Source organism: Caballeronia mineralivorans PML1(12) (genome assembly GCF_001028175.1).
Classification (GTDB): Bacteria; Pseudomonadota; Gammaproteobacteria; order Burkholderiales; family Burkholderiaceae; genus Caballeronia; species Caballeronia mineralivorans.
In genome coordinates, this window is the sequence record NZ_AEJF01000209.1 from 1 (window position 1) to 83,500 (window position 83,500).

Here is an 83,500-nt window from a genome sequence, read left to right on the forward strand (position 1 = left end):
AGCGCGCTGAGAGGCGCGCGGCAAAGACCAAGACGGAAGAGAGTGTGACTCCGCCGCCGAGGCCTTTGTCGTCCGATCCCGTTGCGCCGGCGAATCCTCGCTGGGACAGCGAGCCGGTCGCAGGCGCGCCTATGCCACCGCTTACAACTCCACGTGCACCATCGGCTACTGCGTTTGATCCTGCTACCGGACATGCCATCGATCAGGCGACGGGTCGTTCGCTCGATCCCACCACTGGCCGGGCGTTCGATACCGTCAGTGGTCACAAGCTGGATCCTGAAACGGGTCGCGCGATCGACCCGGTCACCGGTCGTACTGTTGATCCAATCACGGGCCAGCTCATCGATCCGACCACGGGCGCGCGTGCGGAACCCGGTTTCGGCGCTGATCCGGTTCGCCGCGATCCGCACTGAACACTCGGGCGCGTGGGTCCTTCGAATACTGATCGAGGAACGGAGCTTCTGGTTTCGTTGTATCGATGAATCTGTCTTGCTGCGGTCGGCAACAAGCGCCGGCCGTTGAACTTTCTGCGCGACGCAATGCGCGGGACACTGTTCCTGCTGCTTGCGCTTTCGCTTTTGCCAACCGTTTCCGTTCACTCGCCTTCTGGCCGCTGCCATGCACGACAAGATCCTGATTCTCGATTTCGGCTCCCAAGTCACCCAGTTGATCGCACGACGCATCCGCGATTCTCACGTGTATTCGGAGATCCATCCGTACGACGTCGACGAAGCGTTCATCCGCGATTTCGCGCCGAAGGGCATCATTTTGTCGGGCGGTCCGAATTCGGTCACCGAAGGCGGTTCACCGCGTGCGCCGCAAGCCGTCTTCGATCTCGGCGTGCCGGTGCTCGGTATTTGCTACGGCATGCAGACGATGGCCGAACAACTCGGTGGCAAGGTTGTACTCGGCAATGTCCGTGAATTCGGTTATGCCGAAGTGCGGGCGCATAACCACACGAGCTTCCTGAACGGTATAGAAGACTTCCAGACCGCCGAAGGTCACGGCATGCTGAAAGTGTGGATGAGCCACGGTGACAAGGTGTCGGACATGCCGGTCGGATTCAAGCTGATGGCATCGACGCCGGCTTGCCCGATCGCCGCGATGGCCGACGACGAGCGCCATTTCTACGGCCTCCAGTGGCATCCGGAAGTCACGCACACGGTGCAGGGACGGGCGATGCTCGACCGCTTCGTGCTCGAGTTGTGCGGTGCGCGGCCGGATTGGGAGATGGGGCATTACGTCGATGAAGCCGTGGAAAAAATCCGCGCGCAAGTCGGCGATGAGCACGTGATTCTCGGCTTGTCGGGCGGCGTGGATTCGTCGGTGGCGGCGGCGCTTTTGCATCGCGCGATCGGGGCGCAATTGACTTGTGTGTTCGTCGATCACGGGCTGCTGCGGTTGAACGAAGCTGAACAGGTCATGACCACGTTCGCCGATCACCTTGGCGTGAAGGTGATTCACGTCGATGCGAGCGAAGTGTTCTTGTCGAAGCTCGCCGGCGTGACGGATCCTGAGGCGAAGCGGAAGATTATTGGCGCCGAGTTTGTTGAAGTGTTCCAGACGGAAGCGAATAAGCTGAAAGACGCGAAGTGGCTCGCGCAAGGAACGATTTATCCGGATGTGATTGAGTCGGCGGGCAAGGGCAAGAAGGGCCACACGATCAAGAGTCATCATAACGTGGGTGGTTTGCCCGAGACGCTGAACCTGAAGTTGCTTGAGCCGTTGCGTGAATTGTTCAAGGACGAAGTGCGGGAATTGGGCGTGAAGCTCGGATTGCCGCCGGCGATGGTTTACCGGCATCCGTTCCCGGGACCGGGGTTGGGTGTGCGGATTCTGGGTGAGGTTAAGCGCGAGTTTGCGGATCTGTTGCGTCACGCGGATGCGATCTTTATCGAAACGTTGAGGAATACCTTCGATAAGGAATCGGGCAAGTCCTGGTATGAACTCACGAGTCAGGCTTTCGCGGTGTTCCTGCCGGTGAAAAGCGTGGGCGTGATGGGCGATGGACGGACTTATGAGTATGTGGTGGCTCTTCGGGCCGTGCAGACGCTGGACTTCATGACTGCTCAGTGGGCACATCTGCCGCATGAGTTGTTAGGGCATGTTTCGAACCGGATCATTAACGAGGTTCGCGGGATTAATCGCGTTGTTTATGATATTTCGGGGAAACCGCCGGCTACGATTGAGTGGGAGTAGGTGGTAAAAAATACAAATAAAATCAATGGCTTATGTGGGTGGCGGCAAAACTTTCTTTGCTATTCCGCTCGTTGTAAGTCATTGATATAGAAGTGTATTTTTGATGATTCCGGAGGCAGCTGGCCGAGTGTGCGCCACAAAATGAAGGTAGAGCGGACGGTATGCGCCGAATGCACAATTGCGACTCGATAATCTACCGGCAACGCGATCCAGCTGTGACGGTAAAAAATCGCCCAAAAAGCTAGGCGGCGCGCGGGTCTGCAAGCATCTGGATACCTCTTGGTTGGTGACGGTAAAAAGTCGTCCCAACCACGAGAACCAAAAACGATGCTCACCGAATTTGCACTTCGCAACCTCAAACCCCGTACAGCCCTGTAGAAGATCGCCGACCGCGACGGCATGTATGTCGCAGTATCTCCGGCGGGCACCATTTCCTTTCGATACGACTACCGCATTAACGGGCGGCGAGAAACGTTGACAATCGGCCGCTATGGCCGAGGGGGCATCTCGCTGGCGTTGACGCGGGAAAAACTGCTGGACGCCCGACGTGCCGTCCGTGAAGGCAGGTCGCCGGCCGTGGAGAAGCAGCGGGAAAAGCGGCGGCGCGCCGTGGCGAAGACCTTTGGCGAATGGTCAGCCAATTGGCTTGACGGAGCCAGAGTGGCGGACACGACGTGGTCCGTGCGCAAGGGCATCGTTGCGCGCGATATCCTGCCGGCCTTCACGGGGAGGCTGCTTTGCGAGGTCACCGCTGATGATCTGCGGGCGCTCTGCGTGCGGGTCAAGGAGCATGGCGCGCCGGCCACTGCAGTTCAACTCCGCGATATCGTCAAGCAGATTTATGCCTACGCGAATCTGCACGGCGAGAAGATCGCGAATCCGGCTGACGAGGTTGGCGTCGCGTCGATCGCCACGTTTGTGCCGAAGGACCGGGTCCTGTCGCCGTTGGAAATTCGGCTCATGCATCGACAGTTGGAGCAGGTGGCGACATATCCGACGATCCGGCTCGCCTCGCGCCTCATTTTGCTGACGATGGTGCGCAAGAACGAATTGATCGAGGCAACGTGGGATGAAGTCGATTTCGAAGCTGCGGTGTGGACCATACCGAAGTCCCGGATGAAAGCGCACCGAGCCCACAACGTATATTTGTCCCGCCAGTCGATCGACATCATGGTGGCGTTGCATACCTGCGCAGCAGGCTCCCGATATGTGCTGCCCCCGGCTATGCTGCGGATCGATGCATGTCCAAGGCCACGTTAAATCGGGTCACACAGATCGTTGCCGAACGGGCGAAAACGGCTGGACTGCCCTTGGAGCCATTCACCGTTCATGATTTGAGGCGCACCGGCTCAACGCTGCTTAACGAAGCGGGTTTCAACAGCGATTGGATCGAGAAGTCTCTGGCGCACGGAGGAGATGGGCGATCTTCGCGAGCCGTGTATAACAAGGCCGAGTATGCTATGCAGCGTCGGCATATGCTCCTGGAGTGGGCGGATATGGTCGATGCATGGGTGCAGGGAGGCGGACATAGGCCGAATCTACTGCCCTCTGATATGGCGATGCCGGCAGTCGTCGTCGCCGCGCGCTGTGAGGCTACTAGTCCGTGATGCTCTCGGGATTGCGCCGGTGGCGTTGGGATGAGCGACTTGCGGTGGTCTGCCGGCGCAATGCAGGCCGTCGACGCTTCATGAACGACTGCGAGAAGCTCCTGTAGTGGACGTCCAGCTGACGAAGCATGCTGTTGATCCGGCAAGATTTGTATCTATAACTCATTGTTTGATAAGGATTTTAAGGTGAGTTATAATAGAACCTCGTACGCCGGATCTGGAGGTGACCGATGAACCTAGACAGTAAGCTTTTGATGTCGCTGAGAAAGCGGTCGGGTAACGTCGTGCTTCGACGTGAGCTGGCTGGCTTGGGGAGTTCGTCGCATCTTAGCGCTGCGCTTCAGCATCTCGTTGCCAATGGACGCCTTGTTCGACTTGGAGCGGGTGTTTATGCTAAGACCAGTCCCGATCCGGAAGGCAAGGCGCGATTTGCCGTTGGTTGTGACATGCTGTTGCGCGAGGCGCTCGGGAAACTGGGCGTCGCGGTGCTTGATGTGACAATCCAGCACGAAAACGGTCGCTCCGTCTGCCTGGTTGACACAGGCACGAGCCGGATTTCTCGCAAGCTAGGTTGGGATAACATCCGGGTGCGGTATGTCGGTCAACACGAAAGGCCGCAAACGAGCGCAGCCCTTAGGCTACCTGCAGATGTCGACAAGCTGCCAACCCAAAACGTCGGGAAGTTTGTCGAGCGGCTCGCGCAAGCCTACGGCGTTCAATACCGGCGCTCGGGCCTCGATGATTTCGCCGAGGCAGTGACGCGAGCGGCGGGTGACGATGTCAAGCTCGATCTGACAGGTAAGCTGCTGGTTGCGCTCAAGAAGCAGGATCGGATTAATGGCCGGCAGTTTGCCCGATTAATGGCAAACCACATAAGGGAAATCAAGCGTGTTCGATCCGTTCGGGGACTACGAAACCAGGGGTTACCTGCGTAACGTCGACAGCATCAAGGATCTGGACGAACTCAAGTACATAGAACACGGATTCTTCGAGTCGAACCTCGAGGCGGCATTGGCGTACCTTCATGCCATCAAAGGTTCAATTACGTACGTGCACTTCCTTGAGGTTCACCGGATCCTGTTCAATGAGTTTTACCCTTGGGCAGGCCAGGATCGTCATACTCTCGGTGTTGGACGACTGGTCGGGAAGGGCCAGAGAATACAGTTCGAAGCTTCGGAGTTGTGCCAGCGTGCCGTTGAATGGGGCCTGTCGGCAGGCAGCAATCCAAAGGCGATGCGTGAAAAGCCGGGGATGGTTATGGGCGCTTTCGCATGGGGGCATCCTTTTCTGGACGGGAACGGCCGCACCATGCTTCTCGTCCATGCGGAGCTTTGCCACCGCGCAGGTTTCGCCATAAACTGGAATGCGTCCCGGAAAGACGATTATCTGGAATCGCTTACCCGGGAACTGGAAAATCCACAAGGCAAGCACCTGGACGCGTATCTCCTACCATTGATGGCCGCTCCCATTGCCCGGGGCGATCTTCGCGACCACCTCATGTCATTGCCGGGTCTGAACGGAGAGGATGGGAGCGATGCTCCGAACATCGCGTACCGGGCGGACGATGCTGAGGCAAATCAGAACTACCTCGAGTTGAAGCGCGCGCGTGGGGAGAATTGAGCGGCGTGCCGCGCCCTTAACTGGGAATTCAGCGACACATGTGGCGAAGACGCGTTGCGGATCGTCGAATGGCACGTCAATTTACAGGCCGTGCGCGTGCTGAAGTCATCTTGATCGCACGGAGAAGTGATGCGGGACGTGAAGGCAATCCTGAAGGATCTTGCCGATGCTGAGCCTTACAAGCCAACGAAAAGCTGTTTATGGAGCGATCGAGAAAGTTGTCTCGACTCATGCTTGCTCTGGGTATGCTATGTATGGTTCTGCTTGCCATATCCGGATTCTGGTACAAGGCCGAACACGCTCCGATACTGGTGTATGTCGCGTTCACGTTCTGGATCCTTACGACGTTGTTCGGTATCCTCACTATGCTCGTCGAACCGATCACCATGTTTATCGTTATGCTGCATTCTACGGCTAAGCTCAACCGCGGGCGCCTGCCTACTTCTACGAGTTGAAGGCGTTGCTCCAGCGATTGCAGGAGCAACCACAGGCGATAGATGGCGCGTATGCTGAGCATGGCCACGTCTTGCAACTGGCCCTGTGTGAACTAAACGTCGAGGCTTTGGTGTTTGTGGAGGGGGCGAGGAACATAGGTTCTGCGCGATCTATCTGTAGCAAAGCCGGCCCGTGAGGCCCGTTCCTCGGATCATGAGCCGCTGACGGATTGGGAGTCAGGCGTGTGCAGCACTGCCAGGACGAGTACGGCCTGTTGAGGTCGCGCTGCCTGCGCGTTTCGCGACTGCCCGTGCTTTCTTAGCCACTACGGCCTTCGCCGCAGTTTTGGCTTTGGCGGCTGCCTTCGGTACTGCTTCGGGCTTTGTCAGCGTGAGGTGCAGCCCCATCGCGACGATCACCTTCATGATTGTCGCGAACTCGGCATTTCCTTTGTTGGAGAGCGCGCGGTACAACGCTTCGCGCGCGATACCCGACTCGCGAGCGAGTGCCGTCATACCACGTGCCTTGGCAACGTCACCAAGTGCTGCCTGAATCTCAACCGGATCCCCGCCTTCAAACGCTTGGGCGAGATACAGTCGGTAGTCGTTTTCATCTTTCAGGTACTTCGACGCGTCGAACTCCATCAACTCGCTGACTTTCATGTCAAAACTCCAGATCTTTCGCGATGACCTTGGCGCGCTTGATGTCTGCGGCCTGCGTGGACTTGTCGCCACCGCATAAGATGATCACCAGCACGTTGGCACGCTGCGTGAAATAGACACGGTAGCCTTTGCCTACATCGATCTTCATCTCCGATGACACCGTCGCCTACCGCACGCCAGTGCCCAAGATTGCCTAACCGTGCCCGGCTGAGCCGACCGACGATCGCCGTCGCCGCCTGGCGGTCCCGAACGCGGGATAGCCAAGTGTCAAATTCGGGCGTAATGATCAGCTTGGTCATGCTCGGATTGTAATCCATGGGTTACGGAATATCAAACGCTCGCGCTGACGGGTAAAACGCTGTTAATCGTTAGGTATGGGACGATCGTCCAAACGAGGATCGCATTGGACGGAGCCTGACGGTATCGATGACGGTATCGCGGCCAACAATCGTATTGACATGCCTCGTTATGGCGATGTTGCGGACAAAAGCGGCAACAATCGTCCGATGCGGTCGCTTGAAAGCCGTTGGCTGCCGACAGGAATATCCGGTACCACTGACGGTATCGACTTCACACGAGTGGCGGAAACGCCGTCCACACAGGGCTCCAGCGTCGGATTGACAATCGAGTGGGAGTGATTTGAAATAGCTTGCCTGGTATCGTGAGACTCAAAAAAACGCGGCGCTTTTGCGCCGCGTTTCGTTTTTGTTGTCCGCCATATTTTCCATGTGAACACGGGGGCTCCAATCAAAAGTCCACATGTCGCCAGCGTCTCGTGCATGCGGATCAGGAGTCTGTCAAACCGACGGTGATCGTCGTGCTTATTTTTTCTTCTTCTTGTTGGTGAAGGGGAGTGTCGAGACGAATGCATCCGTCGCATCGAGCAGGGTCTGCCGGGCAACCCCGTTATGCGCCTGAACCGATAATCCGCTCAGCACAGTGACGCAAAGGGTAGCCAACGCCTCCGTATCCGCATCTGCTGCGAGCTCGCCGTCTGCCAGCGATTGCGCGAGCCTTTCCCTGATCAGATTCGCCACATTCCGCGTCCGGCTTTGAAGAAAGGCTCGAAGCTCCTCATGTTCCACACCGATGTTTACCGTGCCGAGAATGACCATACATCCCCTTGGAGCGGCCGCTTGGGTAAGCATGTCGATATTCTGCTTGAACACGGCTGCAATCGCCTCCCGGGCGTTGCCATGTTCCTTTATCGCTTGCCGCGTTATCGCGCCTTCAGATATTGCGTATAGATCTATCGCCTCGCGGAACAAATTCTCCTTGCTACCAAAAGCCGCATAAATACTGGGGGAATTGATATCCATTGCGTCGACAAGGTCGTTCATGGAACAGCCATCGAACCCCTTCGTCCAGAACACCTCCATGGCGCGTCTCAGTACGGCTTCCCTGTCGAACGCTCTAGGTCTGCCGCGCGGCCGGCGTTCGGTCCGCTGATCCAATGACGACATGAGCCTCTCCTGAAGTTGGAACCACCTGTGACAAGCGATTTTCTATTTATGTGTCGACTATAACAAAAATACTGGACAGGTTCTAGTTGCTGTGCTTAACTATATTTGTGTTGATTGACACAAATATAGTGTCGTCGCCTGCCTACCGTAATCTGAACCTCAAGGAGCAGTCATGAAATCATTGATCCGCGCAGTAGTAGCCGCCTTGGCTCTTGGCGCTTCGTTTGCTTCGTTCGCTCAATCGAGCGCATCTGTAACCGCTAATCACGACCAGGCAAAAACCTTCGACGTGTTCGTCGACCAGCCCACTGGTTTTACGTTTGTAAAGATGCCGACAGGATGGAAATTTGTCGGGGCGGTATCGAAGGTGGACGCGCAGCACTTGCCCGGCACCGTGCTGACTGCGGTGTTGCCATCGGATGCATCGCGCGAGATTGCTACCGCTTCGCGCAAGTGATCGGAAATTTGCCCAGCTGGAATCGAGCTGAATGGCGCTGCCAAGGGCCAAGTGGCTTGACGATATCAAGAGATTGCGTTGGTTCCTGAGCAATTGTCGTTCGAAGATATTTTTTGTTTCTATTGACGATCGCCGCTAGCTGAGATTAGTGGCGACAAACAAAATGTTCGGGCCGATCATCTAGGAGTTTGTAGGTACAGGATAAAATGTCCAAAATACTAGGCATTGTGCGGATTTATGCCTAGTTAAACAGACATTTGATTTTTTGGTTGACTCGTGTCGTACTCGTTTCTCGCCTAATATAATGGGTATTGAGTACTTCAATGCCTACTAAAATGAACAATTTTGTGATGCCAGTGCAACCCGTCGAGCGAGTCACACAACTGGGCCAGCGCATCCGGATCGCACGGATTCGGCGTGGCTGGTCGGTCGTGGAGCTCGCCAGCAAAGCGGGCATCAACCGCAACACCCTCACCGCGCTGGAACTGGGCAAGCCAGGCACGGCGGTAGGCGTGTGCTTTACCGTTCTATGGGCACTCGGTCTCGACAAGTCACTGGACTCCGTCGCCGATCCCGACACTGATCTCCATGGCAAGGCCCTCGAAGCCTCTCGCCGTCCGACGCGGTCAGGCAAGTCCAGGAAGGCGAGCGACGACTATGATTTCTGAGCGCGAAGCCTATGTCCATATCCAGCTCCCCGGCACGTTGGAAACTGTGCCGGCAGCATTGCTCAGGGTGCAGACACTGCCCGATGGCACGCAGGTCGGACGCTTTCGCTACGGTGATCGCTATCTCGAACGTCAAGAGGCGGTCGCGCTCGATCCGTTCCGGCTACCACTGGCCAAAAGAGTATTCGAGTTCACTCAGCTCAAGGGCATTCCAGGTTCGGTCCGTGACGCGGGCCCAGACGCCTGGGGGCGGCGTGTCATCGAGAACACGCTAGAGCGGAATGCTGCTGACCTCCAGGAGATCGATTATCTGCTGCATGGGCCGCAGGACGGAGCGGGCTACTTAAGCTTTGGGTTGAAGGCCGAACCGCCCGCGCCCAAGCGCAAATACAACCGTACCCATCAATTGGCCGAACTGATCGCGGCGACGCAGGCGATCGAGGAGGGGCGACAGGTGGCCGCGCATCTGCTTGAACAACTCGACCCGGGCACCAGCATGGGCGGGGCGCGGCCGAAGGCCACGATCGAGGACGCGCAATCCCTGTGGCTCGGCAAGTTTCCTTCCAACGATGACCGTTTCAATCTGCAGCGAGTCGAGTTTGCGACACTTGACCTTGCGCGCTGCTGCGGCCTGAACGTCACGCAGGCGCGGCTGCAGACGGTCGGCGACAGCGACGTACTCATGTTGCAGCGCTTCGATCGCGACTACTCCGACAAAGGCTATTTGCGCTTCGGCCTCGTCAGCGGACTGACTGTGCTCGACTGTGGCGACAGCCATCTGGACCGGGAACGCTGGTCTTACCCACTGTTGGCCGACAACCTACGCCGCTGGTCTGACAGACCGGAAGCCGATTGCGCCGAGTTGTTCAAGCGAATGGTCTTCAACGCCGCCGTGACCAACAACGACGATCACCCGCGCAACCATGCCTTACTGCGCAGACAAAAGGGATGGCGGTTATCGCCTAGTTACGATCTTGTACCTGCGCCCGTGGTTAGCCTTGAGCGCCGGGACTTGGCGTTGACCGTCGGCAACTTCGGCCGGACGGCCAGTATCTACAACCTGTTGTCGCAGGCAGGCCGTTTCGGTTTGTCGGCGGAAGAAGCGCGTGCGGAAATCAATCGGATCGTCGAGGTGGTGCGGCATTGGCGCGACACCTTCTTCGCCTGCGGAGTGTCGGCTAAGGATATTGACTACATCGCCCCAGCCATACTGCCTGATTGTTTCTTCTTCGAAAGGCGTCCCGGTGAGTGAGGCGTTGTATTGACCTGAGACAAGACTTATAACCCCGTCGTCAAAAGTCGGAGCCCTGTTGCAAACTTTGTCAGATCGAATCGCGTAATCGGTGAAAATGGCCGTTGCCTTACCAATTAAAGCGCTGGACCTACGATCAGGATGTTGTGGGCAAAAAGCGACACCCTTGATCAACTCCATTTGAACGAGAGCCACCGTGAAAGCTCGCCGCACTGCCGCAGCGCTTGACAATCTGCGCAACCAGCCGCTTTGGCGACTCTTGGCCGCCACAAAAGGGCCTGTCTTTATTGCGCTGCTGCAGTCATTATTTCTCGACGTAGACAAGGTTTTGCCAAGTTCCGTGATGCACGAGCGACTGGTGCGCGAGATCGACGCGCTCCGGGCGGACGGTGAAGAACTGCCTCAAACAGCGCAAGCCTATGTAACAGAGTGGCTAAACAATGGTTGGCTGAGCCGGCGATTCCCTCCAGGTGCGAGCGAAGAGGAATACGAGCTCTCTGCGGATGCCCTGACGGCGCTACGCTTTGTCACCAGCCTTCTGAAACCGCGCACAACGGCAACCGAGAGCCGCCTCTCGCTTGTCATCCAGCAGTTGTCACGCCTCGCAGCCGAAACCAATGTCAATCCCGAAGCACGGCTCGTAGCGCTGCGCGCAGAACGAGAGCGTATTGATGAGGCCATCGCTGAAGTCGAGCATGGCGGAATCAAGATATTGCCGGTAGAGCGCGCTATCGAACGTGCACGGGAGGTTATCGCTTTGGCTCAGGAGCTGACGTCCGATTTCCGCAGTGTTCGCGACGAGTTCGAAAAACTCAATCGCGGCCTGCGGCAAAGTCTGATGGAGAACGAAGGAAGCCGCGGCGAGGTCCTTGAGCAACTGTTCGCCGGCGTCGACATCATTGGCGAGAGCGATGCCGGCCGCACTTTCAACGCGTTCTGGCGATTGCTGACCGACAGCGAGCAGTCGGCTACGCTCCGGGAGTCGCTCGACGAGGTCGCCAATCGTCCTTTCGCGCGAGACCTTGAGTCTCACGAGCGCAGATTTTTGCTGAGCCTGACGGGGACGCTTTTAAACGAGGGTCGTGGCGTGCACGACGTTCTGCAGCACTTTGCCCGCAGTCTGAAAAGCTTTGTACAAAGCCGGGAATTTCTCGAGCAACGACGTTTGCATAGCCTGTTGAAGGAAGCTACTCAAGCGGCGTTCGCCGCGAAAAATGCGGTCCGTTCAAACGAGCAAGTCGGCTTCGAACTTATGCAATCGAGCAGTCGAATCCGGTCGGTCGCTCAATGGGTGATGTATGACCCTGCGCAACGGGTAACGGATTCGTCGATGAAAGAGGCCGAGCCATCCGAACTGGATCTGGAAACGGTCAGCGAGTTGGTGCGTCAATCTGAGATTGACTTTCGTACACTGAAGCAAAACGTACGCGCGGTGCTGGACCGGCGAACGCAAGCATCTGTCGGTGACGTGCTGGCTGCGTTTCCCGCCGAGCAGGGGCTGGGTAGCGTTGTCGGTTACGTCGCACTTGGGGCCAGGCACGGCGAAGTGACCGAAGGGTCTGAGATAGTCCGCTGGACAGGCGATGACTTGGTCCATCGCCGCGCAAAGTTGCCGGCTATTTACTTCATTAGGGAGCGCTACCTTGAACTCGTTGAATGACACTGGTGGCGACGAGTTCGCCGAAAATATCGCCGCAAGCGATGAGACTGTCGAGGGCGTCACCTTTCGCGGCGATACAGGGACACTTCCCGTGGAAACCCGGCGAGTCCTCGTCCAATTGCTACTCGGCCCGTCGGTCGATGCGCGTCGTCAGTCGAAGCTTTGGCCTGTGCTGCTGCGCGATGAGGCACTCATCCGTTCGCGGTTGCATGAGCTATTTTTGGAGATCGTCATCGATCACGAGCAACGCGTTGCATTCACGCGGCAGGTAATCTCCGACGAGGCGGATATTCCGATCCTTCTTCGCAAGGCTTCGCTGACCTTTCTTGAAACCGCACTGTTGCTGTTCCTGCGGCAGCGCCTGACCCAGTCAGACGCTCAGGGAGATCGCGCGGTGGTGTCTCTCATCGAGATGCAAGAGCACCTGCACGTATTTGAACGGGACGGCAATCCCGATCACGCCAAGTTCGAGCGTCAAGCTGTCAATGCAGTCGACAAAGCGAAGAAGCTAAGCCTGTTGCAGCGCATCCGCAGCTCTGACGAACGCTATGAGGTATCGCCTACTCTTAAGCTGCTGTTCACGGCAGAGGAAATCCAGGACCTGACGCGCACCTATGCAAGGCTCGCTGCAAACGGCGAAAACACAGAGGACAGGCATCTCCCGGACGAGGAGGGGCTCGATGGGACGGACGAGCAAGGAGATGCAGAGCTGTGAATACATCTGAGCAACGCGTTTTGCTGGACGGTGCCGAGGATCAGTTTCGTCTTGCTCGTATCCAGACGTTTAACTGGGGGACATTCTCCAACGTTTTCGACTTCCCCATCCCCAAGGAGGGTTACCTCTTTGTGGGTCCTTCAGGGTCGGGCAAGTCGACAATTCTCGATGCCCATGCTGCCCTCATGACACCGCCAAAATGGGTAGACTTCAACGTTGCGGCGCGTGAGGCGGAAAGGCACGGACGGGACCGCAGCGTCATGACTTATCTTCGCGGTGCCTGGGCGCAGCAAACGGGCGAAAGTGGCGAGTATGTATCGCAGTACCTGCGCAGCGGCACGACCTGGTCGGCCATCGCTGAGACCTATCGCAACGATCAAGGGCGGATCGTCGTGCTGGCGCAAGTTCTTTGGGTTAAGGGAAACTCGACGGCGCAGACGGACGCCCGAAAAATTTATCTGACGCTCGAGCGTGCGTTCGATATTCAGGAGCTGGAGTTCTTTGCGAAAAACGAATTCGATGTGAGGCGCTTCAAGCATGATCTGCCGGATGCCAAGGTTCACCCTGAGTTCAGTGGTTACCAGGAGCGCTTCAGGCGGCTGCTTGGCATTGACAACGAGCGAGCGCTTCGGTTGTTGCACAAGACGCAGTCCGCGAAGAACCTGGGCGACCTGAACGTATTTCTGCGCGACTTCATGCTGGACGAGCCGGAGACTTTCGATATTGCCGCAAGCTTGGTCAATGAATTCGGCGAACTCAACGAGGCCCATCAGGAAGTCGTGGCTGCGAGAAAGCAGATCGAGACACTGAAGCCGGCTCGCGATGAATACCTCGAGATGGAGAAGGGGACCTTCGATCTCAATGGGCTGCTGGCGATTCAGGCTGCTATCGACCAGTATAAAGAGCATCAGCGGAAGGTACTTTTGGAGAGTCGCCTTGCCGAAGTAACCGTCGATCACAAAGGGTCGGTTGAGGAGACGCGGCGTCTGACGGAAATGGTTGCCAATGAACTGGAAAGACTGACGGACCTTCAGCGCCAGAAACTGGACATGGGCGCGGGTATCCTCGACCGCCTCAAACAGGACATCAAGCTCGCCGAGGATGAAAAACCGAATCGGATCACCAGGCGTGAGCAAGCGGATAAAGCTTGCAAGCTCATGGGTTGGACGGTTCCGAACGACGTTATAGCGTTCGTGCAATGCACAGAGGCCGCAAAGGAGCGCGTGATGAAGGCGCGTGACTTCAAGGCTGACATCGAGCACCGCAAGGATGCATTGAAGGATGAGCACCGTATCGCTAAGGACGAATTTGGCAACGCCGTTGCAGAGGTCAAGGCGTTGGAGCGTCAGAAGTCGAGTTTGCCAGCGAAGCTCGTGGCCCTGCGCGAGCAGATGGCCCGTGATCTTTCGATTCCCGAGGAGAAGCTGCCTTTCGTGGGCGAACTTATCGAGGTCAAGTCCGACGCTCTGGAGTGGCAAGGGGCCATCGAACGGGTGCTGGGCGGTTTCGCTCGATCGATCCTGGTCGATGACAAACATTCCTCAGCGGTTTCCACCTACGTCAATGAGCGCAATATTGGCCAGCGGCTCGTCTACTTTAGGGTTCTTCCTCAAACTGGCGCTCGCAGCCCGGGGCCTAATTCTCTCGTGCGCAAGCTGAATGTGGGCGCGGATACGTTTGGCGACTGGGTTCGCGAGGAACTCAAGACTCATTTCGACTTCGAGTGTGCACAGACGTTGCAGGCGTTCAGGAACGCGCAGCGTGCCGTCACGCGAGAGGGACAGATCAAGCACAACACCATGCGGCACGAGAAGAACGACCGCTACTCGGTGAACGACCGTAGCCAATGGGTGCTCGGTTTCGACAACAAGGCGAAACTGGCTCTCTATAAGGAAATGGCGGTCGGGCTTGCCAGCCAGATTAGCAAGCTCGACCAGAAGATCGGGAAAGTTCGGGAGGAAGAAGATCTCCAGCACATGCAGATGCTGCATTGCCAGACTCTTTCGAACCTCACCTGGAACGATGTTGATGTTGCATCGTTAGTGACACGAATTCACGACCTTACGGCGCGGCTTGAAGAGGAACTGGCGGCACGCCCCGACCTGGCAGAGCTGGATAAACGCATCAAGGCGCAGGAAGATGTTCATACCGCGGCGGTGAGTAAAAAGAACGGTGAACACGTCAGGGGTTTGGACTTCAAGCGGACAATCGATCGTATCGAGGCTCAACTCACGGACCTGGCACGGCTCTGGCCCACCTCCGACCGTCCCCCTGCGTTCGCGGAGCAGATCAGCGCCAGGTACTTGGCCACCAATAAGGACCTCACGCTGGAGAATCTGGATCAGGTCACCAATCTGGTCGAACGCTCGCTCAACGTCGAACTGCGGTCACTCGAAAGCCACCTGACGGATTTGCGCAATGCGATCGTCCAGCGATTTGTTGAGTTCAACCGTTTATGGCCTGCATTGTCGGGCGGACTGGACGCTACCCTGGCGAGCGCGGATGACTATTTCGGCAAGCTCCAGCGGCTGGAGAAGGACAATCTTCCTGCGTATGAGGAACGCTTCTTTAGCTTACTGCGAGAGCAAAGCGATCAGAACCTGACGCTGCTTGCCACCAAACTCGATCAAGAGCGCTCTGCGATCCGCGTTCGGATGGAGCTAGTGAACGAAAGCCTGAGCACTGCGCCGTTCAATTCCGGTACGCACCTCGTCATCGAAACGAGCGACAAGGCACTGGAGGACGTGAAGCATTTCCGTGCAAGCCTGCGAGAGTCGCTGAGCCATTCGTTCAGCACCGACCGCGAGCTGGCCGAGGAACGTTTCAAGGCGCTGGCGGCGCTGGTCAAACGTCTAGCAAGCCAGGAGAGCGCTGAGAAGAACTGGCGCAACCTCGTGCTGGATGTGAGGCAGCACGTGGAGTTTGTCGCACGGGAGCTGGATCAGGACGATCTGGAAATCGAGGTCTATCGCAGCGGCGCCGGCAAGTCGGGCGGACAGCGTCAGAAGCTTGCGGCAACGTGTCTTGCAGCTGCACTACGCTACCAGCTTGGTGGACAAGACCGGTCGCTACCCAGCTATTCGACCGTGGTTCTCGATGAAGCCTTCGATAAAGCCGATGCGGAATTCACAGCAATGGCGATGAATATTTTCAAGACCTTCGGATTCCAGATGATCGTGGCAACGCCGCTGAAATCCGTGATGACGCTGGAGCCTTTTATTGGCGGAGCTTGCTTCGTGCATATCAAGGACCGCAAGAAATCCGCGGTCATCCCGATCGAGTATGACAGCGACAGCCATCGGCTGAAACTCTCGCACGATATTAGCCATGCCGAAGAAACTTCTATCACCTGATGCGGTTCGGGACTTCCTGACTCGGCGTTTTAACAATCAACACCAGAACTGGCTTGCAGGCGAAGGGAGTTGGCCGTTGATTGTGGGATTGGGCACGCCGACAGAAAAGGATATTGCCGATGACGCCGCGGGCGTGCGGGCCTGGACGGCAGCATGGGAAAAACGTACCGGACCCGGTACGGTTATGTCGGAAGATCGCCAGTTTGCGCGGCTTGGCAGACAGCGGTTTCCCGTGGGCCTCAGTCTTGAGAGTCCGGCCGTCGTGGCTTCAGCAGTTGGGCAAGGGATTCGCTGGGCGACAGCGTCCGGGCGCTACGCCTATCTGACGGGACGGTGGCCACCGTTGATTCGAGGCATGAAATTGGCTTCAAAATTCGATGTTCTGGCCGACTACCCAAGCGAAGACTTTGAGCGACTCGTTGCATTGCTTGCCTGGTTGGAAGCGAACCCTGCGTCTAACCTGTATCTTCGGCAGCTTCCAGTCGAAGGACTGGATACGAAGTGGATCGGTCAGCGCACGGGACTCGTTTCGGGGCTGCTTCGCGAGCTCAGTGCCAGTGCCGGTGAGAGTAACGATTTCCACGCTGTGTGCGGCCTACGCAAGCCGCCTCACCGGGTTTACATCCGGTTGCTATGTCCTGAATTGCGCGTTCTGGTGGGAGGGCTGTGCGACATCGAAGCGCCTGTCAATGAATTGGCGATGCTGCCTATTGAACCCCGGTCGTTGGTCATTATCGAGAATCTGGAGACAGGGCTGGCGCTGCCGGACCTTGCCGGAACTGTCGCGGCAATACGACTAGGCAACGCCGTGAGCGCACTCGAGGCTCTGCCTTGGCTGCGCGTTTCGAACGCCGTGTACTGGGGGGATATTGATACCCACGGATTTGCGATCCTGAACCGGGCACGCCGGGTGTTGCCTCAGCTCAGATCTGTATTGATGGACGAGGTCACGCTGATGTCCCATCGCTCGTTGTGGGGTCGTGAACCCGTTCAATACGGAAATGAAGCTCTGGAAACGCTGGTGGATAGCGAGAAGGCAGTCTATGACGGGCTCCGGACCAATGCTTGGGGGCATCAGATCCGCCTTGAGCAAGAGCGTCTGGTCTGGGACGATTCGGTCCGGATGCTGCAGCACGCGCTGTTCGGTGGGCGTGACTAGGTAGTGAAGCGCTTGCGCGCCACATGTACACGCGGGAGCGCTGTGGAGTCTTGGCAAGGACGCTAAACGTTGTTTGCATGGGCTATGCCTGCACGATTATCTTGGTCGGCGGTAGTGCTTTCGTTGCGGGCTTTTCGCGTGTTCTGTATTGTGACTGTTTGATGCAATTCACTCGCTTGCACAACATCACAGATACCGAATGACTTCTGAAGCGGGCACCCCTATTCAAACACCACCACCGATAAGCACCGATGTACTGATCGTCGGCGCGGGGCCGGTTGGCCTTTTTGCTGCATTCGAGGCGGGGGTTGTTGGCCTGTCGTGTCAGATTGTCGATACGCTCGAACGGATCGGCGGGCAATGCATCGAGTTGTATCCCGACAAACCGATCTACGACATTCCCGCTATTCCATCATGTACCGCGCGTGAGTTGGTCGACCGGCTCATGGAGCAATGCCGCCCCTTCGACGTGCCCATTCACCTTAGCCAGCGTGTGGAGACCGTTCGGCAACGCGAAGACGGTCGATGGACAGTCACGACCGGGCAGGGGCTCGTATTCGATACGGCTGCAATCATGCTGGCAGCCGGGAACGGAGCGTTCGTGCCGCAGCGTCTTGCATTGCCCGAAGCGACAACGCTGGAAGAGCGCCAAGTTCACTACAGCGTGCGCAATCTCTCCGATTTCGCGGACAAGACTGTGGTGGTTGCCGGTGGTGGCGATTCAGCGCTTGATTGGGCGTTGGCATTGCGCAAGGTCGCGCGCCGGGTCGTGCTGGTACATCGGCGCAATGGGTTTAGCGCGGTGGCATCGAGCGTCGACGAGATGAGGCGGGCAGTGGACGCGGGCGAAATGGAATTCATGGTCGGCTCGATTGCGGCGTTGCATGCGCCTGATGACAAACTGGCATCTATCGAAATCCGACAGATTGGCGGCACCGCGCAGATCGATGCGGAACATCTGGTGGTGCTGTATGGCCTCGTCGCGGACCTCGGACCGATCGCAAACTGGGGCTTGAAGATTGTCGGCGGACGTGTGGAAGTGGATACGTCGAATTACGAAAGCTCACGACATGGGATCTTCGCGGTGGGGGACATCGCGAACTATCCGAACAAGCAGAAGCTGATTCTTTCGGGGTTTCACGAGGCATCGCTGGCGTTGAGAAAGGCCTACACGTATGCGTATCCGGACAAGAAACGGGTGCATGTGCATTCCAGCTACGACGCCGGGCTGGCTGAGCGTATTGCGTCGGGTTCCGGGCATCACGAGTAAGGGGGCTAGAACTATCGAGCGTTGTCAACTCGCGGCTGATCTCGAGGTTACCGGGAACTCGCTGGAATAAACTAAAGCGGTTCAACCCCGTCACGCTGCACCCCCTTTCAGGGAGCGTCGCATGATCACACTCTTTTCCTACCCGGAATTGTTCGGTTTGGAAGACAACAATCCGTATGGTCTGAAGGTATTCGCGTTCCTTAAGCTATGCGGGTTGCCTTTCGATCATCGCCATATCCTCGATACAAAATCGGCGCCTCGCGGACAGCTTCCGTATATCGTCGACGATGAGGAGTCGATTGGCGACAGCGATGCCATCGTCGCTCATCTCAAGCGTAAGTACAGTTTGACCATCGACGGTTCGCTGACGAACGCCCAGCAGGATCTGCACCTTCTGATGCGCCGAACGCTGGATGATCTCTATTGGGTCATGTCGTATTCGCGTTGGCGCGATCCGCGGTTTTGGCCATTGTTCAAGGAAGCGTTTTTAAAAACACATTCCGGCATCACGGCGGATAGCCTCGACGCGGCGCAAAAATTCAACTTCGAGCGGTATCATTATCAAGGTATCGGCCGCTTTGAACCGGATGAGGCGTATGCCCGCGGTATCGCGGATTTGCAGGCAATAGCGAACCTGCTTGGCGATAGTGAATTCATGTTCGGCCCGGAACCCGGCAGCATCGACGCCAGCGTTTATGGCTTCGTGGCAAACATATTCTTCTACGACATCGACACGCCGCTCAAGCAGTTTGTCTTGGCGCGACCCAATCTTGTCCGCCACTGTCATGCAGTGCGCACGGCGATAGACAAGCGCGTCTGATCGAATCACGCGTACCGAAGCAACTTGGCCGCAAGAGTTTCGGGCGCGCTGATCATTGCGTCGTGTCCCGTTTCTATTTCGTCCCACGCCCGGTCTTTTCGAGTCCGCACGAAGTCGCGGCTGTACTGCGCTCGATGTGCATCAATCGCAACGGCCACTAAGCCTCGCCATGTCCTTCCCGCGAGCGCTGACCTTCCGCCGTTCGCAACGAAACGATAGCCGCAAACCCGCCGCCTTCACGCTGCAGAAGCTGAAGTTCGCCGCCATGCAACTTCGCGATCCTTTCGACGATAGCCAGGCCCAAGCCCGTTCCCCCCGGATGCGCGCCCGTCGAACGGCCCCGCTTGAACGGCGCTTTCAACGCGTCGAGATCGCCGGCATTCACGCCTTTACCGCGATCGGCGACCTCGACATACGCGGTGTGAATAACGTCGTCGGCCCAGGTCCGCACCGACAAGCCCACGCGACCGTACAACACCGCGTTCTGCATCAGGTTCATCAGCACGCGCATGACGCTGATTGGCCGGAACGCGAGCGGCTGGAGCTCGCCGAGAGTCAGTTCGAAAACGTGACCAAGACCCGCAAAGTCCGCCGCAAGATTGCTCACCAGCGCGTTCAGGTCACCAACCTCAGCCGCCTCACGCGTGCCGCTGCCGGCGTAGTCCATGAACTGCTGGAGAATGGCGTCGATCTGATCGAGATAATGATCCGTCGATACCGCCAAGGCATCATGCTCGTCCGATGGAGTCGTCATTGCCACAGCTAGGCGCAGCTTGGTCAACGGCGTGCGAATATCGTGGGAGATGCCGGCAAGCATCAATGAACGCGTCGCGTCGGCCTCCTGCAACGCGTGGATCATCTGGTTGAACGCGACACTGACTTGCGCGATCTCGGTCGGACCATCGACACGCAGCACCTGCGGTGCGGCTCCCGTGCTCAAGCCGCACGCTGCATCGGCGAGATCGCGCAACGGCCGGTTGATGTGGCGCTGGATCAGGTAGGCGGTGACGATGGCAAGCGCGCCAAGTCCAATCGATAGCGCGATCGTGAAAAGCATGCCGTCGTTGTGTGCGGCTTCGGGCACAGGCAGTGCGATCCAGTAGGGTTCGTGACCGAGATGCGCGCGAATCCACAGCCGTTGTTCGCCTCCTGTCTGCCATTGAACGGGCATGCTCGCGGGCAGATGCTCGCGCAAGGTATCGATAAAAACATCGCGCTGGTAGGTCCGATAAAAATTGCGCCATGTCACCGAAGGCTCGGAGGCGGCACCGGTCGGGAATTGCCGGCTGGCTTCGAAGCGGACTGCGAGACCGCCTTGCGCATCGGGTGCAGCAGTCTTCAACAGGTCGTCGAGCGTTTGCACGTAGATCGCGAAGGTCTCCGCGGCGCGCTCGATCCGCGGTCTCTGAACGAAGTGCATTAATACGCTTAACGAACCAATCTGGCTGACAATGACCAGCGCCACGAGCAGCGCGATATTGCGCGCGAACAACGAGCGCGGTAGCGTGAAACGGCTCATGGTTCGACTTCCGCGACCAGCATGTAGCCTATGCCCCAGACCGTCTTGATGAAGCGCGGTTTCGACGGATCGGCTTCTACAATCTGCCGCAACCGCAGCACCTGCACATCGATACTGCGATCGAGCGCGTCGTGATCGCGTCCGCGCGAGCGTGCGATCAGATTGTCGCGGCTGACGGGCCGGTTCGGCGAGGCACCCAGCGCGTTCAACAGCAGCATCTGGGTCGAATGGATCTCGAACGGCTCGCCGGACTTATACAGGCGCTGTTTGCCGAGATCCAGGCAGAAGTCGCCAAAACGCACGGTCTGCGACCGGAGCACAGGTTCGCCCGCGGCGATCTTCTGGCGTCTGAGCAGTGCCCGAACGCGTGCAACGAGTTCGCGCGGCAGGAACGGCTTGGCGAGGTAGTCGTCGGCGCCGGTTTCAAGACCGATGACCTTGTCGACCGGATCGCCCTTCGCGGTGAGGATGAGAATGGGCAACGTCTGGCCTTCGGTGCGCAGACGCCGGCAGACCGACAGGCCGTCCTCCTGGTCCATCATCAGGTCGAGGATCAGCAAGTCAAAGGGCTCGCGTTGCAGATAGCGGTCGAGCCGCTTGCTGTCGGCAACCACCCGCACTTCGAACCCGTGACTGCTCAGGAATCGCTGCAACATGTTGCGCAATTCGGCTTCATCGTCGAGAACGATGATCTTCGGCAGACTCTCCATTCATGCCTCCTTCGATGCGTCGGGTGTACGCGCTTCGTGACGTTCGGCAAGCCGCTGCAGCAGTACGTAGAAAGACGGGATGAACAGCACGGCCACGCAGGTCGAGGCGAGCATCCCCGAGAACACGGCGATGCCGAGCGAACGCCGCGCGCTGGCGCTTGCTCCGGTCGCGATCACGAGCGGCACGACACCAAGAATAAACGCGAACGAAGTCATCATGATCGGCCTGAAGCGCAGGCGTGCAGCTTCGACGGCGGCATCGACGATGTCCCTGCCTTGCGCGCGCAAATGCCGCGCGAACTCCACGATCAGGATCGCATTCTTCGCGGACAACGCAATCAGCAATACCAGTCCGATCTGCGTATACAAGTTATTGGCTGCGCCGAGGGCGGCGAGCGTGCCCGCCGTGCCGAGCAACGCGAGCGGCACGGCGAGGACGACGGCAAGCGGCAACAACCAGCTTTCATATTGTGCAGCTAGTACGCAGAAGACAAGTAGTACGCCAACCGCGAAGATCCAGTACGCGGAGTTGCCGACCAGCTTCTCCTGGTAGGACATTGCCGTCCATTCATAACTCATGCCCGCCGGCAGCACGCGTGCGGCCTCTTGTTCGAGGGCGGCGATTGCATCGCCGGAACTGTAGCCATCGGCGGGATTGCCGTTCACGGCCGCTGCGGGCGTGAGGTTGTAAAGCGACGCGACAGCGGGCCCCTCGCTCGTGCGGATATCGAGGAAGGTGCCGAGTTCGACCATGTTGCCCGTCGCGCTGCGGATCTGGATGCGGCGAATGTCGTCGGCTTCGCGGCGGTACGCGCCGTCGGCCTGAACGAAGACCGGGAAGGTGTGATTGAACCGCGTGAACTGGTTCACATAACTCGAACCGACATAGTCCTGCAGCAGGTCGAGCACGTTGCCCACCGGCACCTGCAATGATTCCGCCTTGGAGCGGTCGATAACAAGATCGACCGCAGGCGCCGAGGCGCGAAATGGCGTGAACACGCGCTGCAGTTCGGGACGTTGCGACGCACTTGCGACGAGCGCATCGGTAGCTTGCTGCAGGCGTCGATAGTTCTGGCTGCCGTCGGTCAGGCGCACTTGCATCTGCACGCCGCCGCTGTTACCGAGTCCCTGGATGGGCGGCGGTACGATCACCAGCGTGCGTAAGTCGGACAGCTTGGCGAGTTCGCTGTTGAAACGCATGTACAGCGAGCGCAGGTCTTCGTTCTTGCCGCGCTTTGCCCAGTCGTCGAGCGTGACATAGACAAGCGCCGCGTTGGACAGCGACGCGTTGTTATCGAGCGGAGAGATTCCACCGATCGACACAACATGATTCACGCCCGGAATCGCCTTGATCCGCCGTTCGATTTCGGCGGTGGCTTCGCGGGTACGCGCGAGCGCGGCGGCGTCGGAGAGTTGTACTGCGATCACCATGTATCCCTGGTCTTCGAGCGGAATGAAACTGGTCGGCACACGCGTGATCAACACTGCGGACGCCGCCGCCAGCGCGAGCGCGATCAGAAGCGCAAGCAGCGTGCGGTGAACCAGCCACGTTACGATCCGGAGATAGAAACGCTCGACCCGCTGGTACGCAGCATCGAAACCGCGATAAACGAAGTTCGGTTTCTCCGGCCGCTTGTGGCGCAGCCACTTCACGCTTTGCACGGGTTTGAGCGTCACGGCATTGACCGCACTGATGAGCGTGGTAGCGACCACAACGAGCGCAAATTGCCGGTACATCTGGCCCGTCACGCCGCCGAGAAACGCGGACGGCAGGAACACGGAAACCAGCACTAGTGTAATGCCTATAATAGGCCCAAGCAGTTCATGCATGGCATCGATAGCGGCCTGCTTCGGCGTCTTGCCACGCTCGATATGCTCGGTGATGCCTTCGACCACGACGATGGCGTCGTCGACCACGATCCCGATCGCCAACACGATCGCGAACAGCGTCAGCAGGTTGATCGAGAAGCCGAGCATGTAGATCACGCCGAACGTGCCGATGATCGTCACGGGGATGGTCGTAGCAGGGACCAGCATCGCGCGCCAGTTCTGCAGGAACAGCAGGATTACGGCGAGCACGAGCAGGGCGGCTTCGAAGAGGGTCAGATAGACGTCGTCGACAGATTGGCGTACGAACGTCGTGGTGTCGAACGGCAGCGAATAGCTGATGCCTTTGGGCATCGCGGCGCCGAGTTGAGCCATCGCAGCACGCACGGCGTTACCCACTTCCAGTGCATTTGCTTCGGGTAACTGATAGATTGCAATGCCCGCCGCGGATTTGCCGTCAAGTTTGAAAAACTGGCCATAACTCGATGACCCGAGTTCCGTGCGGCCAACGTCCCGGACGCGTACAAAACGACCTCCGCCGCTGGGGTCGGCCTTGATGATGATGTCGTCGAATTCGTGCGGGTCGGAGAGCGCGCCCCGCACGGTGACGGTCAACTGGAACGCTTGTCCGCCCGCGTTGGGCTCGGAGCCGAGCTGCCCGGCACTGACCTCCTTGTTCTGGCTTTGGATCGCCTGCATCACGTCGGCGGCGGTGAGATCGCGCTGGCTCAACTGGCGCGGATCGAGCCATACCCGCATGCTGTATTGACCGGTGCCGAACACGCTGACATCGCCCACGCCGGGAATGCGTGCGAGCGTATCGCGCAGGGAAATGGTTGCGTAGTTGCCGAGGAAGAGCGAGTCGTACCTGGGGTCGGGCGATTGCAGCGTGTAGAGCTGCAGGATCGCGGTCGAGCGTTTCCTGACGGTCACGCCCTGTTGCTGAACCGCTTGTGGCAGCAGGGCGGTCGCAGCCGATACGCGGTTCTGCACCAGCACTTGCGCCTTGTCGACATCAGTGCCTACCGCGAAGGTTACCGTGAGCGTATAGGTGCCGTCGTTGGTGCTGGTCGACTGCATGTAGATTGCGTCTTCCACGCCGTTCACCTGCGTCTCGATCGGCAAGGCCACGCGATCGATCACCGTTGCCGCGCTCGCGCCGGGGAAACGCGCAACGACCTGCACGGTCGGCGGGGTGATCGGCGGATACTGCGCGATTGGCAGATTGATCAGTGCGACGCCACCGAGCAACATGACGATCAGCGCGATGACATTGGCCAGCACCGGCCGCTCGACGAAGAAGCGGATCATGGCTGTCCTTGCGCGCTTGCGGTCTGTACCTTGCGTCCGGGAGCGACCGACAAAGCACCGCCGGTGACGACCTGATCGGACGGCGCGAGGCCTGACGTCACCGCGCGCAACGGCCCATATAGTCCGGCCGTTTCGATCAGGCGTTTCTCTAGCGTGTTGTTCGCGTCGACCACCATCACCGACGCACCGGCCTGATCGCGCGTGATCGATGTTTCTGGCACAAGCAACACGTCCTGCGGTGCGCCTGCGGGGATCTGCACGGTGACGGACATGCCGGGAATCAGATGAGCATCTTCGTTACTGACGGTGGCCCGGAGCTTGAGCGCGCCACTTGCCGAGTCGACATGCGTATCGACGAAATCAAGCGGGATGTCGTCGCCTGTTTTGTCGTCGGGCAGGGACACATGCACGGTGCGTTTGCCGGGCTTGAACAGACCGATTCGGTTCGCATCGCGCTCGTTGAGCGTGAACTCGACGTAAGCGGGCTGGATGCGATCGAGCGTTGCAAGCTTCGACGAGTCCGAAGTTCCCACAATGTTGCCGACATCAACCGTACGCGCACCGATGCGCCCCGCGAACGGCGCGCGAATCTCGGTATAACCAAGGTTGATGCGCGACATGTCGCGTTTGGCCGTCGACTGATCGCGGGTCGCCTGCGCCTTTTGCAGAGTCGATTGCGAGGTCGCGTTGTCGCCGGTCAGCTCCTTCTGGCGCGTGAGTTCCTGGTCGGCGTTATCGAGCGTTGCCTGATCGTAGGCAAGCTGCGCGCGGTACACATCCGGTTCGATCTGGAACAGCAACTGGCCCTTCTTTACGCGTGAGCCGTCAACGAAGCCGATCGATGTCAGCACCCCTGTCACGCGTGCAACCAGCGTGACGGTAGCTGACGGCGCGACTGAGCCCGGTACTTCTACTTGTTCGGTCACCTGACGCGGCACCGGCCGCATGACGGCGACCGTCGGCGGCGGTTGCGCCGCGGCAGTCTCTCCCCGATCGTGACATCCGGCGAGCGGCAGCATGGCCACTAGCACGAGGATCGCGTTATTTTTTAGTTTCATCGGCGTTTTCCACTTTGCGTGCGAGCGGCGAGTAGTCCGGTGGCGCGATCAGCCGCCCCCAGTTCGTGCGCTTTTCCATCTCCGCGATAGCTCCATCGTTCACGACTTGCCGGCCTTCGGCGACCTGCCAGCCGCCGCCGAGCGCGCGATACAGCGATACCGCAGCCAGCGCCAACTGCCCCTGGTTCTGTGCGAGCGCGTCGCGGTCATGCAGCATCGAACGCGATGCGTTGAGCACGGAATCGAACCCCACGGAGCCGGCGCGGTACTGCGCATTGGCAAGCTGCAACGCCCGTTGCGACGCATCGGCGGCACGTTGAGCCGAGCCAAGCGACGCGCTGGTCGTGCGCAGCGTCGCGATCGCATCTTCCACTTCACGCTGCGCCTGCAGCACTGTGTTCTGGTAATCGAATAACGCTTCCTGGAAGGTCGCGTCCTGGATCCTCACAGCGTTTTGCAATTGCCCGCGATCCAGAATCGGCAACGTCACGCCGGCGGAAAACAGCGTGACGGTCTTGCTGCCCCATTCGAGCGGTCCGAGCGAATGCTGGTCGCCGGACGACATCCCGAACAGCCCGGTCAGTGAAAACGATGGATACAGCTTGGACTTGGCGACACCGATCAGCGCTGACTGTGAAGCGGCCGTCAGCGCGGCTTGCCTGACATCGGGGCGGCGACGCAACAGGTCCCGGGGAATACCGGTATCGATACCGGAAGGCGCAGCAGGAATCGGAGATGCCGGGCCGAGCAGGGCATCGACGGAATCGGGCGTTTGCGCGAGCAGGACCGCGAGCGTGTCGCGGTCCTGCGCGCGCGCCTTTTCGAGCGGCGGAACCTGACCTTCCGTTTCGGCCAGCAGCGCCTGCGCCTGTTCGACATCGAGCATGCTGGAAGCGCCGCGCTTGTATTGGGATTGGGTAATGCCGAGCGTCTGCTGCACCGCGGCAAGGTTCTGCTTCGCGACTTGCGCTCGCAATTCAACCGCGCGCAAGTCGATATATGCATTCGCGACATCGGCGAACAGGGAGACGAGCGCGTTGTCGTATGCAGCTTCGGAGACCCTCAGCCGCGCGTGATCCGACTCGATCTGGCGACGATATTTCCCCCAGAAATCCAGCTCCCAACTTGCCGTTGCGCGGAAGTGTTCGGTCCAGATGTGTTCTGGCGGAAATGGGCCGACGCCGGTGTTGTCGAGTCGCGCCGCACCCGCGGATAAGCTGCCTTGTTGCAGGACCAGATTGCGCGCGCTGATCGCGAGTTGCGCGCGGGCCTCGAAGATATGCAGGCCGGCCACTTGCAGGGACAGGTTACGTTCGTAAGCACGTTGTTCGAGCGCGGCGAGGACCGGGTCGTCGAAGGTTTTCCACCATGCAGCTTGCGCATCCGGCGAGGACTGCGCCTGCGACGGCAGACTTTCGAACCACTGGTTCTCCACGCTTGCTTCCGGCTGGCGAAAGTCGGGACCGACCGTCACGCAACCGGCGAGCGTCAGGATGAGCGCCACGCTGGCTGCAGCAGATAGGCAAAGCGGGCGATCCACAGTCGTTTTCATCGCGCCTCTTTAGCGGGACAAAGCGGTCTTCAGTTCAACAGACAATAGCCATGGTATGCACGGATCAAGAAGTGTCCATCGGAAACTGTCCAACCGTCAGTGCGATGTCGCGCGCTGCTGCATGAATTGCTCGATCTGCGGCAGGGTGACGTAGCCCGCTTTCTGCGTATCGATCTGATCGAAATTCTGCGCGACCATCGGCATGCCTTGCGCGGCCTGGGCTTTGGTCAGCTTGCCGTCGTGTGTTGCGTTGGCGGCGGCAAAGCGCGCCTGCAGTTGCTGCATGGCGCGCTCCATGCGTTGCGAGCTGGCCATGGGTTGCGGTGTGGTTTGCGCCATGGCGGCAGTGCTGCCGATGGAGACGGCGATAGACAGCACGAGGATGGAAAGGGCTTTTTTCATGGGGTTCTCCAGAGAGTGATGGGTTCGTTTGCCATCGGTCGTCAGTGCTTGGCGTTTGCCGTTTGATGACGACCCGACCGATGGCAGACCGAAGCTTATCGGTCGGCACCGGAAAAAGGATGACAAACGGACTACGAATCATGTCGCCGTATGTCATGTGTCCGGGTCGCGAATGAAGCATCTGCCCCATACAAAAGTGGTGTGCTCCGGTGTCTGGAAACCGACGATCTGTGACATCGAATGAAATATGTTTTGACGTGGCTTTCAGGCGCACTTTGCGTATCTTTCGGTGGTCGGCGCCACGAGCGCTTCAACGGATTCGCAAGGCTCTCACGCAATGCGAACCACACGGCGGGACGGCTTCCAAAGCGAAGACGACACCTGCCGATAGCATCGAAGGGAATCCAAATGAACATTCGTCTTATCAGTGCATCTGCTGCCGCCGCTCTCGGTCTCGCGCTCTCCACCGGCGCCGAAGCAAGAACAATTGTTGTCTACGCCGTACCCGCCGTGGTTTATGCACCGCCCCCGCGGCCTGTCTATTACACGGTCCCGGTCCAGCCGACCTATGTCACGGTGGTGCGTCCGGCTCCGGTTGTTGTGGCGCCCGCACCGACCGTGTATGTGCCCGCGCCGAAGCCGGCGCCCGTGGTCTACGTGCCCATGCAGGGCAGCTACGCTGCTGTGCCTGCGGCGAATGTCAGCTACGCACAACCTGTCGTCGCGGTTCCCGTTGCCGGGATACCCTGAGCTAGTGTTGTTCGCGTATCGCGGTGAAGGCCGCGCGCAAGCGCTCGGCTTTCTTGCCGAGCAGCGCAGGCACTTGATCCAGACGCACCGGCTCTGTTCCTGCGTCACCGGGAGGAGGCGGATTGTTGATGGCAAAGAGCGCGATGTCACTGTCAGGAGCAACGCCCATGGCCTGAACGGTCAACGTAGTGAGCGATATCTTGCTGACGCCGGCCACGCGTTTCGCTCCGTTGATCGCAGCGCCGATTGGCGTGAGGTCGCGCAAACGCAGCGACCGCTTGGTCAGTCTGACATCGGTTAGTGCGAGTTGCAGGATCATGGAATCGGGCTGCGGCGTGTCGACCACGTTGGCGCTTTTCAGCACGTTCTCGCGCAACGCATTGCTGAAGGCGTTGGTCAGTTCGGCCATCTGACCGGGCTCGATGCCCTTGTACGGAGAGTCCGGTGCGAGAAAGATTTCGATCGGCGCGATATACACGCTATGCAGCATGGCGCGCCGCGCATCATAGTCCGGGGCGATGTAGCCAGTGGTGCCGGGGAATTGGATGATCGGCGTGAGCGGCACGCTTGCGGGTATGAGGTTCTCGGCGTTGGCGATGCTGCAGACAAGGCTAGTTGCAACGCTGATCCACAGTAGCAAGGATCTGGATCGTCCATTCATGATGCGCCCCTTCTTCGGACCGGCTTAAGGAAGCAACGCGGCGCGTGGCTTCTTGACGACTGATTGATCGACTGAATGCTCGACTGAATGCTCGACTGAATGCTCGACGAGCTAGCTGCCGGGACCGGCAAGCCATATATAAGCGGAGCGTGGGAGCAAGGGCAGGGTGACGCTGCCGTCGGCTGTGACAACGAGATCGGAACCTGCCGTGCCAACCGCGAACTTGTTCTTTAATACCGATGTGGGCGCGAGGCCAGTGGCGAAGTTCGCCGACATCGTGACGGTATCCGAAGTATTAATGACGACGATCGCCGTTGAGCCAGTATAGGACATTTTGTAGGCCAGAATTCCGGGCGTCGACATGTTCTGCTGCAGGATGGTAGGGGCACCGTGGGTGAAGACTTTGTTCTGCGTGCGCAGCGCGGCAAGCTGGGCAATGAAGCCATAGAGCGGCGCGGCGGCGTTGAAATGATCGGTGCCTCCGGAGCCGAAGCCGGCCGCAAACATTGATCCACGTGCTTCCATGAAGCCCTGCTCGGTGCCGTAGTAAATCACCGGAATGCCGGGCAACGTCATGATCAGGACCAGACCTTGTTGCAGACCGGCCATCGTTCCCGTCGCGAGAAAACGCCCGACGTCGTGATTGTCGAGGAAAGTCGGCATCAGGTAGGGACGCTTGAAGACCTGCATCATGTCTTGAATACGATAAGCGAGCTCGCCGGTCGGATGCCCCGATATCAGTACATCCTGCAGCGTGCCCCAAAGCGGGTAGTTGAGCATGGCCGGCAGGATGTCGCTTCCGGCGGCATCGCTCATATACGTCTCGATTTGTTTCGATTCCGTATCCTCATATGCTTTGTCGGTCACATAACCTTCGCCGAAAGCATGGAACGCTTGCCGTCCAGTGGACTGTGCGACTTGCAGGATGCCCGGCGCCTGCGGATCGGTCGAATACATGAAGTCGCTGAAGAACGCCTGCGGCACATAAAACGCCGTGTCGATGCGAAACGCATCCACGCCCACGGTCTTGATCCAGTAGCCATAGCTGCTGCGCAACGCGCTACGCACGACTGTGTTTTCGGTGTTCAGGTCGTCGAGACCGTAGAGCTGATAGTTGAGCAGTTGATTGGGATCGTTGAAGTCGCTGATGTCGGGCGTCCAGTGATAGATCGCCGCCGCGCGTTGTAGCGGATCGGTCGGATCGTCTTCGTTGAACGGCGCTTGAGACGGAGCGCTCACCGGCACCGATCCGGTATTGCGAGTCCAGTAGCGGGCGGGATCGTTGGGGTCCCAGCCCCCGACATACGCGAAAAAGTCGCCGGTGTGATTCACGACAATGTCCTGGATCAGGTACATGCCGGAGATATGCAGGTCGCTCGACATGGACTGGTAGTCCGCGAGCGAACCCATGTGACGATCGACCTGGACGAAGTTTTCGGCCCAGTAGCCATGATACCCGCCGTAGTTGACCAGCGGGTCCCACCACTGGTTAGCCACGGGCGGCGTAAGCCACACTGAAGTTGCACCAAGTCCCTTGATATAGGCGATTTTCTGATCGATGCCGCGGATATCGCCACCACTGTATTTGGCGTTGTTGGTGGGATCGAACTCGCCGGCGTGCTGATCGTCGTTGCTTGGGTCGCCGTCGTTGAAGCGGTCCGTCAACACGAAATACACGATCTGTTCCTGCCAGTTCGGCGAGGGGACGTTAAGGACCAGCGGCGGATGCGAGTTGTCGTCTGAGGAATTGCAGCTCGCCAGTAGCAGCGCGAAGACGAATGCTAATGCAACGGAACGTCTTGATCCCCTTGAGAGACTCTTCATGGTGCGCTCCGTTAACGAATTCGTATGACGCGAGCTGTTGTTTCGACGTTTCCCCCGGCTTCTAAGTTATAGACCATGCTGTTGATGTAGCAGTGGTGATTGGAGCGTTGTGAGGCGACGGATACGTTCATTCAAGCCTGGTTGCCGCACCATCGAAGAGGGCTGGCCGGTTTGCATCTGCGCCAGGCGAATGGTGTGGGCGTTTGTCCCTTTGGAGTCGATCCATGTGTGTTGATCCGATGTGTTCCTTGTCACGGCGGCGCATGTTGTTCACCGGTTTAGCGTCTGCGACCGTGGCTGCTTTTTCGCTGCATGACGCGCGTGCCGATCAATCGTCCGCGGGACTGGGTCCCAACGCGATTGCACCCTCGGAGGCGCTTTCCCGCCTGCTGCAAGGCAACAACCGTTATGTCGCTAATGCTCCATCAAACAAGGACTATTCTGCCGGTCGGGCCGCACGCGTCACGGCGCAATACCCGATTGCTGCGATCCTCGGTTGCGCAGATTCGCGCGTCTCTCCGGAGCTGGCGTTCGACCAGAGTCCGGGCGACCTGTTCGTCGTGCGGGTTGCAGGCAATTTCGTCAACGACGATGGACTGGCGAGCCTCGAATACGGGGTGAAGTTCCTGGGCGTACCATTGATCATGGTGCTTGGACATACAGGCTGCGGTGCGGTCTCCGCGACGCTCAAGGCGATTCAGGAACACGCTGTGTTGCCGGGGCATTTTCCCGAACTCGTCCAGGCGATCAGGCCGGCGCTGGAGATCGCCAGGGCGCATGGGCACGGCGATCTGATGGCGGACACGACTATCGAAAATGTGCGGCTGAACGCCAACCGGTTGAGGGTCTCGAAGCCATTGATCGGAGAGTACGTGAGGGCGGGCAAGGTGCAGGTGGTAGGAGCGATCTACGATCTCGCCTCGGGGAAGGTCGGGTTCGTTGATTGAGTTCATCGCTTCATTCGCATGATCCGTTGCCAAGTGGAGGATCCTATGAAAGGAAGCCAGCTTACGGTCTATGCCGCAACACAGGGTTATCGCAAGCATCACGTGCCGGTGGTCGACTGGATTCTAGAAGAGGTCAGGAAGGTCGGCATTGTCGGGGCGACAGTCGTCGAGGCGACCGAAACCATCGATATGCACGGCAAGTATCACGCCGCGCGGTTTTTCGAACTGGCCGATCAACCGGTCGCGGTGACGGTCGTGGCGGAGGACGTGCGGATCGACGCGTTGCTCGACCGTCTCAGGCAGGGCGGGGCAAGCCTGTTTTATACGCGTGGTTTGATCGAGTACGAGGTGCTCGGAGAGACGTGAGAGGATCGTAGGCGGGGAGTCGTTGCCGCACGGCTTCACTTGCTGCATTGCGCAAACGCGACGACATAAGAGGGCTGACCTAAAATTAAATAAGGTGCGATTTCTCGCCGGTACCATGCGGTCTATATGTGGTCATCGGCGTCGGTAGTGGTAGGCACGAAAGTCTATAAGGGTGGCGTTCCGTCAGTACACGGGACGTTACTGCGGAGGTTGGTATGAACGGCTATCAACTGACGTTCTACACTGAGCAGAACCGCAAATGCGGTCATCTGACGTTTTGTGAATGGATTTTGCAGGAGGTTCGCAAGCGCGGTATCCGAGGGGCGACGGTCATCAGCGCAGCGGAAGGTATTGGCCACGCCGGCGCTCATCACGCGGCGCATATTCTTAAGCTCGCGGACCAGCCGGTGCAGGTCATTCTGGCCGTGACCGAGAGCGAAGCCAACGAGATCCTGGAGGCTGTGCGAGCGGAAAACGTGCATGTCTTCTACACCCGCGCACCTATCGAATTTGGTCTGTTGGGTGAGGAACAGCCGCCGAAGAAGGCGAGAACGTTCTTCCGGTTTCATCGGTCGATGGGTAGTAAGTTGGGGTGAAAGTGAGCACGATTTCAAGCGAGAATTGTTGAGGACGCTGTGCTTGGCATCTGCGTTACGCGTGTCGATGTTATGTCTGATCGAAGCCAGTTCGCGAATTTGTGCATTGGCCCCGATGCTTGCAAAGTTCTGAATGAAGCCCGTTGATCCATGGGGTGACAAGCATATGCCAGAGCAATTATCTCTACCGGGATTAGACGCGAGGCCTGCGCCGCGGCCGGTTGACCTGCATCATCTGTTCTTCGCGATCTTGCCGGACCCGGACACCGCCATGCGTATCGAGCGGCGCGCACAGCATCTGCGTATTGAATATGGCTTGAAACGGAGGCTGCTTCCGACGGGGCACTTTCATGTCACATTGCATTCCATCGACACGTATCCGTATTTCCCTCAGCGTATTGCCTCGACATTGGAAGCCGTGGCGGCGACCATCCGGATGCCGCCCTTCGACATTGCTTTCGACCTTGCACGTAGTTTTCACCGCACGGACCACGACCGGCCGTTCGTCCTGCTTGGAAGCGACGGCGCCGCGGCATTGAAGGAGCTCCATGAGGCTCTTGGTACGACCTTGAAGAAGGCGGGATTCAAATGCAATTCGACGTTGAACTTCACACCACACCTGACCTTGCTTTACGACAAGCGCGAGGTCGATGAACGAGCTATCGAGCCCGTCCGTTGGACCGCTCGCGAGTTCGTTCTCGTGGACAGCCTGGTTGGTCAAACGAAGCATGTGCAGCTTGCACGGTGGCCGCTTTTAACGCGGTCGTCGATTTGACGGAACGCGGTCAACTTACGTTGAAATGCACTCGCACGTCTTGATGACTTTCCACGGCATGGCCGCCTTGCATTGCGGGGAAAAAGCGCCATTTCCGCAGCGCTTCCAGCAGTAGCGCGTTCAGGCGCGGGTTCTGCGTCGGCTTTGAAAGTTCTACTTCGATCGTTCCATCCGCGTGGATATCGAACCGCGCGACGGCCACCGCCTGATACGCGTCTTCGCGAAGATCGTCGGGGAGAGCAGGCATGGGTTGATTGATAACACGTGCCGTGGAACCCTCCGATCGGGCAGTTTTATCGCTTGCCGATGCCGAGGATGACGACGTTGCCACAACAGCCGTAGACGTTGCTGCGGGGCTCGCTTCCGGCTGCACTGATGTTGCCGGGCTTTCCTCTTTCGCAACCGCATGTTCCGCGACCGGTCGCCGGGTTTCGTGCGATGGCGTCACCCGCGCCGGCGTTGGATCTCGTCGAGAATGAGCTTGTGGGGTGACCGCAGGAGCAACAGCATGCGCAGGCGCGGGAGGCGCGGCCAACTCGACAAGGCGCATCTCAATCACCGTTTGCTCCGGCGCAGCCGCGTTCGGCGAAGGCCGCAAGAGCGGATTCACGATCTGGGTCAACAGCGCTGCCCACAGGACAAATGCAATCAGAAGGGCAATGCCAAATCTGATTCGCGGCTCATCGGCCAGACCTTCCCGCCGCCGCATCCCGTCACTCACGATGTATCGCGATCAAAAAATGCTCGGCGCCGGCGCGTCGCGCAGCCAGCATGGCTTGAACGACGGCCCCTTGTGCCGCGCCATCATCGGCTGCAATTACCACGTTCCGGTCCGGCTTGAGAAGCCGCCTGACCCCGGCTTCCACCTGATCGAGATGCACCGGTTGACGATCCAGGAAGATGGTGTTCGTGCGATCGACCGCCAGCGTCAGCGGCTGATCCTCCGACATGTGCTGCGCCTGTCCCGATGGCAGATCGACCCTGACGGCATCAAGCCGCTGCATGGCCAGCGACGCCAGCATGAAGGTGGCGAGCAGGAAAAACATCACGTCGATCATCGGGATGATCTCGATGCGTCCGCGCTTCGATGCCCGCGAGCGTTTGAACTTCATCGACCGTCTCCGGCCGGCTTTCCGGCGCTTTCTCCCTTGAGCCGAATCTCGTTGAGACGTCCGTTGGCGTGCACTTCGAGGTCATCGATCAGGCGTTCAAGGCGTCGCGAGAAATAATTGAATGCGAAGAGCGAGAACAATGCGACGACCAGGCCGATAGCGGTGGCCACCAGCGATTGCGCCACGCCGCCGGTCACACCGCCTGGATTGACCAGGCCGTTGCCGCCGAAAAGCTGGAACGAATGCATCATCCCGACAATGGTCCCCAGCAACCCGAGCAAGGGCGCCGCCGTGACAATCGTCTCCAATACCCAGAAGCCGCGGCTCATGTCCCGTTCGATACGCGTAGCAAGCGATTGAGCACGGGCTTCAACTAACCACAGTGGCGTCCCGGCTTGCACCATCACTGTCTCGTCGAGACGCCTGAACACGTGCTGCGCCGGCAGCGTATCGAGGCCCGCTCCCGGCTGGCTTGCAAACCGCACGAACATATATGCGCGATCGATGACGATAGCGATCGCCAGCACCGCGAGCACCGCGAGCAGCGTGAGCGGGTACACCACCCAGCCACCCACCTGCACAGCAGCAGTAATACCTGCCCAATCCTGCATGATAAAAAGCCTTTCGTTTAGTTATCCAATCGATTAAAAATTCTTGGTGATACCGGCATACATGGCGAGATGCGGCCCATATTGCGGTGCGCCCACGCCAATGCCCGAACCATCGCGCAACTCATACACACGGTTAAACGCGTTAATGAGCAGCAGGCGCGCATCGAACTTGCCGATCAGCGGTTCGTTGAAGTTGAAGTGATGGATGACGCCCAGATTCACCTGCGTATAGACCGGCAAGCGGTCCGTGTTCGCGAAACCGCTGCGCAACCCGCTCCCGACAATGCCGTCGAATGTGAAGGTGGTCCTGCCCAACTGGTACGCGCCGCCGAACGACGCGGTCACGCGCTGGTCGTGATCGAGGAACACATAGTGGTTGCTGACGAAAGCGAGTTCATCAGCGCTGAAATTGAACTGCGCCGAGTTGATGTCCTTGCCCTGTGCGCGGCTGTACGCAACATTGACGTACGCCGAGACATTGCCCTGTTTATAGTTGCCGGTAAATTCGACACCGTAATCACGGCCGTATTTATAGTTGAAGGGCGTGAAGATCAATGCAGTGCCAAATTGCCCTTCGTCGAGCAGGTTTGTCGATTTCTTGTAGTAGGCGTCGACGCCGACCGTTATCGTGGAGGTCAGTCGTTGCGTTATGCCGAGATCGAAATAGTGGCTGCGCTCCGGCTGCACAGGGTCGTTCCTGGTTGACGACGACTGCGCGGTCGTGCCGGCGAAGCGTGCGATATCCTCGCCCGACACCAGCTCGAAAGCAGGTGGCGTGAAATAACGCGAATAACCGGCGTGAATTGTCGTTGAAGGAGTTAATGCATAAACGAGTCCCACGCGCGGGCTTAGCTGGCTCGCGCTCACGTACTCGTCCATCTTGTCGTAGCGCAGGCCGTAGTTGATAGTGAGTTTGTCGGTGAGTTTCCACTCATCCTGGATGTAAGCGCTGTACAGATAACCCGTCTTGCTGCTCGAATCAGGCACGTTGAACGGCTGATCGGAGGTCTGATTGCCGTTGACATCGGCGGGGAAAACGCTCACGTTGTTGTTGAAAACCGCATGTTCCTGCTGGAACGAAATGCCCGCGCGCAGCGTGTGTTTATCGTTGAGCCGGTAGGTCGTATCCGCTTGCACGCCGTTGGCGGTGTCGCTGTGGAAGTCGCTTGCCGCCACGCCGTTGAATAACAGGTCGCCGACCGGGTCCGGGTTGAATTGTGTGCGCGAGTAGCGCGTAAAGAGCGCGACCTGATAATCCAGCGCGCCGCCGTTGGTACCCTGCAGCGCGACGACCGCGAACTGATTGAGTTCGGATTGTGTCTCGTTGAGCTTGCTCGAATCGAACGCGGTGTTGCCGTTCAAGGTGAAGGAGGTCGGCAGGCCCGGCGTATTGGGGATTTCAAACTGGTTGCTGGTCGTGCCGAACATCAGGCTCACGCGCGTGAGCGGATTGATGATGTAGGACATGAGGCCAAACGCGTCGCCCTGACGCGTGTGATCGTGGATCGGGCTTGCGCTCGACGTCGGGTTCTCTATGCCGAGATTGTTCTCGCCAAGCGAGCCGCTGAAATAGTAGCTGAACGGTCCCTTGCTGCCGAAGACATCGGCACTGGTCTTGATGGTCTGGTGACTGCCGCCGAATACATCAATGGAGCCGCCGTTGCCTTGGTCGCCGTTCTTCGTATGAATATCGACGATACCCGCGGTCCGGTAGCCGTACTGCGCCGGTAATGCGCCCGTGAGCAGATTGAGTTGATCGATGATGCGCGTGTCCAGCGACTGGCCGAAACCGCTGATCGGCTCCGGAATGATGATGCCGTTGATACGGTATTGCAGGTTCGCGTGTTCGCCGCGCACGTGCAACTGGCCGTACGAATCGCTCGCGACACCGGGCGCTTGCAGCAACACCTGATTGAGCGGCGTGTTCTGGCCGGCGGGGAGAGTATCGATATCCGCCTGGCTGAAGCGATACACGCTGCTGCCCGTTTCAGGCAGCAGGCCGTTGCGCGCACGATCGAGCCGCTTCGCGTTGACCTGCACATCGAGTGCGTCGCTTTTGCTGAGCGCGACCGATACGGAAGCATCCGCGCCGTCGTTCGCCGTCGCGATGCTGGAGCCGCTCGCGTAGCCCGGCGCGGCTACGACGACTGCGTAAGCGCCCGGTGCGACATGGTGGACGGAGAAGTGCCCGCTGGCGTCCGTGCTGGTGGCTCCCACGGACGCGCCGCTGGCATCTTGCAGCGCAACGCTGGCATTGGCGACGGGTTTGCCCGAACTGTCGGTGACGGAGCCTGACACGGCGCCATCCGAACCTGTGGCATAGGCGTGTCCGGCCGCGATCTGAGCGAAGAGCAATAGAGCCGCGTGAGCGAAGAGCGTGCGATTTTTCATCGATTATTTTTCTGGATGGATTGTGTTGGATGTGCGCGATCCGATGCATTCCCATTGATGCAGCGCTCCGGCGCCTGAATTTCGATCGGTCTTCAAAAAGAACGTAGTCCTAACGTAATGTGAACAGGCACCTCGGGCAGACACTACAAGCCGCACGGCCAAGGTCGGGTCGCGGGAACGCCAATAGGACAAAAATTTCTACAAGTTACAAATGCAATGTTATAACATTCATAATCAATTATGCGAGAACTTTTTGGACGGACAACAATGAATAAGCTACCCGTGACTGTTTTGTCGGGCTTTCTGGGTGCAGGAAAGACTACCTTGCTCAATCACATCCTGAACAATCGGGAGGGCAGGCGCGTCGCGGTGATCGTCAACGACATGAGCGAGGTCAATATCGACGCCGCGCTGGTTCGCGACGGTGGTGCAGAGCTGGCGCGCACGGACGAAAAGCTGGTCGAGATGAGCAACGGCTGTATCTGCTGCACGCTGCGCGAAGACCTGTTACTCGAGGTGAACCGGCTCGCGAAAGAAGGGCGCTTCGACTATCTCGTGATCGAATCGACCGGTGTTTCCGAGCCGCTCCCGGTGGCCGAAACCTTTACGTTCGCCGATGAGCAAGGCCAAAGCCTGTCCGATGTCGCGCGTCTCGACACCATGGTGACGGTGGTGGATGCTTTCAATTTCCTTAAGGACTACAGTTCAGCCGACAGCCTGCATTCGCGCGGTGAATCGATGGGCGCGGAAGATACGCGCACGGTCGTCGACTTGCTGATCGAACAGGTCGAATTCTGCGATGTGATCGTCCTGAACAAAGTGGATCTTGTCAGCGAGGCCGACCGCCGTCGCCTGATGACGATCCTGAACGGGCTGAATCCGCGGGCCAGGATCGAGATCGCGGAGTTTGGGAAGCTCGGCCTGGACAAGGTGCTCAATACCAATCTGTTTGACTTCGATGAAGCGTCCAAGGCGCCCGGTTGGCTCAAGGAATTGCGTGGCGAGCACACGCCCGAGACCGAGGAGTACGGCATCACGCATTTCGTTTATCGCGCGCGCAGGCCGTTTCATCCGGAGCGTTTCTGGCAGCTTATCGGGAGCGAATGGCCGGGCGTCGTGCGCTCGAAAGGGCTCTTCTGGCTCGCGAGCCGGCCGACCTATGTAGGGTCCTGGTCGCAGGCGGGTGGCGTATGCCGGCACGGTGCGATGGGAATGTGGTGGGCAGCCGTACCGAAAGCCTACTGGCCGGAAGATGCAGAGTCGCTGAAATCGATCGATGACGACTGGGACCCGCAAGTCGGCGACGCGCGGCAGGAGCTGGTGCTGATCGGTATCGATATGGACGAGGCGGCGTTACGTGGACGTCTGAATGCATGCCTGCTCACCGACGCGGAAATGAGCAAGGGGCCGGAAGCTTGGCATCGATTCACGGACCCTTTTCCCGCATGGGGTGGCGATGATCAAGGCACGGAACAGGCCTTGGCGTCGCTAAGCTAAGAGCTTCAACTTCCGCACGAAGGCAGCTCCGCCACTTGTAGCACTTCGCCAGTCGCTCCGCGTTCGACGAACGCCACCACGCCGGCGTGCTTGTCCTCCGACGTGTAGTCGCCGGAGATCAACGCGCGCCCGTCGACTATCCGCACCGGCCCGATCCAGCGACGCACCACGCGATCGTGATGCAGCGTCGCACCGCTGTTTTCACCCCCTTTCACCGCGCTGACGAGCTGGTTTTCATACACGGCGGCATATGCGACCGCGTCGTCGGGAAGATCCTTGCGAGCTACGAATGCAGCGTTGAATGCGACATGGCCGGGCGCGGAAGAATGTCCATCGATACGGATATCGGCGAGCGGTGCTTCGCTATTCAACTGCTGAATCCGCGATTCGAAGCTCGCGCCGCTCGACCAGCTGCGCAATTCGCGGCCGCCTACGAAGATCTCCGGCGTGTAGACGACGTGCCCGCCGCCGGTGGAGGTCAGTTGTTGCTGCCGCGTGGTGAATGCGGGTTGCGCGAAGCGATCCTTCCACGCCCAGCTATCCCAGTAGTCCACATGCAGCTCCAGCGGCACGATGGTGCTGGTCTTGCGGGCATGATCGAGTTCGCTCAGCCAGTTATCGGCCGGCGGGCAACTGTTGCAGCCCTCGCTTGTATAGAGTTCGACAAGCGCGGCACGATGCTCAGGGCTGGAGGCGCTACATGCGTTAGCGGAAACAGCGCTGGCAGTGGCGGCGGAAAAGGAGACGAGAATCGCGGCAAGAGACAGAATCGATGAAGCACGCATGACGGACTCCGAAGGTGAAAGGAAAGACGCCGTACGAACGTGGTCCTGTTCGCTATCGTCAGGGTTGGCGAGCGCCTGCGGTTTGAGTCAGGCCAGCGAATGCCCGATTAAGAAGTCACCTAACCTGAAAGTTATTTCGACGATCCGTAGAAGCGGGTTACAGCGAGCGTGAAATTCCCTTCATGTGTTCCTGATGACTCGATTCGACAATCTGATCCGAACGGAACACTCGCATAAAACGTATGTGGCACTGCCTGTATAAGAGGGAACTGCCCAAGCTATGCATGTCGCGCAAGCGCGTGGAGAATGCACCCATGATCTCTTCGCGCGTGTAACCACGTCGGCCAATGAGCCGAACTACCGACATCATCGTGATCGCAATCGAGAGGCGAGCATCCAATGCTCGTGCTGCTGCGTATTAGCTCGATCAGGCGGCACAACTTAACTCGCCTACGACGGCACCGCCTAAGCCGCCAGAACCACCGTACATACAGCCGCAGTTCCCGACACAGCATCAGGAGAACGCCATGACCCCGGATATCGCTGCACCCAATGAAGCCGGGCAGTTGTTGCCATTCCGCGAGTCGGTGCTGGCGATGCTTGGCGTATCGTTCGTCGCGATGCTGGTCGCTCTCGATCAGACGATTGTGGGGACCGCGTTACCGCGGATCGTCGCCGATCTCAAGGGATTCGATCTCTACGCATGGGTCGCCACGTCATACATGCTGACGTCGGTCATCACGATTCCGATCTTCGGGCGCTTAGGCGATCTGTTCGGCCGCAAGCCGTTTTTGATGGCCGCGATCGCGCTATTTACGGTTGCGTCGGTCCTGTGCGGCTTGGCCTCCAACATGCTGTTCCTCGTGATCGCGCGCGGTCTGCAGGGGATCGGCGGCGGCATTCTGGTGGGCACGATGTTCGCCACCGTCGCGGATCTTTTCCCCGACCCGAAGCTCCGTCTGCGCTGGCTGGTTTTCGTCAGCTCGGCGTTTGCGCTGGCGAATATCGTCGGCCCGACGCTCGGCGGCATGCTGACCCAATACGGCGGCTGGCGGCTGGTGTTTTTCGTCAACCTGCCGGTGGGCATCGTCTCGTTGCTGTTCGTGCGCGCTTTCCTGCCGCACCTTCGACGGCCGCGCTCGGGCCTCCCGGTGAAACTGGACTGGCTCGGGGCGCTCGTGCTGGCTTCGACATTCGGCGTGTTGCAACTGCTGATAGAGTCGGCTCCGGCCAATGGCATCACGCCCACCACGCTGGTGCTCGGCGTGCTTACGGTGACCGGCTTCGCGGTGCTGTTGTTCTGGGAAAAACGCATGGCTTACCCGATCGTTCCCGTCGACATGCTGATGGATCGAAAGCTCATGGCCCTGTTTGCGATGGCCGTACTCGGCGGTTTCTCGCTCTTCTCGCTGGTCTTCTACGTGCCTTTGCTGTTTCAAGGCGGCTTCGCGATGTCGCCACATGACTCGGGCATGCTGATCACGCCGCTGCTGCTCGGCACGACCGTGGGCAGCGTCGTGAATAACCGCATCGTCACGCGCATCAGGCAAGCGAACGGGGTGATGTATATCGGTTTCGCGCTGTTCGCGTGCGCGGCGCTTTGTCTGGTCGCAATCACGGGGACCGTGCCTCACCTCGTGTGGATGGCGTGCATGGGATTCAGTGGTGTCGGGCTTGGTCTGGTCGTGTCGAACCTCACGCTCTTTTCGCAGCAGCTTGTCGCCCGCGATCATCTCGGCGCGGCGACGGCCTTGCTTCAATCTCTGCGCATGTTCGGCGGCATGCTCGGCACGGCGATGACCGGCGCCTTGCTCGGCCGCCTCTATACGAGCGGTGTGCACCGGTCGCTCGATACGTATCAGGCAACGCAGTGGTTCAAGTCATTCGCGAGCCCCGAGCTGCTGATCGATCGTGCGGAACAGGCGGCGCTCATCGGCCGTCTGATCATGGCGGGTCATGCCGGCGACGCGATGATGCAGTCGGCGCGCGGTGCGCTGATCGAATCGATTCATGTGGGACTCGGACTTGCTGCCGCAGCGGCGATCGTGGGGCTTTGCCTTGCGTGGTTCGTGCCGCCGGTGCGCGTGGACCGGCTGGATACCGGGACACGGAGCCGTTAAAGCGTCAGCTTTATCGGCATCACGAGTCGGTATCACGAGTCGATCACCACCGCAGAACCCTGGGGCCGAGCAAACCGCCGAGGACCGTGGGCACCAACATGCCTAGCACGTACCACACGCCCCAGAACGGCACGGTCATCTCTACGCAATAGAGCGTATAGACCAGCACCGCTTGCGCGCCGCTCAGCAGGCCGGCTGCTGCGCCTGCGATCACCGGTCGAGTCGGCGCCAGCCCCTTCATGGCCCAGAACACGGCGATGAACGTAGGCGCCGATAGAATCACGATATTCATTGTGCAGACTTGCCAGGTTTTGCCGAGCACGAGTTGAAGCCGCAACGTCGGCGGCGCCGCGACGATGACAGCAAGCGCCGTCAGCCAGATCAGCACGAGCGGAATGGCCAGCGCGACCCAGGCCATTGCTGTGTCGGCGCCGGGGCGTGAAAGACGCATCGCGATGAAAAGCGACGCGCCTACGACGGCAAGCGGGAACGCAACCTTTAACCAGAAGAGGGGGGTTGTCAGCATTTGCGGCATGTCGCCGCGCACGCCGTAGATGGCGACGACCATGCAGGCGGCGCCGGTCAACCCGAAGAACAATGCGGTGGCGAAGCGTCGCGCGATGACATGCGGGTCGGTCGGCACGATGCCGGTGGCAAGCATCGATACGAACTCGCTGGTTTTCATGACCACTCCGCTGATTGGAAACGACGGCGCTGCCTGCTCTAAGCATTAAGCAGCGTCATGCGCTAGCGCATGATTTCTATTCGTTTCCGGCAGTGGCCCGGTTACGCCCGCGTGATAATTTTTATGATTTGGTCCGCCTACCAGCGCAGGAATCGCGGTCCGAGCAACGCGCCGATGAGCGTGGCAAGCGTCATCCCGAGCATGTACCAGACGGCCCAGAACGCGACGCTCATCTCCGGGCAATGGAAGCAATAGGCCATCGTCGCGATGGTCCCCGCGAGCATGCCGCCTGCTGCACCGGCGAGCCGTAGCCGGGTGGGTGCGAGTCCACGAATTGCCCAGAACACGGCGACAAACGCGGGCACTGACAGCAACAGGATATTGAACGGGCAGGTACGCCACGTGTAGCCCATGACGAGCGGAATGCGTGCATCGGGGGAGGCGAGACACAAGACGGCTACCGCCGCGCTCCACACTACGAGGACGGGCACCGCGGGCAGCGCCCAGAACTTGCCGATGGTCGTCCCGGGCCGCGACAACCTCGCCGCCAGGAACAATGCGGTCGCGGCGAGCGTTGTCGGGAACGCGAACTTGGCCCAGAAGATGGGCGTGCGCGACACCACGGCGATGTCCGGCCGCACGCCGAAAATCACTGCCATCAGCACGAGCGCGCCCAGCCCGCCTAGTGCGATTGCACGCACGAAGCGCCGCGCGGGAACGCGGGAGTCGACGGGCGCCACGCCAGTCGATAGAAGCGAAATCAGGTCCTCGGTTTTCATGCGGTGCCTCGAATCTTTGCTGCCAGCGCCTTCAGTCCACGGTGAATGCCCACTTTAACAGCCGACTCCGACATACCCGTCAGTGCCGCGGTTTCGGTCACGGAGAGCCCTTGCAGCTTCACGTGAAGGATCGGCAACCGGTGACGGTCCGGCAACTGTTCGAGCAATTTGCCGACATCGCGTTTTGCATCGGTGGGTTCTTCATCCGAGGTCGCGAAAATCTCGAGCGTGTCGTCCAGCGGATCGTTCAATGCTTCACGCCGCGCTCTCGCGCGGAAAAAATCCATCAGTTTATATCGCGCGATTGCATGCACCCAGGCAGTCAGCGGCTCGTCGGGACGATAGGTGTGGCGGCTGTTATGCACGGCCAGCAGGATTTCCTGCACGACATCTTCGATATCGTCCTGCAGGTAATAAATGCGCTTTCGCAGGAAACCGCGCAGGTGTCCGGTCAAGTCGTCGAGGAACGCCCGATAGGCGACGGCGTCGCCATTCAGGCCGCGTATGAACAACGCCCTCAGCCGTTCTTCGACGCCAGGCACAGAACCACTTTGTATTATTCGCTTCATCGCGGAATCGGGTTACAGCGCGCTTCAAATAAATTGCGACGGGCGTGTCGATTGATCTCGACGTTCCCAGCGCCGGGGACGAATACGGTTCGTGGCGGCAATACTACTGCAGGTATTTCACGATGTGAGCAACGCCGGGTCATGCAGCGCGTGGCTCGTCGCTCCAGATTCTGGGCCGGAGATTACCGCGATTTTAATGTTGGGATCGGTTTTAGCTGCAGTATGGACGATCGCGTTAGCGCGGCCAAAGCCGCGCTAACGTAAGCCGCAGAACCGGCGGCCTGCTGCTGTCGATCGTTTTGGGTCGAAATAGCCGCCTGGCGCGCTTAAAGCGTGGTCTCGGCATAATTCGATGGGAACAGTGCCCGCCGTGCCGCTTCGTCCATCTCTCGCTTGAACGTAAAGTCGCGGCCCACCGCGCGCGCTCGTGCAACGGCCGGTCGTGCACTGATTGCATCGAAGAAACGGCGCAGATTCGGGAATGCGGCAAGCGGCTCCTCGGTGGCCAATACCCGCGGCGCGCGTTCGAGCCATCCCCAGGCGGACATATCGACAATCGAATAATCGCTTCCCACGATGTATTCGCGCTTCGACAAGTGCTCGTCAAGCACGCGATAGTGCCGCTCGATCTCCCGCCGATACCGATTGATCGCGTAGGGGATTTTCTCCGGTGCGGCATGCTGGAAGTGCACCGCCTGACCCGAAAAGGGACCGAGTCCCGAGCTGATAAAGAACAGCCACGACAACAACTCGGGCCGCTCCGCGGGCGTGCCGGCAAAGCGCTGCGTTTTGTCGGCGAGGTACAGCAGGATGGCGCTGGAATCGAACACCCGTGCTTCGGTTCCACCGGGGCCGTCGGTATCGACGATCGCGGGCACCTTGCCGTTCGGGTTAATGCTCCTGAATGCAGGCAGATGTTGCTCGCCCTTGCTGGTATCGACGGGACACACTTCGTATTCCAGTCCGCTCTCTTCGAGAAAGAGCGCGACCTTGGCGGGATTCGGCGTTGGGTGAAAGTAGAAACGGATCATGTCGTCCTTGAGTGATGAGTTTGATAAGGCCGTTTTTCAGCGCCGCTAGTTGGCGAGTCAGGTTCGCAATAAATTTGTAAGACTCGCGCGGAGACAAAGTATTTATCGCCTGATTAGCGCTGCCGTTTGCATTTTAGATCGATCGATTTAGAATATCTTAACGAAACCCGAATGGCAATATCGCCTCGGTCATGGGAGTGAAGGACCGCATGCCACGGCCAAGAGAGTTCGACGAAGCCGCAGTGCTCGACGCTGCGGTCCTGTGTTTCTGGAACCATGGGTACGAAGCCACATCGGTTCGTGAACTGGCGGACAGTATGGGCATCACGGGGGCGAGCCTCTACAACGCATTCGGCGACAAGCGGGCGTTATTTGGAAAGGCGCTGGCTCACTATGTATCGAGAAGCGTCGACGGTCGTATCCGGCGTTGCGAAGGTGAGCTGTCACCGCTTCAATCGATCAAGGCGTTCTTCGATGAGATCGTGCACCGGTCGCTTACCGACCAGGATCGCAAGGGCTGCATGCTGGTCAATTCGGCAATGGAAGTGGCACCTCACGATCCCGAGTTCCAGCAGGTCGTGGCCGGTGTGCTGGTGAAGCTCGAAGCCTATTTCCGCCGCTGCGTGGCGGCGGGTCAGCAATCCGGCGAGATTTCGACCGTGCAACCGGCTGAAGATTTCGCGCGGCTGCTGCTGGCGGTCTTACTCGGCATTCGCGTACTGGCGCGCTCGCGGCCGGAACCCGCGTTGCTGGAGGGACTCCTGCGTCCCGTGCTCGTATTGCTCGATGACCGGTCCTTTGCCGGATAACAGAGCGGCCGCCCTGGCATAGCTCTTCATCGCTTGGTCGACCCTTCCTTTGGGTCGCGCTCGCTGCGACTGGTTGTCGGCGACAAAAAATATTCCGCTGTAACCCGTCGGCCTTCCTCGACGAACTAACTCACATACGCGCACTGCATGACCGCTTTCGCGCCAACAAAAAATTTCGTTCGACGATGTAACCCGCCAGATAAATCCGACGAATTACCTGACAACTCACAACGAACAACTCTCTCTTGAAGACTTCATGCAGACGGTGAAGGACCGGTTCAAAAGAGATCGTCGCGAAAGACGAAAGCACGTCATTGGAGGCTCAGATGAACGCAACACATGATGCGGGCGGTGTGAGCAGTCCCGTGCGGACGATCCAGCCCGCATGGGTACGCATTTCGCATTGGCTGAACGCACTCGCGGCAATCCTGATGATGTTGTCGGGATGGCGGATCTACGACGCGTCGCCGGTATTCAAGGGTTTCGTGATTCCGACGGGCATCACGCTTGGAGGATGGCTGGGTGGTGCGTTGCAATGGCACTTCGCTGCGATGTGGCTGCTGTTCTTCAACGGCATTTTCTATCTCGCGATGAACGTTGTCACGGGCCGCATCAAGCGCAAGTTTTTTCCGCTATCGCCGCGAGCAATCCTGCATGACCTGGGCGAAGCGCTTAAGGGACATTTATCGCATGCCGATCCGAGCAAATACAACGCCGTGCAGAAGTTTGCGTATTTGTTCGTGATGCTCGATATCACCGTGCTCATCTTGTCCGGCCTCGCAATCTGGAAGTCGGTGCAGTTTCCGCTGCTGCGCGAACTGATGGGCGGTTATGACTTTGCGCGCGTTGTGCACTTCTCGGCCATGTCGTTGCTAGCGGCGTTCATTGTCGTGCATCTGGTGATGGTGTCGCTGGTGCCGCGCTCGTTGTTCACGATGATTCGCGGCCGCTGAGTCGACCGATAACTTAAGGACTCGAGGAGTCTCGATCATGAAACCCGTGAAGCCAAACCGCGTGAGCGTAGACCGCGAGTCGCTGATCATCGACGTTCGCCGTGAACTGGACATGCCGTCCCGCCGCCTGTTCGGCAAGCGCATTGTCACGCTCGGTGGCCTCGCGATGCTGACCGGTTGCAGTCTCTCCGACGATAAATCAGTCGAGACCTTCCTGACCCGCGTCTCGCGCCTGAACGATACCGTGCAAGGCTGGCTCTTCGATCCGAACCGTCTGGCGCCGACCTATACCGAAGCGCAGATCACCCGGCCATTTCCGTTCAATGCGTTCTACGGTATCGACGACGTTCCCATAGTCGATGGCTCCGACTTCCGCCTGAAAGTAAGCGGGCTGGTGCGGAACACAAAAACGTGGAGTTTGCCGGAGCTATATGCGTTGCCGAAAGCCGAGCAGATCACGCGGCACATCTGTGTGGAAGGATGGAGCGCGATCGGACGCTGGGGCGGCACGCCATTCTCGGAGTTCCTGAAGCGGGTGGGGGCGGATACATCGGCGAAATATGTCGGCTTCAGATGCGCTGACGACTACTACGAAAGCATCGACATGCCCACCGCCTTGCATTCGCAGACGCTGCTGACGTTCACCTTCGATGGCCAGCAATTACCGCCCAAGTACGGTTATCCGATAAAACTAAGGATGCCTACCAAACTGGGCTACAAGAATCCGAAACACATCATGGAGATTTTTGTCACCAACAAATTCCCTGGCGGCTATTGGGTCGATCAGGGCTACAACTGGTTCGGAGGTTCCTGACGTCACGAAAAATCCAGAAGCTCGCGGCGTCAGGTACTTCGATTCACCCCGGCACGACCGGATACTTTTACTCCAAGAAGAGGTTGATATGAAACTGTTCATCACTGCAGCACTCGCAGCAACGCTGGCCCTGGGTGGTTCAATGGCATACGCTCAGGCTAGCGATGCGATGGCCCACGATTCGATGGCCAAGGACACCATGTCCAAGGATGCCATGTCGAAAGATTCGATGTCGAAGGACGCGATGTCGAAAGACGCGATGAAGAAGGGCGACAAGATGAAGAAGATGGACCATCCGGCTTCCGGCGCGATGGCGCAGTAATTTGTCCATGCTTCGAAAGCGGTTCGACGGGTGTGCATCGAACCGCTTTCGATTGCTGCCGGTTCTTGTCCGGTAGCGCCTCGCTGCTCTTGTGAGAGAGTGCGATCCGGGCGATGTCTCGATTTCCTTCTCACACCCTTCGATGTTCCCCGCATCGGCGTGACGGTCAGTTTTAGCCCGATCGAAACGCTGTCCATCCCCGCTCGGTTTGCCAGAAGGCCGCTCCCCCAAGTGCAACCATCCTGGCAGTCTGCCGTGCCGAAGGTACCTTCGCGATCCTCCTTTCGAACCAGAACGTCCGATTTTTGGCGAGGTTTAATTGAGGTTGAGTGATCGCTGGCTGGGCCTGAGATTCCCACCGGCACGACCACCGGCGGAGAGTCAGGCACGTTGGCTCCGACTTGAGCACGCCCCCTCCAACGCCCTGCGCGAATATGACCTTTATCCACAGAGTGCGGCATGTCCGCCACATTCACCCCCAAACTCCTCGTTTTGATAAACAATAACGGCACCGCACGAACCCGTGAGCTTTGAAACCAACGCCGCCGATGCCCGATCACCGTCTGCTGAGAATCACTCCTGAAACGCACCGTGTCGCGATCGACCTGGTCTACGCGACCGATCGCAACCTGACAGGTAAGCCGATCTACAAGACGGCACATTGTCTGCTCCTGGCCCCCGCCGAAGCCGCCCTGAAGAAAGCTGTCGAGCTGGCGGCCAACATTGGCGTGACGCTGAAGATATTCGACGCCTACCGTCCGCCGCAAGCCCAGCAGGTACTGTGGGACTTTCTTCCCGACCCGACCTACATTGCTGACTTGAAGCGCGGCTCGAACCATAGCCGTGGTACGGCGATCGACCTGACACTGGTCGATGCACACGGCCACGACCTGGATATGGGCACCGGTTTCGACGAGATGTCGATCGCCTCGGAACACTTCCATCCGGGTCTGCCGGAGCATGTCCAGCGCAACCGGACACTGTTGCTTGGCGTGATGCATGGCGCAGGGTTCACTCATATTCCCAGCGAGTGGTGGCATTACGAATTGCCCGGCTCGCGCACACTCGAATTGATCGATAACGCCGACAGCGGCCCGTTGCGCCTCATGTAGCCGCTGGTGCGCGCAGAATATCTAACAATCACTATCCCTCACGGAGCGAGTATGAATAGGGTATTCAACGGGGTATTGCGCAACGCGCTGGCAGTCATTGCCGCAGTGTCGGTTCTGATGCTCGCCGGCACGCGAATCGCGGAAGCGGCCACGCCGAAGGATATGCTGGTGATGGCGACCTTGCTCGACGAATTCACCACGCTCGACCCGGGCGAAATCTACGAACTGGTGCCGCAGGAATACGTTGCGAATACCTATGACCGCCTGATTCGCGTCGACCTGAAAGATCCAGCCCGCTTCAACGGCGACGTTGCGCAGTCGTGGGCGGTGAGTGCAGACGGTCTTACGTTCACCTTCAAAATTCGCCCCGAGCTCAAGTTCCACTCGGGTAATCCGCTGACCGCCGACGACGTCGCGTGGTCGATCCAGCGCACAGCGCTGCTCGACAAGGGCGCGGCGGCCGTGCTCGCGGGCATCGGACTGACGAAAGAAAACGCGCTGCAGAACGTTAATAAAATCGATGACAGCACGATCTCTATCACGACCGACCAGAAGTACGCACCCACCTTCGTGCTGAACGTGCTGGGCTCATGGCCGGCTTCCGTGCTCGACAGAAAGCTGCTCGAATCGCATGCGAAAGGTAACGATTTCGGTAACGAGTGGCTGAAGACGAACGAGGCGGGATCGGGTGCGTACAAGCTCGTGAAGTGGACCGCGAATGACAGCATCGTGCTGCAGCGTTTCGATGGTTATCGCATGCCGTTGGCCATGAAACGCATCGTGATGCGGCATGTGCCGGAAGCGTCGAGCCAGCGGTTGATGATCGAAAATGGCGACATCGATGTCGCGCGCGACCTGAGTCCGGACGACCTGGATACGCTGACGAAGAAGGGCACGATTCGCGTGAATTCGGTACCGCAAGCCACGCTGATGTATCTCGGGCTAAACAACAAGAACCCGAATCTCGCGAAGCCCGATGTTCAGGAAGCCATGAAATGGTTGATCGACTACAACGGCATCCAGCACAACATTGTGCGGACCACGTACAAGGTTCACGAGACGTTCCTGCCCGAAGGTTTCCTCGGCGCGCTGAACACGAATCCGTATCACCAGGACGTAGCGAAGGCGAAAGCGCTGCTGGCAAAAGCGGGCGTGCCGAACGGCTTCACGGTGAAGATGGACGTGCGCAACGACTCGCCGTACGGCGAGATCGCGCAGGCGGTGCAGGCGAATCTGGCGCAGGGCGGTATCAAGGTCGAACTGATTTCAAGCGACAACAAACAGACCCTCGGCAAGTATCGGGCGCGTCAGCATGACATCTATATTGGCGAGTGGTCGGCGGATTACATCGACCCGCATAGCAACGCGCAAGGCTTCGCGTGGAATCCGGATAACTCCGACAAATCGAGCTTCAAGATGCTCGCGTGGCGCAATTCGTGGGACATTCCGCAATTGACGAAGGAGACTCAGGCGGCGTTGGAGGAATCGTCGACGGCGAAGCGCGCGCAACGCTATGAAGCGATGCAGAAGGAGTTTCTCGCGAACTCGCCGTTTGTGATCATGTTCCAGAAGGTCTCGCAGGTTGCGGTGCGACCGGGCGTGACGGGTCTGGAAGTCGGGCCGATTTTCGACCTCGTGTCGTACCGTGAGCTGAAGAAACAGTAAGCGTGGCCGCACAACTCACTGCGTTTCAGCGCCTGCAAGGAGTGCTCGCCCGTCACGCCGGTGTGCGCCGGACGTGGCTGCTCGTGCGCTGGCTGCTGATGCTCGCCGTGACGTTCATCGGTCTGCTGGGGGTGACGTTTTTCATCGGACGCAAGATCCCGATCGATCCGTTGCTCGCAATGCTCGGCGAACGTGCGTCGGCGCAGGCGTATGCAGCGGCGCGCGTGGCGCTCGGGCTCGACAAGCCGTTGATCGTGCAATTCATGATCTACGTGCGAGACGTGCTGCATGGCAATCTCGGCATGTCGCTGCTGACGTCGAACCCGGTGATAGACGACATCAAACGCGTCTTTCCGGCGACGCTTGAACTCGCCACGCTGTCTACGTTCATTGGCATCGTGATCGGCGTGCCGCTCGGCGTGGCGGCGGCCGTCCGCCATAACCGCTGGATCGATCACGTCGCGCGATTCATCGGGCTGGCGGGAAGCTCGCTGCCGGTGTTCTGGCTCGCGCTGATGGGTTTGCTGCTGTTCTATGCCAAATTGCATTGGGTATCGGGGCCGGGGCGCATCGACCCGCTGTACGACGGTCTGGTCGATACCCGCACGGGCAGTCTGCTGATCGATTCCATTTTGGCCGGCGAGTGGGACGTGCTCAAGAATGCGATCTCGCATATCGTGTTGCCCGCGGCCATTCTCGCGTTCTATTCCATCGCCTACTTAAGCCGTATGACGCGATCGTTCATGCTTGAGCAATTGAGTCAGGAATACATCGTGACCGCGCGCGCGATGGGCCTGAGCGAACGCCGCGTGATCTGGCGTCACGCATTCGGCAATATCGCCGTGCCGCTCTTGACGGTGATTGCGCTCGCTTATAGCTATCTGCTGGAAGGCTCCGTCCTGACGGAAATTGTGTTCGCGTGGCCGGGCATCGGTTCCTATCTCACGGGCGCGTTGCTCAACGCCGACATGAACGCGGTGCTCGGCAGCACGCTCGTGATCGGCGCCACGTTCATCACGCTCAACCTGCTGACGGATGCGCTGTATCGCGTGTTCGATCCGCGTGCCCGATGACTGCCAAAGGCTCATGACGTGCTTCCCCCCACCGACAATTCCGCTAACGCAATGAAACCCCCGCGCAAAGAGTGGCATGCGTGGCTTCTCACGGACACACCCGCGTCGCGCAGGCAAGCCGCGTTGGGGCTGGCGTACCGGCGTTGGCGCCGGTTCGCCAGCAATCCGCTGAGCGTGTTCGGGCTGGTGATCCTGCTGCTACTGATTGTGTTCGCTGCGATCGGCCCGTTGCTGCCGCTGCAGGATCCCTTGCGACAAGTGCTAAGCGACCGGCTCTTGCCGCCCGGTTCTCCGTCGCACTGGTTCGGCACCGATCAGCTCGGCCGCGACATTCTCGCGCGGCTTGTGATCGGTTCGCGGCTGACGCTGAGTATCGCGATCCTGGTCGTGGTGCTGGTGGTGCCGGTGGGTTTGCTGATCGGCACGACGGCGGGTTTCTGCGGCGGTTTCGTCGATACAGTCCTGATGCGTCTCACCGATATCGCGCTCGCGTTCCCGAAGATCGTGCTGGCGCTCGCGTTCGCCGCGGCGCTCGGGCCGGGCGTGATCAATGCGGTGATCGCGATCTCCATCACCGCGTGGCCGCCGTATGCACGGCTCGCACGCGCCGAGACGCTGAGGCTGGTGCAGGCTGATTTCATCCATGTGGCGCGCTTGCAGGGGGCATCGTCGATGCGGATCTTGCTGCGTTATATCGTCCCGATGTGTTCGTCGTCGGTGATTGTGCGCGCGACGCTCGACATGGCCGGCATCATCCTGACGGTTGCGGGGCTTGGTTTTCTCGGGCTCGGCGCACAACCACCGAGTCCTGAGTGGGGTTTCATGGTGGCGTCGGGGCGCGGTGTGCTGCTCGACGCGTGGTGGGTCGCGACCATTCCCGGCATCGCTATTTTGTTGGTGAGCCTTGGGTTCAATCTGCTCGGCGACGGTCTGCGCGATGTCTTCGACCCCCATCAAGGAGGCTGACATGCACGCCGATACCCTCTGCGAGATCGACAACCTTCGCATTGCCTTCGAGGCCCACGACGGTACGCTGACTGAAGCGGTGCGCGGCATATCGCTGACGGTCGCGAGGGGCGAGCGGCTGGGTATTGTCGGCGAATCGGGATCGGGGAAATCGCTGACCGGACGGGCATTGCTCGGGTTGTTGCCGTCGTCGGCGCGCTGGTCCGCCGACGCCATGCGTATCGACAACCACAATCTGCTCGCCATGCGCCCAAAGGAGCGGCGGCGTCTTTGCGGCACGCAGATGAGCATGATCCTGCAGGACCCGAAGTATTCGCTGAACCCGGTGATGACGGTTGCGCAGCAGATGCGCGAAGCGTTTGCGCGGCAGTCGCCCAAGCTGAATGCGAAAGCGATGCGCGAACGCATTGTGGCTGCGCTGGACGCGGTGCATATCCGTGATCCGCAGCGCGTCGCCGATGCCTATCCGCATGAGTTGTCCGGCGGCATGGGCCAGCGCGTGATGATCGCGATGATGGTGTCGTCGGGACCCAAGTTGCTGATCGCCGACGAACCGACCAGCGCGCTCGATGTGCTCGTCTCCATGCAGGTGTTGTCGGTGCTCGACGAGATGATCGCGAAACACAATACGGGATTGATCTTCATCAGCCACGATTTGCCGCTAGTGATGTCGTTCTGCGACCGCGTGTTGGTGATGGTCGGCGGGCGTGTGGTCGAGACCTGCGCGGCGCGTGATCTTGCCCACGCGCGGCATCCATACACGCGCGGTTTGCTGGCCGCGAGCCCGCCATTGCACAATCCGCCGGACGAACTGCCGGTGCTGCAACGCGATCCCGCATGGTTCGGGGAGGTCGCGCCATGATTGAAGCAAACGAGGTACAGGTACGCTTTAAAACGAAAACCGGTTTCGCCGATGCGGTTCGCTCGGCGACGTTTCATGTCGACGAAGGGGAGGTGTTTGGACTCGTCGGCGAATCGGGTTCGGGTAAATCGACAGTGCTTCGCGCGCTGACCGGACTTGTGCCGATTGCAAGCGGGTCGATGCGGATTGGCCGCCATGCGCTTGGCAAACACGTCGATCGCGCGTTCAGGCGCGAAGTGCAGATGGTGTTCCAGGACCCGTACGGGTCTCTGTATCCGCGCTTCACCGTCGACCAGACGCTGCGGGAGCCACTCGCCATCAACGGCATGGATCGCCATGACGACCGCATTCTCGACGCGTTGCGCGAAGTCGGCCTCGGCCCTGCATTCCGGTTCCGGTATGCGCATCAACTCTCGGGCGGGCAGCGCCAGCGGGTATCGATCGCCCGGGCGCTGATCGTCGAGCCGCGTGTGCTGTTGCTTGACGAACCGACGTCCGCGCTCGACGTGTCCGTGCAGGCGGAGATTTTGAACCTGCTGCGGCGGCTGCATCGTGAGCGCAATCTCACGATGATCCTCGTCAGTCACAACATGGCCGTGGTCGGATTTTTATGCCAGCGGGTCGCGGTGATGCGCGATGGCGACATCGTGGAGCAGCTTCCCATCGACGCGGTGCGCGAGCAAAACGTGGCGCACGAATACACCCGAAGTTTGTTGCTTGCGACGGAGGGTTATCAGCGTAAGGCGGTCGATCCTGCTTAGCGCCGTGGTTTTTCCACCTTACGGCATGCTTCTGTTCGGCCCGAACCGCCCTGATAGAATGTGAAATTGGTTAGTTGGCATCCCCGAAGCGCGTTGCGCCGGGATCGCTCTCCCGGCTTCCCACGCAGCCGGCGGCTCACTGAATGTGAATGAAGCCGCGAAGCGCAACCCTGAAAACGTGACAGTCCGGCTCGATCCCGCTGCTCGAAACGTTTCTCAACAAACGTTCGACACGCCGGTCGCCGGCACCTAAAACGCCGATGAAACTGCTAGATGCCCTGGTCGAACAGCGAATTTCGGCCGCTGCCGCGCGCGGTGAGTTCGACAATCTGCCCGGCGCGGGCGAGCCTCTCGAGTTCGACGACGACGCTCTGGTTCCCGAAGAAGTCCGCGTCGCCAACCGCATTATGAAAAATGCCGGCTTTGTGCCGCCTGCCGTCGAACATTTGCGCGCGCTGTGCGATCTGCAAAACGAATTCGGCAGCACGGAAGATCCGGCGACCCGCCGCAAGCTGCAAGCCAAGATGCTGGCGCTCGACATGGCGCTTGAATCGTTGCGCGGCGGCAGCACGGTCATGCCGCTGGAATACCGGCGGCGCATTGCCGAGCGTTTGTCCGAGCGTCTGTCGGAGAACGACAGGAACGCCCAAGCCGACGCGCACGATCAGGCCGCCCGAAAGTGACCCTTACACCCGTAACCGATCTTGCCGCAACGGCCGCCGCCGAACGCGACCGCCGTTTCATGGCGCTCGCGCAGGCCGCAGCCGAGCAAGCGCGCGAGTTGGGCGAAGTGCCGGTCGGCGCGGTTCTGGTGCGTGGCGACGAGGTTATCGCGACTGGCTTCAATCATCCGATCGGCGCGCACGATCCCTCGGCGCACGCCGAAATGGCCGCGTTGCGCGCGGGGTCGGTGGTGCTCGAAAACTACCGGTTGCCGGGCTGCGAGCTCTACGTCACGCTCGAACCCTGCATCATGTGCGCCGGCGCAATCATGCATGCGCGGATTGCCCGCGTGGTGTTTGGCGCGCACGATCCGAAGACGGGCGCGTGCGGGAGTGTTGTCGATGCATTCGCCATCGGCAATCTCAACCACCACACGACCGTCACAGGCGGCGTGCTCGGCGACGAATGCGCGAACGCGCTGCGCAGTTTCTTTGCTGAACGCCGACGCGCCGTGCGGGCGGCACGTGACGCTCGCAACGCCGGACAAACTGACAACTCTACCGATCCACTTTCCATTCGCTCATGACCCACCAGCCGCGTAGCATCGATCTCGTCGCACCCTCCGGTTATCCCGATTCCGAAGCGGTGGAGCGCGCGACGGAACGCCTACGTGCGCAGGGACATCGGCTGGAGAATGTGTCGGCGGCGCACCGTCGTCATCAACGCTTCGGCGGCACCGATGGCGAACGCGCCGCAGACCTCAACCGGCTTGCCGATCCGTCGCGCAGCCTACCTGACATCGTGCTTGCAGTGCGTGGCGGTTACGGCGCCACGCGCATTCTTCACGGCCTCGACTACGAGGGATTGCAACGCCGTTTGCAAGACCGGCCAATCGCGATTGTCGGCCATAGCGACTTCACCGCGATCCAGCTCGCGCTGTACGCCCGCGCCGGCGTCAAGAGCTTTGGCGGCCCGATGCTCACCGCCGATTTCGGTGCGGAAGAACTGAGCGCGTTCACGATGGAGCATTTCTGGAACACGATCACGAAATCGTCGTTCAAGGTGACGAGCCACGTTCCGCAGGTCCAGTCCATCGATGTGACCGGCATGTTGTGGGGCGGCAATCTGGCGATTATCGCGTCGCTGATCGGCACGCAGTACATGCCGCCGGTGGAGGGCGGGATCCTGTTCATTGAAGATGTGAACGAGCATCCGTATCGCGTTGAACGCATGATTTACCAGATGCATCAGTCGGGCATTCTCGCGCGGCAGCAGGCGCTGGTGCTCGGCGAATTCACGGGCGGGAAAGTATCCGAGTACGACAATGGCTATAGCTTCGAGACCATGCTCGAACAAGTCCGGTCGGTGATCCGGATCCCTGTCGTGACGGGACTGAAGTTCGGGCACGTGCCCGATTTGCTGACGCTGCCGTTCGGTGCGACCGCGCATCTTGTTGCCCGGCCGCACGGTTTTGAAATGAAGCTTTCCGACTATCCGCACTTGGCGTAGCAGCGTGTCATACGATTAAAACGGGCGTCCGGAAGGGCGCTTTTTTTTGTACATCGCACCGCTTACGAGCAAACTCGCACGAATAACGTGCATAAGATTGTCAACAAAAATAGTCTCTGATCTTCGCCTTTATTGCTTAATTAATTTGCTGTATCCCTTATTACAAGGGACTTTTAGGAATTGACCTGATCAAATCCATTCTCGAAACGAAAAAAGTTTTCTGAAATTGTTGACAGTTTTTATGTCCGTCATAAGATGTATCACATAGAGCGAACACGACCATGTCCGAAGCGAAACTGAAAGACTTATCGAAAGTGAGCGTCATTGGCACTGCCGCGTCGGTCGCAGCGGCGACGGCGGAATCGATTGCGGCGAATATTCGCGACGCCATTCTCGAACACCGCCTCGCTCCCGGCGCGAAGCTGACAGAAGCACAGTTATGCGAAGTATTTGACGTGAAGCGCGGGACCGTGCGACTGGCGCTGGCGCAACTCGCGAGTGAGCGGCTGGTCGACCTTGAACCGAATCGTGGCGCGTTCGTCGCAAGCCCTTCGGTGCAGGAAGTGCACGAAGTGTTCGAGATGCGGCGAATCATCGAAATGGCGGTCGTCGAGCGGATCTGCAAAGGGCACGGCACGCGTCGGCTCAAGTCGATCAGCGCGACGATCGGACGCGAGCGCAAAGCCTATGAGAGCCGCGATTTTCCTTCATGGATAAGGCTGTCCGGCGAGTTCCATACTGAGCTCGCGCAGCTTACCGGCAACACCGTGTTGTGCGAATGTTTGTCGGGGCTGGTGGCGCGCTCCACGCTGATATCGGCGCTGTACGAGTCGCTTGGCAAGAGCTCGTGCAGCTTTGAAGATCATGAACATATCCTGGCCGCGCTCGATGCCGGCGACGCACCCAGGGCCGCCGAACTGATGGCGCGCCACTTGCAGGAAGTCGAACTGAAGATGCTTGACCGGCCCGCCCGTGGCGCGGTCGATTTGCGTGAAGTCTTTGCAAAGCCGAAGCTAAGTGAGCGCGATAAGAGCGCCTGACTTGCAGTAAAACCGCGCGACCTTTCCCAGGGCGCGACGTAATACCTACATCTGAAAGTCGAATGAAGCTCAAAGCCCGCATTCAATGAATGCGTGGTCTTTCACCATGCTTTTTCCGTGGACGCTCGCGCGTTGTTGCGCGTGCCGAGTGGATGAATTGCGTCCGGACGCGGGTTTGTCTGCGGCTGCCGGACGGTTAGCCAATACCGACAAGAAAGCGCTGCGCGTTGACGACGCGATGGTGCGTATTGCTATACGAAGTCGACTATTCGCGGCTTGATTGCCGAGCTCATTCAAGGAGAAGTCATGGTTCAGTTCAGTGCGACCCCGGGTAGTGCTGCAATACCTTCTTACGGTGACGATTCAGGTAGGAATCCTGAGCATCCGGTTGGATACAGCGACCGGCTTTACAACGACGACCTCGCACCGCTCAAACATCAGACGTGGAGCGCATACAACATCTTCGCGTTCTGGATGTCGGATGTGCATAGCGTGGGCGGTTATGTGTTCGCGGGGAGCTTGTTTGCATTGGGGCTGACGAGCTGGCAAGTGCTGATTTCATTGCTAGTTGGAATTGGCATTGTGAACCTGTTGTGCAATCTGATAGCAAAGCCGAGCCAGCAGGCGGGCGTGCCGTATCCGGTGGCGTGCCGGGTGACCTTTGGCGTGCTGGGTGCGAACCTTCCTGCAGTGATTCGCGGCTTGATCGCCGTGGCATGGTATGGCATCCAGACGTTTCTGGCGTCGAGTGCGCTGGTGATCGTGGTGCTGAAATTTGTGCCGCAATGGTTGCCTTATGCCGACGTCCATAAATATGGCTTTGTCGGGTTATCGGCACTGGGCTGGGCTGGATTCATGTTGCTGTGGGTATTGCAGGCAGTGGTGTTCTGGCGCGGGATGGAGATGATCAAGAAGTTCATCGACTTCGCGGGTCCGGCGGTCTATGTGGTCATGTTCATCCTGGCGGGCTACATGGTGTGGCGTGCGGGCTGGCGTAACATCGGCTTGAATCTGGGTGGCGTGAAATACCACGGCATGGAAGTGGTGCCGGTCATGATCACGGCAATCTCCCTGGTGGTCTCGTACTTCTCCGGGCCGATGCTGAATTTCGGCGACTTCTCGCGTTACTGCCGGAGTTTCAAGAGCGTGAAGCGCGGCAACTTCTGGGGCTTGCCGGTCAACTTCCTGGCGTTCTCGCTGGTGACGGTTGTCACGACGGCGGCGACCTTGCCGGTCTTCGGCCAATTGATCACAGACCCCGTGGAAACGGTAGGGCGTATCGACCAACCGACCGCGGTGATCCTGGGCGCGTTGACCTTCACCATCGCGACGATCGGTATCAACATCGTGGCGAATTTCGTTTCGCCGGCGTTTGATTTCTCGAACGTCGCGCCGCGTCTGATCAGTTGGCGGATGGGCGGCATGATGGCCGCGGTGGCATCGATCTTCATCACCCCGTGGAACCTCTTCAACAACCCTGCAGTGATCCACTACACGCTCGACGTGCTTGGCAGTTTCATTGGTCCGTTGTACGGCGTGCTGATCGTGGACTTCTACCTGATGAAGCGTGGCAAGTTCAAGGTGGAGGAGTTGTACACAACGTCGGAGACGGGTCGTTACTGGTATAGCAACGGTGTGAATTGGCGTGCGGTGGCGGCATTGTTGCCGGCGGCGGCCATTGCAGTAGCATGCGTGATGATTCCTTCGTTGGAGGGCGCGGGCAACTTCTCTTGGTTTATCGGAGCAGGGTTGGGCGCGCTGTTTTACAGGATCATCGCGGACAAAAAATCAGTGTCTAACTTTGCCTGAGGACAGGATCAGGCAGCCATCGCATCTGCGAACCCAAGGGTGCGATGGCTTCCGTTGGCTAGGCACGGTGTAGGGAAGCGCTACGCAATCCGAATCAAACAGCGCTGGCAAGAACCAAAAAGGCAAACCAAATGCGCATCAAGCTGATTAACCCGAACACAACTGAACGCATGACGTTGGCGATGGATCGTTGTGCGCGGGAAGTAGCATCAACAGGAACAGAAATAATCTCGGTAAGCGCGTCGATGGGGCCGCCGTCCATCGAGGGTTACTACGATGAAGCGCTTGCCTCGCTAGCGTTGCTGCAGGAGATAGAAAAGGGCGAGAAAGAGGGCATGGACGGTTACGTCATAGCCTGCTTCGGCGACCCGGCGCTGTACGCGGCAAGAGAGTTATCGAAAGGTCCGGTCATAGGCATAGCCGAAGCCGCTATGCATGCAGCGAGCGTCATAGCACCGAGCTTCACCGTAGTGACGACCTTGAAGCGCACTTGCACGATGTCGTGGCATCTGGCGGAACGCTACGGCATGAAGCGTTTCTGCAAGAACGTTCGCGCAACCGACGTAGCGGTTCTGGACCTGGATATCCCCGGCTCGAAGGCGCGTTCGATCATCATCGATGAGTGTCGCCGTGCCTTGGCGGAAGACGATGCGGAGTCCATCGTCTTGGGCTGTGCGGGCATGGCCGAGTTCTGCCACGAGATCGAGGATGCGATCGGCGCGCCAGTCATAGAGGGCGTGACAACGGCAGTGAAATGGGCGGAAGCGTTGATTGCGCTAAAGCTGCGAACGTCGAAACGCGGCGATTATGCACGCCCCTTAGCGAAGCAATACGACGGCGCGTTAGCGCCCTATAGCCCAGGTAAACCCAAATAAAACCCCCGGACCATACATCTCGCCTGACAGGCAATATCTGCGTATGAATATGGGCGCGGCGATGTGTTTTCGCTAAACTGACCCATCGTCGCGCGGGTCTCTAACCGTGTGCGGCTCCATCGACTTCTACGCACTCATCCAGCCATGTCGAATGAATCGAAGTACCCACGCGACCTGATCGGCTACGGCCGGTATCCCGTGCAGCCAAATTGGCCCGGCGACGCACGCATTGCCGTGCAATTCGTGCTGAATTACGAGGAAGGCGGGGAGAACTGCGTACTTCATGGCGATCCGGCATCGGAACAGTTCCTGTCGGAAATCGTCGGCGCGGCGGCTTATCCGTCGCGTCACATGAGCATGGAATCCATCTACGAATACGGCTCGCGCGCCGGCGTCTGGCGGATCCTTCGCGAATTTGAAAAGCGCGGCTTGCCGCTGACTGTGTTCGGCGTCGGCATGGCGATCGAGCGTCACCCGGATCTCGGTCGTGCATTTGTCGAACTGGGGCATGAGATTGCGTGCCACGGGTATCGGTGGATTCACTATCAGGATATGTCGCCGGAGAAGGAAGCGGAACACATGCGGCTTGGTATGGAGGCTATCGAGCGCGTGACGGGCGTGCGGCCGCTCGGCTGGTACACCGGGCGTGACAGCCCGAATACGCACCGGCTGGTGGCGGAGCATGGCGGCTTTCTGTACGACTCGGATTATTACGGCGACGACCTGCCGTTCTGGATGGACGTGGAGGTCAGCGGTGGCGCGAAGGTGCCGCAACTGATCGTGCCTTATACGCTCGACACCAACGACATGCGTTTTGCCACGCCGCAAGGTTTCAACACGGCGGAGCAATTTTTCACGTACCTGCGCGACGCGTTCGATGTGCTCTACGAAGAGGGCAGCGAAGCGCCGAAGATGTTGTCCATCGGCATGCATTGCCGGTTGCTGGGGCGTCCGGGACGCTTTCGCGCGCTGCAACGTTTCCTCGACCACATCGAGCAATACGATCGCGTGTGGGTGACGCGGCGCGTGGATATCGCGCGGCACTGGCGCGAGCATCATCCATACGAAGGCACGGCTGGAGTGAGCGCGTAATGACCACTGCACGAATGACCCTGGATCAACTCAATGCTCTGAACGCGGATGCGTTTGTTGGGGCTCTTGCCGGTATCTTTGAACATTCGCGATGGGTGGCGGAAGAGGCGGTGTCAAAGAGACCGTTTGCGAATATTGACGCGCTTTACGAGACCATGACGGCCGCCGTGAATAATGCAAGCGACGCGCGGCAACTTGCATTGATCAACGCTCACCCGGAGCTCGCCGGGAAGGCCGCGGTGCGCGGCGAACTCACCGATGAATCCACGCGCGAGCAAAGCGGCGCCGGCCTCGATCTGTGCACGCAGGAAGAGTTCGACAGGTTGCAGGCCCTTAACGCCGCGTACCGCGAGAAGTTCGGTTTTCCCTTCATCCTGGCTGTGCGCGGGTTCGATCGCCACGGCATCATCGCGAACTTTGAGGCGCGCCTGCATCACGGCCGCGACATCGAGTTGCGCGAAAGCCTGCAGCAAATTTACCGGATAGCGCGCTTCAGGCTCGACGATTTGCTGACGGCCTGAACGCCGCGCACCCCCTTCAAAACCTTACAAGGAAACATCATGGCCCTACCGACACTCGATGCCAACGCGCCCGAATTCACGCGCCGTTATGTGAACCTCGCGGACCCCCGGCTTGGTGCGCAGGCGCTCGAAGCCAGCGACGAATTTTTCGCGCCGAAAGAGCGTATGTTGAATCCGGAGCCGGCGGTGTTTATCGTGGGCAAATACGACGATAACGGCAAGTGGATGGACGGCTGGGAAACGCGTCGCAAGCGCGTGAGCGGCTTCGACTGGTGCGTGGTGAAACTGGCGCGGCCGGGTGTGATCAAGGGTATCGACATCGACACGAGCCACTTCACGGGCAACTTTCCGCCGGCCGCGTCCATAGAGGGTGCGCACGTGGTTGACGGTGCGCCGACGCAGGCGACTGAATGGACCGAGGTCGTGCCGTCCATGACGTTGCAGGGGAACACGCATCATTACGTCGACATCGCCCGCGAGCAGGCGTTCACGCATCTGCGCGTGAACATTTACCCGGATGGCGGTATCGCGAGATTGCGCGTCTATGGACAGCCGCAACTTGACTGGAGCAGCGCGAGCCGCAGCGAGTTGTTTGATCTCGCCGCCATGGAAAATGGCGCGTACATCGTTGGTGCGAACAATCAGCATTTCGGACCGGCTTCGACCTTGCTGATGCCGGGACGCGGCGCGAACATGGGCGATGGCTGGGAGACGCGGCGGCGTCGTGAGCCAGGCAATGACTGGTGCATCGTGGCGCTTGCTCAGCCGGGCGTGATCAAGAAGATCGAAGTGGATACCGCGCATTTCAAGGGCAATTATCCTGACCGGTGTTCGTTGCAGGCCGCGTATGTGAAGGGTGGAACGGACAGCTCGCTTGTGACCCAGGCGATGTTCTGGCCGGTGTTGCTTGGCGAGCAGAAGTTGCAGATGGACAAGCAGCATGTGTTCGAGTCGGAGCTGGCTGCGTTGGGTCCTGTCACGCATGTGCGGTTCAACATTTATCCGGACGGCGGCGTATCGCGGTTGCGGTTGTTTGGCACGCTGGTTTGAGACAGGCTTTGCGATGAAAAAGTTGGCGATTGAACCGTTGACGCGCTCAGCGTTCGAGCCGTTCGGCGACGTGATCGAGCTTGAGGGCGCGAAGCAGATTCCGATTAATCTCGGGACGACAATTCGTTTCCACGATCTTGCCCGTATCGATGTAGACGATGAAGGCGGCCGGCCTATCGTGAATCTGTTTCGCGGGCAGCCACGGGTTCTACCCTTTGAAGTGTCGATGCTCGAGCGGCATCCGTTGGGAAGTCAGGCGTTTTTGCCGCTCAACGATCGGCCGTATCTTGTCGTTGTCGCGCCGGCTGGAGAGCTTGATGAATCTGCTATTCGCGGATTCGTTACGCGTGGATGGCAAGGGGTGAATTATGCCAAGGGCGTTTGGCATCACCCGTTGATCGCACTTGGCGAAGTGAGCGATTTTATCGTGGTTGATCGGGGTGGGGAGGGGGCCAACCTTAACGAGGTCCAGCTCGATGAACCGGTGTGGTTAATGGACGAGATGGACGAGAGTTTCTCGCTCGCGTCGGTTGGTTGATGTTTCCGTGATGGCAACGGGGATGCGGTAGCCGGACGAGGGCAGTTCGCCTTGAGTCCGGCGTAACGAACAAGTACTTTCCACCTTTGCCCTTGTCGGGCCGGGAATTGCCAGGTCCTCTGGCGTATCGGAACCAGAAGTCGTTGACGACGCCTCGGTGTTCGTTGTCAGCGACAGCAATCTGGAATCCGCCTCCTCCTGAAAGCACGGTTCTCGCCAATCAATACTGCCGAAAATAGTGGTGCCATTCGCCGCATCGCATTGATTGCACTCCGTTAACGTTTCTGATAAGTGGGACGCGTTTAGCCAAAAGAAGGTGCGCGATGCCCTGTTGATCCTGGCGTCGACAATTCCAGACTTCAAAGGCGCATTCGGCACGAGAGAGGAGGTCGATCCGGTGCGACGCCTGGTTGGAGCAGCGGCAGCCTGGGGAGGTAATCCGGACAAGGATGCAACCTATCTCAACTTCACGCCAGCCAGGAACGACGGAAAAATCATCTACACACTTCGGGCCGGTGACGTGCCCGTCGACGGCTTCTGGTCAGTGAGTGTCTACGACGCCAAAGGCTACTACGAGCCGAACAAGTACGGCGCCTACTCGCTCAACAACAGTACCGCGAAGAAGGGCGCTGACGGTTCTATCAAGATCCAGTCGGCAGTTGCGATGCAAAGACTGTCAACTGCTTGCCGATCACGTTGGGGTGGAATTACATGGCTCGGCTGTATCGTCCTCGGCCCGAGGTGTTGAACGGGAAGTGGCATTTCCCCGAAGCGCAACCTGCTTCGTGAAAGGAAGAAACCGGCTGGCGCCTGCCGGTTCCTGTCTTTAAGTTATGCGCCAATGCGAGCCAGAAAATCGTGCTGCTTTGGCGCTATTCATCTCCTGACGCCTACTTCAAAGCACCACCCTGAAACCACGCGGCAATTTTCTGCCGCTCGCCATCGGTCATCTGGGTGACATTCCCCAGCGGCATCGCCTTCAACACCACAGCCTGCTGATACACCCGCTGCGCATTCAACGAAATAGACTCCGGCGTATCAAGCAAAACCCCGGCCGGAGCCGCGCCCATCATCGTGGGATGCGCCGCATGACAGGTTGCGCACCGCTGCTGCAAAACAGGCGCAATATCGGCGATGTGAACCGCCGGCGTACCCGCCGCCACGGTCGGCACCCCCTTCGGCATGGTCCACGCAAACGCGCCAAACATCAGCAACACGCCAATCACCGGCAAATACCACAACACCTGCCCGCGATGCCGCATCACAAAGAACTGCCGGATCAGCGCGCCGGCCAACATGATGATCAGCAATACAGCCCAGTTATACGGATGCGTATAAGTCATCGCGTAGTGATTCGACAACATCACGAACACCACCGGCAACGTGAAATACGTGTTGTGCACTGAACGCTGCTTGCCACGCTTGCCGTAAATGGCATTGGGCACTTCGCCCTTGAGCATGGCTTCGACCATCTTGCGCTGACCGGGGATGATCACGAAAAACACGTTCGCCGACATGATCGTGGCCAACGTCGCACCCGTAATCAGATAGGCAGCACGCCCCGCGAACACGTGACATGCGAGCCACGCCGCGATGACCACGTAAGCGCCCACGCAGATTCCGAGCAAGCCGTCGCGATTGCCCAGCACCCGGCACAGCGAGTCATACACAATCCAGCCTGCGAGCAAGAATCCCAGCGCCGCTGAAACGGCAACCACAGGCCCCATATCGAGCACGTTCTCATCGATGAGATACGTGCTCGGCGAGAACAGATACAACACCATGAACAGGCCAAAGCCCGACATCCACGTGGTGTACGACGGCCACTTCGACCAGTGCAGGTCGTCGGGCATGTTCGGCGGCGCGACCGTGTACTTCTGCATGTTGTAAAAACCGCCGCCATGCACATGCCACAACTCGCCAAACACGCCGCGCTTGGTCGCAGCCGGATCTTTCGGCGGCTTCAGGCTGTTGTCGAGTGCTACGAAATAGAACGACTCGCCAATCCACGCGATCGCCACCACCACATGCAACCAGCGCAACGCGAGATTCAGCCAGTCGACAATAAAACCTTGCATGAAACGTCTCCACTACGAATTCTGTTATCCACACATCGGACGGACGCCGGATGAAAAAGCGTCAGCCAGATTGACCTGGCGCCAGGAAAAACCTCAGCTGCCGCGATACGTGCTGTAAGCCCAAGGCGAGACTAGCAGGGGCACGTGATAGTGCGACGTCGCATCGGCGATGCCAAAGCGCAACACCACCCGATCCACAAAGCGCGGCTCAGGCAGCGTTACGCCACTGGCTGCAAAGTAATCGCCGGCGTGAAACACCAGTTCGTATTCACCTGTGACGAACGCGTCGTCCTGTAGCAACGGGGTGTCGCAACGGCCGTCGGCGTTCGTGTGCGTGGTGAGGAGCGCGCGCCGGGCATCGCCGGTTAGCACGAAAAGTTCGACCTTGATGCCGGCGCCGGGGCGGCCGTGCGCGGTATCGAGTACGTGGGTAGTGAGCTTGCCCATTCGCGTTGTCCTTATAGTGTGCGAGGAGCGGCTGCGCATCGAACCGTCTGTGTTCTGGCATTCAGCGGCGGATCGAGGCTCCACAAGCGTGGCTACATACCCGTCGGCGTGAGAGGATGCGCGCCGTGTCCAGTATTGTAAAAAGTTGCGGTGACCATAACGCCCGCGATAAGCAAAATAATCTACAGCACATGAGCGCAGGCCATACAAACTGCGAGCAAAACCACCACGTTCGAGCCCTTTTTCATCGCTTCCCGCCGATGCTACGCGAGCCAAAATTCGCGATCATATCGAGTCTGTGAAGACAACTATGGCAGTGTTCGCATTGTCAGGGGCTTTTTGGCTACGGACAGTAGCGTCTTGCACAGCGCGGCTGGCTGGGCATCCCGAAGACGGCGATCGACGCTGGGTAACCGGGTAATTGGCGCGAATCAAAGCGGTGCTTTTGCGCCCTCGGTAAAACAGTGAAAGATCGGAGATCGACATGCAACAGAAGCCCAGGACCTTGCTGGTGAAGAACGCGCAAGTGCTCGTGACCATGGACGAGACGCGGCGAGAGATTCGCGATGGTGGTTTGTTTATTGAGGGTAATCGCATTGTGTCGGTGGGACCGACAAGCGACTTGCCGCAGCAAGCGGATGAAGTGCTCGACCTGTCAGGCCACTTGGTGATTCCCGGTCTGGTCAATACGCACCACCACATGTATCAGAGCCTCACGCGCGCCGTGCCGGCTGCGCAGAATGCCGAATTGTTCGGCTGGCTTACCAGCCTGTACAAGATTTGGGCGAACCTGACGCCCGAGATGATCGAGGTTTCTACGCTCACCGCCATGGCGGAACTGCTGCTCTCTGGCTGCACGACGTCGAGCGATCATCTCTACATTTATCCGAACGGCGCGCGCCTGGATGACAGCATCGTGTCGGCGCAGCAGATTGGTATGCGGTTTCACGCGGCGCGCGGCAGCATGAGCGTCGGGCAAAAGGACGGCGGTTTGCCGCCCGATTCGGTGGTAGAGAAAGAAGACGCGATCCTGAAGGACACGCAGCGCTTGATCGAAACGTACAACGATGACGGCCGTTACGCGATGCTGCGCGTGGTCGTCGCACCGTGTTCGCCGTTCTCGGTCAGCCGCGAGTTGATGCGCGACTCGGCGGTGCTGGCGCGGGAATACGGGGTATCGATGCATACGCACTTGGCCGAGAACGTGAACGATGTCACGTACAGCCGCGAGAAGTTCGGCATGTCGCCGGCTGAGTATGCGGAAGATCTCGGCTGGGTTGGACCGGATGTCTGGCACGCGCATTGTGTGCAGTTGGACCGCGCGGGTATCGAGTTGTTCGGGCGCACGGGCACGGGCGTCGCGCATTGTCCGTGTTCGAACATGCGGCTCGCGTCGGGCATCGCGCCAATCCGGGCGATGCGCGATGCCGGCGTGCCGGTCGGTATAGGCGTCGACGGATCGGCATCTAACGATGGCGCGCAGATGGTCGCCGAAGTGCGGCAAGCGTTGCTGCTACAGCGTGTGGGCTTCGGACCGGATGCCATGAGCGCACGCGAAGCGCTTGAAATCGCGACGCTGGGTGGCGCGAAGGTGCTGGGCCGCGACGATATCGGCGCGTTGGCACCGGGCATGGCGGCGGATTTCGTTTCCTTCGATCTGAGCCAGCACGGCTTCGCGGGCGCGCTGCACGATCCCGTCGCGGCGCTGGTGTTGTGCGCGCCGTCGCAGATATCGACGAGTGTTATCGACGGCAAGGTGGTTGTACGCCACGGCCAGTTGACGACCGTCGATCTTGGTCCGATCGTCGAACGTCATAACCGGCTGGCGGGCCAGCTTATATCAATGGTCAGCTAACCAAGGCTAAGGCTAAGGCGCTTCGATCAGCGAGCGGGTGGCATCGGCGACGAGGTGGCGCAGCCAGCGCACTTCGTCGGAGTAGTGGCAGCGCTCGTGCCACAGTTGGTAGTACTGCATCGGCGGGAAATCGAGCGGCGCGGGCACGACGGTCAGCGGCAAGAACTTGGCGTAGTGATCGGCGAAGAGACGTGTGGTGGTGAACACGAGGTCCGACTTGATCAGCACGTACGGCGCGAGATTGAAGTAGGGCAGCGTGACGACCACATGGCGTTTAAGGCGCTCGCGTGCCAGATGCACATCGATTGCGCCGCGCTGGCCGACGGAATACGGCGTGGGCGCGAGGTGCGGTGCGTTGAGATATTGATCGAGCGTGAGCGCGCCGCGGCGGGCGAACGGATGATTGGAACTGACGAGACAGACAATCTTGTCCACGAAAAGATTCGACAAATGCAGTTGTTCCGGCGGCTCGGGCCAGTTGCCCACCACAATATCGAGCTTGCCTTCCTCCAGCGCGAGTTCGTAGTCAAAAGCGGGACCGAGCGAATGGAATTCGAGCGTGGCGTTAGGCGCGGCAATGCGAAAGCGCTCCACAACGGTCGGTACGAACAGCACGTTCAGATAGTCCGGGCAGCCGATGCGATAACAGCGCACGGATGTGGAAGGTTCGAAGTTGTGCTGCTGAACTTTGATGCGTTCGATCTCGCGCAGCGCGTTTTGCGTCGGTTCGAGCAGGCGCAGGCCGTATTCGGTCGGCACCATGCCCGCTTTGCCGCGCACGAGCAGCGGATCGCCGGTGATGTCGCGCAGACGCCTGAGCGCCGCGCTGATAGCGGGTTGCGATTGATTGAGCTTGACGGCCGCGCGCGTGACGCTGCGCTCCATCAAGAGGGTGTGAAGGACGCGTAACAGGTAAGTGTCGATCGCTTCGCGTTGCTGACTCATCTTCTCTCCAATATACGGTCAGGCTGATCGACCAAGGTACAAAACATATCGTTTTTAATATGACACATTGTTTACGTCAAGCTGGGCATACCCGCAAGCACGTTCGTTGCATCGGACGCAACACCGTGCTGTTGCTAATTGCGCGCACAATTTTGAGCAATCGACGACCCGCACCGTTTTGGGTATCTTTTGCTCGCAGACTGCTTGTTTCCGTTGCTGCCATGCCGGTCACTCCGGTTTTGCGCAATTTCCGCACTTTCTGAGTCTTCATGGGCGACGCCATTTCCTCATCCATTCAGCCGGGCGGTGCGCTTACCTCGCGCCTCGCGCTCCACGGCATCAGCAAGCAATATCCCGCCGTCAAGGCCAACGACGACGTGACGCTCATCGTCGAACCGGGTGAAATCCACGCGGTGCTCGGCGAGAACGGTGCGGGCAAGTCGACGCTGATGAAGATCATCTACGGCGCGGTGCGTCCGGACGAAGGCGAGATTCGCTGGGAGGGCGAGCTGGTCGAGATCGGCAGTCCGGCGGCGGCGAGAAAGCTTGGCATCGGCATGGTGTTCCAGCACTTTTCGCTGTTCGAGACGCTGACGGTGGGCGAGAACATCGCCCTCGCGCTTGACGATAAATTCGATCTGAAGACGCTCGGCAAGCGGATTCGCGAGGTGTCGGCGGATTACGGGCTCGATGTCGATCCGCAACGCCACGTCCATAGTCTCGCGGTGGGTGAACGTCAGCGCGTGGAGATCGTGCGGTGCCTGCTGCAGAACCCGCGCCTGTTGATCATGGACGAACCGACGTCCGTGCTCACGCCGCAAGCGGTTAAAAAGCTCTTTACGGTGTTGAGACGGCTGGCATCGGAAGGCTGCAGCATTCTTTATATCAGCCACAAACTCGACGAAATCCAGGCGCTGTGCCAGACCGCGACGGTCATGCGCGGTGGCCGCGTGACGGGCCGCGTCGATCCGCGCAAGGAAACGCATGCATCGCTCGCACAACTGATGGTCGGCCATTCGCTGCCCGACTACACGCGCCGCGAACACACGCCGGGCGATGTGAAACTCGCAGTAAAGAACCTGTCTGTCGCAAGCGCTGATCCGTTCGGTACGTCGCTGCAGAACGTCTCGTTCTCGGTTCATGCGGGAGAAATTTTCGGCATCGCGGGGGTATCGGGGAATGGGCAGGCCGAATTGCTGGCCGCGCTGTCAGGCGAGATCCGCGATAAACACATTCCCGCCGATGCCATCAGCATCGTCGGCCAGCCAGCGGCACGCTACAGCGCGGGCGGACGGCGCGCGCTCGGCTTCGCCTTTGTTCCGGAAGAACGCCTCGGGCGCGGCGCGGTACCGGCCATGTCGCTGGCGGAGAATGCGCTGCTGACCGGGCATCGCGAACACATGGTGCGCGGCGGCTGGATCAGCACGAAGGCCATGCGCGCGTTCGCCGACCGCTGCATCAGCGCCTTCGATGTCCGCTGCGGCGGCAACGGCGCGCTCGCGCAAAGTTTATCCGGCGGCAATTTGCAGAAGTTCATCGTGGGACGCGAGATCCTGCAGGAGCCGAAGGTGCTCGTCGTCGCGCAACCGACCTGGGGCGTCGATGTCGGCGCAGCGGGTTTCATCCGTCAGCAACTGCTGGATCTGGCTGCACGCGGCGTGGCAATCCTCGTGATATCGGAGGAGCTGGAAGAACTCTTCGATATCTGCGACCGCCTCGCCGTCCTCGCACGCGGAAAGCTTTCCCCGGTCCGCGAGACCGGCCTGACAAACGCAGAAGAAATCGGCCTTTTCATGGCCGGTCTCTTCGATGGCAACCGCGCCGACACCGTCGCCCTCGACACCACGGCTCCGACACAATGAATTTTCCTTATCGACTCGAAGCGCGGCCGACGCCGTCGCGCGCCATGCAGATTGCCGTGCCGCTGGTCGCCGCGGTGCTGACGCTGATTATCGGTTTTCTGATTTTTACGCTGGTGGGCCAGGATCCGCTGCGCGCGATGCACGGATTTTTTATCGAGCCGCTGTCGAACGTGAATGGCTGGTCCGAGCTTGTGCTGAAGGCGTCGCCGCTGTGTCTGATTGCGCTCGGGCTTGCGGTCGGGTATCGGGCGAACGTGTGGAACATCGGCGCGGAAGGGCAGATGCTGCTTGGCGGGATCGTGGCGGGCGGCATAGCGATTCATGTCGGCGATGCCACCGGCTGGTGGATCCTTCCGCTGATGATGATTGGCGGCGTGATCGGCGGCATGGTGTGGGCCGCGATTCCGGCGCTGCTCAAGAGCCGCTTCAACACCAACGAAATCCTGACGAGCCTGATGCTCACTTACGTCGCGACGCAGTTGCTGATCTATCTGGTCAGCGGTCCGTGGCGCGATCCTGAGGGCATGAATTTCCCGATCTCCGCGATGTTCGGCGATTCGGCGCAGTTCCCGCGGCTCTATAGCGACTGGGGCTGGGCGTGGCTGAAAGGCACGCGAATCAATGCGTCCGTGTTCCTGACGGTGATCGCGATCCCGCTCGTGTGGCTGTTCATGCGCAAGAGTTTCGCGGGGTATCGGATGAACGTGGGTGGGCTGGCGCCGCTGGCCGCCCGCTACGCCGGTTTCTCCGATAAAAAAGCCATCTGGACCTCGCTGCTTCTGAGCGGCGGTCTCGCCGGGCTGGCGGGCATGGGCGAAGTGGCCGGACCGATCGGGCAATTGCAGGCGGGCTGGTCGCCGGGGTACGGTTTCACGGCAATTATCGTGGTGTTTGTCGGACGGCTGCATCCGGTCGGCATCGTGCTCGCGAGCCTCTTGATGGCGTTGCTTTATCTCGGCGGCGAAGCGGTGCAGACGTCGCTGCAATTGCCGCAGGCGCTCGCCGGGGTGTTCCAGGGATTGTTGCTGTTTTGCCTTCTGGGCGCGGACCTGTTCGTCAACTATCGCGTGCGGCGCCGGGTCGCGGCGCACGCACATTCGTAGATAAAACCATGGACATTAATCAGGCCAGCTCGCTTTCCTCCAGCGCCGTTGTGGCAGCCATTCCGCTGATGTTCGCCGGTGCCGGTGAGCTTGTTGCGGAGAAGTCGGGGGTATTGAACCTCGGCGTGGAAGGCATGATGCTGATGGGCGCCGTGACCGGTTATGCGGTGACCGCGATCACCGGCAATCCGTGGCTTGGCATTCTTGGCGCGATCGTTGCGGGCGTGCTGATGTCGCTCGTGTTCGCGTTCCTCACTATCACGATGTTGGCGAACCAGGTTGCTACCGGCTTGTCGCTGACCATTTTCGGCATTGGATTCTCGGCGTATATCGGCAAGCCTTATACGTCGGCGGCGGTGCGCGCAACTATCGATGTGCTGCCGATTCCCGGCCTTTCCTCCATTCCCGTAATAGGCCCGGCGTTTTTCACGCTGACGCCGCTCGGTTATCTCGCGTTCATCATGTTCGGCGTGATCGGCTGGTTTTTGTATAGAACCCGCGCCGGGCTGGTATTGCGCTCGGTGGGCGAGTCGCCTGCGGTCGCGCATTCCGTGGGTTTTCCGGTAGTCGGCGTGCGTTATGGTGCGACGCTTTTCGGCGGCGGTATGGCGGGGATCGCGGGTGGTTATTACTCGATCGTCTACCTGCATTTGTGGCAGGAACAGCTCACGTCGGGTCGCGGCTGGATCGCGCTGGCGCTGGTCGTGTTCGCCACGTGGCGGCCGGGGCGGCTGCTGATCGGTGCGTTGCTGTTCGGCGCGGTAATGGCGCTGCAGTTCTACGCGCAGGCTATCGGCGTGCCCATCCCGACGCAGTTCCTCGCCATGCTGCCGTACATTGCGACGATCGTTGTGCTGGTGCTGATCTCGCGCAATCCGAACACGATCAAGCTGAATGCGCCGGCGTCGCTCGGCAAGCCGTTTTTTGCGGCTAGCTGATGCGGGCGGGATTGGCTTCGGCTCGAACGGCGAAATTTCGCAGCCGGTCGAGGTAGACCGGAGGCGAATGGCTGGCTGTTCACGGCCCCGGTTCGGTCCTGCAGACGTGGCAAATCGGGCTCCGCCGCGGTCCGTTGCGCATTCGCTGCAAGCAGCGGCGCACATGAAAGGCAAGCTTGCAGTCCGATTCACCCCCAGATTCAAGACTGGATTCACGGCCCGATTTCGGCCGACGACATTGCACCACGATTTTCATAAACAACATCAAACCATCGACAGGAGAATCACGATGAAAAAAAGCTGGCTGAACACCTTGGGCGCAGCGGGAGCCGTGGGCACGATGCTCGCGTTATCCGCCGCGATGGTCGCCGGCCCCGCGCAGGCCGCCGATGCACCGGGCATTGCGTTCGTCTACCTCTCCAATCCCGGCGATGCAGGCTGGACCTTTGCACACGACGCCGGTACGAAGGAAGTAGAGGCCAAGTACGGCAGCAAGATCAAGATCACGCGCGTTGAAAACGTGCCGGAATCGGCGGACTCGGAGCGCGTATTCCGCGATCTGGCCGCGAAGGGCAACAAGGTTATCGTCGGGACGAGTTTTGGTTACCAGGACTTCCAGTTGAAGGTGGCGCGCGACTATCCGGACATCACGTTCCTGACCGCGACGGGCTACAAGAAGGCGAAAAACTTCGGCGTCTACGATAACCGCATGTACCAGGGCGCGTATCTCGCTGGCGTCGCGGCGGGTTACGTCACGAAGACGAACACGCTGGGTTTCGTGGCGTCGGTGCCCATTCCCGAAGTGATTCGCAATATCAACGCCTACACGTTGGGCGCTCGTTCGGTGAATCCGAAGATCCATACGAAAGTGATCTGGATCAATAGCTGGTTCGATCCGGGCAAGGAAAAGCAGGCGGCGGAGACGCTGATCGGGCAGGGTGCCGATGTGCTGCTGCAGAACACGGATTCGAACGCGACGCTGGCGACGGCTGCCGAGAAGAAGGTCTACGCATTCGGCTGGGATTCGAACATGAAGAAGTTCGGTCCGAGTGCGCATTTGGGCTCGGTGGTGTCGCACTGGGGTGTGTATTACAACACGATGGTCCAGCAGCTTCTGGACGGCAAGGTCAAGACCGATCCGGTCTGGCTGGGGATGCCGCAGAAGGCGGTGGATATCGAGGACATGAATACGGCGGTGGTGCCGGCCAAGGCGATGCAGGCTGTCGAGACCAAGCGTGAACAGCTGCAGGGCGGCAAGTGGGACGTGTTCATGGGACCGGTCAAGGATCAGTCGGGTGCGGTCAAGATTGCGGCTGGCCAGAATCTGACCGATCCTGAATTGCAACGTATCAATTGGTACGTGGAAGGCGTGGACGGGGTACTGCCGAAGTAATTCACGAACGGTGCTTTTTGCAAAGCCGCGAGGAGACTTGCGGTTCGCAAAACTTACCTGTTGCTTGTCGACATTTACGTCATAAGAAATAGCATGACGCATAAGAAAAGGCCGCGCTTCGATGAAGCGCGGCCTTTGTTGTCTGCGTCGAAATTAATCTTAATCGTCGATTCGCAGTCCAACTTTAAGCGTGACTTGCCAGTGGGCGACCTTGCCGTTTTCTACTTGGCCGCGCGTGCCGATGACTTCGAACCAGTGCAGGTTGCGGAGCGTTTTCGATGCTTTTTCGAGCGCGACGCGAATTGCATCATCGCTTGATTGGGTCGACGATCCGGTGAGTTCGATTTGCTTGTAGACGTGGTCGGTCATGGTTTCTCCTTTGGCTGTCTGAGCGAATGCAGCAAATCATGCGCCTGGGGAGGGGCGTTCGCACTTGGGGTTTGTTGGGTGGGGTGCTCGCGCCGGCGGACAGTTTTTGGGGTTTTGGCGCTGGTAGTTCTGGGTTGGCCCCGGGGTGGTGGTTTCGGGGTTTGCGGTCCGGGGAGGCAGGGTTGCTGCTTTCGGTGTTAGTGGTCTGTCTGAGTTAGCTGATTTCTTGATCACCATCAGCCACCGGCGCCAGCGAAACCCCGCACGAAAACCTTACCTCAATCGTGATGCCGCATCCCCCGCATCCTGCCGGCGCGCGCCGCGCCTCGTGCGCGCACTCGCCGACGCGCCGAATTCGCTCAAGATCTGCGTCCGTGCCCGGCTGGCAAACACCAGAAATCCGAAGCCGTTGGCTTCATACCAGTAACCGCCATTTTCCAACCCATCGAGCGGTTGCTCCAGCGCGTTCGTAATGCATTCAATGCATCGGCGACGCAGCTCGTCCACCGCCGGATAAGGCGGCTGCGCACCGCGAACGCTGCAAAGAAGCACGTCGAGCCCTGGCAGCACATGCGCATACAACACCGGCTCATCCTGTGCGCGGGCGCGTGCAATTTTGGTATCAAGCTGGCCGAACGGCTTGAAATGCCTAAGCACGGCGAGGAAAGACTCGTCACCGTCGACCTTTGCGCGTCTACGCTTTTTCGGGAAGGACATAAAAATTCGCCTGAAAAAGAATTGCAAAAAACGCAGCGTCCTCATGCGGCCACTCCCGTCTGGCGGGCCGCTCGTTTGTCTGGACACATCGATCTTTTATAGCACATCGAAGTGGTGGATTCACGGCGATTCAGGTTAGGACACCGCAGGCAGGTCAGGCTCGACCGGCCCCGCGGCGCCGCACGAATCATGCCGATAACCCTGCTGCGGCTCGCATGGCATTCAGTCTCAATAATAGACCTACGAAACCCCGCCGCGACGAAAAATCACTAGGAAAATTCAAACGCGCGTCATGAAAGCCACTCGCCCCGGGATTGCACCCAAAAATGAAAAAGCCCGCGACGACCGTTGCGGGCCCTTCTGAACCGACGCCGTTTCAGGTCAGACGCGCGGCGCGGCCTTAAGCGAATCGCGAATTTCACGCAGCAGCAGCACGTCTTCCGGCGTTGCGGCAGGCGGCGGTTCTTCCGCTTTGCGCAGCTTGTTGATGAACTTGACCATCAGGAAAATGATGAACGCCAGGATGATGAAGTTGATCAGTACGGTGATGAACGAGCCATAACCGATCACGGCGACACCCGCGGTCTGCAAGTCCTTGTACGAGTCGGGATTGCCCTTGAAAGTGGGTGGGATGTTGCCAAGCTTGATGAACATGTTGGAAAAATCAAGACCGCCCGTGACCAGCCCCACCACCGGCATGATCAGATCCTTAACGATCGAATTGACGATGGTCGAAAACGCGCCGCCGATAATCACACCGACAGCTAAATCCATCACGTTGCCCTTGAGGGCGAAGCTCTTGAACTCCTGAATCATGCTCATGCGTGGCTTCCTCCATTAAGTTCATAAGAATCGGCAGCAAGGGATGTGCCATTAGACGACGACCGGGTTTCGAGCCGCCCTCCTGGCCTTTGCTTTTCTGTGCAGGCTCTCACCGTTTTGAAACGGATAACGGCAATGATAGCGAATCGGTAGCATTTGCGTCCCGGGTTTTTTGACGTCATCAGCTGATTGGATAAGGCTTGGCGGATCGATCCCGCTCTCCTTGCCTTGAAGTTTGGGCCGGACCCGCAGCGCTACGCTTTTTCTGGCGGCGCGGCTGTCACACGGCCCTGCGCGATCGCCTGGACGAACGCAGCGTGATCCGCGACGGTCTGCGTGCCATAGTTTTCAGCCCATCGGGCATAGGCTGCATCGAGGCGATCCGAGCTGCCGCAATAGCCGGTGATCAGTGCCGCATCGCCCGTTCGCGCATGTGCGCGGGCCAGCAGCAGGCCGAGGCACCAGGCGTAAAAGTCGAAGGTCGCGCCGTGCAGCCACTCGACCGGAATCGAGCCGCGTATGTTCTTCATCTGCCTCACGTAGAAATCGCGGCCCGAGATGGTCGTCCAGCCAAGCAGCGGATCAGAGGAGCTTTGCAGCAGGCGTTGGCCGTGCACCACGCACCGCCCCTGATGGCTGAACGGCTCGGGCATCGCCGGCACGAACGGCGCCGCTGCCGGCACAATGCCTTCCTTCACCTGCATGAAGAGCGGATCTCCGTGAGCCCGCCCGATCAACAGCAACAGGTACGCGCGTGTGCCGACACTGCCGACACCCACCACGCGATGCGCGACATCGACTACATCGTAGCGTTCGAGCATCGTGCGCCATTCCCCCGCGATGGTATGCAAGTACCCGTGCAGCCCTTCTATAACGTGATTTTTCTGCGCCGCGTCAAGCTGCGTGAGGATTGGCGGATCCTCACGAAAACGCCAGCTTTTGCCGTCCGGCTCGGCAACGCGGGCCAGCATCGTCGCGTGACTGTGCTTGGTCGCGCGCTCGACGGCCTTCGCAATGGTCGCCTTCTCGGTTGAATCCAGCGTGACCGGTGCTTCGATATGCAACACGCTCGCGTACGAACGCATTTGCCACAGCTCGTAGGCGGGGACCTGTCCCAGCGTTGACATCGTGGTCCGATAGGCTGCGCAGACGGATCGTACGGCGCGCTCGCGGCCGGCGGCATCGACTCCGTTTTCGCGCGCCGCCACGTTGATGCTGGCAGTAAGCCGTTTCAGGTCCCATTCCCATGGAGCGACCAGCGTTTCATCAAAGTCGTTCAGGTCGAAGACGACATCCTGCCGGGGCGTGCGGAACAGGCCGAAATTGTTCAGATGCGCGTCGCCGTCGATCATCACATGATGCCCAATGGACGGCGTGCGCGCGAGATCCCACGCCATCACGGTCGCCGCGCCGCGCAGGAACGCAAACGGAGACGCGGCCATGCGCGACATGCGAAGCGGAATCAGCCGTTCCTGCCGGCCAGCGTTGTTGGCGAGCACGCGCGCAACGGGGCCGGGGCGGTCGTCTTCCGGCTTCCAGGAGGCGTGCGCGTCGAAAGGGACCGAGTCGCGCAGAGAACGGCCAAGAACGCGGCTTTCCTCAGCGTTGCCGATGGACGTGCCGGCCAGGTTGATCGGTGGATTCGCAGGTGAAGCGGGATGGGTGGGCAAGACGGCTTTCCTCCGGTTGAGCGATGGCGTATGCGGTGCGATCGGTTGGACACTATGGTCAGCCCGACTACGGCAGCAGATCAACACGATGCGCGCCAACGGCGATTTCGTACAGTCCCCGGGTCCAAACGCTCCCAAACGCTCCCAAACGCTCCCAAACGCTCCCAAACGCTCCCAAACGCTCCCAAACGCTCCCAAACGCTCCCAAACGCTCCCAAACGCTCCCAAACGCTCCCAAACGCGCAGACGGCGAGTTTTCCAGAACGGCGAAGCTGCAGAATAGGGACAGTATCGGAAAGCGTGAGCAGCCGGAAGCTGTCCGAAATGGACGCTCTCCGATGGGCACGAAACCTGCTCTTTCTTCTGCCCGTGGGCCTCGGATGGGCGTTGCATGGGTAACGCGAAGACCCGTCGCCCCATGCCCTGCCAACGTTCGCGGCATAGGCAGGCTGAAGCACCCATCACCACATCGATTGAAGCACCCAACACCTGGACACCCGCATACATGGGACACGATATCCGCATTGCCGAAGGCTCGCCGTTTCCCCTGGGCGCGACCTGGGACGGCGAGGGCGTCAACTTCGCCTTGTTCTCCGCGCACGCCACGAAAGTCGAACTGTGCCTCTTCGAGGACAGCGGCGAAAAGGAACTCGAACGCATCGAATTGCCTGAATACACCGATGAAGTTTTCCACGTCTACTTATTCGGTTTGAAGCCGGGCGCGGTCTATGGGTATCGCGTGCATGGTCCGTACGAGCCGGAGAACGGGCACCGATTCAATCCGAACAAGCTGTTGCTCGACCCGTACGCCAAGGCGCATGTGGGCGAGCTGAAATGGGACCCCGCGGTGTTCGGCTACACCCTGAACGCGGATGGCGACGACCTCACGTTCGATGAACGCGACAGCGCGCCGTTCGTACAAAAGTGCCAGGTGGTCGACCAGAACTTTTCGTGGGTTCACCCGACGCGCGTTCGCGTGCCCTGGGAACAGACGATCTTCTACGAAACCCACGTACGCGGTTACACGAAGCGCCACCCGGCCGTGCCCGAACATTTGCGCGGCACGTTCGAGGGATTGGGCACGAAGGAGGTGATCGAGCACATCAAGAGCCTGGGGGTGACATCGGTAGAACTGCTGCCCATCCATGCGTTCGTGAACGACAGTCATCTCACCGATAAAGGCCTCACCAACTACTGGGGCTACAACACAATCGGCTTTTTCGCCGCCGATCCGCGCTTCTTTGCGCTTGGCCCGGGCGCGGTCGCCGAGCTCAAGCAGATGATCGACCGCTTCCACGAAGCCGGCCTCGAAATCATTCTCGACGTGGTCTACAACCACACGGCCGAAGGCAACGAACGCGGGCCGACGCTGTCGTTCAAGGGTATCGACAACGCGTCGTACTATCGCCTGCCCGAAGACAAGCGTTATTACATCAACGATACCGGCACGGGCAACACGCTCAACCTGTCGCATCCGCGCGTGCTGCAAATGGTCACCGACAGCCTGCGCTACTGGGTGACGGAGATGAACGTGGACGGCTTCCGTTTCGATCTTGCGACCATTCTTGGCCGCGAGCCCTACGGCTTCGACGAAGGTGGCGGTTTCCTCGACAGTTGCCGCCAGGACCCGATTCTCTCCAGCGTGAAGCTGATCGCCGAACCGTGGGATTGCGGTCCCGGCGGATATCAGGTCGGCGGTTTCCCGCCGGGCTGGGCCGAATGGAACGATAAATTCCGCGATACCGTGCGCGAGTTCTGGAAGGGCGAGGAGGGCGTGGCGGCGGAACTGGCCACGCGCGTCACCGCTTCCGGCGACAAGTTCAATCACCGCGGCCGCCGTCCGTGGGCGAGCGTGAATTTCATCACCGCGCACGACGGTTTTACGCTGAACGACCTCGTCTCCTACAACGAGAAGCACAACGAGGCGAACGGGGAGGACAACAACGACGGCAGCTCCGACAATCGTTCATGGAATTGCGGCGTGGAAGGCCCGACCGATGACCCTGAGATCCGCGCGCTACGTGAACGCCAGAAACGCAACATGCTGGCGACGCTGCTGTTCTCGCAAGGCACGCCGATGATCCTCGCTGGCGACGAGTTCGGGCGCACGCAACAAGGCAACAACAACGCGTATTGCCAGGACGACGACATCAGCTGGGTCAACTGGGACATCGACGACGATGGCCGCGCGCTCAACGACTTCGTGCGCAAGCTCACCACCTTGCGGCACACGCTGCCGGTGCTGCGTCGCGGACGCTTTCTGACAGGCGAGTTCCATGAAGACCTGCAACTCTCCGACGTGAAATGGCTGAGTCCTGCGGGCGTGGAACTGACGCCGGAACAGTGGGACGATCCGTCGATGCGCTGCTTCGGGCTCGTGATCGACGGCCGCGCGCAGGCAACGGGCATTCGCCGCCCGGCATCGGACGCCACGTTATTGCTCGTGCTCAACGCGCATCACGATGTCGTGGATCTGACGTTGCCCGACATTCCAGGCAGCGACCAGTGGAGCTGCCTGATCGACACCAATGCGCCGATCCGCGAAGAACTGGAAGATTTCGATTCGGGCGCGGTTTATCAGGTAACCGGACGATCGCTGTTGCTGTTCGCGCTGCATGCGCGCGGTGCGACGAAACGGATCTTCAAGCGCCTGGAAGAAGCGCTCACCGACGAAGTCGAACCGGAAGGCGGTAACGCGGGGTAAGAGGCCGTGATCTACGGCAGCGGTTTGTAACGGCTATCATGCGGGTCATGAACCTTGACCTGCTGTTGCGCTTACATTGCCACCCCTCGTTTTCATCCGCATCGCGGCATCTCGTGCAGTGCACCCGGTCGACATGATGTTCGAGGCACTCATGCGTGTCGCGAACTGGGATCAACTCGAACGCATCTGGGAATTTATCGTTGGATTCTTCAAATTCCTTTGGGCGCTGCTGCGCTTTCTTGGGGGCGGATGAAGACGGTATCGGCTTGAATCCGCGTTGAATTGGCGGCGCCAATAAAAGGGCTCCGGACGAATCTGTTTGATTCGTCCGGAGCCTTTTAACATCCGGCGCAGCCGCGCAGTCAGTTCAGGCGTTGTCCCAGTTGCCGGAATCGTTGCTGCCAAGATCGACGCCGCCACCGTTGTCGCTCCAGTCGTTCGAGCCATTGCCGAAGTCGAGACCGCCACCGTTGTTGTCGTTACCACGACGGCGCCGCAATTCGTCGTCGTCGACCGGAACTTCGCGCTCGATCACGCGCTCGCGGTTGCCTCCGGACAGCGCTTCGCCCAGCAGCACGCCCGTCAGCAATCCGCCCATGCCGCCTCCAAACCCACCACCTTGCTGCACGATGACCGGCGGCTGTTGTTGCGGTTGCGGCGGATAAGGCGAGTAGGGCGGCTGACCTTGCGGGTTGCGCCCAAAGCGCTCGGCTTCCTGCGCATAAACTGACTGACCATCGGCAGTTGCCGGGGCGGTTGTCGCACGCGGATCAGGTCTGCCTTCCGAACGTGCCCGCACGCTGTCGATCTGCTTCGACAGATCTTCGATCGCATACGGCGGCACAGGGTTCTTCGAGTTGGACAGCGCTTCGACCATCTGGCGCAGTTGCGTCTCGATGCCTTCGACTTCCTGAAGCATCGCTTCATGACCCGGCTGTGTCGACAAACGGACGTCGAGCTTCAGCGACCGGACGTCGTTGAGCAGTTCGGTTGCGCGCTTGAGTTGCGTGCGGCGTTCGGCATCGGCCTGGCCGTCATCGTTTGAACGCGCGCGTTTCAGACCCCAGCGCAGCACAAGCGCAATGCCGGCGAACAGGACCGCGAGCAACACCCACATGCCCATCGACGGTCCGTGTTTTTCAGGAGCCGCTACAGCGCCTTGATTGAACGGATTGCGCGTGACCGCGGTGGACGTCGAGGTAGACGTATTCACCGATGAATTCACGCGGTTCGCATCCGAGCGGATACGGGCTTCCATGGCGTTGAAACGCGACGGATCGGTGAATTTGATAGCGGGATCGAGCGTGCGCGCTTGTTGAACCTGAGCGAGCGCGTCGGCGGAACGGCCTTCGCGGTCGAGCACTTGCGCGTACAGATAGTGCGCCTTGGCATTGTTCGGATGCGCCTGCAGCACTTCGGTCAATTGGGCGTCGGCCTGGCGCCAGTTGCCTTGTGTCATCGACTGCTCGATCTGGGCGGCGCTCGGCACGGCAAACGCCGCAGCGGACACCAGCATCAGCGATGCAGCCACAGCCATCACATATTTTTTCATCAGCGGACCGGGGCGTTCGCACCCGTCTCCATTCCATGCGACATTTCGATGCAATATCCCAATGCTGCCCGCGGCGAACCACGGTATTCCGTAGTCCGCCGCGTCTTCGACTGCGCGCAGCTTGAACACTCATCCGCGCTTTTCGGCGCTCGCCCCGCAAGGGCGCAAGCCTTGGTCCTGCTGTTCGCACCCGGCGCAAGCCTTCGCGCCGACACGAACCAACGCCTTACTGCGCCGGCGTATTCATCTGTTTCTTGAGCGCTTCCAGACGGTCTTCGACAGACGGGCCACGCGTGAGCGCCGCGAGTTTGTCTTCAAGCGCCTTGCCGCTCTTTTGATCGGCGGAGTTCAGCCGTGCATCCGAGCGCGCATTCGATAGCTGCACCTTGTCTTCCAGCTTCTGAAAGTCTTCCGACAGGTTTTTTCCGCCAATGCCACCCAGCGCGGTCGCCGCGACATCTTTCGCGGTCGCGATCTGCTGCTTGGCCTGAAGAATGTTCGAGCGCGAGTTGAGCTCGTTGCGCCGCTGGCGCATATCGTCGATCTGCTGCTTCAAATGATCCACCGACGGCACCAGCGTCACCAACTCGGCGGCCAGCGCATCGCGTTCTGTTTCCGCGTTTGCCTGCGCGCCCAGCGCTTCGCGTGCAAGCGCTTCGTCGCCGCTTTGCAGCGCGCGCTTGGCGCCGTCTTCATACTTCTTCGCCTTCTCGGCAGCAACGTCGCGCTTGCTTTGCTGCGTGGCAACCTGCGCCTCGATTTCGATCAGCGAGTTCTCGGCCTTTGCGATGCTGTCGTCGAGTTCGCGAACGATCTGGCGAGCGTCGCGCGACGGGTCCTGCACGGTATCGGCGGCGTCGTTCAGCAGGCCCTTGACGGTGCGCGAGATGGAATCCAAAAGCGACATGAGTTTCCTCCGAAATGAAGTCGGCTGCCAGGCAGCAACGTTCGATGAAGATTCGATGAACGTTTGATTAATCGCGGCGCCCACGGCACCGCGCGTCGGATAAATCGGGCCGGACGCGCGGATTGCAAGCTCACCGATACACTTTGTTGCGAGCTGGAATCCGTAGCTTGACGGCTGGTTTGGCCGACAGTGCATGATCTTTAAACTTCACGCTTTCGCCCGTGCGCATTATCCGATTTTTGCCGGGGTATTAAACCACGCAACGGCTTAAACCGGGCTTAACTGTTTTACCTTAACGGTACACCATGCGGTTGGTTTAGCCAGCACCGCCGCGGAATTTCACGTTTTTGAATGAATTAAGAACGGATCAACCATGCCCGGGATGTTTGTCGTTGCGTTTGCCGTTACGGCGGTCATTTTCCTGATTCTCGATGCAATCTGGCTCGGCGTGATTACGCGAAATTTGTATCAGCACGAGATTGGAGA

General features: G+C 59.4%; 76 protein-coding genes and 3 pseudogenes. 50 read left to right on the forward strand and 29 right to left on the reverse strand.

What is annotated here, in order from left to right:
• The 5 genes and pseudogenes from EOS_RS34510 to EOS_RS34530 form a co-directional block, all read left to right on the forward strand.
• A pseudogene (locus EOS_RS34510) lies at positions 1-413 on the forward strand (hypothetical protein); the annotation flags it as partial.
• Positions 414-618: 205 nt separating this feature from the next.
• On the forward strand, positions 619-2,199 hold the full coding sequence (gene guaA / locus EOS_RS34515; RefSeq protein ID WP_047896708.1) for a glutamine-hydrolyzing GMP synthase: 1,581 nt from the start codon (positions 619-621) through the stop codon (positions 2,197-2,199).
• Positions 2,200-2,580: 381 nt separating this feature from the next.
• Positions 2,581-3,806, forward strand: a pseudogene (locus EOS_RS34520) (tyrosine-type recombinase/integrase).
• A 230-nt stretch (positions 3,807-4,036) separates the two neighbouring features.
• Positions 4,037-4,741 carry a hypothetical protein gene (locus EOS_RS34525; RefSeq protein WP_047896709.1) on the forward strand — a complete coding sequence of 235 codons (705 nt, stop codon included), beginning with the start codon at positions 4,037-4,039 and terminating at the stop codon, positions 4,739-4,741.
• Positions 4,695-5,426: a Fic/DOC family protein gene (locus EOS_RS34530; protein WP_047896710.1), complete on the forward strand. Its 732-nt coding sequence runs from the start codon at positions 4,695-4,697 to the stop codon at positions 5,424-5,426. The genes EOS_RS34525 and EOS_RS34530 overlap by 47 nt, the downstream gene beginning before the upstream one ends.
• A gap of 671 nt (positions 5,427-6,097) precedes the next feature.
• Here the strand turns inward: EOS_RS34530 and EOS_RS49385 are convergent.
• The 3 genes and pseudogenes from EOS_RS49385 to EOS_RS34555 all read right to left on the reverse strand — a co-directional run bounded on the left by EOS_RS49385 (position 6,098) and on the right by EOS_RS34555 (position 7,986).
• Complete coding sequence (locus EOS_RS49385; protein ID WP_047896712.1) at positions 6,098-6,523, reverse strand: addiction module antidote protein; 426 nt, start codon at positions 6,521-6,523, stop codon at positions 6,098-6,100.
• Position 6,524: 1 nt separating this feature from the next.
• A pseudogene (locus EOS_RS34545) lies at positions 6,525-6,822 on the reverse strand (type II toxin-antitoxin system RelE/ParE family toxin).
• A 522-nt stretch (positions 6,823-7,344) separates the two neighbouring features.
• Positions 7,345-7,986: a TetR/AcrR family transcriptional regulator gene (locus EOS_RS34555; RefSeq protein WP_053064134.1), complete on the reverse strand. Its 642-nt coding sequence runs from the start codon at positions 7,984-7,986 to the stop codon at positions 7,345-7,347.
• 172 nt (positions 7,987-8,158) lie between these two features.
• On the opposite strand from EOS_RS34555, the gene EOS_RS34560 reads away from it, so the two are divergent.
• The 9 genes from EOS_RS34560 (at position 8,159) to EOS_RS34600 (ending at position 19,340) form a co-directional block, all read left to right on the forward strand.
• Positions 8,159-8,443, forward strand: a complete 285-nt coding sequence (locus EOS_RS34560; RefSeq protein ID WP_047896714.1) for a hypothetical protein — start codon at positions 8,159-8,161, stop codon at positions 8,441-8,443.
• 323 nt (positions 8,444-8,766) lie between these two features.
• Positions 8,767-9,111, forward strand: a complete 345-nt coding sequence (locus EOS_RS34565; RefSeq protein WP_235443048.1) for a helix-turn-helix domain-containing protein — start codon at positions 8,767-8,769, stop codon at positions 9,109-9,111.
• A complete protein-coding gene (locus EOS_RS34570; RefSeq protein ID WP_047896716.1) occupies positions 9,101-10,363 on the forward strand; it encodes a type II toxin-antitoxin system HipA family toxin in 1,263 nt (420 codons plus the stop codon). Before EOS_RS34565 ends, EOS_RS34570 begins: the two co-directional genes overlap by 11 nt.
• Positions 10,364-10,559: 196 nt before the next feature.
• Positions 10,560-12,023, forward strand: coding sequence for a DUF3375 domain-containing protein (locus tag EOS_RS34575; protein ID WP_047896717.1), 1,464 nt, complete (start codon positions 10,560-10,562; stop codon positions 12,021-12,023).
• Positions 12,007-12,738, forward strand: a complete 732-nt coding sequence (locus EOS_RS34580) for a DUF4194 domain-containing protein (RefSeq protein WP_063779123.1) — start codon at positions 12,007-12,009, stop codon at positions 12,736-12,738. The genes EOS_RS34575 and EOS_RS34580 overlap by 17 nt, the downstream gene beginning before the upstream one ends.
• On the forward strand, positions 12,735-16,091 hold the full coding sequence (locus tag EOS_RS34585; protein ID WP_082163626.1) for an ATP-binding protein: 3,357 nt from the start codon (positions 12,735-12,737) through the stop codon (positions 16,089-16,091). Before EOS_RS34580 ends, EOS_RS34585 begins: the two co-directional genes overlap by 4 nt.
• Positions 16,066-17,250, forward strand: a complete 1,185-nt coding sequence (locus EOS_RS34590) for a Wadjet anti-phage system protein JetD domain-containing protein (RefSeq protein WP_047896718.1) — start codon at positions 16,066-16,068, stop codon at positions 17,248-17,250. Before EOS_RS34585 ends, EOS_RS34590 begins: the two co-directional genes overlap by 26 nt.
• A gap of 199 nt (positions 17,251-17,449) precedes the next feature.
• Complete coding sequence (locus EOS_RS34595) at positions 17,450-18,520, forward strand: NAD(P)/FAD-dependent oxidoreductase (RefSeq protein ID WP_047896719.1); 1,071 nt, start codon at positions 17,450-17,452, stop codon at positions 18,518-18,520.
• A 121-nt stretch (positions 18,521-18,641) separates the two neighbouring features.
• A complete protein-coding gene (locus EOS_RS34600; protein ID WP_047896720.1) occupies positions 18,642-19,340 on the forward strand; it encodes a glutathione S-transferase C-terminal domain-containing protein in 699 nt (232 codons plus the stop codon).
• 157 nt (positions 19,341-19,497) lie between these two features.
• Here EOS_RS34600 and EOS_RS34605 read toward each other — a convergent pair whose 3' ends face one another.
• The 6 genes from EOS_RS34605 to EOS_RS34630 all read right to left on the reverse strand — a co-directional run bounded on the left by EOS_RS34605 (position 19,498) and on the right by EOS_RS34630 (position 27,719).
• Complete coding sequence (locus EOS_RS34605; protein ID WP_047896721.1) at positions 19,498-20,859, reverse strand: ATP-binding protein; 1,362 nt, start codon at positions 20,857-20,859, stop codon at positions 19,498-19,500.
• Positions 20,856-21,569 (reverse strand): response regulator, encoded by a 714-nt coding sequence (locus EOS_RS34610; RefSeq protein WP_047896722.1) that lies wholly within the window; start codon positions 21,567-21,569, stop codon positions 20,856-20,858. The genes EOS_RS34605 and EOS_RS34610 overlap by 4 nt, the downstream gene beginning before the upstream one ends.
• The gene (locus EOS_RS34615; protein ID WP_047896723.1) at positions 21,570-24,707 is read right to left on the reverse strand and encodes an efflux RND transporter permease subunit; all 3,138 of its coding nucleotides are present in this window, start codon (positions 24,705-24,707) and stop codon (positions 21,570-21,572) included.
• On the reverse strand, positions 24,704-25,765 hold the full coding sequence (locus tag EOS_RS34620; RefSeq protein WP_047896724.1) for an efflux RND transporter periplasmic adaptor subunit: 1,062 nt from the start codon (positions 25,763-25,765) through the stop codon (positions 24,704-24,706). The genes EOS_RS34615 and EOS_RS34620 overlap by 4 nt, the downstream gene beginning before the upstream one ends.
• Positions 25,749-27,317 (reverse strand): efflux transporter outer membrane subunit, encoded by a 1,569-nt coding sequence (locus EOS_RS34625; protein ID WP_053064135.1) that lies wholly within the window; start codon positions 27,315-27,317, stop codon positions 25,749-25,751. Before EOS_RS34625 ends, EOS_RS34620 begins: the two co-directional genes overlap by 17 nt.
• Before the next feature lie 96 nt (positions 27,318-27,413).
• Positions 27,414-27,719, reverse strand: coding sequence for an EF-hand domain-containing protein (locus tag EOS_RS34630; protein ID WP_047896725.1), 306 nt, complete (start codon positions 27,717-27,719; stop codon positions 27,414-27,416).
• A gap of 408 nt (positions 27,720-28,127) precedes the next feature.
• On the opposite strand from EOS_RS34630, the gene EOS_RS34635 reads away from it, so the two are divergent.
• Positions 28,128-28,469 (forward strand): hypothetical protein, encoded by a 342-nt coding sequence (locus EOS_RS34635; RefSeq protein ID WP_047896726.1) that lies wholly within the window; start codon positions 28,128-28,130, stop codon positions 28,467-28,469.
• Position 28,470: 1 nt separating this feature from the next.
• On the opposite strand, the gene EOS_RS34640 is transcribed toward EOS_RS34635, so the two are convergent.
• Together EOS_RS34640 and EOS_RS34645 are read right to left on the reverse strand one after the other, a co-directional pair.
• On the reverse strand, positions 28,471-29,130 hold the full coding sequence (locus tag EOS_RS34640) for a DUF3313 family protein (protein ID WP_082163627.1): 660 nt from the start codon (positions 29,128-29,130) through the stop codon (positions 28,471-28,473).
• Between the two features lie 111 nt (positions 29,131-29,241).
• The gene (locus EOS_RS34645; RefSeq protein ID WP_053064136.1) at positions 29,242-30,954 is read right to left on the reverse strand and encodes an alpha-amylase family glycosyl hydrolase; all 1,713 of its coding nucleotides are present in this window, start codon (positions 30,952-30,954) and stop codon (positions 29,242-29,244) included.
• A 263-nt stretch (positions 30,955-31,217) separates the two neighbouring features.
• On the opposite strand from EOS_RS34645, the gene EOS_RS34650 reads away from it, so the two are divergent.
• The 4 genes from EOS_RS34650 (at position 31,218) to thpR (ending at position 33,638) form a co-directional block, all read left to right on the forward strand.
• Positions 31,218-31,901 carry a carbonic anhydrase gene (locus EOS_RS34650; protein ID WP_235443049.1) on the forward strand — a complete coding sequence of 228 codons (684 nt, stop codon included), beginning with the start codon at positions 31,218-31,220 and terminating at the stop codon, positions 31,899-31,901.
• 45 nt (positions 31,902-31,946) lie between these two features.
• Positions 31,947-32,267 (forward strand): DUF190 domain-containing protein, encoded by a 321-nt coding sequence (locus EOS_RS34655; RefSeq protein WP_047896729.1) that lies wholly within the window; start codon positions 31,947-31,949, stop codon positions 32,265-32,267.
• 215 nt (positions 32,268-32,482) lie between these two features.
• Positions 32,483-32,863: a DUF190 domain-containing protein gene (locus EOS_RS34660; protein ID WP_047896730.1), complete on the forward strand. Its 381-nt coding sequence runs from the start codon at positions 32,483-32,485 to the stop codon at positions 32,861-32,863.
• A 166-nt stretch (positions 32,864-33,029) separates the two neighbouring features.
• Positions 33,030-33,638, forward strand: coding sequence for an RNA 2',3'-cyclic phosphodiesterase (gene thpR / locus EOS_RS34665; protein WP_047896780.1), 609 nt, complete (start codon positions 33,030-33,032; stop codon positions 33,636-33,638).
• Between the two features lie 10 nt (positions 33,639-33,648).
• Here thpR and EOS_RS34670 read toward each other — a convergent pair whose 3' ends face one another.
• The 4 genes from EOS_RS34670 to EOS_RS34685 are packed head-to-tail and all read right to left on the reverse strand — an operon-like array spanning position 33,649 to position 37,752.
• Entirely contained in the window at positions 33,649-34,359 is a 711-nt protein-coding gene (locus EOS_RS34670; protein WP_235443050.1) for an energy transducer TonB, read from the reverse strand.
• A complete protein-coding gene (locus tag EOS_RS34675; RefSeq protein ID WP_047896732.1) occupies positions 34,352-34,750 on the reverse strand; it encodes an ExbD/TolR family protein in 399 nt (132 codons plus the stop codon). Before EOS_RS34675 ends, EOS_RS34670 begins: the two co-directional genes overlap by 8 nt.
• Positions 34,747-35,361, reverse strand: coding sequence for a MotA/TolQ/ExbB proton channel family protein (locus EOS_RS34680; protein ID WP_047896733.1), 615 nt, complete (start codon positions 35,359-35,361; stop codon positions 34,747-34,749). Before EOS_RS34680 ends, EOS_RS34675 begins: the two co-directional genes overlap by 4 nt.
• Positions 35,362-35,394: 33 nt before the next feature.
• The gene (locus EOS_RS34685) at positions 35,395-37,752 is read right to left on the reverse strand and encodes a TonB-dependent receptor (protein WP_047896734.1); all 2,358 of its coding nucleotides are present in this window, start codon (positions 37,750-37,752) and stop codon (positions 35,395-35,397) included.
• 267 nt (positions 37,753-38,019) lie between these two features.
• Between EOS_RS34685 and zigA the strand changes: the two genes are divergently transcribed.
• Entirely contained in the window at positions 38,020-39,249 is a 1,230-nt protein-coding gene (gene zigA, locus EOS_RS34690) for a zinc metallochaperone GTPase ZigA (RefSeq protein WP_152693223.1), read from the forward strand.
• A 5-nt stretch (positions 39,250-39,254) separates the two neighbouring features.
• Here zigA and EOS_RS34695 read toward each other — a convergent pair whose 3' ends face one another.
• Positions 39,255-40,034: a DUF1223 domain-containing protein gene (locus EOS_RS34695; protein ID WP_047896736.1), complete on the reverse strand. Its 780-nt coding sequence runs from the start codon at positions 40,032-40,034 to the stop codon at positions 39,255-39,257.
• Between the two features lie 527 nt (positions 40,035-40,561).
• On the opposite strand from EOS_RS34695, the gene EOS_RS34705 reads away from it, so the two are divergent.
• On the forward strand, positions 40,562-42,154 hold the full coding sequence (locus EOS_RS34705; RefSeq protein WP_047896738.1) for an MFS transporter: 1,593 nt from the start codon (positions 40,562-40,564) through the stop codon (positions 42,152-42,154).
• Between the two features lie 43 nt (positions 42,155-42,197).
• Here EOS_RS34705 and EOS_RS34710 read toward each other — a convergent pair whose 3' ends face one another.
• The 4 genes from EOS_RS34710 to EOS_RS34725 all read right to left on the reverse strand — a co-directional run bounded on the left by EOS_RS34710 (position 42,198) and on the right by EOS_RS34725 (position 45,218).
• Complete coding sequence (locus tag EOS_RS34710) at positions 42,198-42,839, reverse strand: DUF1109 domain-containing protein (protein WP_047896739.1); 642 nt, start codon at positions 42,837-42,839, stop codon at positions 42,198-42,200.
• A gap of 137 nt (positions 42,840-42,976) precedes the next feature.
• Positions 42,977-43,618: a DUF1109 domain-containing protein gene (locus tag EOS_RS34715; protein ID WP_047896740.1), complete on the reverse strand. Its 642-nt coding sequence runs from the start codon at positions 43,616-43,618 to the stop codon at positions 42,977-42,979.
• Positions 43,615-44,187, reverse strand: coding sequence for a sigma-70 family RNA polymerase sigma factor (locus EOS_RS34720; protein WP_047896741.1), 573 nt, complete (start codon positions 44,185-44,187; stop codon positions 43,615-43,617). Before EOS_RS34720 ends, EOS_RS34715 begins: the two co-directional genes overlap by 4 nt.
• Positions 44,188-44,513: 326 nt before the next feature.
• Positions 44,514-45,218: a glutathione S-transferase family protein gene (locus tag EOS_RS34725; RefSeq protein ID WP_047896742.1), complete on the reverse strand. Its 705-nt coding sequence runs from the start codon at positions 45,216-45,218 to the stop codon at positions 44,514-44,516.
• A 209-nt stretch (positions 45,219-45,427) separates the two neighbouring features.
• Here EOS_RS34725 and EOS_RS34730 point away from each other — a divergent pair, with 209 nt between their 5' ends.
• The 21 genes from EOS_RS34730 to EOS_RS34830 all read left to right on the forward strand — a co-directional run bounded on the left by EOS_RS34730 (position 45,428) and on the right by EOS_RS34830 (position 64,400).
• A complete protein-coding gene (locus EOS_RS34730) occupies positions 45,428-46,027 on the forward strand; it encodes a TetR/AcrR family transcriptional regulator (protein WP_047896781.1) in 600 nt (199 codons plus the stop codon).
• A gap of 326 nt (positions 46,028-46,353) precedes the next feature.
• The gene (locus EOS_RS34735; protein WP_047896743.1) at positions 46,354-46,980 is read left to right on the forward strand and encodes a cytochrome b/b6 domain-containing protein; all 627 of its coding nucleotides are present in this window, start codon (positions 46,354-46,356) and stop codon (positions 46,978-46,980) included.
• 37 nt (positions 46,981-47,017) lie between these two features.
• Positions 47,018-47,794, forward strand: a complete 777-nt coding sequence (locus tag EOS_RS34740; RefSeq protein WP_047896744.1) for a molybdopterin-dependent oxidoreductase — start codon at positions 47,018-47,020, stop codon at positions 47,792-47,794.
• An 88-nt stretch (positions 47,795-47,882) separates the two neighbouring features.
• Positions 47,883-48,116, forward strand: coding sequence for a pentapeptide MXKDX repeat protein (locus EOS_RS34745; protein WP_047896745.1), 234 nt, complete (start codon positions 47,883-47,885; stop codon positions 48,114-48,116).
• Between the two features lie 548 nt (positions 48,117-48,664).
• Entirely contained in the window at positions 48,665-49,228 is a 564-nt protein-coding gene (gene ddpX, locus EOS_RS34750; RefSeq protein WP_047896746.1) for a D-alanyl-D-alanine dipeptidase, read from the forward strand.
• Between the two features lie 51 nt (positions 49,229-49,279).
• Entirely contained in the window at positions 49,280-50,893 is a 1,614-nt protein-coding gene (locus tag EOS_RS34755; protein ID WP_047896747.1) for an ABC transporter substrate-binding protein, read from the forward strand.
• 32 nt (positions 50,894-50,925) lie between these two features.
• On the forward strand, positions 50,926-51,966 hold the full coding sequence (locus EOS_RS34760) for an ABC transporter permease (protein WP_407639207.1): 1,041 nt from the start codon (positions 50,926-50,928) through the stop codon (positions 51,964-51,966).
• A 51-nt stretch (positions 51,967-52,017) separates the two neighbouring features.
• Positions 52,018-52,932 carry an ABC transporter permease gene (locus tag EOS_RS34765; RefSeq protein ID WP_047896749.1) on the forward strand — a complete coding sequence of 305 codons (915 nt, stop codon included), beginning with the start codon at positions 52,018-52,020 and terminating at the stop codon, positions 52,930-52,932.
• Position 52,933: 1 nt separating this feature from the next.
• Entirely contained in the window at positions 52,934-53,794 is an 861-nt protein-coding gene (locus EOS_RS34770; protein WP_047896750.1) for an ABC transporter ATP-binding protein, read from the forward strand.
• Positions 53,791-54,555, forward strand: coding sequence for an ABC transporter ATP-binding protein (locus EOS_RS34775; RefSeq protein WP_047896751.1), 765 nt, complete (start codon positions 53,791-53,793; stop codon positions 54,553-54,555). The genes EOS_RS34770 and EOS_RS34775 overlap by 4 nt, the downstream gene beginning before the upstream one ends.
• Before the next feature lie 260 nt (positions 54,556-54,815).
• Entirely contained in the window at positions 54,816-55,238 is a 423-nt protein-coding gene (locus tag EOS_RS34780) for a DnaJ family domain-containing protein (protein ID WP_047896752.1), read from the forward strand.
• Complete coding sequence (gene tadA, locus EOS_RS34785) at positions 55,235-55,804, forward strand: tRNA adenosine(34) deaminase TadA (RefSeq protein ID WP_047896753.1); 570 nt, start codon at positions 55,235-55,237, stop codon at positions 55,802-55,804. Before EOS_RS34780 ends, tadA begins: the two co-directional genes overlap by 4 nt.
• Complete coding sequence (gene ldcA, locus EOS_RS34790; RefSeq protein WP_047896754.1) at positions 55,801-56,727, forward strand: muramoyltetrapeptide carboxypeptidase; 927 nt, start codon at positions 55,801-55,803, stop codon at positions 56,725-56,727. Before tadA ends, ldcA begins: the two co-directional genes overlap by 4 nt.
• A 281-nt stretch (positions 56,728-57,008) precedes the next feature.
• Positions 57,009-57,767, forward strand: a complete 759-nt coding sequence (locus tag EOS_RS34795; protein ID WP_082163629.1) for a GntR family transcriptional regulator — start codon at positions 57,009-57,011, stop codon at positions 57,765-57,767.
• 306 nt (positions 57,768-58,073) lie between these two features.
• Entirely contained in the window at positions 58,074-59,576 is a 1,503-nt protein-coding gene (locus EOS_RS34800; protein ID WP_047896755.1) for an NCS1 family nucleobase:cation symporter-1, read from the forward strand.
• 131 nt (positions 59,577-59,707) lie between these two features.
• Positions 59,708-60,451 carry an aspartate/glutamate racemase family protein gene (locus EOS_RS34805; protein ID WP_047896756.1) on the forward strand — a complete coding sequence of 248 codons (744 nt, stop codon included), beginning with the start codon at positions 59,708-59,710 and terminating at the stop codon, positions 60,449-60,451.
• Between the two features lie 144 nt (positions 60,452-60,595).
• Entirely contained in the window at positions 60,596-61,543 is a 948-nt protein-coding gene (puuE, locus tag EOS_RS34810; protein WP_047896757.1) for an allantoinase PuuE, read from the forward strand.
• Positions 61,543-62,064 carry a 2-oxo-4-hydroxy-4-carboxy-5-ureidoimidazoline decarboxylase gene (gene uraD / locus EOS_RS34815; RefSeq protein WP_047896758.1) on the forward strand — a complete coding sequence of 174 codons (522 nt, stop codon included), beginning with the start codon at positions 61,543-61,545 and terminating at the stop codon, positions 62,062-62,064. Before puuE ends, uraD begins: the two co-directional genes overlap by 1 nt.
• A gap of 39 nt (positions 62,065-62,103) precedes the next feature.
• Positions 62,104-63,114 carry an allantoicase gene (alc, locus tag EOS_RS34820; RefSeq protein ID WP_047896759.1) on the forward strand — a complete coding sequence of 337 codons (1,011 nt, stop codon included), beginning with the start codon at positions 62,104-62,106 and terminating at the stop codon, positions 63,112-63,114.
• Between the two features lie 13 nt (positions 63,115-63,127).
• The gene (locus EOS_RS34825; RefSeq protein ID WP_047896760.1) at positions 63,128-63,652 is read left to right on the forward strand and encodes an ureidoglycolate lyase; all 525 of its coding nucleotides are present in this window, start codon (positions 63,128-63,130) and stop codon (positions 63,650-63,652) included.
• Positions 63,653-63,968: 316 nt separating this feature from the next.
• Positions 63,969-64,400, forward strand: a complete 432-nt coding sequence (locus EOS_RS34830) for a DUF1214 domain-containing protein (protein ID WP_326972967.1) — start codon at positions 63,969-63,971, stop codon at positions 64,398-64,400.
• Between the two features lie 142 nt (positions 64,401-64,542).
• Here the strand turns inward: EOS_RS34830 and EOS_RS34835 are convergent, their stop codons facing one another.
• Positions 64,543-65,730, reverse strand: a complete 1,188-nt coding sequence (locus EOS_RS34835) for a urate hydroxylase PuuD (RefSeq protein WP_047896761.1) — start codon at positions 65,728-65,730, stop codon at positions 64,543-64,545.
• A 93-nt stretch (positions 65,731-65,823) separates the two neighbouring features.
• Positions 65,824-66,177 (reverse strand): hydroxyisourate hydrolase, encoded by a 354-nt coding sequence (gene uraH / locus EOS_RS34840; RefSeq protein WP_047896762.1) that lies wholly within the window; start codon positions 66,175-66,177, stop codon positions 65,824-65,826.
• A gap of 484 nt (positions 66,178-66,661) precedes the next feature.
• On the opposite strand from uraH, the gene EOS_RS34845 reads away from it, so the two are divergent.
• On the forward strand, positions 66,662-68,032 hold the full coding sequence (locus tag EOS_RS34845; protein WP_047896763.1) for an 8-oxoguanine deaminase: 1,371 nt from the start codon (positions 66,662-66,664) through the stop codon (positions 68,030-68,032).
• A 12-nt stretch (positions 68,033-68,044) separates the two neighbouring features.
• Here EOS_RS34845 and EOS_RS34850 read toward each other — a convergent pair whose 3' ends face one another.
• Positions 68,045-68,977: a LysR substrate-binding domain-containing protein gene (locus tag EOS_RS34850; protein ID WP_047896764.1), complete on the reverse strand. Its 933-nt coding sequence runs from the start codon at positions 68,975-68,977 to the stop codon at positions 68,045-68,047.
• A gap of 269 nt (positions 68,978-69,246) precedes the next feature.
• Between EOS_RS34850 and EOS_RS34855 the strand changes: the two genes are divergently transcribed.
• The 4 genes from EOS_RS34855 (at position 69,247) to EOS_RS34870 (ending at position 74,273) form a co-directional block, all read left to right on the forward strand.
• The gene (locus tag EOS_RS34855) at positions 69,247-70,839 is read left to right on the forward strand and encodes an ABC transporter ATP-binding protein (protein WP_047896765.1); all 1,593 of its coding nucleotides are present in this window, start codon (positions 69,247-69,249) and stop codon (positions 70,837-70,839) included.
• Positions 70,836-71,942: an ABC transporter permease gene (locus EOS_RS34860; RefSeq protein WP_047896766.1), complete on the forward strand. Its 1,107-nt coding sequence runs from the start codon at positions 70,836-70,838 to the stop codon at positions 71,940-71,942. Before EOS_RS34855 ends, EOS_RS34860 begins: the two co-directional genes overlap by 4 nt.
• A gap of 8 nt (positions 71,943-71,950) precedes the next feature.
• On the forward strand, positions 71,951-72,880 hold the full coding sequence (locus EOS_RS34865; RefSeq protein ID WP_047896767.1) for an ABC transporter permease: 930 nt from the start codon (positions 71,951-71,953) through the stop codon (positions 72,878-72,880).
• Positions 72,881-73,169: 289 nt separating this feature from the next.
• Complete coding sequence (locus EOS_RS34870; protein ID WP_047896768.1) at positions 73,170-74,273, forward strand: BMP family ABC transporter substrate-binding protein; 1,104 nt, start codon at positions 73,170-73,172, stop codon at positions 74,271-74,273.
• A gap of 159 nt (positions 74,274-74,432) precedes the next feature.
• Here the strand turns inward: EOS_RS34870 and EOS_RS34875 are convergent, their stop codons facing one another.
• The 4 genes from EOS_RS34875 to EOS_RS34890 form a co-directional block, all read right to left on the reverse strand.
• Positions 74,433-74,642 (reverse strand): dodecin, encoded by a 210-nt coding sequence (locus tag EOS_RS34875; protein WP_047896769.1) that lies wholly within the window; start codon positions 74,640-74,642, stop codon positions 74,433-74,435.
• A 273-nt stretch (positions 74,643-74,915) separates the two neighbouring features.
• Positions 74,916-75,404 (reverse strand): hypothetical protein, encoded by a 489-nt coding sequence (locus EOS_RS34880; RefSeq protein WP_047896770.1) that lies wholly within the window; start codon positions 75,402-75,404, stop codon positions 74,916-74,918.
• A 336-nt stretch (positions 75,405-75,740) separates the two neighbouring features.
• Complete coding sequence (gene mscL / locus EOS_RS34885) at positions 75,741-76,181, reverse strand: large conductance mechanosensitive channel protein MscL (RefSeq protein ID WP_047896771.1); 441 nt, start codon at positions 76,179-76,181, stop codon at positions 75,741-75,743.
• A 254-nt stretch (positions 76,182-76,435) separates the two neighbouring features.
• Complete coding sequence (locus tag EOS_RS34890; protein ID WP_053064138.1) at positions 76,436-77,851, reverse strand: DUF2252 domain-containing protein; 1,416 nt, start codon at positions 77,849-77,851, stop codon at positions 76,436-76,438.
• Positions 77,852-78,356: 505 nt separating this feature from the next.
• Between EOS_RS34890 and glgX the strand changes: the two genes are divergently transcribed.
• Both glgX and EOS_RS47280 read left to right on the forward strand, forming a co-directional pair.
• Positions 78,357-80,555 carry a glycogen debranching protein GlgX gene (gene glgX, locus EOS_RS34895; protein ID WP_047896772.1) on the forward strand — a complete coding sequence of 733 codons (2,199 nt, stop codon included), beginning with the start codon at positions 78,357-78,359 and terminating at the stop codon, positions 80,553-80,555.
• 76 nt (positions 80,556-80,631) lie between these two features.
• Positions 80,632-80,808, forward strand: a complete 177-nt coding sequence (locus EOS_RS47280) for a hypothetical protein (RefSeq protein ID WP_160312560.1) — start codon at positions 80,632-80,634, stop codon at positions 80,806-80,808.
• A gap of 114 nt (positions 80,809-80,922) precedes the next feature.
• Here EOS_RS47280 and EOS_RS34900 read toward each other — a convergent pair whose 3' ends face one another.
• Positions 80,923-82,107: a tetratricopeptide repeat protein gene (locus EOS_RS34900; protein ID WP_047896784.1), complete on the reverse strand. Its 1,185-nt coding sequence runs from the start codon at positions 82,105-82,107 to the stop codon at positions 80,923-80,925.
• 226 nt (positions 82,108-82,333) lie between these two features.
• Positions 82,334-83,014: a PspA/IM30 family protein gene (locus tag EOS_RS34905; RefSeq protein ID WP_047896785.1), complete on the reverse strand. Its 681-nt coding sequence runs from the start codon at positions 83,012-83,014 to the stop codon at positions 82,334-82,336.
• 382 nt (positions 83,015-83,396) lie between these two features.
• Between EOS_RS34905 and EOS_RS49390 the strand changes: the two genes are divergently transcribed.
• A partial coding sequence (locus EOS_RS49390; protein WP_047896773.1) for a DUF2177 family protein occupies positions 83,397-83,500 on the forward strand: 104 nt, incomplete at its 3' end.

Coding starts and splice junctions, on each gene's coding strand:
- EOS_RS34560 (WP_047896714.1), top strand. CDS start 8,159: ATGAAATCATTGATCCGCGCAGTAGTAGCCGCCTTGGCTCTTGGCGCT.
- EOS_RS34555 (WP_053064134.1), bottom strand. CDS start 7,986: ATGTCGTCATTGGATCAGCGGACCGAACGCCGGCCGCGCGGCAGACCT.
- EOS_RS34660 (WP_047896730.1), top strand. CDS start 32,483: ATGAACGGCTATCAACTGACGTTCTACACTGAGCAGAACCGCAAATGC.
- EOS_RS34635 (WP_047896726.1), top strand. CDS start 28,128: ATGAACATTCGTCTTATCAGTGCATCTGCTGCCGCCGCTCTCGGTCTC.
- uraH (WP_047896762.1), bottom strand. CDS start 66,177: ATGGGCAAGCTCACTACCCACGTACTCGATACCGCGCACGGCCGCCCC.
- uraD (WP_047896758.1), top strand. CDS start 61,543: ATGACCACTGCACGAATGACCCTGGATCAACTCAATGCTCTGAACGCG.
- guaA (WP_047896708.1), top strand. CDS start 619: ATGCACGACAAGATCCTGATTCTCGATTTCGGCTCCCAAGTCACCCAG.
- EOS_RS34655 (WP_047896729.1), top strand. CDS start 31,947: ATGAAAGGAAGCCAGCTTACGGTCTATGCCGCAACACAGGGTTATCGC.
- EOS_RS34905 (WP_047896785.1), bottom strand. CDS start 83,014: ATGTCGCTTTTGGATTCCATCTCGCGCACCGTCAAGGGCCTGCTGAAC.
- EOS_RS34755 (WP_047896747.1), top strand. CDS start 49,280: ATGAATAGGGTATTCAACGGGGTATTGCGCAACGCGCTGGCAGTCATT.
- EOS_RS34740 (WP_047896744.1), top strand. CDS start 47,018: ATGAAACCCGTGAAGCCAAACCGCGTGAGCGTAGACCGCGAGTCGCTG.
- alc (WP_047896759.1), top strand. CDS start 62,104: ATGGCCCTACCGACACTCGATGCCAACGCGCCCGAATTCACGCGCCGT.
- puuE (WP_047896757.1), top strand. CDS start 60,596: ATGTCGAATGAATCGAAGTACCCACGCGACCTGATCGGCTACGGCCGG.
- EOS_RS34640 (WP_082163627.1), bottom strand. CDS start 29,130: ATGAATGGACGATCCAGATCCTTGCTACTGTGGATCAGCGTTGCAACT.
- EOS_RS34845 (WP_047896763.1), top strand. CDS start 66,662: ATGCAACAGAAGCCCAGGACCTTGCTGGTGAAGAACGCGCAAGTGCTC.
- ddpX (WP_047896746.1), top strand. CDS start 48,665: ATGCCCGATCACCGTCTGCTGAGAATCACTCCTGAAACGCACCGTGTC.
- EOS_RS34595 (WP_047896719.1), top strand. CDS start 17,450: ATGACTTCTGAAGCGGGCACCCCTATTCAAACACCACCACCGATAAGC.
- EOS_RS34675 (WP_047896732.1), bottom strand. CDS start 34,750: ATGAAGTTCAAACGCTCGCGGGCATCGAAGCGCGGACGCATCGAGATC.
- EOS_RS34875 (WP_047896769.1), bottom strand. CDS start 74,642: ATGACCGACCACGTCTACAAGCAAATCGAACTCACCGGATCGTCGACC.
- ldcA (WP_047896754.1), top strand. CDS start 55,801: ATGACCCACCAGCCGCGTAGCATCGATCTCGTCGCACCCTCCGGTTAT.
- EOS_RS34795 (WP_082163629.1), top strand. CDS start 57,009: ATGTCCGAAGCGAAACTGAAAGACTTATCGAAAGTGAGCGTCATTGGC.
- EOS_RS34715 (WP_047896740.1), bottom strand. CDS start 43,618: ATGAAAACCGAGGACCTGATTTCGCTTCTATCGACTGGCGTGGCGCCC.
- EOS_RS34805 (WP_047896756.1), top strand. CDS start 59,708: ATGCGCATCAAGCTGATTAACCCGAACACAACTGAACGCATGACGTTG.
- EOS_RS34775 (WP_047896751.1), top strand. CDS start 53,791: ATGATTGAAGCAAACGAGGTACAGGTACGCTTTAAAACGAAAACCGGT.
- EOS_RS34600 (WP_047896720.1), top strand. CDS start 18,642: ATGATCACACTCTTTTCCTACCCGGAATTGTTCGGTTTGGAAGACAAC.
- EOS_RS34705 (WP_047896738.1), top strand. CDS start 40,562: ATGACCCCGGATATCGCTGCACCCAATGAAGCCGGGCAGTTGTTGCCA.
- EOS_RS34860 (WP_047896766.1), top strand. CDS start 70,836: ATGAATTTTCCTTATCGACTCGAAGCGCGGCCGACGCCGTCGCGCGCC.
- EOS_RS34770 (WP_047896750.1), top strand. CDS start 52,934: ATGCACGCCGATACCCTCTGCGAGATCGACAACCTTCGCATTGCCTTC.
- EOS_RS34650 (WP_235443049.1), top strand. CDS start 31,218: ATGTTGTTCACCGGTTTAGCGTCTGCGACCGTGGCTGCTTTTTCGCTG.
- EOS_RS34525 (WP_047896709.1), top strand. CDS start 4,037: ATGAACCTAGACAGTAAGCTTTTGATGTCGCTGAGAAAGCGGTCGGGT.
- EOS_RS34645 (WP_053064136.1), bottom strand. CDS start 30,954: ATGAAGAGTCTCTCAAGGGGATCAAGACGTTCCGTTGCATTAGCATTC.
- EOS_RS34870 (WP_047896768.1), top strand. CDS start 73,170: ATGAAAAAAAGCTGGCTGAACACCTTGGGCGCAGCGGGAGCCGTGGGC.
- EOS_RS34685 (WP_047896734.1), bottom strand. CDS start 37,752: ATGAAAAATCGCACGCTCTTCGCTCACGCGGCTCTATTGCTCTTCGCT.
- EOS_RS34865 (WP_047896767.1), top strand. CDS start 71,951: ATGGACATTAATCAGGCCAGCTCGCTTTCCTCCAGCGCCGTTGTGGCA.
- EOS_RS34730 (WP_047896781.1), top strand. CDS start 45,428: ATGCCACGGCCAAGAGAGTTCGACGAAGCCGCAGTGCTCGACGCTGCG.
- EOS_RS34570 (WP_047896716.1), top strand. CDS start 9,101: ATGATTTCTGAGCGCGAAGCCTATGTCCATATCCAGCTCCCCGGCACG.
- EOS_RS34630 (WP_047896725.1), bottom strand. CDS start 27,719: ATGAAAAAAGCCCTTTCCATCCTCGTGCTGTCTATCGCCGTCTCCATC.
- EOS_RS34880 (WP_047896770.1), bottom strand. CDS start 75,404: ATGAGGACGCTGCGTTTTTTGCAATTCTTTTTCAGGCGAATTTTTATG.
- EOS_RS34735 (WP_047896743.1), top strand. CDS start 46,354: ATGAACGCAACACATGATGCGGGCGGTGTGAGCAGTCCCGTGCGGACG.
- EOS_RS34680 (WP_047896733.1), bottom strand. CDS start 35,361: ATGCAGGATTGGGCAGGTATTACTGCTGCTGTGCAGGTGGGTGGCTGG.
- EOS_RS34835 (WP_047896761.1), bottom strand. CDS start 65,730: ATGCAAGGTTTTATTGTCGACTGGCTGAATCTCGCGTTGCGCTGGTTG.
- EOS_RS34850 (WP_047896764.1), bottom strand. CDS start 68,977: ATGAGTCAGCAACGCGAAGCGATCGACACTTACCTGTTACGCGTCCTT.
- EOS_RS34620 (WP_047896724.1), bottom strand. CDS start 25,765: ATGAAACTAAAAAATAACGCGATCCTCGTGCTAGTGGCCATGCTGCCG.
- EOS_RS34710 (WP_047896739.1), bottom strand. CDS start 42,839: ATGAAAACCAGCGAGTTCGTATCGATGCTTGCCACCGGCATCGTGCCG.
- EOS_RS34610 (WP_047896722.1), bottom strand. CDS start 21,569: ATGGAGAGTCTGCCGAAGATCATCGTTCTCGACGATGAAGCCGAATTG.
- EOS_RS34625 (WP_053064135.1), bottom strand. CDS start 27,317: ATGAAAACGACTGTGGATCGCCCGCTTTGCCTATCTGCTGCAGCCAGC.
- EOS_RS34765 (WP_047896749.1), top strand. CDS start 52,018: ATGAAACCCCCGCGCAAAGAGTGGCATGCGTGGCTTCTCACGGACACA.
- zigA (WP_152693223.1), top strand. CDS start 38,020: ATGAATAAGCTACCCGTGACTGTTTTGTCGGGCTTTCTGGGTGCAGGA.
- EOS_RS34825 (WP_047896760.1), top strand. CDS start 63,128: ATGAAAAAGTTGGCGATTGAACCGTTGACGCGCTCAGCGTTCGAGCCG.
- EOS_RS34565 (WP_235443048.1), top strand. CDS start 8,767: ATGCCTACTAAAATGAACAATTTTGTGATGCCAGTGCAACCCGTCGAG.
- EOS_RS34900 (WP_047896784.1), bottom strand. CDS start 82,107: ATGAAAAAATATGTGATGGCTGTGGCTGCATCGCTGATGCTGGTGTCC.
- glgX (WP_047896772.1), top strand. CDS start 78,357: ATGGGACACGATATCCGCATTGCCGAAGGCTCGCCGTTTCCCCTGGGC.
- EOS_RS49385 (WP_047896712.1), bottom strand. CDS start 6,523: ATGAAAGTCAGCGAGTTGATGGAGTTCGACGCGTCGAAGTACCTGAAA.
- thpR (WP_047896780.1), top strand. CDS start 33,030: ATGCCAGAGCAATTATCTCTACCGGGATTAGACGCGAGGCCTGCGCCG.
- EOS_RS34800 (WP_047896755.1), top strand. CDS start 58,074: ATGGTTCAGTTCAGTGCGACCCCGGGTAGTGCTGCAATACCTTCTTAC.
- EOS_RS34855 (WP_047896765.1), top strand. CDS start 69,247: ATGGGCGACGCCATTTCCTCATCCATTCAGCCGGGCGGTGCGCTTACC.
- EOS_RS34745 (WP_047896745.1), top strand. CDS start 47,883: ATGAAACTGTTCATCACTGCAGCACTCGCAGCAACGCTGGCCCTGGGT.
- EOS_RS34615 (WP_047896723.1), bottom strand. CDS start 24,707: ATGATCCGCTTCTTCGTCGAGCGGCCGGTGCTGGCCAATGTCATCGCG.
- EOS_RS34720 (WP_047896741.1), bottom strand. CDS start 44,187: ATGAAGCGAATAATACAAAGTGGTTCTGTGCCTGGCGTCGAAGAACGG.
- EOS_RS34605 (WP_047896721.1), bottom strand. CDS start 20,859: ATGAGCCGTTTCACGCTACCGCGCTCGTTGTTCGCGCGCAATATCGCG.
- mscL (WP_047896771.1), bottom strand. CDS start 76,181: ATGAGCATGATTCAGGAGTTCAAGAGCTTCGCCCTCAAGGGCAACGTG.
- EOS_RS34695 (WP_047896736.1), bottom strand. CDS start 40,034: ATGCGTGCTTCATCGATTCTGTCTCTTGCCGCGATTCTCGTCTCCTTT.
- EOS_RS34725 (WP_047896742.1), bottom strand. CDS start 45,218: ATGATCCGTTTCTACTTTCACCCAACGCCGAATCCCGCCAAGGTCGCG.
- EOS_RS34590 (WP_047896718.1), top strand. CDS start 16,066: ATGCCGAAGAAACTTCTATCACCTGATGCGGTTCGGGACTTCCTGACT.
- EOS_RS34780 (WP_047896752.1), top strand. CDS start 54,816: ATGAAACTGCTAGATGCCCTGGTCGAACAGCGAATTTCGGCCGCTGCC.